The 115,343-nt window shown below is 46.6% G+C and carries 83 protein-coding genes (2 of these 83 only partly in view); 54 read left to right on the top strand and 29 right to left on the bottom strand.

The features are described 5' to 3' along the window. The 3 genes from pth to ECHVI_RS22390 form a co-directional block, all read right to left on the bottom strand. Positions 1-422, bottom strand: the 5' portion of a protein-coding gene (gene pth / locus ECHVI_RS22400) for an aminoacyl-tRNA hydrolase (RefSeq protein ID WP_015268293.1). Its footprint begins 139 nt before the window's first position; the window shows 422 of its 561 coding nt (coding positions 1-422); its start codon is at positions 420-422; its stop codon lies beyond the left edge, outside the window. A gap of 96 nt (positions 423-518) precedes the next feature. Next, positions 519-1,109, bottom strand: a complete 591-nt coding sequence (locus tag ECHVI_RS22395; protein WP_015268292.1) for a 50S ribosomal protein L25/general stress protein Ctc — start codon at positions 1,107-1,109, stop codon at positions 519-521. A gap of 36 nt (positions 1,110-1,145) precedes the next feature. Beyond that, positions 1,146-2,075, bottom strand: coding sequence for a ribose-phosphate pyrophosphokinase (locus tag ECHVI_RS22390; protein WP_015268291.1), 930 nt, complete (start codon positions 2,073-2,075; stop codon positions 1,146-1,148). A 481-nt stretch (positions 2,076-2,556) separates the two neighbouring features. Between ECHVI_RS22390 and ECHVI_RS22385 the strand changes: the two genes are divergently transcribed. The 12 genes from ECHVI_RS22385 to ECHVI_RS22330 all read left to right on the top strand — a co-directional run bounded on the left by ECHVI_RS22385 (position 2,557) and on the right by ECHVI_RS22330 (position 16,562). Next, positions 2,557-3,756: an OprO/OprP family phosphate-selective porin gene (locus ECHVI_RS22385; RefSeq protein ID WP_245553402.1), complete on the top strand. Its 1,200-nt coding sequence runs from the start codon at positions 2,557-2,559 to the stop codon at positions 3,754-3,756. A 166-nt stretch (positions 3,757-3,922) separates the two neighbouring features. After that, a complete protein-coding gene (locus ECHVI_RS22380; protein WP_015268288.1) occupies positions 3,923-5,302 on the top strand; it encodes an aminopeptidase P family protein in 1,380 nt (459 codons plus the stop codon). 219 nt (positions 5,303-5,521) lie between these two features. After that, entirely contained in the window at positions 5,522-5,872 is a 351-nt protein-coding gene (locus ECHVI_RS22375; RefSeq protein ID WP_015268287.1) for a hypothetical protein, read from the top strand. Between the two features lie 130 nt (positions 5,873-6,002). Further along, entirely contained in the window at positions 6,003-6,467 is a 465-nt protein-coding gene (locus ECHVI_RS22370) for a COG2426 family protein (protein ID WP_015268286.1), read from the top strand. A gap of 318 nt (positions 6,468-6,785) precedes the next feature. Beyond that, on the top strand, positions 6,786-8,285 hold the full coding sequence (locus ECHVI_RS22365; RefSeq protein WP_015268285.1) for an arylsulfatase: 1,500 nt from the start codon (positions 6,786-6,788) through the stop codon (positions 8,283-8,285). A gap of 38 nt (positions 8,286-8,323) precedes the next feature. Further along, positions 8,324-9,835 (top strand): arylsulfatase, encoded by a 1,512-nt coding sequence (locus tag ECHVI_RS22360; RefSeq protein ID WP_015268284.1) that lies wholly within the window; start codon positions 8,324-8,326, stop codon positions 9,833-9,835. 185 nt (positions 9,836-10,020) lie between these two features. After that, positions 10,021-10,986: an AAA family ATPase gene (locus ECHVI_RS22355; protein ID WP_041739166.1), complete on the top strand. Its 966-nt coding sequence runs from the start codon at positions 10,021-10,023 to the stop codon at positions 10,984-10,986. A 9-nt stretch (positions 10,987-10,995) separates the two neighbouring features. Next, a complete protein-coding gene (locus ECHVI_RS22350; protein WP_015268282.1) occupies positions 10,996-11,934 on the top strand; it encodes a DUF58 domain-containing protein in 939 nt (312 codons plus the stop codon). Continuing rightward, positions 11,931-12,434 (top strand): DUF4381 domain-containing protein, encoded by a 504-nt coding sequence (locus tag ECHVI_RS22345; protein ID WP_015268281.1) that lies wholly within the window; start codon positions 11,931-11,933, stop codon positions 12,432-12,434. The genes ECHVI_RS22350 and ECHVI_RS22345 overlap by 4 nt, the downstream gene beginning before the upstream one ends. Next, positions 12,421-13,428 carry a VWA domain-containing protein gene (locus tag ECHVI_RS22340; RefSeq protein ID WP_015268280.1) on the top strand — a complete coding sequence of 336 codons (1,008 nt, stop codon included), beginning with the start codon at positions 12,421-12,423 and terminating at the stop codon, positions 13,426-13,428. Before ECHVI_RS22345 ends, ECHVI_RS22340 begins: the two co-directional genes overlap by 14 nt. Continuing rightward, positions 13,421-15,145 carry a VWA domain-containing protein gene (locus tag ECHVI_RS22335; protein ID WP_015268279.1) on the top strand — a complete coding sequence of 575 codons (1,725 nt, stop codon included), beginning with the start codon at positions 13,421-13,423 and terminating at the stop codon, positions 15,143-15,145. The genes ECHVI_RS22340 and ECHVI_RS22335 overlap by 8 nt, the downstream gene beginning before the upstream one ends. Continuing rightward, the gene (locus ECHVI_RS22330) at positions 15,129-16,562 is read left to right on the top strand and encodes a BatD family protein (RefSeq protein ID WP_157501576.1); all 1,434 of its coding nucleotides are present in this window, start codon (positions 15,129-15,131) and stop codon (positions 16,560-16,562) included. The genes ECHVI_RS22335 and ECHVI_RS22330 overlap by 17 nt, the downstream gene beginning before the upstream one ends. On the opposite strand, the gene ECHVI_RS22325 is transcribed toward ECHVI_RS22330, so the two are convergent. Continuing rightward, on the bottom strand, positions 16,552-17,880 hold the full coding sequence (locus tag ECHVI_RS22325; protein WP_015268277.1) for an aminotransferase class I/II-fold pyridoxal phosphate-dependent enzyme: 1,329 nt from the start codon (positions 17,878-17,880) through the stop codon (positions 16,552-16,554). The two genes, ECHVI_RS22330 and ECHVI_RS22325, sit on opposite strands and share 11 nt — an antisense overlap. Before the next feature lie 886 nt (positions 17,881-18,766). Between ECHVI_RS22325 and ECHVI_RS22315 the strand changes: the two genes are divergently transcribed. The 3 genes from ECHVI_RS22315 (at position 18,767) to ECHVI_RS22305 (ending at position 20,168) form a co-directional block, all read left to right on the top strand. Next, positions 18,767-19,030, top strand: coding sequence for an OmpA family protein (locus tag ECHVI_RS22315; protein WP_041739160.1), 264 nt, complete (start codon positions 18,767-18,769; stop codon positions 19,028-19,030). Between the two features lie 69 nt (positions 19,031-19,099). Continuing rightward, the gene (locus tag ECHVI_RS22310; protein WP_157501574.1) at positions 19,100-19,345 is read left to right on the top strand and encodes a hypothetical protein; all 246 of its coding nucleotides are present in this window, start codon (positions 19,100-19,102) and stop codon (positions 19,343-19,345) included. A 499-nt stretch (positions 19,346-19,844) separates the two neighbouring features. Continuing rightward, complete coding sequence (locus tag ECHVI_RS22305) at positions 19,845-20,168, top strand: hypothetical protein (protein WP_015268276.1); 324 nt, start codon at positions 19,845-19,847, stop codon at positions 20,166-20,168. A 154-nt stretch (positions 20,169-20,322) separates the two neighbouring features. Here ECHVI_RS22305 and ECHVI_RS22300 read toward each other — a convergent pair whose 3' ends face one another. The 7 genes from ECHVI_RS22300 to ECHVI_RS22270 form a co-directional block, all read right to left on the bottom strand. Continuing rightward, the gene (locus tag ECHVI_RS22300; protein WP_015268275.1) at positions 20,323-21,150 is read right to left on the bottom strand and encodes a mechanosensitive ion channel family protein; all 828 of its coding nucleotides are present in this window, start codon (positions 21,148-21,150) and stop codon (positions 20,323-20,325) included. A 16-nt stretch (positions 21,151-21,166) separates the two neighbouring features. Further along, positions 21,167-21,349: a hypothetical protein gene (locus tag ECHVI_RS22295; protein ID WP_015268274.1), complete on the bottom strand. Its 183-nt coding sequence runs from the start codon at positions 21,347-21,349 to the stop codon at positions 21,167-21,169. Next, entirely contained in the window at positions 21,349-21,939 is a 591-nt protein-coding gene (locus tag ECHVI_RS22290) for an RNA polymerase sigma factor (RefSeq protein WP_015268273.1), read from the bottom strand. The genes ECHVI_RS22295 and ECHVI_RS22290 overlap by 1 nt, the downstream gene beginning before the upstream one ends. Positions 21,940-22,414: 475 nt before the next feature. Continuing rightward, a complete protein-coding gene (locus tag ECHVI_RS22285) occupies positions 22,415-22,765 on the bottom strand; it encodes a helix-turn-helix transcriptional regulator (RefSeq protein WP_015268272.1) in 351 nt (116 codons plus the stop codon). Positions 22,766-23,659: 894 nt separating this feature from the next. Then, positions 23,660-24,037 (bottom strand): response regulator, encoded by a 378-nt coding sequence (locus tag ECHVI_RS22280; protein WP_015268271.1) that lies wholly within the window; start codon positions 24,035-24,037, stop codon positions 23,660-23,662. Between the two features lie 174 nt (positions 24,038-24,211). Beyond that, a complete protein-coding gene (locus ECHVI_RS22275; RefSeq protein ID WP_015268270.1) occupies positions 24,212-25,531 on the bottom strand; it encodes an ATP-binding response regulator in 1,320 nt (439 codons plus the stop codon). Positions 25,532-25,563: 32 nt separating this feature from the next. Next, positions 25,564-26,916, bottom strand: coding sequence for a sigma-54-dependent transcriptional regulator (locus ECHVI_RS22270; protein WP_015268269.1), 1,353 nt, complete (start codon positions 26,914-26,916; stop codon positions 25,564-25,566). Positions 26,917-27,148: 232 nt separating this feature from the next. On the opposite strand from ECHVI_RS22270, the gene ECHVI_RS22265 reads away from it, so the two are divergent. Beyond that, positions 27,149-27,934, top strand: coding sequence for a glycosyltransferase (locus ECHVI_RS22265; RefSeq protein ID WP_015268268.1), 786 nt, complete (start codon positions 27,149-27,151; stop codon positions 27,932-27,934). Positions 27,935-28,503: 569 nt separating this feature from the next. On the opposite strand, the gene ECHVI_RS22260 is transcribed toward ECHVI_RS22265, so the two are convergent. The 5 genes from ECHVI_RS22260 to ECHVI_RS22240 all read right to left on the bottom strand — a co-directional run bounded on the left by ECHVI_RS22260 (position 28,504) and on the right by ECHVI_RS22240 (position 39,180). Continuing rightward, entirely contained in the window at positions 28,504-32,433 is a 3,930-nt protein-coding gene (locus tag ECHVI_RS22260; protein ID WP_245553400.1) for a PAS domain S-box protein, read from the bottom strand. Between the two features lie 643 nt (positions 32,434-33,076). Then, entirely contained in the window at positions 33,077-34,186 is a 1,110-nt protein-coding gene (locus tag ECHVI_RS22255) for a peroxiredoxin family protein (RefSeq protein ID WP_015268265.1), read from the bottom strand. A gap of 82 nt (positions 34,187-34,268) precedes the next feature. Then, on the bottom strand, positions 34,269-35,483 hold the full coding sequence (locus ECHVI_RS22250) for a PepSY-associated TM helix domain-containing protein (protein WP_015268264.1): 1,215 nt from the start codon (positions 35,481-35,483) through the stop codon (positions 34,269-34,271). Between the two features lie 82 nt (positions 35,484-35,565). After that, positions 35,566-36,795 (bottom strand): DUF4374 domain-containing protein, encoded by a 1,230-nt coding sequence (locus tag ECHVI_RS22245; protein ID WP_015268263.1) that lies wholly within the window; start codon positions 36,793-36,795, stop codon positions 35,566-35,568. Positions 36,796-36,807: 12 nt separating this feature from the next. Next, a complete protein-coding gene (locus ECHVI_RS22240; protein WP_015268262.1) occupies positions 36,808-39,180 on the bottom strand; it encodes a TonB-dependent receptor in 2,373 nt (790 codons plus the stop codon). Between the two features lie 342 nt (positions 39,181-39,522). Here ECHVI_RS22240 and ECHVI_RS22235 point away from each other — a divergent pair, with 342 nt between their 5' ends. The 5 genes from ECHVI_RS22235 (at position 39,523) to ECHVI_RS22215 (ending at position 47,326) form a co-directional block, all read left to right on the top strand. After that, complete coding sequence (locus ECHVI_RS22235; RefSeq protein WP_015268261.1) at positions 39,523-40,086, top strand: RNA polymerase sigma factor; 564 nt, start codon at positions 39,523-39,525, stop codon at positions 40,084-40,086. A 91-nt stretch (positions 40,087-40,177) separates the two neighbouring features. Continuing rightward, the gene (locus ECHVI_RS22230; RefSeq protein WP_015268260.1) at positions 40,178-41,152 is read left to right on the top strand and encodes a FecR family protein; all 975 of its coding nucleotides are present in this window, start codon (positions 40,178-40,180) and stop codon (positions 41,150-41,152) included. Between the two features lie 128 nt (positions 41,153-41,280). Continuing rightward, positions 41,281-44,700, top strand: a complete 3,420-nt coding sequence (locus tag ECHVI_RS22225) for a SusC/RagA family TonB-linked outer membrane protein (protein WP_015268259.1) — start codon at positions 41,281-41,283, stop codon at positions 44,698-44,700. Between the two features lie 12 nt (positions 44,701-44,712). Then, complete coding sequence (locus ECHVI_RS22220) at positions 44,713-46,383, top strand: RagB/SusD family nutrient uptake outer membrane protein (RefSeq protein WP_015268258.1); 1,671 nt, start codon at positions 44,713-44,715, stop codon at positions 46,381-46,383. A 208-nt stretch (positions 46,384-46,591) separates the two neighbouring features. Beyond that, positions 46,592-47,326 carry a class I SAM-dependent methyltransferase gene (locus ECHVI_RS22215; RefSeq protein WP_015268257.1) on the top strand — a complete coding sequence of 245 codons (735 nt, stop codon included), beginning with the start codon at positions 46,592-46,594 and terminating at the stop codon, positions 47,324-47,326. Between the two features lie 585 nt (positions 47,327-47,911). Here the strand turns inward: ECHVI_RS22215 and ECHVI_RS22210 are convergent. Genes ECHVI_RS22210 through ECHVI_RS22195 form a run of 4 tightly spaced genes read right to left on the bottom strand, consistent with a single transcriptional unit; the run spans position 47,912 to position 51,430 of the window. Continuing rightward, positions 47,912-48,589, bottom strand: coding sequence for a phosphonatase-like hydrolase (locus tag ECHVI_RS22210; protein WP_015268255.1), 678 nt, complete (start codon positions 48,587-48,589; stop codon positions 47,912-47,914). Positions 48,590-48,591: 2 nt separating this feature from the next. Beyond that, positions 48,592-49,743: a TIGR03364 family FAD-dependent oxidoreductase gene (locus ECHVI_RS22205; RefSeq protein WP_015268254.1), complete on the bottom strand. Its 1,152-nt coding sequence runs from the start codon at positions 49,741-49,743 to the stop codon at positions 48,592-48,594. A gap of 13 nt (positions 49,744-49,756) precedes the next feature. Beyond that, positions 49,757-50,833, bottom strand: coding sequence for a zinc-binding dehydrogenase (locus ECHVI_RS22200; RefSeq protein ID WP_015268253.1), 1,077 nt, complete (start codon positions 50,831-50,833; stop codon positions 49,757-49,759). Between the two features lie 12 nt (positions 50,834-50,845). Then, on the bottom strand, positions 50,846-51,430 hold the full coding sequence (locus tag ECHVI_RS22195; RefSeq protein ID WP_015268252.1) for a helix-turn-helix domain-containing protein: 585 nt from the start codon (positions 51,428-51,430) through the stop codon (positions 50,846-50,848). A gap of 167 nt (positions 51,431-51,597) precedes the next feature. Between ECHVI_RS22195 and ECHVI_RS22190 the strand changes: the two genes are divergently transcribed. Beyond that, positions 51,598-52,893 (top strand): DUF5690 family protein, encoded by a 1,296-nt coding sequence (locus tag ECHVI_RS22190; protein WP_015268251.1) that lies wholly within the window; start codon positions 51,598-51,600, stop codon positions 52,891-52,893. A gap of 193 nt (positions 52,894-53,086) precedes the next feature. On the opposite strand, the gene ECHVI_RS22185 is transcribed toward ECHVI_RS22190, so the two are convergent. Continuing rightward, the gene (locus ECHVI_RS22185; RefSeq protein ID WP_015268250.1) at positions 53,087-53,857 is read right to left on the bottom strand and encodes a DUF4625 domain-containing protein; all 771 of its coding nucleotides are present in this window, start codon (positions 53,855-53,857) and stop codon (positions 53,087-53,089) included. Positions 53,858-54,197: 340 nt separating this feature from the next. Between ECHVI_RS22185 and ECHVI_RS22180 the strand changes: the two genes are divergently transcribed. Both ECHVI_RS22180 and ECHVI_RS22175 read left to right on the top strand, forming a co-directional pair. Next, positions 54,198-56,429, top strand: coding sequence for a TonB-dependent receptor (locus ECHVI_RS22180; RefSeq protein WP_015268249.1), 2,232 nt, complete (start codon positions 54,198-54,200; stop codon positions 56,427-56,429). Positions 56,430-56,447: 18 nt separating this feature from the next. Beyond that, entirely contained in the window at positions 56,448-56,912 is a 465-nt protein-coding gene (locus ECHVI_RS22175) for a DUF4625 domain-containing protein (RefSeq protein ID WP_015268248.1), read from the top strand. A gap of 107 nt (positions 56,913-57,019) precedes the next feature. On the opposite strand, the gene ECHVI_RS22170 is transcribed toward ECHVI_RS22175, so the two are convergent. After that, complete coding sequence (locus ECHVI_RS22170; RefSeq protein WP_157501572.1) at positions 57,020-60,079, bottom strand: beta-L-arabinofuranosidase domain-containing protein; 3,060 nt, start codon at positions 60,077-60,079, stop codon at positions 57,020-57,022. 408 nt (positions 60,080-60,487) lie between these two features. Between ECHVI_RS22170 and ECHVI_RS22165 the strand changes: the two genes are divergently transcribed. The 14 genes from ECHVI_RS22165 (at position 60,488) to ECHVI_RS22100 (ending at position 79,541) form a co-directional block, all read left to right on the top strand. After that, on the top strand, positions 60,488-60,817 hold the full coding sequence (locus ECHVI_RS22165; protein ID WP_015268246.1) for a hypothetical protein: 330 nt from the start codon (positions 60,488-60,490) through the stop codon (positions 60,815-60,817). A 30-nt stretch (positions 60,818-60,847) separates the two neighbouring features. Further along, on the top strand, positions 60,848-61,471 hold the full coding sequence (locus tag ECHVI_RS22160; RefSeq protein WP_015268245.1) for a hypothetical protein: 624 nt from the start codon (positions 60,848-60,850) through the stop codon (positions 61,469-61,471). Next, on the top strand, positions 61,450-62,214 hold the full coding sequence (locus ECHVI_RS22155; RefSeq protein WP_015268244.1) for a sensor histidine kinase: 765 nt from the start codon (positions 61,450-61,452) through the stop codon (positions 62,212-62,214). The genes ECHVI_RS22160 and ECHVI_RS22155 overlap by 22 nt, the downstream gene beginning before the upstream one ends. After that, positions 62,214-62,915 (top strand): response regulator transcription factor, encoded by a 702-nt coding sequence (locus tag ECHVI_RS22150; protein WP_015268243.1) that lies wholly within the window; start codon positions 62,214-62,216, stop codon positions 62,913-62,915. Before ECHVI_RS22155 ends, ECHVI_RS22150 begins: the two co-directional genes overlap by 1 nt. Positions 62,916-63,350: 435 nt before the next feature. Further along, on the top strand, positions 63,351-64,214 hold the full coding sequence (locus tag ECHVI_RS22145; protein WP_015268242.1) for a hypothetical protein: 864 nt from the start codon (positions 63,351-63,353) through the stop codon (positions 64,212-64,214). Positions 64,215-64,412: 198 nt separating this feature from the next. Next, on the top strand, positions 64,413-65,318 hold the full coding sequence (locus ECHVI_RS22140; protein ID WP_015268241.1) for a type 1 periplasmic-binding domain-containing protein: 906 nt from the start codon (positions 64,413-64,415) through the stop codon (positions 65,316-65,318). A 51-nt stretch (positions 65,319-65,369) separates the two neighbouring features. Continuing rightward, positions 65,370-65,804 carry a hypothetical protein gene (locus tag ECHVI_RS22135; RefSeq protein WP_041739149.1) on the top strand — a complete coding sequence of 145 codons (435 nt, stop codon included), beginning with the start codon at positions 65,370-65,372 and terminating at the stop codon, positions 65,802-65,804. 51 nt (positions 65,805-65,855) lie between these two features. Further along, positions 65,856-66,422 carry a phage tail protein gene (locus ECHVI_RS22130; RefSeq protein ID WP_015268239.1) on the top strand — a complete coding sequence of 189 codons (567 nt, stop codon included), beginning with the start codon at positions 65,856-65,858 and terminating at the stop codon, positions 66,420-66,422. A gap of 153 nt (positions 66,423-66,575) precedes the next feature. Continuing rightward, complete coding sequence (locus ECHVI_RS23175) at positions 66,576-74,114, top strand: MBG domain-containing protein (protein ID WP_015268238.1); 7,539 nt, start codon at positions 66,576-66,578, stop codon at positions 74,112-74,114. Then, positions 74,111-75,139 (top strand): PorP/SprF family type IX secretion system membrane protein, encoded by a 1,029-nt coding sequence (locus ECHVI_RS22120; protein ID WP_015268237.1) that lies wholly within the window; start codon positions 74,111-74,113, stop codon positions 75,137-75,139. Before ECHVI_RS23175 ends, ECHVI_RS22120 begins: the two co-directional genes overlap by 4 nt. A 137-nt stretch (positions 75,140-75,276) precedes the next feature. After that, complete coding sequence (locus tag ECHVI_RS22115) at positions 75,277-76,305, top strand: hypothetical protein (RefSeq protein WP_015268236.1); 1,029 nt, start codon at positions 75,277-75,279, stop codon at positions 76,303-76,305. Positions 76,306-76,714: 409 nt separating this feature from the next. Further along, on the top strand, positions 76,715-77,563 hold the full coding sequence (locus ECHVI_RS22110; RefSeq protein WP_015268235.1) for a COG1470 family protein: 849 nt from the start codon (positions 76,715-76,717) through the stop codon (positions 77,561-77,563). A gap of 8 nt (positions 77,564-77,571) precedes the next feature. Then, positions 77,572-78,540, top strand: coding sequence for an ABC transporter ATP-binding protein (locus ECHVI_RS22105; protein ID WP_015268234.1), 969 nt, complete (start codon positions 77,572-77,574; stop codon positions 78,538-78,540). Next, positions 78,537-79,541, top strand: coding sequence for an ABC transporter permease (locus ECHVI_RS22100; RefSeq protein ID WP_015268233.1), 1,005 nt, complete (start codon positions 78,537-78,539; stop codon positions 79,539-79,541). The genes ECHVI_RS22105 and ECHVI_RS22100 overlap by 4 nt, the downstream gene beginning before the upstream one ends. Positions 79,542-79,668: 127 nt before the next feature. On the opposite strand, the gene ECHVI_RS22095 is transcribed toward ECHVI_RS22100, so the two are convergent. The 3 genes from ECHVI_RS22095 to ECHVI_RS22085 form a co-directional block, all read right to left on the bottom strand. After that, positions 79,669-82,446 (bottom strand): TonB-dependent receptor, encoded by a 2,778-nt coding sequence (locus ECHVI_RS22095; RefSeq protein WP_015268232.1) that lies wholly within the window; start codon positions 82,444-82,446, stop codon positions 79,669-79,671. A gap of 19 nt (positions 82,447-82,465) precedes the next feature. Next, positions 82,466-83,551 carry a phytase gene (locus ECHVI_RS22090; RefSeq protein ID WP_015268231.1) on the bottom strand — a complete coding sequence of 362 codons (1,086 nt, stop codon included), beginning with the start codon at positions 83,549-83,551 and terminating at the stop codon, positions 82,466-82,468. A gap of 192 nt (positions 83,552-83,743) precedes the next feature. Then, entirely contained in the window at positions 83,744-85,387 is a 1,644-nt protein-coding gene (locus tag ECHVI_RS22085) for a tetratricopeptide repeat protein (RefSeq protein ID WP_015268230.1), read from the bottom strand. Positions 85,388-85,895: 508 nt separating this feature from the next. On the opposite strand from ECHVI_RS22085, the gene ECHVI_RS22080 reads away from it, so the two are divergent. The 5 genes from ECHVI_RS22080 to ECHVI_RS22055 all read left to right on the top strand — a co-directional run bounded on the left by ECHVI_RS22080 (position 85,896) and on the right by ECHVI_RS22055 (position 94,035). Further along, positions 85,896-86,471: an RNA polymerase sigma-70 factor gene (locus ECHVI_RS22080; RefSeq protein WP_015268229.1), complete on the top strand. Its 576-nt coding sequence runs from the start codon at positions 85,896-85,898 to the stop codon at positions 86,469-86,471. A gap of 675 nt (positions 86,472-87,146) precedes the next feature. Next, positions 87,147-88,082 carry a FecR family protein gene (locus ECHVI_RS23170; RefSeq protein ID WP_015268227.1) on the top strand — a complete coding sequence of 312 codons (936 nt, stop codon included), beginning with the start codon at positions 87,147-87,149 and terminating at the stop codon, positions 88,080-88,082. Positions 88,083-88,105: 23 nt separating this feature from the next. Beyond that, a complete protein-coding gene (locus tag ECHVI_RS22065) occupies positions 88,106-91,588 on the top strand; it encodes a SusC/RagA family TonB-linked outer membrane protein (protein ID WP_015268226.1) in 3,483 nt (1,160 codons plus the stop codon). Positions 91,589-91,608: 20 nt separating this feature from the next. Continuing rightward, complete coding sequence (locus ECHVI_RS22060) at positions 91,609-93,036, top strand: SusD/RagB family nutrient-binding outer membrane lipoprotein (protein WP_015268225.1); 1,428 nt, start codon at positions 91,609-91,611, stop codon at positions 93,034-93,036. Between the two features lie 123 nt (positions 93,037-93,159). Beyond that, a complete protein-coding gene (locus tag ECHVI_RS22055) occupies positions 93,160-94,035 on the top strand; it encodes an endonuclease/exonuclease/phosphatase family protein (protein ID WP_015268224.1) in 876 nt (291 codons plus the stop codon). 141 nt (positions 94,036-94,176) lie between these two features. Here the strand turns inward: ECHVI_RS22055 and ECHVI_RS22050 are convergent, their stop codons facing one another. The 4 genes from ECHVI_RS22050 to ECHVI_RS22040 form a co-directional block, all read right to left on the bottom strand. Beyond that, the gene (locus tag ECHVI_RS22050) at positions 94,177-95,070 is read right to left on the bottom strand and encodes a glycoside hydrolase family 16 protein (protein WP_015268223.1); all 894 of its coding nucleotides are present in this window, start codon (positions 95,068-95,070) and stop codon (positions 94,177-94,179) included. Between the two features lie 668 nt (positions 95,071-95,738). After that, positions 95,739-95,909, bottom strand: coding sequence for a type II toxin-antitoxin system RelE/ParE family toxin (locus tag ECHVI_RS23510; RefSeq protein WP_015268222.1), 171 nt, complete (start codon positions 95,907-95,909; stop codon positions 95,739-95,741). Further along, complete coding sequence (locus tag ECHVI_RS24205; RefSeq protein ID WP_015268221.1) at positions 95,909-96,283, bottom strand: ribbon-helix-helix domain-containing protein; 375 nt, start codon at positions 96,281-96,283, stop codon at positions 95,909-95,911. Before ECHVI_RS24205 ends, ECHVI_RS23510 begins: the two co-directional genes overlap by 1 nt. Before the next feature lie 292 nt (positions 96,284-96,575). Beyond that, the gene (locus ECHVI_RS22040; RefSeq protein WP_015268220.1) at positions 96,576-97,451 is read right to left on the bottom strand and encodes an AraC family transcriptional regulator; all 876 of its coding nucleotides are present in this window, start codon (positions 97,449-97,451) and stop codon (positions 96,576-96,578) included. Between the two features lie 226 nt (positions 97,452-97,677). On the opposite strand from ECHVI_RS22040, the gene ECHVI_RS22035 reads away from it, so the two are divergent. The 11 genes from ECHVI_RS22035 to ECHVI_RS21985 all read left to right on the top strand — a co-directional run. Beyond that, a complete protein-coding gene (locus ECHVI_RS22035; RefSeq protein WP_015268219.1) occupies positions 97,678-99,282 on the top strand; it encodes an L-fucose isomerase in 1,605 nt (534 codons plus the stop codon). Between the two features lie 27 nt (positions 99,283-99,309). Further along, positions 99,310-102,414: a SusC/RagA family TonB-linked outer membrane protein gene (locus ECHVI_RS22030; RefSeq protein WP_015268218.1), complete on the top strand. Its 3,105-nt coding sequence runs from the start codon at positions 99,310-99,312 to the stop codon at positions 102,412-102,414. Positions 102,415-102,427: 13 nt separating this feature from the next. Beyond that, positions 102,428-103,900 (top strand): RagB/SusD family nutrient uptake outer membrane protein, encoded by a 1,473-nt coding sequence (locus ECHVI_RS22025; protein ID WP_015268217.1) that lies wholly within the window; start codon positions 102,428-102,430, stop codon positions 103,898-103,900. A 2-nt stretch (positions 103,901-103,902) separates the two neighbouring features. Then, positions 103,903-105,396, top strand: coding sequence for a sulfatase (locus ECHVI_RS22020; protein ID WP_015268216.1), 1,494 nt, complete (start codon positions 103,903-103,905; stop codon positions 105,394-105,396). 55 nt (positions 105,397-105,451) lie between these two features. Next, the gene (locus ECHVI_RS22015) at positions 105,452-106,633 is read left to right on the top strand and encodes a sialidase family protein (RefSeq protein ID WP_015268215.1); all 1,182 of its coding nucleotides are present in this window, start codon (positions 105,452-105,454) and stop codon (positions 106,631-106,633) included. 8 nt (positions 106,634-106,641) lie between these two features. Then, positions 106,642-108,132: a sulfatase family protein gene (locus ECHVI_RS22010; RefSeq protein WP_015268214.1), complete on the top strand. Its 1,491-nt coding sequence runs from the start codon at positions 106,642-106,644 to the stop codon at positions 108,130-108,132. A gap of 10 nt (positions 108,133-108,142) precedes the next feature. Next, on the top strand, positions 108,143-110,110 hold the full coding sequence (locus tag ECHVI_RS22005; protein ID WP_015268213.1) for an FG-GAP repeat domain-containing protein: 1,968 nt from the start codon (positions 108,143-108,145) through the stop codon (positions 110,108-110,110). 11 nt (positions 110,111-110,121) lie between these two features. Continuing rightward, positions 110,122-111,609: a DUF3748 domain-containing protein gene (locus ECHVI_RS22000; RefSeq protein WP_015268212.1), complete on the top strand. Its 1,488-nt coding sequence runs from the start codon at positions 110,122-110,124 to the stop codon at positions 111,607-111,609. A 5-nt stretch (positions 111,610-111,614) separates the two neighbouring features. Next, positions 111,615-112,544, top strand: a complete 930-nt coding sequence (locus ECHVI_RS21995; protein ID WP_015268211.1) for a dihydrodipicolinate synthase family protein — start codon at positions 111,615-111,617, stop codon at positions 112,542-112,544. 65 nt (positions 112,545-112,609) lie between these two features. Then, positions 112,610-114,112, top strand: coding sequence for a sodium:solute symporter family protein (locus ECHVI_RS21990; protein WP_015268210.1), 1,503 nt, complete (start codon positions 112,610-112,612; stop codon positions 114,110-114,112). Continuing rightward, positions 114,112-115,343, top strand: partial view of a ribulokinase gene (locus tag ECHVI_RS21985; RefSeq protein WP_015268209.1) — the 5' portion only. It continues 442 nt past the right edge of the window; the window shows 1,232 of its 1,674 coding nt (coding positions 1-1,232); the start codon lies at positions 114,112-114,114; its stop codon lies off the right edge, out of view. The genes ECHVI_RS21990 and ECHVI_RS21985 overlap by 1 nt, the downstream gene beginning before the upstream one ends.

The raw sequence follows: 115,343 nt of genomic DNA, 5'->3' as shown, positions 1-115,343 counted from the left end.
TTTCCTTTTGGGAAATCATCACCGATGCCAAACCGTAATCGAGGATAGTTTTGGCCGCCGGTTAAGGCTTCGATGTTCTTGAGCCCGTTGTGGCCAGCTGAGGAACCCTTTGCCCGAAGCCGAAGTTTGCCAAATGGAAGGGCTAGATCGTCCACGATTACCAAAGTGTTTTCTTTGGGCACTTTCAGTTCTTTCATCCAATAGTTCATGGCTTTTCCACTAAGGTTCATGTAAGTAGTGGGTTTGATCAGGTGAAGGGTGCGGCCCTTGTATTTGACTTCCGAGGTGAAGGCAAGGCGGTTGCTTCTCCATTCGGCATTTTCCTGATCGGCAAGCCTGTCCAATGTCAAAAAACCGATATTATGCCGTGTCAGTTCATATTCAGGGCCAATGTTTCCAAGGCCGATGATCAGGTATTTCATGGTTTGTTTTCGTTTGACATTTATGTAAAATAAAAATCCTGCCAACAAGGAATTGCTGACAGGATTGGATACTTATGTTTCAGAAGGATGAACGGCTTATGCCTCTTCTTCCTCTTCATTGTTTTTCTTACCTCTAAGTGCTCTAGGAATACCGATGGTAGCAATGGAAACACTAGGGTTGGTCAAGATTTCAAAACCTTCAGCTCTTACATCATGAACTTTCACAGATTTGCCCAGTTCAAGGTTGCTGATGGATACAGGAATGCTGTCAGGAAGGTCTTGTGCCAATCCTTTTACTGTTAGCGTTCTGGTCTTCATTTCCAGTTTACCACCTTTAAGGATACCTGGTGCAGAACCTTGGATGTCTACAGGGATGTCCATTTTGATTGGCTTTTTGTCGCTGTAGGCCAAGAAGTCTGCGTGTAGCAATACATCACTTACCGGATGGAATTGTGCTTCACGAAGGATCGCTTTAACTTTTGTTCCTTCCACGTTAAGTTCCACCATGTGTACTTCAGGAGTGTAAAGAAGCTCTCTGAAAAGGATGGCAGGTGCATAAAAGTGGATCTGCTCTTTGATGCCTGGACCGTAAACCACGCAAGGTACATTCCCTTCTTCACGGATTTCCGAAATGGAAGGACTGTCGAGATTTGCTCTTTTAAACCCTATAATCTCTAACGATTTCATAGTTTTTTAAATTAAATATGTGATAAATAAGAAATGCTAAATAAACAACGCACTGATCGAATCATTTCCGGTCACAGCGTGGATCGCCTTGGCAAATAACTCTGCCACGGTAAGGACTTTAATTTTTGAAGATTCTTTTTTGATCGGAATGGTATCGGTGATGACCAGTTCGGACAATTTGGAATTTTCAATATTTTCGTAGGCTTTTCCGGACAATACCCCGTGCGTGGCAATTGCCCTGACGGAATTCGCTCCTTTGTCAAGAAGGATTTCCGCGGCCTTGCACATCGTGCCTGCGGTGTCCACCAAGTCATCGACCAACACCACATCTTTACCCTCTACGTCGCCGATTACCTGCATGGAAGCGACCTCATTGGCACGCTTACGGTGTTTGTCACAGACCACCATGTCTACTTCGAAATGCTTGGCGTAAGCCCTTGCCCTGCTTACTCCTCCCACATCTGGGGAAGCAAAGATCAGGTTGTCGCCCAAGTCCAGGCTTTTCAAATAGGGCACAAAAATAGCAGATCCATTCAAATGATCCAAAGGAATATCAAAAAAACCTTGTATCTGGCCTGCATGAAGGTCGCAGGTCATGATCCTGTCTGCACCTGCTGACATGATCATATTGGCGATCAGCTTGGCAGCAATGGATACTCGAGGGCGGTCTTTCCGGTCTTGGCGGGCATAGCCATAATATGGAACCACGGCACAAACCTTGTAGGCACTGGCCCGCTTGGCCGCATCAATCATAAGGCAAAGCTCCAGCAAATTGTCCGCATTGGGGTTGGTAGACTGGATCAAAAACACGTGACATCCCCTGACGGACTCGTCAAAGCTGGGTGACATTTCTCCATCACTGAACATGGATAGGGTCATCGCACCTAAATCTTGTCCATAATTTCCTGCAATGGAATCTGCCAGTTTTTTTGTGTTGGTTCCGGCAAAGAGTTTAACCTCGGGCATGTTGTGTAGATTTTGTTAAGGAAATGGTTTTGCTTTTCACAGGACAAAGATAAAAAAAAAGGTGGAACTCAGTAGCACTAGCGGCAGTAATAGATGATTGAGGTCGGGTTTTGGTGATATTCATGATCTGCCACCGGTATATGGGGCTGGATGGTCTGGCATTTGGATTACCTTAACGAAGGCAGAGGTGGATCGGTCAATAGTTTTCTTTATTTTTATGCCTGAAGGGATATAGAAACCAAGCCAGCAGAGCGATCCTTTGAAAACGGTTACTTATATGTTATCTTGATTGCGTTAATATTAACAAAAAGGTAATATTGATTTAGTGTAGGCTAAACACCGAACCGTTAATTTTGCAGCCGATTTCCGTGAAGGGTCTTCACGGAAAGCTTAACATTAATTTGATCTGGAAATGCAAGGAGCCGGATCGATTTAAATGTACCAAATACTTACATTTACAAAAAAAAAACGCTTTATGGACATGGGCAAACTGTGTGTTGCTGTCTGTGTATGGCTGTCGTTTGCTGTGACTACCCATGCCCAGACCGCATCAACAGATTCGGCAAGTGTGGATATCAGGCACACTTCTAAGGGATTCCAATTTACCACTCCAGAAAATAGGTTTCAGTTGCAAATAGCAGGAAGGCTGCAATTTCGATACGCGTTCCCTTACGACCAAAATCCATTGGATTTTGATGATTTTGAAGAACCGGATCAGCACCTTTTTAAGGTAAACCGTGCTCGTCTAAAGGTTGGTGGACATGCCTATCAGCCTTGGTTGAAGTATTATTTCGAATATGAATTGGGCGCAAGCAGGCTGCTGGATTTTAGGGTGATGGTGGAAAAATGGCCATGGTTAAGCTTTAAGGCGGGACAGTGGAAAGTGGAATATACCCGAGAAAGGTCCATTTCCAGTGGGAAGCAGCAAATGCTGGAGCGGTCCTTGATCAACAGGCCTTTTACCATCGACCGTCAACAAGGCGTATCGGTATATGGACGAATTGATGAGGGTGGTTTACTGGATTTTAATTACCACTTTTCAATATTGACCGGCATGGGACGTGAAACGCGGCACAACGACGATAAAAAGCTCATGTATGTCGGAAAAGTTTTCTGGAATTTTTTGGGCGACGGGGTGGCCATTTCCGGCTCAGATCTGAAGCACCAATCCAAGCCTCAGGCGTCCATTGCTTTGGCAGGAGCCACCAATACCAGCCCGTATACCCGTTTTTCTTCCAGTGGTGGAGGTGAATTGGCAGGGTATGGATCAGGAGCTCCGGGCCAATACCAAGTCAACCAGTGGGTGGTGGAAACCGCCTTCCAGTACAAGTCCTTCAGTTGGCAAAGTGAATACCACAGGAAAAGGATAAACGATAACTATGGCCCCAACACGGGACATTTGGCAGGGTTGTACGTCCAAGGCGGTTATATTCTGAATCATCAAGACGCTGCCAAGGGCAAGCCGCTTTTCGAGATCGCTTCCCGGTATGTACACTATCAGCCGGAGCTGAGCCTTCCCCAAAACAGTGAGGAAGAGTATACCTTGGCATTCAACTGCTTCTTTAATGGGCACCTCAATAAGCTGACTGCAGATTTTACCTTCTTTGACTTTGATGAGATGTCCCAAAACCGGGAGGCCAATGACTGGCGGGTGAGGGTGCAATATGATTTCTCTTTCTAAGCACTGCTGCCAGAGGCCCCGTTGCGGCATCGCCCGGTTCCTTTTATGGAGCGCGGGCTAATAAGGTAAGGCCGGGGCCTATCGTCAATAACGGTGATCTTTTTTTGATTGACCGAAATACTTTCGGACATTTGTGTTTTAATTATTATTAACCGACCCACTTATAATGTTCAAAAGAGAAATATACCAAGAAAGAAGGGCCAAGCTCAGGGCTGAAATGGGCAGTGGTCAATTGCTGTTTTTGGGCAATGATGAAGCCAGTATCAACTTCAAGCACAATTGGTACCCGTACCGACAGGACAGTACTTTTTTATATTACTTTGGAATTTCCTTGCCGGGATTGGTAGGGGTGATCGACTGTGATGCGGATAAAGATTATATTTTCGGAAACGATTATGAGATAGACGATATCGTATGGACCGGGCCGCAGCCTACCATCGCTGAGCTTGGGGAACAAGTAGGGGTAAGCCATACCGGTTCTTTGGAAAAGTTGGGTAAGATCGTTCAGGCAGATTGCCATATTTTGCCTCCATACAGGGGAGAACACGTCCTACAGCTCAGGGGGCTGCTGGGGAAATCCGTGGAGGAAATAGAAAAAATGCCTTCTGTTAAACTGATCCAAGCGGTGGCAAAGCAGCGTAATATCAAGTCAGCTGAAGAACTGGAGCAGATGGACGAAGCGGTAAGCAGAACATCAGCAGTGCACCTGGCCGTGATGAAGGCAGCGCGGGCAGGCATGAAGGAATATGAGTTGGTAGCCGTGGCCACCAGTGTGGCCCGGTCTTATAATGCTTCCTTGGCTTTTCCTCCCATTGCCACCAAAGACGGACAAACCCTGCACAACCATTACTACGGCAATACCCTGAAAGAAGGGGATATCTTGCTTTTTGATTCAGGAGCTGAATCTACGGAATTTTATGCCGGCGATATGACCAGGACTTTTCCTGTTAGTGCCAAGTTTGACAGCAGACAACGAGAGCTTTACGAATGCGTGTACAATGCCCATCGTGCCGCAGTGGAGGCCCTGCGGCCCGGGAAGCGTTTCTTGGATGTCCATTTATTGGCAGCTGAAACCTTGGTGGAAGGCCTGAAAGGTGTGGGCTTGATGAAGGGAGATGCCAAAGAGGCCGTGGCCGCCGGTGCACATACCATGTTCTTTCAATGTGGACTGGGCCATATGATGGGCTTGGACGTGCACGATATGGAAAACCTGGGAGAGCAGTATGTAGGCTATACTCCTGAACTCCAAAAATCCACTGAGTTTGGGTTGAAGTCACTGAGACTTGGCAAGGCTTTGGAGCCGGGCAATGTGATTACCGTGGAACCGGGCATATATATCATTCCCGAGCTGATAGACATGAACAAAGCAGCGGGCAAATTCAAGGAATTTATCGATTACGATAAATTGGAGACTTACCGGGACTTTGGAGGAATCCGTGTGGAAGAGGATTTTGCCATTACCGATAGCGGTGCAGACCTATTGGGAACGCCACTTCCCATTGCGCCCGATGAGGTGGAAAAAGTCCGAACGGAAGCGTTGTCCTAAGGGGCAGCGTCATGTTCAGAACGAGCCATTCAGCACACACGTTCAGGTGCTGGATGGCTTTTTTTTTAGCCTGTTACTGCCAAAAGATGGGGGATGGTCCAAAAAAATGGTCAAGGTGTCATGTAATATACAATTGGCATCAAACTTGATTAAATGTTTTTCGTAGAAGTGTAATGGTTGTTTGCCATAAATCAGTTTAAAGTATCTACATTCGCGATAATGAATAAGAGCTCCAAAATCGTTTTCTTTTTATTCTGCCTGGTGGCCTTTACCTTTTTCCTTGGGGAAATGGAAGAGGCGACTGTAGCCAAGGCTGTAAAAGAAAATGTCCGCTTGGCGAAGGGAAAGGATTTTTCCTTGGCCAGGAGCCATGTTCAGGCGCGTTCTACAGCCGAGCGGGTAAGCTTCAGTGATCATGAGCAACATCCGAGCAAAACCTTTTTCCTGAAGTCAGTAGACTTTAGCGTACACGATCAAGTTTTTTTAAGTGCTTATAATCCGCTATGGAAAGCTTCGCCATGTCAAGGAGCTGTGCCGCATTTTTCAGGAAGGGCTCCGCCGGTTTGCTGAGTTCCTGCCATCAACTATTGATTTAAACAACCTCGTTTCACGCCTTAATGGATGTGCCCGGATCGTTTCGGTACGTTGCTGTTAAGAAATGTGAAAAACGAGCATTTCCTACGTATTTATTTTATTCTAAATGATCAATATCATAATCTACACCTTTTTATTGAGTATTTCTCCCTTTGGAGAGTCGCGGGTAGGCATTCCGTACGGAGTCCTCAATGGCCTCCATCCGCTGACAGCATTGGGAGTAGGACTGATCGCCAATTTGCTGGTATTTCCTTTGATGATGTTTTTGATCGATACCTTCAATGGTAAATTATGGCAGTATCGGGTATACAAAAGCCAATCGGTAAAATTGATGCGCCGCGCCAAAAGTGGCGTAGGCGATAAAATCCAAAAATACGGCTTCTGGGGCTTGATGATGTTTGTCATGATTCCGCTGCCCTTCACGGGGGTTTACATGGGGACCATTGCAGCCTACATCTTCAAATTGCCACGTGTCTCTTCTTTTGTAGCCATTAGTATAGGAGCGGTGATCTCCTGTTTGATCTTGGCGTTCGGATCGCATTTGGGTAGTTTGGTGCCCAGCCTGTTTTAAAGAAAACGGGTTAGGGAACATGGAATTTAAATGCCCTGCAGGAAGCCGACGAGTTTCCTGCAGGGCATTTATTGTTTTGCCCTCCTTAAATTTGAGGTAAGGTTTTTACACTGATTTTTGTCATCAACATCAGCTTTACACCATTTGGATATGGCGATGGCATAGTGGTAAGTTTTCGGAGCTCGGCTGCCCTCTGTCTTTTTAAAACGATCTTTTCTTGCAAACATTCCATAAATATTGGCAGGCACTGGTAAAGGTTACCATTATTCGTTTGGGATAATTTATAACTTCAATTAGAATTTGAAAAAACGTGAAAGTATGGTACGCAAGACACCTTTATTTTTAACAGTGCTTCTTGTGCTGTGGGGATTCTATCCTTCCATGGGGCAAGAAAAACCAAACATATTGGTCATCATGGGGGATGACATTGGTTGGTTCAATACGAGTGCCTATAACGATGGAATGATGGGCTATACGACGCCAAACATCGATCGGATTGCCAATGAGGGCATGCGGTTTACGGATGCCTATGGTCAGCAAAGCTGTACCGCCGGAAGGGCGGCTTTCATTACCGGCCAGAGTCCGAAGCGAACAGGGTTGCTTAAGATTGGGATGCCGGGAGATCCCATGGGGCTACAGCCTGAAGATCCCACCATCGCCGAACTGCTCAAACCCCATGGCTATGCTACGGGTCAGTTCGGGAAGAACCACCTTGGTGATTTGGATGAATTTTTGCCTACAAATCATGGATTTGATAGATTTTTTGGCAATCTCTACCACTTGAATGCAGAGGAAGAGCCCGAAAATCCCGATTACCCCAAAAGTGCAGACTTTAGAGAGAATTATGGCCCACGGGGAGTGCTGAAATCCAGCGCAGATGGCCCAGTTCAGGATACCGGGCCTTTGACCAAGGAGCGTATGGAAACCATTGATCAGGAGTTCTTGGATGCTACCATGGATTTCATCGAAGAACAGCACGATGCCGATAAACCATTTTTCGCTTGGTTTAATACCACCCGAATGCACATTTTTACCCATTTACCAGAAGAGTATGATGGGAAGACAGGTTTGGGAATCATGGCAGACGGCATGACCCAGCACGATTATCAAATTGGAATTTTGCTGGACAAACTTGATGAGTTGGGCATAACGGATAATACCATTGTGATTTATACTACCGATAACGGAGCGGAAAAATTCTCTTGGCCTGATGGTGGAACTTCCCCGTTCAAAGGAGAAAAGGCCACCACTTGGGAAGGCGGTATCCGTGTGCCGTTTATGATCCGATGGCCAGAGAAGATTGCCGCAGGTAAAGTTTCCAATGAGATCATTTCGCTAGAAGACTGCTTACCTACATTATTGGCTGCTGCTGGAGATTCGGATATCAAATCCAAACTCCTCAATGGCCATAGCGCTGCGGGCAAGACCTTCAAAGTCCATATTGATGGGTATAATTTTCTACCTTATCTGACGGGTGATGCAGAGGAGGGTCCCAGAAATGAATTTTTTGCCTTTGTGGATGATGGATCTTTGGGCGCGGTGCGGTACGGAAGATGGAAGTTCCATTTTTCCACCCAAGATCATGAGGGGCTTGGTGCGTGGATTTATCCCCAAACCGTACTGAAGGCTCCTCTTTTGGTGGATCTCTATGCCGATCCATTTGAGTTGGCCATGGATAATTCTGCCTATTACGATGATTGGGTAGTACGCCGGATGTTTGCTTTTGAACCATTGAAAAATATCGTGGGAAGTTTTATGGCGACCTTTAAGGATTTTCCTCCTAGACAGGAGTCGGGAAGTTTCACCCCTAGGCAATAAAAGACTTTAATTTTACATGTTCACCTAAACCATTTCTAATGATCAGAAAACTATTAGTAACCTGCATTTTGGCAACCGGTGGTTGGCAGCTTGCAGAAGCTCAGGACAAGCCGAATGTGCTTGTCATCTGGGGGGACGACATTGGTTGGTCCAATGTCGGATTTAACAACAACGGGCTGATGGGCTATGAGACGCCCAATATTGACCGGATAGCGAATGAAGGAGCTGTTTTCACCGATTGGTACGGACAGCAGTCCTGTACAGCCGGTCGTGCGGCATTTATTTTAGGTCAGCATCCTTTTAGATCTGGTCTTTTGACAATTGGTATGCCGGGAGATTCCCATGGTATTCAGGCTTCGCAGCCCACCATTGCGGATCTGCTGAAGCCTCAGGGCTATGCCACTGGCCAATTCGGTAAAAACCACTTGGGCGATCAGGACGAGCACCTGCCTACCAACCATGGTTTTGATGAGTTTTTCGGAAACCTTTACCACCTTAATGCTGAAGAAGAACCGGAAGGTTATTATTATCCCAAGGATCCCGAGTTCAGAAAGAAATTTGGCCCAAGAGGGGTGATTCACAGTACCGCTGACGGCAGTATCGAAGATACCGGTCCCTTGACCAAGCAGCGGATGGAAACCGTCGATGAGGAGTTTGAAGATGCAGCCATCGAATTCATCGAAAAGGCTCACGCTGATGGCAAGCCATTCTTTGTATGGCTGAGCGCTACTCGTATGCACGTTTGGACACACTTGAAGGAGGAAAGCGAAGGTGTGACTGGAATTGGGCTATATCCAGATGGAATGGTTGAGCATGATAAGGCAGTAGGAAGAATTCTGGATAAACTAGATGAGCTCGGGATAACAGACAATACCATTGTGATGTATTCTACCGACAATGGAGCAGAGAAAGTCACTTGGCCTGATGGTGGTAGTTCGCCTTTCCGAGGCGAAAAAGGTACCACTTGGGAAGGTGGTTTCCGAGTGCCATGTGCCATTCGTTGGCCAGGGGTAATCGAGCCAGGAACGGTATTTAATGATATTTTCTCTCATGAAGATATGATGCCGACCATTTTGGCCGCCGCTGGTGAGCCCAATATCAAGGAAAAAGTATTGAACGGTTATCAGGCCAATGGGAAGACCTTCAAGCAGCACTTGGATGGGTATAATATGTTACCGTTCCTGAAAGGTGAGGTAGAAGAATCCCCGAGAAAGGAAATTTTCTACTTTGATGCCGGAGCTAACCTAAACGCCATCCGTTATGGTATGTGGAAGCTACATTTTACCATCATGGAGGGTGATATTACCGAAGCATATCGAAAATCTCCTAGCTGGCCATTGATCGTTAATTTAAGAGCCGATCCGTATGAAGTTTCTCCAGACTCAAGGATGTATGTTCGATGGTATGGTGAAAATATGTGGTTGTTTGTGCCTGCGCAGCGTTACGCAGCAGAGTTTTTGTCCACATTTAAGGACTTTCCTCCACAGACAGGATCTTCCCTTTCCATCGACAAAGTGGTACAGCAGATGGCCAGTCCTCCAAGAAATTAGGCGGATCATTTCATGAAGTATCATCAAAATGGGGCGGCAATTCTTTGGCTGCCCCTTTTTGACTTGAATGTTTATCGGATTAGGGGAAGGTTGTTTATGAAGTATTGGGACAGTGCTTTCTGACCGGTAGCCCAATCAATACTCAAACACCATTAGCAAAATAATCAGTATTCAACAGCCATTACATGACAGCAATCGAATCAATACAGGAGCTTAAAACACGCATGTCGGCCGCTATTATTGGACAGGATAAGTTGATCGAGCGCATTATCCTTGTCCTGCTGGCAGATGGGAACATGCTTTTGGAAGGGCTTCCCGGCCTGGCCAAAACCCGGGCGATCAAGACCCTTTCCAAGGAATTGGACTGTGGGCTGAGCAGGATCCAGTTTACGCCGGACCTCTTGCCTTCCGATATCACCGGGACAGAAATCTACCAGCCCGAACTAAAAGAAAAATTCGTTTTCCAGCAGGGACCTATTTTTAGCAACCTGATCTTGGCCGATGAGATCAACAGGGCTCCTGCAAAAGTGCAATCCGCCTTGCTTGAGGCGATGGAGGAGCGACAAGTGTCTGTGGCGGGGAAGACCTACGCCATGGATCCATTGTTTATGGTCATGGCCACGCAAAACCCGGTGGAACAGGAAGGGACCTATCCGCTTCCAGAGGCGCAAATGGACCGTTTTCTCATGCACGTGGTCATCGATTATCCCGACGATGCGTCCGAATTGGCCATTCTCCGCCTAAACAGGGAGGAGCAGCAAACGGCCAAAGAGGAACAAAAGGAACGGCTGAGTCCTGAAGTGATTTTTACGGCCAGAAAGGAGATCGCTCACGTGAAGATCAGTGAGCCGATGGAAAAGTATATCGTAGACCTTATCTCAGCGACCCGCTATCCCGAAAAGTACAGTGAAGAACTGGACAGTTGGATTGATTTTGGGGCCAGCCCGAGGGGGAGCATAGCGATGGACCGGGCCTCGAGGACCCACGCTTGGATGGAAGGCCGTGACCATGTGACGCCCGAAGATGTGCGGGCGGTGGTGCATGACTGTCTCCGGCACCGCCTTATCCTAAGCTATGAAGCCAATGCTGAGGGCATTACGGCCGATAAGGTGCTGGAGGAAGTGATCAGTAAGGTAGCTGTAGTAGCATAAAAGAAACGTATGGCCAAGGTGCGCGAAAAATATCCTGCGGAGGTTTTTACCTCCCTGCCCGAACTGCTCAGGATGGAGTACGTGGCCCATCACTTTAGCCTGAGGGCTAGAAAGCAGAAGGTGAATACCATTTTGGCAGGCAAGCATGCATCCAAACTGCGCGGAAGGGGGCTTGACTTTGAGGAGGTCAGGAATTATGTGAAGGGAGACGATATCCGCAACATCGACTGGAAGGTTACCGCGAGGACCCAGCGGACACATACCCGGGTGTTTACCGAAGAAAAGGAAAAGCCGGCATTGATAGTGGTAGACCAGTCGAAATCCATGTTTTTTGGTTCTCAGAAACGCACCAAATCCGTCGTGGCGGCAGAGTTAGCGGCCATGCTGGCGTTTCGGGTGCTCAAAGAGGGAGACCGTGTAGGCGGAGTGGTCTTTGCGGATGAGGGAACCGATATTATATTTCCCAAGCGAGACCGGAAAAATATTTTGCGGTTTATGGAGAAAATTGTTTCCCGAAACCACGAGCTGGCTCATTCCAATGAATTTGAATTTGATGTGGCACTCCGGGATGTGATTGCCCGGATCAGGAATATTGTTACGCATGATTTTTTGGTTTTTTTTATCGGGGATTTTCACCGCTATTCTCCGCAGACAATCAAGTACCTCAAGCAGATAGCCCAGCATAATGACGTGGTGGTGGCCAAAGTGTATGATCCCATGGAGCGTACGGTGCCGAAGGCGAAATTTATCGCCGGGAACCAAGACTACCAAGTGAGTATAGATGGCCAAAAATCCCACGTGCGCAAGCAATTTGAGGAAGGGTTTGATGCTGATTTGATGGGCTTTGAGGCCACCCTGAAGAAACACCGCATTCCGGTGTTCAGCGTGGATACGGTAACACCATTGGAAAGTCAGATCAAGGCATATTTTAAAAAGGGCAAACAATGAGCATGTTGGTGAGGCAAGATTCTTTGGCGACCGATTCCCTGGTCCACTTAGCTGCAAAGCTCGATCTGGGGCCTTTGCAGGAACCATCGGCAGTGCCTTTTTCTTTTGAGACCATTGGCTGGCCGATTTTGGGAGGATTGGTGCTCCTGGGGATTTTGATCGTTGGCTTTTTAAAGGTGAGGGCCTATCGAAAAAATGCCTACCGTAGATCAGCCTTGGCAGAGCTTGAGCGGGTCGTTTCGGGCCAAAGTCCTTTGGTCCATAGCCTTGTGCTCCTAAAACGCACCGCCATGCATGCTTATGGAAGGGATCAGGTCGGGAACATGTATGGAAAGGCCTGGTACATGTTTTTGGACAAAAAGGCCCAAGGGGTTCAATTTGCTTCGATCTATGACCGGATCGAACGATTGGTTTATCAGGAAGAGCAACCGGACGAGCAGGTGAGGAAAGCTATTATTTCAAATACCAAAAAGTGGATAAGAGACCATGATGCCAGCTAATTTTGAAATTGCGTACCCGTGGGTTTTTTGGCTGTTTCCGCTGCCATTATTGCTGTTTTGGCTGCTGCCTCCCTTGCGGATGAGAAGTGCTGCCCTACTGTTTCCGGGGTACCAAAGGGCTTTGGATTATACCGGTGGCAAACCTCGGAAGTCCGCTTTGGTGAAAAGAAGGAACTTCTTCAATTGGTTGGCACTCATCCTGATTTGGGGGTTGTTTTTGGCGGCCCTTTCTTCTCCACAGCTGGTAGGGGAACCCAAAATGAAGGTGAAGACCTCTCGTAATTTTTTGATTACAGCCGATATTTCATTTAGCATGGCCCAGAAGGACTGGGAAGTCGATGGGCAAAAAGTACGTCGATGGGATGCGGTTAAATCACTGATGCACGAATTTATCGAGAAGCGTGAAGGAGACCGGATGGGCTTGGTGTTTTTTGCGACCAATGCATATGTGCAGGCGCCGTTTACGCCTGACCTGCAGACAGTGGACCAAATGCTGGAAGAGGCAGATGTGGGGATGGCGGGCCAGATGACCCATATTGGTAAAGCCATTGCCAAGGGGATTGACATGTTTGATCAAGATACCATTAAGACCAAAGTAATGCTGTTGCTTACCGATGGAGTGGATGCCGGGACGGATGTGCTGCCGTTGGATGGCGCGGATATGGCCAAGCAGGATTCAGTGATGATCTATACGATCGGTATTGGTGATCCGGGCAGCCAAAGTTCGGACCTGGATGAGAAGACCCTTCAGCAGATCGCGGAGATGACAGGAGGGAAGTACTTTCTGGCCAAAGATGCCGAGCAGTTACAGCAGATTTATACTGAGGTGGACAAGCTGGAACCGATCGAATATGAGGAAGAGGAGCATCGCCCTGAGACCTTGCTGTACATGTACCCACTGGCAGCGGCCTTGGGCTTGGCCTTTCTCGCGAACTTAGTGGCCAGCCTGGTGGGATTATTGAAGAAATCACGAAACCGAGAGGCGTATGTTTGAAGATTTGTTTCCAATAGATTGGGAGGCCTTTCACTTTTTGAGGCCAACGCTGCTTTGGGGATTTGCCGGGGTGGGCTTGTTGCTGGTACTGGGCTTGGCCAACCTTCAGGAGCGGATGCCGTGGAAAAAACACATTGCCCCTCATCTTAGGCCTTTTATGATTGCCAAAGGCAGTGGACGGATGAAGCTGATAATGCACCTGTTGATGGTCTTTGGGCTCAGTCTGGGTGTCCTGGCCTTGGCTGGTCCCACTTGGAAAAAGGTGGAAGTGCCCGGGCAGGTATTGGAAACGCCGATGGTGATCCTGCTGGACCTGTCCCAAAGCATGCTCGCCGACGACATTCAGCCCAACAGGCTGGAACGGGCCAAGTTTAAAGTGGCCGATTTGCTGGATGCCCGCCCGGGAGCGAGGGTGGCGTTAGTGGGGTATGCCGGGACTGCCCATACGATCGTGCCCTTGACCTCGGATTATAACATTATCAAAAGCCATATTGAGACCTTGTCTCCTAAGGTGATGCCCTTCAGGGGGTCGGACCTTTCCAAGGGGCTGGCCTTGGCGGATAGCTTGATGGCGGTGACCGCTGCGCCGGGGACGGTGTTGCTGCTGTCCGATGATTTTTCGGAGGAGACTTTTAAGACCATCCAGGGATTTATGACCTCCCGGAAAGGGCGGCTGGAGATCATGCCCTTTAATACCCCTTCGGGGGGCGAGGTGCCTGCCTATGCTGGCAGCGGATCGTTGACGGTAGGTGGTAAGGCGGTGCATTCTGCGATGGACGCGACGGTGTTGAGCCAGCTTGGTTCGCTGGAAAACTGTCGGGTGCACACCCTTACCTTGGATGACAGCGATGTGAAGTGGATTGCCGAGCATGTGAGGGAAAACCTTCGTTTTACCGAGGAGCCCGAGGAAAAGCAAGACCAGTGGCGGGATGCCGGGCTGCTATTGGTAATTCCGGCGGCCCTAATCCTTTTGATGTGGTTCAGGCGTGGCTGGGTCGTGTTTGGGTTGGCGGTAATGCTCAGTTCATGCGGACAAAAAGAGCCCTTAGAAGGATTTGCGGACCTTTGGTACACAAGGGATTACCAAGGACAGCGGAAAAGTGATGTGGGGGATTTTGAAGAGGCGGCAAAGCTGTACCATGACCCGCTCCGTAAAGGAGTCGCTTTTTATAAGGCAGGGGACTATGATGATGCCATTCAGGCCTTGAGTCAGGATACCACTGCGATGGGAAGTTATAATTTGGGCTTGGCCTATTTTAAGGTCGGGGATTATGCAGCTGCTCAAATGGCTTTTGGGATGGCTGCTGTCCAAGACCCGACGTTGGCCGTGGCCACGAAAAACAAGCAAGCGCTGGACAGGGTGCTCTCAGGAGGACGTGAAATGGATCCTGCCAGTGCGGAAGAACAAGCTGAGAAAGGCCCTGCCAAAACCCGGCAAAACAAGAGTCCTGAGGATTTGAGTGGTGGAGGCCAAGAGGCGACCAAGAAAGACATGGAAAAGGAGCGCCTATCGGAAACCGCCACCACCGGAACCAGAACGGCCAAGGAGATGGACGAGGTGCCGGATGATTTTAAGTCGGGCGGGGGAGCTGATGACGCGCAAAAAGTACTGCTTCGAAAAATCGATGATGATCCCGCGCGGTTTCTGCAAAAGAAATTTGAATTTGAGGTGAAGCGAAAGAAAATCAAACCTGATCCGAATGAAAAAGCCTGGTAACCGGTATACACCTATGAAGGGAGCTGTCATTGCCCCACAAAAAGACAGAGCGGCACTGGACCGAAACGGGTATGGCTTGGTTTTGCTCAGGAGCTTGCTCGTGGGGTTGTGGTTGTTTTCCGCTTGGGTACTGCCCGTTTCGGCGCAGACCCTGTGGAGTGAGGTGCAGCTTAACAAGCGCACGGCGTATGTGGGTGAGCCGGTGGAGGTGACGGTTCGCGTATACACGTCCACTTGGTTTACCAAAGGGGTGGATCCCGGTAATATCAAGGTCAACGGTGCCTATACAGTGTTTTTTCGCAATATCAGTACCAGTACTTCCAGAAACGGCAAGACCTTTTCCGGAGTGGAAATGATCTACAATGTTTTTCCATTTGCCAATAAGGATATCACCATCCCCTCCATTGACATTACGGTGGAATCACCGGCAGAAGGCGGTTACAAGGGAAATTCACATGTCGTGAGCACCAAAGAACAGGTGATCAAGGTGAGGCCGGCTCCTCCCGGTTTTGATGTGGAAGGTTGGCTGGTGGCCAACGGCCTGAGTGTCCGTCAGGAATGGGGAGGGAAGCTAACCGATGTCAAAGTCGGCGATGTGATCCAGCGGACGATCATCCGAAATGCGGACAATACGGTTCCGCAGCTGATCCCGCCGGTAAAGTGGGACAGCCTGCCAGGGGTCAGCCAATATCCCGGCAGAAGCGACATTGAAAATATTCGTTCCAAAACGGCCATTGGAGCAGTCAGGAGCGATATGACGCGCTATCTTTTTGAAAAAGAAGGAACGGTGGAGATTCCCGAAATGGTGTTTACCTGGTGGAATCCATACCGTCAGCAGCTTTATAAACGGACCCTGCCGGCTGTTCAGGTAGAGGTAAAGCCCAATCCCAATTTGGGAATGCTGGAAACCTTAAAGGACTCCTTGATGGCGGTGCAGCAGGCGGAGGTGACCGCCGAAGCGGAGAAGGTGCCGTTGACATTTTTGGGCTTGAGTCCTGAGCAGTTGGCCATCATTTTGGCTTTGGTGGTGCTGCTGTTGTTTTTTATGCTGAAATATGTGCCGCGTTTGGTCAAGGGCTACCAAGCAAAGCGACAGGCTTATCTAAGGTCCGAGCCTTATTTCTTCAAGCAATTCAAGCAGGCGGCTAAGGGAAATGATGGCCAAGCGGTCATGCGAGCCCTTTACCGCTGGATCGACCGATTGGGGCTAGAGGAACCGACATTGGCATTTTTTGCAGAGCGGTGGGGAGATCAGGACTTCCAGGACCAGGTCAGCAGATTGTCCACAAAATCCTCTAAGGACCAACGCTTGGGAGAACATTTTGTCGATACCGTCAGTGCTGCCCGGAAAAGGTACTTTGAGGCGGCTAGGGTAATGCCTTCCACTGCGGAAAAGAGTGGATGGATCAATCCTTAGTTCGGACTGTTTTTTGCAGATAATCATCCAGGCGCTGGAGGGCCACCCTCAGGTGCGAAGGGATATGGTAGGAAATGACCAAGCGGAAATGGCCCTTCTGCCGGTGACCAAAGCCTTCCCCGGGGGTGAGCAGCACCCCGGTAGCATGATAGATGTCCAGCCATAATGCCTCCTGACCGATATCCGTGTTTTCCTCAAGCCAGTCTGAAAGATCGATCCAAACAAATAAGCTCCCTCGGGAAGGAACATAAGGAATTTGGTGCTTTTTGAGTAATTCCACTACCATCACATAGCATGCAGTCAGCTCCTTTTGATATTGCCGAAGGTAATCGGCAATAAAATCATGATCTTCCAAAAGGCACTGCAATATCCATTGGGTATAATTGGAGACCGAATGGGTCAGGTTGGCGTTGGCATAGGCATTAAGGAACGCTTCGTTATATGAGTGTACCAATCCTACCCGGAATCCTGATATGCCAAAATCCTTGGAAAAAGAATACCAGAGGTGGAGGTAGGGGCTTTTGTATGCGGCCATGATGTTGCCGAAAGACCTGAAGGAAACCTGTGCTGGGTAGTCACCGGCAATGGCCGGATGGTTAGTGTCGATCAGTGAGCATCCATAGATCTCATTGACCACCAAGTGGATGCGATGGTCGATGCACCAATCAGCAATGAGTGTGAGTTGCTTATCCGAATAAACAGCTCCAGTGGGGTTGTCAGGATGGGTGAGGACCAGGATTTTGAACCGCTCTCCCGATTCCTCTAGCGTTTTGAGCGCTTGGCGAAGGGACTTTTCATCAAGTGGAATACCAGCGGACAGTTCATCGATCGTGTCATGGGTCTGCAGGTCAAAGCGCTTTATGCCCGGAATGGCCCCTATGTCATTTTTATAGACGGGATAGGCAGGTGCTGGGAAAACGGCCGTGTCGCCTTCGTTTGCCAGTAAAAATACGCTGAGATCTATGACCGAAGTCAATCCCGATGAAAACGCCAAATGCTCCTGCTGGATGGGGCAGCCTATCAGAAACGTGGACAGGAACTGAGCCACGGTTTCCCGAAAGGAATCCACTCCGAGCGTGTTGCCGTACTTGGATGCCCAGTCTGGAACGATTTCGTTTTCTTGGATCTGCTGGATTTTGGACTTCAGCAGGTTCCAGCCCAAGGTGTTTTCTGCCATGTTTAGGGGGAAGGCTCCCTGGGGATTTTTACTGGGATGGTACAGGTTTTCCAAAGCATCAAAGTATACCTCCAAGTCTGCCCGCATGGGGCTTTCCATGATGGCTTTTGCCCGGTCGGAAATGGTATCGGTAGGATTCATGAGGGGTTGGTTTGGTTGACTAAGAATAAAGCTACAAAAGAGATTTGAACTTGTGGTGATCGTGGGTGGATTAAACCGGTTTTTGAGCTGTTTTTTAAGGTGGAATGCATGTCCCATTAATTGAAAAGGAAATGCATCCTATAGCGAAGATGTGTTTGATGTTTTTAGGTCTGGTGATGTGTAAAATAAAATTTACTTATTTTTGGTATAAATACTATGAAAAATGTAATTTAAAGTAACTTTAGGTTATTATAAGTTTGTATACGGATGTAATATTATAAAAAAATACTTAAATATAGTAAATATTATAATATACAAATTTTACGTATGACTTAATTACTGAAATAAAGTCAAGAAAAAGCATAATGAATGTTGGTTTTTTGTAAATGTTTTTGATTTAAGGTTTTGAAAATCAATTCTTAGTAGGGGTGTTTTTTCAAGGTTGAAGGCGATGGAAATGATGATGAAGTTTTTGGTGTTACGGTGATCGATTTTATTGATGCCTGCTGTCTCCGAACATGAGATTTTCATTTATCGGGGCAAAGGTATATACAAGTCGTCTGAACAACATTTAACGATTTGAAAACGAGCCAACATAGTGTGATTCAATTGTTCTTTTCAAAAAAAAAGCTGATAAATATCAGCTTTTAGCGAGATGTATATCAGGTCTAGGTCTTTTGGACTGGTCTAGTTTTGCTGGGATTAGGTGAAAAATGACAACAGGGGCCATAGTGGTATTCTCTAGGGTTTTCTGGAAATCAGCAGATTGGTCAATATCCTGAGGATGTCAGCTGCCGAAGCTTGGTGGAATTTACCATAGCGATAAATCCATGGTGGCTGTCCGTTATCATCAAGAAGAATTGGAAATTGTTTGATCGAATATAGCATGACTGCGAATTGCCGAGCGAATTTGAAGATCCCTGTTCCCAACCTGATTTTTTTGGGGGGGGAGACTACTGTTGTTTATTTTGATTTTGACAAGGCTTCGTTAAGGCCAAAAAGTGTCCATGACCTCGATAAGATAGCGATCCTTCTTCAGGTACATGATGAGTTCACAATTGAAGTGGTCGGCCATACGGATATTCGAGGGGTTAAAGTAGTGAAAGATTTCTTGCTAAACCAAGGGATCGAGGAGGGAAAGATCAGCTAAAATTGGTATTGTAGGACCAGGCCGGTGCATGACTGCAGCGATGCCTCTTGTACTGAAAAAGACCATCAATTGAACAGGAGGACGGAAATTACCTTTAAAATGAACGGAGGTGACCAGGCTAAACCGTCCGAGAAAACCACGCTCTCTCAGCAAGAACCGTCATTTGAATCCAGCCATTATATTATTTCAGGGGTGTTTTCCCAGGAAGAAAATGCCACACAATATTTGTCAAATCTAACTGAAGAGGACAGGTCGACGGCAGGATGTTTTTATGAAGAGCGAACTGGCTGTTATTATGGTTTCTTAGGTACCTAACCAATGCTGTTGTAGCAAGGGCAGAATTGGACAGTTATCAGCGGAAAGGGTTTAAAGAGGCTTGGATAAAGGAAGTCTTATGATAGGTAAATTGTTTGGAGATGAAAAGTTAAATGGGATTATCGAATCCCTCATTTGAGGCTACAGGAGGTAGGCACGTCGGGCAACGTGCGAAAGCGTAAGTTTTAGCTTTTTAAACCTTTGCGTACATGTGCGTAGGGCTAATGTTGGTTGTTGTTTCGTAATTATTTTTCTTTAAACCCGATGGTGCATTAGGAATCATGATAGGCTGCTCCGCCTACTATGAGAAAGTGCCAATACGATAAGCAAATTGATCAGTAGGGAGCGATAATGTCACCCAGATGGTTAGCCAGGGCTAAAGCAAAATGAGTGACCGATTTTAAAATAGCTTTTGGCCGGAATCCTTGTGCGCAGTGGCGTGGATTAGCTAATGCATATTTCAGGTTTGAAAATTAATCTTTACAGAAAATGACTTGTTATGAATGATTTAAATGAGGGCTGTGGCTACTATATTATCGAAAATGATCCGGAGGTGTTGACAAAGATTCAGCTAAGCCTGAGCCGCCATAAGTTTACCTGCCTTGGAAACAGCAATACTTTCGTAAAGGTGGGACAAAAACTAAAAGCGTGTACCCCGGCACCGGACATTGTGATGCTTGGTTTATATAAAGAAACCGTAAAAATACTTAACTACGTGATTGCGCAGTTTCCCAAAGCCAGTATAATTTTGCTTGTGAAGACAGGAGAGGAATTTGAGGATGAATTATTGAGCAAGGAAAGGGTTAACTATATCATGGTGTAAAAAAAACTGTCTCATCATTAAAACTGACCGATCCAAGGTTCCATAGGGAAGTTAGTTGCAGCTTAGGTTATGCGGCCAACAAGTTCCAATGAAGTGTCATTCAATTATGTGAATGGGATCATCGCCAACTTTAACTTATGAGACAGCATTTTTCTTATTCATTGCTCAGAATTTTTACTTTGGTATCCACGAGATCCTTAATCGGGACAATCATCTTTCCGCTATCGGTTTTAAGTGTGATAGAAATATTGTCGATGGCCAGGATTTCCCCTTCGATGTTATCAAATTTGATCACTTGACCGATTTGGTAATTCTTTTTAGAATAAAAACTGTAAAGAATTCGCAATACAACCTCTCTAGAACCCAATCCGATAGCCAAGGCAAAACAAGCAAGAAATGCTCCCAATACCAGGGAAAGATTGTCTGTGATGACATGGGTGTTGATTCCCGCTTGACTAAGGGCGGTTATACTGACAATGATCAGGATAATATAGCTGACAATATTGGAAATAACCGATGCGCCAGACCATCCAAACGATCGGAGTAACTCCCTGATGAACTTTTTGACCACAATGGACAGGTACACACCCAATACAAAAAGGATAATGGCCACAAAAACTTGGGGGATATATCCAAGAAATTTACTGATTTCGTCCGATACAGCATGTAACTGCAGGAAATCGGCACCGAAAATAATGATCAGGAGTACAAAAAAGAATTTGGCAAAGGCCATAATAATGGCCGAAGGTTTGATTTTGATATGGTTAAACAGATCACTTTCGCTAAGGTTTTCTGCCAAGTCGTCTATTTTGGATAACTTGAGCAGTTTCTTAATTAAAAAAAGCAAACCACGCATGATCAACCATGCCATTACCAACAGCACAATAAACACAAACAACCGGGGTAAAAAGTCACCAATTTGCTTGAGCGTGTTATCTACCAAGTAAAAACTCCAGTCTGTATTGTCGAAAACATCTTTCATAATAGCAATTGTAAATTTATTTATCAGGATTTTTATTTTTGTCATCGAATAGTGTCCCCAAGACACCTGGGCTCTTGACCATAAATAGGTCAGCCATATCAATGGATAATTTTATCAGGTTGATATCGTCAATTACCTTTTGGCGGATATATTCCGGTAATTTTTCGTCACTGATTATTTCTTTAAAAGGATTATTCATCAGTCAATATTTTTATAAATATCCAATAATCGCTGTTTGGCACGGTTGATTCTCATCTTTACCGCTGATTCTCCTACTCCTATGGATTGTTGGATTTCTTTATGGGACATCCCATCCATATACTTCATCAACAGGACCATTTTATCGTTGGGATCCAGGGACTGAAGGGATCGCTGTAAGCGTTCAGCTTGCATTTTATAAATTTCACTATCATCGATTTCTTCATAAGGGTGATGTTGTAAATCATCCAAGCGCTGAAATGTCTCTTTCTTTTTCTGGTATTTACGCTGAACGTAGTTTACGCAGAAATTATAAGTAAAGGAATAGAGCCAAGTGGAGAATTTAGCGTCTCCCTTAAACTTTTTAAGCTGGAAAAACAGCTTGATAAATATGTCGTGTGTCAAATCCTGGGCTTCGTCCTTGCTCTTTACAAAGCTCAGGCACTTGTTGTAGACAATGTTGGAGTATCGGTCGTAGAGGATACCAAATAACTTTGAGTCATTGTTTTTGACCACCTGCTCTATGAGCTGGATGTCCTCAAGACTTGTGTAGTCTAGTTCCTGATCCGCTTTTCCTTTTGAGATAGTCATCAAACCTTCCCTTATAGATTTTAAAACAAGGCCCCATTAAACATGCAGAAGTTACCCCTATGTGCACATGGAAAGTGATTCACCACTTTCTTTCCAAAATTGATCAATAAGGAGGTACTACGCTTATATATAAACTTAATTATTTTAATGGATGAAATTACTATTGGATTTAATAATATGTCTGAATTTGGTTGATTTTTGATATTTTTAGGTGGTTGGGTTATATATCTAGGGGCTAGTCTTAATGTGGATGTGAAATAACATGCGGTTTTCCCAGCTATTGGCGTATTGCAGTGGCAGTTATCAGAACAAATGTATGGAGGAGCTAGCGGTAGCGATAATTTCATGTAAAGGAGGACTATAGTTGACTTCGAGTGAAAAAATGACGGAAATTCCAAAAAATGGAATCCCGTCAAGTGTAGAGTTAATGTGTAGTTCTTTTCGATAAAACCTTCTTACGTGACTTTTTTAACCATTAAAAGAATGTGACCATGAAGAGATTAAGGTCCTCGTCATTGGGTACATCAAGACGTTTCCTGATACGATACTTTCTGGATTGTACCGCTCGGATGGTGCTTTTGGTCACGCTGGCAATTTCTTTAGTCGTAAACCCCATTTTAAGCAGCACGCAGAACTTGATGTCCATTGCGTTTAATTTGGAGCTGGCACTTTTAATTTTTGAAATGAAATCAGGGAAGATCTCGTTGAATTCCGAAAGGAAATGAAGATCACCCTTTTCTATTAATGATTTTAGATTTTGCATCGGGTTGGAACTGAATACTGGTTCCTGTGGATGACTATAGTTTTGAGTAACAAGGTTGTTCATGACGAATTGATTTAAATGGTTAATACTTTCTTTTCGTTTCAGTCTTTATTATTAGGACACATGAACTATTAAAAAGTCACACCTTTTTTTGAAGTTGGTCCTTGAACTAAATGGTATTTTTAGGTGGTTTTTATGGGAAAACAATAGATTAAACACTTGTTTAAGTAGAAGTGAGGGGGTAATAATTATTAGTTTAAGGTGTTTATAACTTGCTGTTAAATAGGTTGTTGTGATTTGTGAGCGGGTAGGAGGGATTATGGATAGGACTTGACCTTGACCCTAAATAATCGTTTGTTTTATTAGATGAAAAAGAACAAAAAATAATTTTTAAAAAAATAATATTTTTTGTTTCATCGGTTTTATACCGTGGTTTACGGATTAAGTTGATGATAATTTGTAGGGGCTATGATATGCATCAATTACAATTTGACCGGCAATTGGGAGAACAACTGCCCATGAAATTGGTGTCTCCGGTTTATCGCAGGTAACTACGCGTTGTTTGCCGGAGGCCAACATACTGTTCAGCGTTTTCTTTGGTGTTTCATATGCTGCAAAAAAGTAACTGGAACCTATCGCTATTCATTTTAGGGAAAAAGTGCTCAAGCACATGGAGTGCCCGAGCACCTAGGGTGATCACGCTTACGGGTAGGATGTGTGAATGGTAAGGTGATCATGATGTTGGTGAAATTAACATCGAAGGGATTTTTTTAAATAAGTGTTGGTGGTTTTAGCACTTTTTACCGGACAAAATCCGGGATGATATTTTAGAAATTGTTTCACTAGTATGGCTTTGGTAACTTTGGCTCTTTGAAATCTTTACGGGTAATGGTTAGATAATCTATTTAAAGCACCTGGTTTTGCCATTATGTACATGGATAGCCTGACATATAGTCCTCAATGGTTTATATACCTGGTTAGAATCTCATTTATTTCGTAAGGTGTGACATGGTTTTTTAAAATATAGTCATATGATCCGGTTTCCATTACCTGAAAGGCCGCCTTCAATTCATCCGAGGCGAGGCATAAGATGATCTGGATGTGAGGAAAGGCAGCTTTGGTTTTTGCCAATTCTTCATAACCTTTCGTTCGCACCAGTTGATAGTCGATGAATACCAACGCCGGATTCAGGTACAAATGATCCAAGCACTTTTGTTCATGGTCGAAGCAGGTGATGTTTCCAAAACCGAGGTCCGACAGCATTTGTGAAAGTATGGATTTCCAGAAGGGATCCTCGTCCACGATGAAAACACCTTTTTCCTGAAGCGCTTGCATACTTTACTTTTTCACGACGTACTTGCGAGTAGTGTGCCAATTGGATTTTACAGGTTTAAAGTAGCGTACAGGGCGATTTTGATAACGAACCATTCCATCTTTTGGAAAAACGTCCTGATTTTGGAATGCCAAGAATGACCGCTGGGATATCTTTTGGCGAGAGAGAAAAAGGGGTTATGGTTCCAGTCGATCCAGTTCTTTATAAACCTGTGACAAAACAGTTTCTAGCTGTTGGATGGCTTTTTCTTTTTCTTCTGAAGCCAAGGTTCCGCTCTCTAAGGCGGTTAATGGCTCCTTGAGGCTGTCGATTCCCAGCGTGGAAATCGAGGGCTTTAATCGATGGGCGATTTTTTGGATGTTTTCTTCCGGATCATGGGGCAGGGCAGCCTTCATTTCTTGGACCGACGTTTGGGAAAGGGATTTGAAGAGGTCGACCATTCGGCGTTTAAATGCTGCATTGCCCGGTGCGATGGCGTCTAACCTGTTCAGGTCAAAGAGTGGTTGAGTAGAAGGTTTTTCTTCATTTTTAAGGGTTCTTAGTTGTAGCCAGTGATTGATTTTATCCAATAACTGCTGCGGGCCAAATGGGGAGGTCAGGTAATCGTCCAGCCCGCTGTGTAAAAATCGTTGGTCTTTTTCAGTGATCGGGTAGGTGGTCATGGCGACGATCGGTAAGCGATCCCCGTACTTGCTCCGGATGATGCGGGCAGTTTGTTCTCCGTCCAAAATAGGTAATCGATGATCCAAAAGAACCAAGTCTACGGTAGTTTCTTCAAGTACTTTCAATGCCTCGATTCCATTGTGGGCTTTCAGTACATTGGCTCCAGCTTCATTGAGGATGTTGCGGACAATGGATAGGTTTATGGCAGCGCCATCGGCGACCAAAACACACCGGTTTTCCAGTTCCTTACCGGTGATGGTTGGTTGGGGATGTGAGGGATGGGATTTTAGGTTCCCTTTGAGCAGGGGAAGCAGCATGACCAACGTACTTTCATTTGTATGATCGTGTTGGACGGAAATTTCTGCATGGAGAAAGTAGACCAGTCCTTGGCAAATACTGATTATTGGGCTAGGGTCAAGAGGTTTTTTGCGACCGCCTGGATTTGCATGGGCCGAAAGTTTGGACGCTAGGTTTTCCAGGACTTTTCGGTCAACACCATTGATGTTGATGCGGATCAATTGTCGATGGGAATTTTCTTCTGCCATCTCAGCAGATAGGGACAATGCCTTTCCACCTGCGGATTTTATTATATTTTCTAAAACATACAGGAGCAGTTGACTGATCCGGTATGGGTCTCCCAGAAAGACTTGGTCAATATTGGGGTGAAATGTAGTGTGAATGACTTCGAAACGCTTGGATGCTAAGGCAAGGGGTCTTATTATTTTTATGACCGATTCCAGATGCTGTCTTAAATCAAATGAAGATTTTTCCAGCGTCAGGTTGCCGGATGCGATCAGTGATTGGTCCACTATGGTATTAAAAGTGGTCAGCAAATTCAGTGTTGGTTGATGGTAATATGCGTTATTTATATTTCTCCTTCTTGGAGCATTTTATAGATGGTACTCTTGCCGATGTCCAGTTGTTTGGCGGTGTTCATGACATCATTTTCATTTTTTTTCAAGTAGTATTTAATAATGTCCCGGGTATGCTCTTTCAGCGTTTTTTGTTCCAATAAAAACATGTCTTCCTTGGCGATGCTGTTAAAGGAAATATCTTCGGGCATGAGTTCCCGTTCATTGGACATGACGATGGCCAGTTCGATGATGGCTTTTAGCTCACGTACATTTCCGGGGTATTGGTATTTCAATAATTTGTCTTTGGCGGTGTTGCTGATGGTTATTGACGGCATTTTATTGGCCTTACAGAATTCATCCATAAAATGCTTGGCCAAAAGGATAATGTCATTTCCCCGCTCCCTCAACGGGGGAAGGTCAATGGGCAATCCCATGATCCTGAAGAAAAGGTCTTCCCTAAATTCTTGGGCCTTGACCTTTTCGGCCAGATGCTGATGGGTGGCCACGATAAGCCTGACATCCAGCTTTATTTTTTCATTTCCTCCGACGCGCGTGACTTCCCTTTCTTGGAGGACCCGTAACAATTTGCTTTGATTGTTCAAATCCATTTCGGCTATTTCATCCAAGAAGATCGTGCCCCCTGAAGCTTCTTCAAATTTTCCGATTTTTCGGGTAACAGCGCCTGTGAAAGCACCTTTTTCATAACCAAACAATTCACTTTCTATAAGCTCATGGGGAATAGCGCCCATGTTTACAGCGACAAACTTGTTCTTTTTTCGATCGCTGTTATAATGGATCGCTTTGGCCACGACTTCTTTTCCTGTCCCGGTTTCTCCTGTAATGGAAACATTGATGTTGGTCTTGATGGCTTTTTCCATCATGGTAAAAACCTTTTGAAGAACGGGACTGTTCCCAATGATGGAATTCTGGAAACTGAACTTTTGGCCAAGCGCTTCCTTAAGGGTTTTTACTTCTTCCCTTAAGTGCTGGTTTTCCCTGATCCTGATCACACTGTTCCATAGCAGGTCCTTGGTCGAGTCATCTTTTACGAGGTAATCACTGACCCCCATCTTCAGGAGTTTCACAGCTACCCCTATATTTTCTTGCGAGCTGATGACAATGACCGGCAACTCAGGATGGCTACTTCTGATTTTATGGTACAATTCGTCGCCATTCATGTCAGGTAGTGAAAAATCCAGTGTGACTAAATCAGGCTTTAGAAAAAGGTGGTCCAATAACGCTTGGCCCGATTCAAATAACCGTACTTCATAGTCTGGGTTTAACGTCAAATGGTATTCAAGAACCTGTCCATACCATGGGTCGTCCTCCACGATAAAAATCTGAAATCCGTTCTTCTCTTCCATGCTCCAAATAAAAATTATCTGCTTAGTTTTTCTTACCTAATATAGGAAAAAATTAAAGTATGATTGGTACAAAAATTAGAATGAATTCCATGATTTGGAATTTTGGTATTGCATGTTGTTTTTTAAAACACTGTAAAACAGTGGTTTATGGTTTGGGTCTGTGATTTGTTAATGTGGAGGTAACAGCAAGGCATGCGTAATGCCTGTCGCCATTACCTAGTGATCCAATATTATGAACAGTGTACCTAAAGAGCATTATCAAAAATACGCCATTGTGGTTTCATGTTATAATGAAGAGGGGGTATTCCCCTTTCATCACTTCTTGACATTTGCCCGTATGAATCCCGGAGTGCTTCTTTGTTTTATCGATGATGGAAGTACGGATAAAACGTTCAAGCTACTTCGTCGGATCAAGATAGAATCCTCCGAGAACGTAATAATTATTCATAAAAAAGTGAAAGAAGGAAAGGCAAATGCCCTAAGGGATGGAATGTTACATGTATATGAACATTATCCCGTTGTCTTTTTAGGTTGCTTGGATTCCTGTTTGGATTTTAGTCCTGAAGGGTGGCTACAAATGGTTCATAAGAAAGCAGCAGAAAGGGACACGGAGGTCATCATTGGCAAGAGAAAGGATTTATCCAGCATTTCGTCAAAGGAGAAAAGGCTGTTTATGTATAAGGTTGGGAGCAAGTTTATATATCGGGCTTTTGGAGTACAAATGGCCGAGCTATTTAGGATGTCCTTGGTATTTCACCGTAATATAATCCCTTCAATATTTGGAAAGCGCTTCCTTTCTTCGGCTTGGTATGAAATAGAAATGATACTCCGGTTACAGCAAAAATTGGGAGGCGAATTTATGAACGTGGGAAAAACAGAAATTCCCACTAGTCATAATTCAGGAAATATGCGCTGTCAGTCGGGATTTTCAGCGCCGATAAAGGCAAGTTTCCAGTTTCTGAAGCTTTATTATAATTACCGTATGGCACCTAACTTGACATTGCTATGGGCGTGTTGAATCCATATCTAAGCTTATCTACGCCGTGGTACACCATGATTTCAGTCCGAAATTGTCTGGAAACCAGCCGTTATTGTTGGGGTTTGCCTAACCGTAGTGGCACTAGGCCCATCCCTCCGATTTAACCTATTTTCTTGCACTATCAGTTCTTTCCAAGACTGCCATGAGAATCCTAAGGCATAGAGGGTATAGTAAGAGAATTATTGACCAACATCATCTATCACCTAACTCTTGTTGGTAAACACTAAAGCAGGTAAAGGAAGAAGTTGACTTATCACCCATGAGTGACATTTTATCCATGCTTTATAGTGTGCTTCCACCGAGCCATGTAATGGCTTTGGTGGAAGTTTTTTTTTAAGGCATAGGGAGGTCTTTGGTTCGCCGCTTACAGTACTTATGAAGGACAGTGTGGTTCATTTGTCACTTGGTTGCCCCAAGCGTGTGTTTTTTTGTTATAGGATAAGAGGTCAAATACAACTGAAGTAAAGGCTGGGATGAAGTGATCATTTTACTTAAAACCTATGTTTTTTCTGAAGTAATTCTTCTTCCAACTTTTTCCACTAAATCCGTTATTTGACATGTAGGTTTATCTCTACCAGCGCTTTTTTGATTTCTTCCAAGATTTGCTTGATTTCTTCGGCCAGCCCAGGGTCATTGAAATCATGGAATTTCCTGGTTTCCATTTTCGTGGCCAAAGTCGATAGTTTGGATAAGTACATGGCACTGGCGGTGCTGTAGAGTTTATGTGCTGCCTGGGAAATTCCTTCGTCCTGGTTTTGTAGGATTTCCAGGAAAGTAGCTTCGGATTTTTCCAGTTCGGATTTTCCGGATTTTAGAATGATCTGAAACATTTCACTTTCTAAGTCTGGAAATCCTAAAACGGCTTGGAATTTATCGATATCAAAAAGCCTCTTGGAAGGACTTTCGGATGATGGAGCATGGATTTTCAGGTCGGAATCAAGATCGTTAAAATGCCATTTTTCCATAAGTTTGATGACGTCCTCTTCCACAAACGGTTTGGCGATAAAGTCGTTCATTCCTGCTTGCATACACTTTTCCCTTTCTCCTTTAATGTTGCCAGCAGTCAGGGCAATGATCAGGATATTATGCTTATTGTATTTTTTTCTGATCGCCTGAGTGGCTTCATATCCGTTCATTTCAGGCATTTGAACGTCCATAAAGATCACAGAGGGTAATTCATCTTTCATCACCTCGAGAGCTTCCTTGCCATTGGCGGCTTCCAGAATGGCAGTGGCTGGGGAAAGATTATGGATAACGGTCTTTGCCAATAACATGTTTATGGTATTGTCTTCCACAATGAGTACTTTACCATCATTCGGGAATAGGTTTTTGGGAAGGTCGATGTTTTGGTCGGTTGCTTTGCGGTAATCTTGTTTCTTGTTGATGGATAGCAGGGCATCGTACATCTCTTGGAGTTTGATGGGCTTGACCAGCTTTTTTCTGACACCTAGCTCCTTGCAGGCCTTTAATATTTTGTCATCATCGGAAGAGCTGTGGAGAAAAATTATGGGCTGTCGGTCTACGATTTCCCGTATTTTACGTATCGTTTCTATGCCATTCATATAGGGCATGTGATAATCCATCAATACAACGTCGAATTTTTCACCCTCTACAAATTTCTGGATGGCCTCAAAACCATTTTTGGCCTGGGAGGTGGAAATTCCTCGAAGTGCCATCATGCGCTCTATTATCATCCGGTTGTTATCATTGTCATCGACGATGAGCACATTTTCTACCGAGAGGTCTTCTTCCAGGGTGATCCGCTCGCCATACTCGTATTTGACGTTCAAGTCAAAATAAAAGGTGCTTCCTTTGCCCACTGTACTATGAAGTTGCAGCCCGCTGTGCATCAATTGGAGTAATCTGTTGGAGATGGTAAGCCCCAGGCCAGTTCCTCCATATTTTTTGGTGGTGCTTACATCCTCTTGGGAAAAAGCCTCAAAGATTTTGGTTTGCTTTTCTGCTTTGATGCCAATGCCCGTGTCCCGGACAGAAAATCGAATGACCATTTCCCGAGATGCTTCATCCTTGTCAATAGGATACAATTGAAGCTCTATTTCTCCTTCTTCGGTGAACTTGGAAGCGTTACCCAATAGATTAACCATAATCTGTTTTACCCGTACACTGTCTACCCAAATGAACCGAGGGATGTCCGGGTGGATGTTCAACAACATCTCCAAACCTTTTTTGTGTACTTCATAGGTGATGATATCACTGGTCTGTTCGGTAAGTTCATAGAGGTCACACCTATCAATGTCCAGTTCGAGTTTGCCGGCCTCGATTTTGGAGAAGTCCAAGATGTCATTGATGATGTTGAGCAGGGCATTGCCGGATTGGTTGACGATAGACAGGTACTGCGCTTGGGTCTCGGAAAGATCCGTTTTTAACACCAAGTCTGTAAAGCCTATGACGCCATTTAACGGGGTTCGGATTTCATGGCTCATGTTGGCCAGAAATTCAGATTTTGCTTTGCTTGCCTGTTCGGCAAGAATTTTTGCTTTTTTGAGCTCTTCCCTTTGCAGGCAGGACTCAGTGATGTCCTGTGTGAGCATCATGATTCCACCTATGCTTCCATCATAGTGGTGCCAGGGCCTTACCTCCCAGCGCAGAAATTGGTCATGGTCCCATCCGTCAGGTCTCCAACGGTCTTCCTCATTGCTGATGACCTCACCTTTGAGGCAGCGGGCATGAATTGCTTTCCATTCCTCGGAAATAGTTCCAAACACTTCATAATGTGATTTTCCATAAAGGTCTTTTCCTTCCAACTGATATTCTTCCAGCCAACGGTTACTATAGGCGATATAGCGGATTTCCTTGTCAAACATGGCCACCGCAGCAGGGGCATGGGTGACAAAGGCGTTTAATCGGGCCTTTTCAATGGTCAAGGCCTTTTCTGCTTTTTTCCGCTTGGTAATGTCTGTGGCCATGCCCAGGTAGCCCGTGATTTTACCGGATTCGTGGCGCATGGTGGTCACCGCCAAGGAAACGGCCAGTCTGGACCCGTCTTTTCGGATATAGGTCCATTCCCTTTCTTCGGCTCCATCCAGTTCGGATTTGTGTACGAAGACCCTGAACCCTTCAATGGGCTTTTCGTATTGTTTGCTTAGAACTTTACTCCTTTCTTTTACTTCTTTAGGCTCGTGGATCACGGCAGGGGTTTGTTTGCCTACCATTTCTTCTGCCGTATAGCCCAGCATTTTTTCGGCACCTTTGTTAAATACCGTAATGATGCCTTCTGTATCAGTCGAGATAATGCTTACCTCTGAAGAGGCATTTTGAACATCTTCAAGCAGTTTTTTGGATTTTATTATTTCCATTTCCGCCATTTTCTGAACGGTAATGTCCTGAAAGGTGCCAAATACCCGGATACAAGTGCCGTCTTTAAACTCTGGTTTGCCTATGGCTCGTGTCCAGATTTCTTTGCCTTTAGGTGTGACCAGAATAAGCTCTAGGTCATAGGGCTCGCCTTTGTGAATGGCATTTTCAAAGGCTTTTTGAATGGCTTCACGGTGTTTGCCCTCTTTATAAAAACCTATGGCCTTTTCGGTATTTGGAATAAAGTCATCTCCTACTTCATGGATTTCCCTTGTTACATTTGACCAATATATTTCATTTTTAAGAAGATCGATCTCCCAGCCTCCGACCCGAGCCACACTGTTGGTTTGTTCCAACATTTCCTTTAGGCGGTTGTATTCACGTTCCAGACGGTGGCGCTCGGTGATGTCCAATGCATTCCCAAGGACATAGGGAGTTCCTGCTTGGTCATTTAGCAGTATATTGCTATATAGCCAAATCCTAATGGAACCATCTTTATGCTGCACGTGCATGGTCCCTTGGCTATTCCCGTTTTGTCTTATATACTTAAGGTATTGTTTTAGGGATCCATGGTACTGAAGGGGGATGACATCTGAAAGTGATTTTCCGACCAATTCTCCTTTATGAAAGCCAAGGCTATTGGCGCTTGCTTTATTGGCCATTAAAAAATTGCCTTCAAGGTCATGGGCACACATGAGCCCCATGGAATTTTCAAAGAAATCCCTGAATTGGTTCTCACCATAATGTTTTTCTGTTGAGATTGGATCCGGTCCAACCGATCGTCCAAAAGTATCTGCAAGAATTCCAACCGTCTCTAAGATTTCTCTATCTGGTAGGGGGGCAGTTTCAGTATTGAATAAAAGAAATGCACCCTTGTTTTTTTGCATTCCAATATTAAAAGGGGCAAGGATTCCCTGCTGGGTTTTTGATGCCCCAATTCTGATGGGAAGGTCCTTGATACTTGCTGATTCAGTGTGTTCAAGGAGTTTTGTTAGCAGCTTAACATCTACCTCAAAGGATCCATCTTCCAAATTGGTTTCTACAACTGGCTGAAGTCCCTTGTCCTTCGTGATCACTATTATGCCACTTTTAAACGGGGTGAGCTTTAGGGCCGCCTTTAATAATTTAGCGTTTTGCTGATATGGTGGATTGGTGGTTTTCACTGAAGGGTCAATGTTTTTAATAAGTGTTGAATACCGGATATTGGTAAATATATCGGACAATTGTGTTAAATAACATTAAAAAAATGACTAAAAAAAACATCCGGGTTACGGGTTTGGGTTCAATGCATTATGGTATGTTTGAGATGCGTTTTTATGTATTTTTTCTAAAAGAAACGGATGAAATTTTACTTCGTGATTATTTGGTATGAATCCAAGTGACAAGTAATGTAATTTTAACATAAATCAAGGATCAATTTTAAAAGACGGAACGCAATAGGTGGATGGGGATCACTTCGTATGGTCAAATGTCATACTGACAGTGTTTTGTTTAGTCATTACTGCATTTTTATTGCTTGAAAATATAGGGATTGTAATTGGGCCCAATCGCCATTGATGGAAAAAAATTCCATTTGGGTGGATTTGATTTTCGGTTATAATTTCTTTTTGCCCCATTTGATCATTTGTTAGATACTGTGAAAAACGGGAATGGACCTATCTTATCCACCCTTGATCTATCTTATTTTATGAAGGCCTCATCAACGGTCCCAAGAACAAGTACTCCAAAGGACCGTTAATGGATTGCCTGTAGCGTTAAGGAAATCGAAAAATACCCACCGTTCGCCATAAGGGGGCAGTTCCAAAATTACTGACCCCATTCCATTACTAATGCTCTATCATAACCCGCAAAGGCTTTTTCGATGATGCCTTTTTCATCGATCAGAAAAAAAGACGGGTAGCCGCTTACGCCGTATGCCTTACCTACCGTTTCCGCACCAGCAATGATTGGAAATGGAATGTTCTTGAGTGATTGGTACTTTTTTACATCCTCTTCAGGGTCTACCGGATTGATATAGATGGGCTTGATGTCTGGCCGAAAGCGAAAGTCCTGCCTGGTAAAATGCTCCAGTGCAATGTTGCACCAACCACAGTTGATCATGGAGAAGTCCAGCAATACCTTTTGCCCCCTCATGTCCGATAGTTTAAAGCTTTTTCCGTCCAAGGTGGACAGCTCGAAATCAGGAGCCATATCCCCAGCTTTTAGCATCATGCGCTTGTCTTGATTTTTATCCTTCCCGGAAATGGAAAGATAGTTCCTCGGCGGTAAATAGGTAAGTGCCTCTTGGGCGTCCCCAAAATCATAGTCGGCGAAATAAGCATTGATCAACTGTGACCTGCTGCCATTATGGTAAAGCCTGTTTGAAAAAAAGGCTGGTGTCTTCGTGGCTGGGTTGATGAAAAGATGCCGCTGAAGGTGGATTTTCTTTCCATCAATGACCGTATCCATTTCCACTTCGTAATAATCATGATAGACCGCTCCATCTACCGTGGTGTCCCTAAGGTAGGTCCAGTGATCTTGCTGTAGGAGCAAAACAGGATTAAAGGCCAATGCCATGGTATTGCGGATCCGGTCAATATTGTTTTCCAATCGAGAGGGAGGGAAAACTTCCACCGTACTGTCACGGTGATTGATGATTTTGAATTCGTCATTGATATAGATGACATCGTAATGTGCTCCTTTGGCAATATAATCGTAGTCAAAATATTCGTTATCCTTTTTTAAGAACTGGAGGTCATATTGAAAAGTATCCATTTCATCCAAGGCATTTTCCCAGTGATAAACCGAGGTGTGATGGATGGTCTGACGCGCGGCCATCATGGTTTTGGCCTGTTCCAGAATGGCCTGCGGGCTGGGCTTTTCGGCACAGGAGAGCAGGAAAACAGCCAATGAAATGGTTAAACAATACCTTGCCATATCACCTTTCTTTTTGGTCCTTGACCAAGATAAGGAAATATTGCCAGTAAAACGAAGTAGTTAGTTGTTTTATGGTGTGGCATTAAGCATGGACCAAGGTGGTTTCCTGTCGGATCTTTTGTTTGGCCTTTGCCTTGTTTTTGCGTTTTTTTTGCTCTTTGCCCCACCAAATAATAAATCCAGTAATGGGAAGGCTGGCCGATATGATGCACACCAAAAAGGCGATGATCTTGGTCCATATGCCGCCGATGATGCCCAGGTGGAGGTCGTAATTGAGCTTCATCAGCTGGTCGCCACCATTTGCTTGGGAAAATTTCGGGTCTTCCTTTAATAATTTTAGACTGCCCTGTTCGTAGAAGAAACTTCTTCTTTTGAAGGAGTTGATCAGGCTTGGGTTTATCTGTAGGTTCCAGACGCCGGAGTTCCCACGGGGATAGAAGATGCTGAAGCGGTTTTCTTCAGTGTCAATGCCACTGGCGAGGAGATTACTTATCAGGACGTCTTCATCCACTTGGCCTTTCGGAGCCATCAAGGTCGTATCAGACTGCAAGCGCTCAAATACCTCTGTCTCCCCTCCGGATGCCAGCCAGTAGGCAGAAGTCCTGAACCATTGCATGCCATAGACCATTCCGGTAAGAGAAAGTACCAGTGCGATCAACAGGGAATAGAAACCGATCACATTGTGGAGGTCATAATTAAAACGTTTGGGTGTGGCGGGCCATTTGACCTTGAAACTGGCATTTTTGGTGGCACGTGTCCACTTTTTGGGCCACCAGAGTACCAAACCGGTGATCAGGGCAATGACAAAGATCAAGGTGCTATAGGCGATTATGGGTTTGCCTATATTTCTGGGCAACCATAGTTGGTAGTGGCCCATCAGCATAAACCGGAAAAAATCATCGTTTAGTTTTCGGTTGTGCAGTACTTCTCCCGTGTATGGATTTACCAAAGCCTGTTGGTAATTGGAACGGTCCCGGTAATAGGGAACCATGGCGCTTCTGCCTTCTCCCCGGTACATGACCCCATAGACCGATGGCCAGCCGTATTTTTCCATGGCCGCTTGGGCCAGTTGGGAGGGAGGTAGAAGGGCTTTGCCTTCTTCATGGACCACTTTTTCACGTGCTCCTTCCAGAACCAACCTGATTTCTTCCTCAAAGGTCAGCAGTGCACCGGTCAAGCTGATGATGACCACTACAATGCCCGATACCAAGCCTAACCACAGGTGCAGCCAGGCGGAAATGCGGTAAAATAGCGAACGGTTTTTCTTTGTTTTTTTGGAGGTATTCCTTGGTCTCATGGGGATGGGTAAACGGGTGGTGGAGAAGAAGAGAAAACTGCCGGAAAGATGGATGATTTTTCCGGCAGTTATAAAAGGTCAATTATTCGGCAACATCCAATTTGCTGATAGCCGTAATCGTTCCGCCTTCTACTTTCAATCCTTGGCTGGCGGTAGCCGAAGCCGCATCCACCTCGTACACCCAGCTTCCTTCTTCAGTGGTGAAGCCGATGTAAGCGGTGTTTCCGTCCATTAAGGAGTAGTTGTTGGTAGTGACCCGAAGGACACTTTCAGGATCAGGTGTCCCTGTTACCCATTCGAAAGACTCATCGTGCACGTTCACGATGGCCAGCCTACTTCCCGTGGTATAGGCTCCTTTTACGTTGTGCATGTTGACGACAAAGTTTCCATTGCCCAAGTAGGTCTTGTCGGTCACATGGTAACCATCGGCCACTGCTTCGATATTGAAATAATAGCTTTCGTCAAATTCGGTCTCTCCAGCATTGATTCTCAAGAATGCAGAAGGAAGGGAGGAAGCAGCTTCACCATTGGTAGTGGCTACCCCTGAAGAAAAGGCATAGATGTCCCCGTTTTCCACTACGGTCAGCCCTTCGGTAAAATAACGGCCAATATAGCTGGTCCTGTCATCTTTAATGACCTTTTCCAATTCCATACTTGGATAATCATAAACGGCTATCCACGCGCTGTCGGGGTAGTTGGTGCCGAACGTGTCGTCACAGCACCCTTTGATGCTCATGTAAGGGGCAAATACCTTGTCTCCCACTTGGGTCAGCCAAGTGAAGTGGGCCCTTTCTCCGTTATTGGCCACATCCACGATATTGGTCAGGCCATCGTTGGTGATCTGAAGCAGATCCGTATCCATCTGGTACCAAGTGGCATCTTCGGCTCCGGATCGGGGGATTTTCATCATCAGCAGGTCATCGTCCACTTCAGCAAAGGCTTGGACGGTCTCCGCTTGGAAATCTGAAAGTTTGGTCAATTGTCCCTGACTGTTCAGTTCATAGGTGGTGACAGCACCGGGATTTCCCTGTCCGTACAGCAAGCTGAAGAACTTGTTGTTAATGGTAGTATAATAACGGTAGGTTCCGTCCTGTTCGATTCCGCTTCCCACAGTACTGATGGTACCGGAAGTAAGGGATTCTGCTGTCAGCAGGTAATCGGCCACCCCGTCAGAGGCGGTAGGGGTGGAGGCAATCACAAATCGTTCCGATACATTGCCCACTGGGCCGTCGGTTTCATCATTGGTACATCCCATTAGGGTAAAGGCGGCAAGGGCACTGGCCCCGAGCCACGTATTTAGTCTTGTTCTCATGATTTTAGGTAATTAATAAATAAAATATCTGATTTTTCCACTGAAGTTTCGTCCTGGCTTCTGCAGGCTGAAATTGTCGTAAAGTTTACTGTCAAGAATATTTCGGCATTCGGCCGTGAACTGGAAGCGCTGCTGTTTTCCAAAGGTATACGTGACGTTAAGGTCATGGCTGAGCTGCTTGGGAATGTCCAATTTGTCGCTTCCCAAGCTGGGCCAATAGAGGTAGAATGCGTGTACATACAACAGGTTATAGCCGATGACCAAATTCTTTTGTGCTCCAAGGACATCATTGATGGTATAGGAGGCATTGGCATTGCCAAAGAGGTAGGGCATGTTGGGGATGCGGTCCCGATACACGACGCTTTCCACGGTTTGCCCCTCATCAAACCGGGTGTTGTTACGGAGGTTTTGATAGGTGAGGTTTGCCCCGGCAGTGAAATTTTGGCCATGGAAATACCGGACATCCATTTCAAATCCTGCATTGGTCACATTGACCAAATTGTCCATGACCTGCATGGCCTGGTTGGTGTTCAGGCGCGGCCGGATAAAATCCTTGGCATCACGGTACAGAAAATTGGCATCCACCTGCAGTCGACGGTCCACGGTCCATGCGTGATTATAGAAAATGCCCATGTTGTAGTTATAGCTGCTTTCTGGCCGGAGGCCGATGTTCCCTTCCAGGTTGACCATGTCCCCATAGAGCTCTTCGGGCTCGGGTAGACGGTAGGTCTTTTCGGCCGAGGCCTTTAGCTGAACATTGGGGTTCAGGAAATACGTCGCTGCCAATCCATAACCCCAATAATCGAAGTTGTCACGTGTATTGACATAAGCCACATCACCATAATTTCCTGTGGGATTATAGGCTTTGGCATAATAGTTTGATTGGTGATATTGTTTCCCGAAAACCGAAATGCTGGCATTGCTGTTGGGCTGGTAGCGATAACCCAGTCCAAGGATGTTTTTCATGGTTTCCCGCGGCTGCTGATAGCGGTCTTGGTCGGGGAAGAGCGGATCGTTTCCCTGACGGTTAAAGGAGTTAAAGGTATTGCTGAGTGAAAGCGTATGTACATCATTGATGGCATAATCCGCCGAGAAAGCAGCGACGGTATTATTGTTTTGGTATTTGTACATGGAATAGCTTCGTTCTCCTCCCGGGGTGTCGTATTCCCGGTATTGCTGGAACCAGTTGTATCGCCGGTGTACGGTGTCGATGTTCTGCTCTGTGCCAAAATTGTAGTTGGCATTCAATGAAACGTTGAGCCCTTTTGTAAAGAGGTTGTCCTTTTGGTACTTCAGGGTAGGCATGATGATATCCCCCTTTCGGTGCCAATCACCAAAGACGCTGACCAATCGCGCACCGGTTTGGATTTCCTTATACATTTTGCCAAGGGTGATCCCAAACAGCAGCCGGTCTGCGTAGGGTTTGTTTTGAACGCCCAGCTGGGTAATGAGGGTTTCGTTATGGTATTGGTCATTAAAGCGCTTTACGGTTTGCTGTGGGTAATATTGGCCGGTATTGATGTCGGCCACGTCCACCGTTACCTTATAGTCATTGTCCGAATAGTTTTGGAAGGCATTCATCTCGATGGTAAAGCCTGACGGAGCCACATAACCGGCATTGATGGCCGTCCTGTGGGTGTTGAAGGAACCATAGGAATAGGAAGCGTCCAGGTAGCTTTTGACCGATTTCCGGGTGACGATGTTAATGGCCCCGCCGAGGGCATCCGCGCCAAGGCTTACCGGAACCACGCCTTTATAGACTTCTATCCTCTCGGCAAGGTTTATCGGAATATTGTTCAGCTGAAAGGATGAACCAAAATTGTCCATGGGAATGCCGTCGATGAATACTTTCACCTGACGACCGGTAAAACCGTTCAAGGAAAGGTTCATATTGGAGCCAACCCCACCGGATTCCCTGACCCTGATGCCCGAGACCCTGTCGAGGGCATGGCCCAGGTCCAAATTGGTATTGTAGAGTTTTTTGGCGTCGATGACATCGACATTGAAAGCTTTTTCTTCGATTTCCTGGATGATGGATTTGCCCGTTACGGTAACTTCGGAAAGATCATGTTGGGATTCGGACAGCATAATATTGAGATCCGGATGGTCTGCCCTCAACGTGAAGGCCTCCTGATGTGGGGAATATCCCAGAAAGGTAAAAACCAAGGTGTAGCTGTTGCCCTCTTGTCCCGAAAAGGTAAAGTTCCCGTCCGCATTACTGACCGTTCCTGTTTGGGAAGCGGTCTCTTTGACCAGCACCCCAGGAAGTGGATTCCCGCTGGGGTCCGTGACCACTCCGCTGACCTGCACTGCCTGTTGTCCAAGTGTGACAGGACATAACAGGGCAAATAGCCAGCCGGTCAACAATATTTTTCTATATTGCATAGCTTTTTAATTGGAGAATTAAGAAGTAGTGTTTTTGAAAGTCATGCAGTGGCAGCTGCGTGGCTTTTCTTTGTCTTATTTAGATTAAGTTTAAATTAATGCAAATGTATGCTAAAAGCTTTTAAAGCTGCCAACCATTCATCAATAATTTCTATTGATTTTATCAATAGGAAAATAGATTTGATAGGGTTTGTTATAGTGTAGTTGGCGCATGGAATATTGTTTGGGGTGTTTTTGAACCCCGCAAGGGCATTATGAATGATTAATTAATCAAACCTTAACCCTCTTTTTTCGCGTCGAGTCAGTGATTTCATTTGTTTTGGGACATATTTATTTGCCCATATGGACTTGCATAGCGATGAACAATTGTACCAACGCCTGAAGCAGGCAGATCACAGGGCCTTTGACCTCCTGTTTGACCGCTATTGGAAACGCTTATTTGAATATGCCTATAAAATGCTTCAGGATCGGGAGCAAGCCGAGGACGTGGTGCAGGAAGTGTTTGTCCAACTCTGGGAAAATGCTTCTAATAGAGAAATACAACACCTTTCCGGTTATTTTTTTAGGGCCGTTAAGTACCAGGTGGCCAATACCGTTCGTAACAAAAAATGGCATGTAGACTGGGATTCACTCGAATTGGAGGGGATTATGCTCACTGAAGAGACCGAACAACCGCAAGATACCAAACTCCTACAACAGTTGGAGCAGCGGATTGAGCAACTGCCGCCCAAGTGCAAAGAAATCTTTTACCTGAACAAAAAGCATGGCTATACTGCCAAGGAAATAGCTGCAAGCCTTAACATTTCCCCCCGAACGGTGGAGGGACATTTGCAGCGGGCCCTAAAATCATTGAAAGCAGACTTGGACCAGATCGCGCTTTTCGTGTTAATTTTTCTTTATCCCTAAATCGATAACGTTAACCTTTCGTTAAGTCTGTTTTTTGAATAGGTATTTTTTGGACCTCGTGTTACTGTCTTGTAAAAGCGCAAAGATCGTCATGCACAAAGAAGATTTCAGGAAATTGCTGCAGCGACAGCATGAAGGAAAAACCAGCAGGGCAGAAGACCGGTTGATCGCCCGGATATGGGAGCAGGTATATGCGGGGCACGCCTCCTTTAATTGGGAGGAAGTCCCGGAAGATGCGGTGAAAAACAGTATCCGGGAAAAAGTCCGGGCGCAGACTTCCGTGGCCGGGGCAATTTCAAATTCCTATTGGCTACAACTTGTCAAAGTGGCGGCGGTGATCGTGCTGTTGTTGACCGGCGGGATTACCCTGTGGCACCTGTCATCCAGCCCCGCTACAGAAGTCAAGCTGATGGTGAAGTCCACGGATCCCACCCAAAGGGCCAAGATCACCCTTCCCGACGGCAGTATGGTCCACTTGAATGTCAATAGCACGTTAACGTACCCTGAGGAGTTTGAGGATGGCCTGCGAAGGGTGAGCTTGGAAGGCGAGGCATTTTTTGAAGTGCAGCGGGATACGGATCGCCCGTTTTTGGTGAGCTCCGCAGGACTTGAAACCAAGGTTTTGGGCACCAGCTTTAACGTCAATGCATACAAGGGAAAAGAAGAGATGGTGACCGTAAAAAGCGGCAAGGTCCAGGTATCCCCGCACCAGCGGCCAGAAAAGCGGGTATTGCTATTGCCCGATGAAGCAGCGGTTTTAGATGGGCCCACTGCCGCGCTGCTGAAGCAGCCCTACGATGCGGACAAGATCATTGGCTGGAAATCCGGGAGGTTGGCCTTTGACATGGTGCCATTTGATGAAGTGGTGGCCACTTTGGAGCGGTATTACCATACGCCGATCACCCTGAAAAACTATCAAGAGGGAAGCTGCATGATCAAGGCTTCCTACCAAAACAACGGCCTCCAGTTTATATTGAGCGGGCTTCAGCTCTTGGTGGATTTTGAATACGAAAAGCAAGCCGATGGCAGCATGGCCATTTCCTATAAATCATGTAGAAAATCCTAACCGTTTATGCCTATGTGAAATCCAACTTCCCCACCATGAGACCAAAAAAATAGGTCGGACTGCGCCAACAGCCCGACCGAGACCGGGAAAAGCTCCAGGTCTGTTTTTAGGATTTAACAAGTAAAACTATGAAAATTAATTTACGCAAACGAATTGTGCAATTAACAAAATACACATTTCGGGTTTTTGTCGTGCAGGTGCTCTTTATGCAAGTGCTCTTTGCCAACCCGTCCAATAGCCAAAACCTCTCCGAATACCAGGTGCGCCTGCAGACGAGCAATGCTTCGTTGCGAGAGGTTTTAGAGATGCTGGAAGAACAGACTGATTTTGAATTTGCCTATAATCAGGCTGTCAATCGTTCCAAGGAGCAGATCACCCTTCACATGGAGGCGGATTTGCGGAAAGTGCTCAAGGCCATTACCGAGCAATGTGACTTTCAGTTCAGAAGGGTTGAACAAAACATCTATGTCACGGCCGTGGATGTGCCCGATCCGGAGCTGGCAGTGGTGGAGAAGGAGGACAAGGAAATCCAGGGAAAGGTGCTGGATGCACAGCGGAATGAGCCGATCGTAGGGGCGACGGTAATCGTGCAAGGGACCTCCCAAGGTACCATCACAGACCTGGATGGCCATTTCAGCCTTGATGTACCGGATGATGCGACTGCCTTACAGGTGTCCTTTTTGGGCTATGAAGCCAAAACAGTGGCCTTGGGAAATCAGAGTACCCTGACCATTTACCTGCGGGAAGAGGAAGGTTTGCTGGAAGAAGTGGTCGTACTGGGCTATGACAGTCAGAAGAAGAAGGACCTTACCGGTGCCGTCTCCGTGGTGAACGTGGACGAGATGAAGACGCTTCCCTCCGCCAGTGTGGAAAATATGCTGGCAGGCCGTGCCCCCGGGGTGCAGGTGCTCTCCGATAACGGCCCTGGCGGCAATGTGACGGTCAGGATCCGGGGATTTGGCACCGTAAACAACAATGATCCGCTGTACATCATCGATGGGACTCCCGTGACCAATGGCCTCAACACCATCAACCCCCAGGATATTGAATCTTTCCAAGTATTGAAGGATGCCGCAGCCTCTTCCATCTATGGTTCCAGGGCTGCCAACGGCGTGGTGATCATCACCACCAAAAAAGGCAGATCAGAAGAGACCCAGATAACTTTTGATGCCTATACTGGGATCCAGCAGGCCTTTAACCTTCCTCGCATGCTTTCTGCCCAGGAATATGGCGACATGCTGTGGCAGGCATCAGAGAATGACGGGAAGGCTCCTGCCAGTGATGTGTACGGTTCGGACCCCAATGGTCCGGTGATTCCCGAATGGCTGGATGAGGCACAGACCATTCCTGCTGCGGATGTGGATTGGGTGAACGAGATTTTTCAGACGGCCCCTGTGCAGTCCTATAACCTGACCCTTTCCAAAGGAGGCGACCAAGGGAGCCATGTAATGACCTTGGGCTATTTTAACAAAGAAGGGGTGATCAAACATACCGGATTCGACCGGTTTTCGGCCAGGTTCAATTCCGATTATAAGGTAAAGGATTTCCTTCAGGTAGGAGAAAACTTCAACGCTTCCCTGACCCGTACCAATGATGTCGGGGTCAATACTTCCTTGGGAAGCATCGTTTATGATGCCTTCCAATTTCCTTCCATCGTCCCAGTGAGGGACCTCAACGGTAACTTTGGCGGTAACCCCATCAATGATATCGGCAATCCACTGGGAAATCTGTACCGCAGGAAGGACAATACCAAAAACCGTATAAAGCTGATGGGCAACGTGTTTGCCGAGGCAAAGCTCGCCGAGGGCCTTTCTTTCAGGACCAATTTGGGAATGGACTATGAAAACTATTTCCAGCGGGCATTTTCGCCGGTTTACGATGAGATTCTCTCCCTGAATGCCGTAAACAGCCTCTCCGATAACAGTTCCTTTTATTACCAAATGGCCTGGACCAATACCTTGAATTACTCCAGAAAAATTGGAGAAGGTACCTTGGATGTATTGCTGGGCCAGGAGTCCATCGAAAATTACTTTGAGTCCAAAAGCGCCTCCCGTCAGGAGTTCCTCTATGAGGATGACAATTTCCATTACCTGAGCTATGGCACCGAAAACCAACGAAACTCCGGATATGCCAGCAAATGGAACCTGTTGTCTTTCTTTGGCAAGGTAAATTACAACTGGAAAGATCGGTACCTGTTTTCGGCCACCTTGCGAAATGACGGTACTTCACGACTGGAAAACAATAAATGGGATATTTTTCCGGCGTTCAGCGCAGGCTGGAGGATCAGCAATGAGGATTTTTTAAACCTGGGTTCCAATGTCGATGAGTTGAAGTTGCGTGCCAGTTGGGGCCAGACAGGAAACCAACAGGTGCCTTCTTATTCGACGTTGGCCAGTTTCCAGAATAACATAACCTATTCCAACTATGCCATAGATGGCAGTCAGGAAAGTGTGGCCATTGGCCTGGTGGAGACACGGGTGGCCAATCCTTCCCTGAATTGGGAGGTGACTACCCAAAGTGGTGTAGGTGTGGACTTGGCGATGTTTGATGAGCGCTTGCAGGTCAGCGCAGACTATTACAACAAGGTGACCGATGACCTGCTGATCTATGCCCCGATTCCCCCGACTTACGGCGGTACCAATGATGGCACGTGGATCAATGGTGGAAAAATGCGCAACCGGGGCTTCGAACTGGGCGCCAAATACAACGGCAGTGCGGGAGAGGTGTTTTACACCGTTGGATTGAATTATTCATTCTATAAAAACGAGCTCTTGGAACTGGCCGACGGGATCGATTACTTGGGGATTCCCGGATCGTCCCTGCACAGTGTGAATTTTGGCCAAGAGATCTCCAGGACCATCGTGGGGCAGCCGATCGGAACCTTTTTTGGCTATGAGTCCATGGGGATCTTCCAGTCCGACGAGGAAGTGGCCGCCCACGGCATCCAGCCAGAGGCACAGCCCGGAGACCTACGGTTCAAGGACATCAATGGCGATGGCGTTTTGGACGCCAATGACCGGACGGCCATTGGCTCGCCCCATCCAAAGGCCATCATTGGCTTTACGACCAACTTCTACTACAAGGGCTTTGACCTTGCCTTGTTTTTTAACGGGGCATTTGGTCAGCAAATCTATAACCTGACCAAGTACAAGACCTTGTTCTTTAACCAGTCAGCTTATAATAAATCCAATGAGGTGCTGGATGCGTGGACACCGGAAAATACCGACACCGACATTCCAAGACTTTCACTCGATGACGAAAACGAGAATATCCGACCATCGTCTTATTACCTCGAAAATGCCAGCTACTTCAAGTTGAACAACCTTCAAGTGGGGTATTCCTTTCCCCAAAGCATGCTGGGCGGAATGGAGCTGAGGGTTTATGGACAGGCCTCCAATGTGTTTACCATTACCAGTTATTCGGGCATGACTCCGGAGATTGGCCTGCAAAACTACTCTTCCAATAACCGAAACCTGGATATTGGCGTGGACAGGGGCGTGTATCCCCCATCCAGAACGTTTACACTTGGGTTTAATGTGAAATTTTAACTTGACGACACCATGAAATTCATACCAATAAAAAATATAACATTCCTGGCATTGGCAGCTGTGATGTTGGGAACTTCTGCCTGCGATTCCAATTACCTGGAAGAAGTGCCTTACGGAGAAGTGGCTCCCGATGAGATGAACAAACCGGAAAATATTGAGCGGGCCATCATCGCCTCTTACAGTATCTTGAACGGCCAGTTTGATGGTGCCTCCAGTGCCTTTAACAGCCCCGCCTCCAATTGGAGCTTTGGGGATGCCATCTCCGATGATGCCTACAAAGGTGGTGGCGGAACCGGGGATCAAAACCAGATCCACCAAATGGAAATCTTCAATACCAACCCGACCATTACGGATGTCAACCGGAAATGGCTGGCGCTGTATGAAGGTGTGAAAAGGGCCAATTATGCCCTTAGGTTACTGCAGAACAGTGAATCATTCGATGCTGACCTCAAGCAGTCCCGTGAGGGAGAGCTTCGGTTTTTGAGGGGACATTTCTATTTTGAGCTGAAGAAAATATACCACAACGTCCCTTACATCGATGAGCAGGCCGAGACGGTGGATGATTATTATGTGGGAAACATCGCCTTGACCGATGAAGAGCTGTGGAGCAAGATAGAGGAGGACTTCAATGCGGCTTTTGAGATGCTGCCAGCAGACCAAGCCGATGCAGGTCGCCCCGATAAGTTTGCCGCTAAGGCCTATTTGGCAAAGACCTATGCCTTTCAGGAGAAATGGCAGGCTTGTCTGGATGCGGCCAATGAAGTGATCGCTTCAGGAAAGTATGCACTCTTGCCGCACTTTCGTGATGTTTTTTTACCGGAAAATGACAACAGTGAAGAGATTATTTTTGCTGTACAGCACTCCGTAAACGATGGCGAACCCAGCAACTATAACGGGAGTATCGGTGACCGGCTCTCTGCACCGGGAGGACCGTATTATAACCAGTACGGTTTCCACCGGCCCAGCCAGAACCTGATCAATGCTTTTGAGACCAATGCCGAGGGCATGCCCGTCTTGGGGGATCAGCTGGCTGAAGGAGACTTCTTGGATCCTCGTCTTGACCATACGGTGGGAAGGCCTGGAATCCCTTACTTGGACCTGGACATCCTTTATGAAGCTTCTTGGGCTCGTGATTTGGCTACTTATGGTCCTTTTGCGCCCAAAAAGCGGATCGTTTCCGCCTTGTCGGATTTGCAGACGCCCACTTGGCCTTATATCAGTGCCTTGAACTACTATATCATCCGCTATGCTGACTTGTTGCTTTGGAAGGCCGAAGCACAGGTGGCCTTGGGCGATCTCGAAGGAGCCAGGGCCACGGTCAATGAAGTCAGGGGCCGTGCAGCCGGAAGTCAAGTGGTGACCCAACTGGACAGCGATCAGCCTGCCGATAATTACCGGGTGGCCATGTATGACGAGCCTTGGACAGATGCAGCACAGGCACAAGAGCTGGTGCGCTTGGAGAGAAGGTTGGAGCTGGCCATGGAAGGCCACCGGTTCTTTGACCTGGTTCGCTGGGGCGTGGCCGCTGAAACCATGAACCACTACTTGGAAGAGGAGAAACAGATCAGGTCACATTTGGTCAATGCGACTTTTGTGGCCGGAAAGCATGAATACTTCCCCATCCCCCAAACCTATTTGGACATGGTGGGGCCGGATTTGGCTGAACAGAATCCTAATTATTAATTCTTGGAAAGCGGGGACATTTCGTTCCCGCTTCCTTTTTTTTAGCTCAAAAAAATATCGCCAATATTGGTGCTGCCCTGTTTTTTAGGCATATGATTGTGAAAAATGGAATAAAGTGGTAACTTATTGAACACCCTTTTATTTGACACGCCTCAGGTTTTCGATATCATCACCCAAGCAGTAGCTAATCGAAATAAACCCAAAACTTATGGATAACCTATTTATTAACCATCCCCCTTTTAGCAGAAGGGAAGCGGTTTCCCCATCCCTGGTGCTGACCAATAAGGTCCTCAAAAAAGTCGGACTCCGTCTGGACCACCATTTTGACACCATGCGCGACATGTGCAGCGTGGAGCAAAGGATAAATTTTTTCCACCTGTTGACACGGGTGTTTCAGGACGAGGTGGAAGGAGAACTGGTGGAAGTGGGCACATTTACAGGGCAGTGTGCTTTGCTTTTTCAAAAGGTGAATGCCCTGTTTGGATATGGGAAAAGGTTACATGTCTTTGACAGTTTTGAGATCAAATTTACCGAAACAGTTGATGTGCTTTCCTTGTTGAAAGAAAATTTTGTTGCCGCCGGTCTAACCTGTCCTGAAATCCATAAGGGGTATTTCCAGGACACCCTGTCCGGCCAGCTGCCCGAAAACATCGCCTTTGTCCATATTGATTGTGGGTGTGGAGATGATCCGATGCTGCACAAAAAAATAGTGTTGGCGTGTTTGGCCGAGGTGTATCCACGGTTGACCCCAGGAGGAATTGGTGTTTTTATGGACTATTTTGACCCAGAAATGGCGGATGAACTGAGCCGGATCCATAAACTTCATCAGATCAACCCGGGAGTGGGATTGGCAGTGGATGAATTTTTCAGCGACAAGCCAGAAGAGGTTATTACCTTATTTGGTGGTCCGGCTTCCCATGCCTACATCAGAAAGCAGGGGTAAGAAAGGATAATCTGTCCTGTCATTGGATGTGTGCCAGACCTCCATTGTCTTAGGACAGAACAGTCCTGGATCCGGGCCTTTAGAGATTCCCCGAAAGAAATCGTTCAAGAAAAAGTCAATTTTGATTTGAGGTTGAGAGGAATCCATTTCAGTTTTTATGCTGTTCAACCCGTAATATGCATTAGCTTATCTTCACCACGGTGCACAAGTATTACAAGCTGAAGTTGCTTTAAAATCAGCCGCTTCGCTATAGTTTTCGGGGTAGCCGCAGCGATGCTATGCTTAAACCTCCAAACGAACTGATTTTCTTGCACTTTCAACTCTCACTACGATTCCTAATGCACAAACCGGGTTCAGGGGTGATCGCTAAATGCAGGGTTATGTTAAGTGTTTGTTGGGTAAAACAATGATTTTCAATTTTTCAGGGGCTGTAAATAGGGTTACGGTGGGAGGTTCAGTCGTAGCTCCATTCAGTAGGGACAGTGATCCGGATTGGAAGTTGGTGTAAACAGTGACTTACCAATTTGTTGACAAGAATGGACCGAAAGCCATTGATGTTTAAAATGTGGGCTGAACCTCCTGAAATCAGCAAATCTTGCCCAATTCTGCGACACTGGAAAGAATATGGTCAGGCTGTGCCTTTTCCAGTTGTTTGGCGGTTTGGGCTCCGGTGAGGACCCCGACCGTAAGACCACACCCGGCCCTTTTGCCCTCTTCAATGTCGATGGTCGAATCGCCCGCTTTGAGGACGGTTTTGGGATCGGTCACCTGGCATAGCTCCATGGCTTTGAAGATCATGTCAGGCGCAGGCCTTCCATTGGTGACATCATCTGACGTGATCAGGCCATCGATGTCCTTGCCGATTTCCCAGCCGAGTTTGCCCAGGAGGGAGGTGGCCGTTTGGGTATTGTACCCGGTGTTCAGTACGACATAAATCCCCCTTTTTCGGAGACTGGTTATGGCCGCTTGTACCCCATCAAATGACTTGACATCCAGCTGTTCATAGGCGTGCTCCAGCTCCGGTTTGAAGTTTTCAAAAGCGCTGGCAGCAATGGTCGTGATGTCCGTGGCGTCGGTGCATTCCCGGAGAACATCGATAATGGCCTGGTGCTTCTCTTTGCCAGCCCCATGGGCCAATATTTCTGCTAACGATAGGTTAAACCCTTTGTCGTTGATTACTTTTTGGACCGTTTTGTACACCACGTTATTTTCATCCACGGTGGTTCCGGCCATGTCGAGGACGGCAAGTTTGATGTTTTTCATGTTCACAAATTAAAGATGTTCCGAATATTTTCCTGGGCAAAGCCCGCACTGCCGGTCATCCCTTTGCCGCCAATTCCCGTGACAATATGGATGTCCTTGTCGATGGTTTCCTGAAAGAGGTCTTTCTCCTTACATTGGGCGTACATCCCAAACCAGCGACGGGCAATTTGATACGTGGGCAGCTCGATGATTTCTTGGGCTTTTTTGACCATAAAATTATCAATGTCCATGTCCAGGTCATGCCCCAGGTCATCGATGTCCTTGGCGTCGGCATACTGATGGCTGTCACCCAAAATTACCGATCCATCCACCGCCTGCTTGAAGAGGATGTGGATGCCCCATTGCTTTTCGGGAGATTGTTTGGCTTCACGGCTTTTGATGGAAGCATAGGACGGACATTCTGCAAAAGCTTCATAGCGACGAATAGAGAGCCCGGTAAGGATGGACCCGGGCAACCGGTATCCCTTTCCCTGTGGTTTGGTCTGCATCATTTGGAGTTTTGAGACCTGAAGGTCACTTTTGGCGAAGAGGCCTGGATAGAGCAATTTGAATTCACGGCCGTTACAGATGATCACCTTTCCGGCGGAAAGTTTGGTGCCGCAGGCGGTTTCTACGTTGACGTGGCTGCCGGCATGTTCGCAGGCTTTGACGGTGGTGGAGGGGAGTACCGTGAGCCCTTTTTCTGATTTTAAAAATTCCAACAAGCGGTGGATCATGATGCGCGGCTCCACAGTCACCTCATCAGGAAAAAACAGCCCGCCTTTTACGTAGCCGGTTTTCAGTCCGGGGTATTTCTCCACACAGGCCTGCTTGCCCAGCAGTTGGGAAGGATAGCAGTTTTGCCCATTGATGGTGTGGAGCTCTTCGATAAGCTGCATTTCTTCCTCGTCCGAGGCAAGGTAAACCGTTCCATTTTGCCTGACGGAAAGGTCAAAATGTGTCTGTAGTTTTTGGTAGATGCGCAGGCTTTCACGTCCAAACTTTTGCCATTTGCCGTTCATGCCGGAGGGAACCACCTGCCCAAAATTACGGGTAGTGGCATCTTGAGGGGCTTTGTCCTTTTCTATCAAGGCTACCTTAAGGCCAGCTTCCAAGGCATGGTAGGCATGAAAAGCCCCTAATACCCCGCCGCCGATTACAATGAGGTCATACATTTTTTGTTCGTTTTTAAGGTTTGACGCCTACTCGGTAATATTTCCCGTGGCTTCCCGCTTCAAATGCACTGTCCAGCTGCTCCAAGGAGAATTCCCTTCCGACCAGGCTATCGAAGGGATACTTGGCTTTGGCCTTGGTGAGAAACGAAATGGCTGTAGCCAAATCCTCGGGGATATAGTTGTGCAGGCCTTTTATGGTCAAGAGGTTCCGGACCAGGAATTCCGCATTGATCGAGAGGTTTCTTTGTGGAAATACTGCGCCTACCAAAATGATGGTCCCGCCAATTCCAAGCATGTGGAGGCAATTTTCCATGGCTTCGGGCATACCGGACGTTTCGATGATGATATCGGCCTTGTCCGGCCCAAAGATCCGGTGAGGGACATCCTTGCTTTCCGCTTCAAAGGCCGTGTCTGCACCAAATGCCTTGGCGTGCGTTGCCTTTTCGATGGAGAGGTCACATGCCCAGACGTGGGAGGCGCCCTTTTCCTTCGCCATGGCACAGGCAGAAAGTCCCAGCATTCCAGCTCCATTGACCAATACGGTCTTTCCCGATAGGCTACCAGCTAGGCGCATGGCACCTGCTATGGTGGCGTGGGTACAGTTTAGCGGGGCAGCCTCCCGGTCGGTAAGCGCTTCGGGAAGCTTAAATAGGCTGGTGCCTTTTCTCAAATGGCAATGCGTGGAAAATCCTCCATTCAGTTGGTAATGATCGTCGATCTGTTCGTGCCCATACTTGTACAGGTCCTCGGACTTTTGCGGAAACCCTTTTAGGGAAGTAGGGGACGCCGGATCATGGGCATAGACAGACCAAGTAATCCGGTCACCCTTTTCTAAAGGCCTGCCGTGATAATCCTTCGCGCCTTCCTCGGCCAATGCTTCAATCCTGCCGACAATTTCATGGCCCAGGACACTGTGGTGACAGGACTTTCTGCGACCGTGAAACGTATGCAGGTCGCTGGCACAAATGGTCGCATAGAGGTTTCTGACCAATATTTCACCCTTTTGTAGGGAAGGGAATGCCACGGACAAGGAAGAGAAAGGAGTGTTGGCTGCAGTGAAGAGCATGGCTTTGGCGGGGCTTGCGTTCATCGGTTCAGGAACTTAGTGCAGTGCGATAAAATAAATGACCAAGAGCATGGCATCTACTTGGGTGCTGTTGATGGGGACATGGGGAATGTTTCCGTCAAAGAAGAGCGAATCCCCTTCCTCCATGTCAAAGGTGTTTTCTCCAAGCTGATATTGTATGGATCCCTTTACCAGATATAGGTATTCGAATCCATCGGAAGCCACCGGAGCCCGTTGGGCATTGGGCTTGACCGTCAGCAGGGAAATTTCCATGGACGAACGTTCTATTTTATGGTTGAGGATAAATTGGTAGTGGAATCCAACCGCCTCTTCTTCTTTTTTGATAGCGGTATATTCCTCCCGCTTCTTGAAAATATACCCGGGAAATTCATTGTTGGCCTTGAGGTCGGCAAAGAACTCGTTGAGGTCTACATCAAGGGTGTCCAGGACTTGGATCAGTGAGGGCAAGGTAGGGAAAACCCGGCCATTTTCGATCTTGCTCAGCATGGCGATGCTGATGCCACTTTTATCAGCCAAGTCCCCCAGTTTCAATTTATGGGATTTCCGTATGTCTTTGATCTTGGATCCGATCCAAGTGGTCAGGTAAGCGGCTTGTTCCATAAGGTGTTTTTCGTTTTACCAATCATTGGATACGGCTTCAAAGGTCGATATTATTTTCTTCACAGGAAAATTAATTTCTGTTAATGAAATATTAACGTATTGATAACCGGATAGGGAAAGGCTATGGATAGCCCTAAGACTACCTTTGGGTGAAACGATCAGAACTCATGGCCAAATTAAGCAATGTATCCATTTCCAAAACGGACCTAACCTTAATAGGAACCGCCTTTTTGGCCTATACCGGAATGTATGCCGTCCGTAAGTCCTTTTTGGCAGGACAATTTGAGGGAGTGGAAATGATGAATGATTTTCATTTCAAGACCATTTTGATCATTAGTCAGGTGTTGGGCTATATGCTCTCCAAATTTTTAGGAATTCGGGTGGTTTCGGCCCTGCCGGCGGGTCGTAGAATGCTGACCCTGATAGGTTTGGTGGGATTTGGATTACTGGCATTGGTCGGGTTTGCCGTGGCACCTCCTGTCATCAAACCACTGATGATGTTTCTGAACGGCCTTCCCTTGGGGATGGTATTTGGACTGGTGCTGGTCTATCTGGAGGGAAGGAAAAATTCGGAACTGCTTGTGGCCGGGTTGAGCGCCACTTTTATTTTCAGCACCGGTTTGATCAAATCCACCGGGATATGGATGATGCAGGACTTTGGTGTGGCGGAGGGCTGGATGCCCTTGGTGACCGGATTGGTGTTTTTTCCGTGGTTTGTAGCGGCCGTTTATGGACTGGACCGCTGTAAAGGACCAAGTGAAGAGGACAGGCAGCTCAGAACCGAGCGAAGGCCCATGAAAAAAGCCGATAGACGCGACTTCTTAAACCGACATGGCTGGGCTTTTTTGGGATTGGTACTGATGTATGTGGTGCTCACGGTCGTTAGGGATTTTCGGGACAATTTTATTGTCGAGTTTTGGGCAGAGCTGGGAATGAAGGGCAATCCAGAACTGATTACCCTCACTGAGGTGCCTATCGCACTGGTGGTGCTGCTGATATCGGCCTTGGGGATCTTGGTTTTGGATAATAAGAAAGCCTTTAACCTTGGCATGGTATTGACGTTGGTCAGTGGTGGGCTGATGGTCCTGACCACTTTGCTTTTTGACCAAGGCCTTGTTGGGTCGATCACTTGGATGATCAGCTCGGGGTTTTGTGTTTACCTGCCCTATATTTTATTTCATTGCTTGATTTTTGAGCGGTTTGTAGCCGTACTGAAATATAAGGGCACCGTGGGGTTCCTGTTCTATATCGCAGATGCTTTCGGGTACCTGGCCAGTGTCGCCATCATGCTGTACAAAGAGCTGATGACCGTCCAGCTTTCGTGGGTAGGCTTTTTTACACGCCTAAACCTGGTGGGGGGCTGGTTCATGGTGCTGCTCGTGGCCATTTCGGTGCTGATGATCAATACCGATCTCCTCAAGGAAAAAATACAGAAATTGTACGGGGCTTCGGCCAAAGGCTGATGGCTAAGACGAAACATAAAAAAAGAGGTTGTCTCATAATTCCTCGTCATTGCGATTCCGATGGATATCGGAAGAAGCAATCTCGTCATACGTGTAATGAAAGCACATCGAGATCACTTCACTCCGCTCGTGATGACGGATGATTTATTTCTGAGACAGCCTCTTTAGGATGAGATTATCGTTTTTGTTCAGATCAGTTGGCCGTTACATCGAGGTGGGTGTCGTATTCCTGGATGTTACCTTCTTCATCTTCAACACTGAATACCACATGGTATTCACCTGCAGGAGCAGTGGAAGGCACCTCTATATGTTCGTGGAATTCCGCTTCGGTAAGGCCATGATATCCTTCCTCAAATACTTGGTCAAAGTGCCATTCTGCTTCACCTTCACCTGGGGTAAGGCCATGGGCATGGATGTCTACTGAAACCATATGGATACCGTGGATCGCTTCAATCATGAAATCTACATGGAAATCTGATCCCCTAACTACGCTTTCGTCCATGTGGAATTCACTGATGGTCACAGGAGACATGATCTCCAAGTGTCCTTCTTCTTCAGTGGTGTTTCCAGCTTCGTCCGTTACTTCCAGTACTACATGGTACTCCCCAACGGGCGCAGTGGCCGGGATGTCTATGTGCTCGTGGAAGGTAGGGTTTTTGACCATGTACTTATCATCGGTATAGGTTTGGGAAAAGTCCCATTCGGTTTCCCCTTCGCCTACTTCCAGGTCATGACCATGAATGGTAACGGTAATAGAGGTGACGTTCACTTCTGCCTGTATATTGGCTTCCATGTGGAGGTCACCGCCCCGGTAGGCCACTGGTTCTGAGGAATGGGAGCTACCTTCTCCAAATTCAAAATCGGAGATAACTGGGGCATTAAAAGTTTGGTCTTCGTCATCCTGGCAGGAGAACAGTACCAACCCTAATAGGGTAATCAGAAAGATGTGTTTTAATTTGTTCATGATGTTAAGAATTATTGAAATTGATTTATGACTACTGCTAACAGGGGTATTGAAATCCTGGTTACATTAGATGTGTTTTTGCAACTTTGTTGCGCAAATATGATGCAATAATGTTGCAAAATCAAGTCAGGTGGAAAATTTTATCCGTTAGGTGAAATGGTTCAGGGCTGACAATATCATGTAAAACACGGATCCAGAAGGGATTATTTAAGGTCGTTACATTTTTTTTGGTCGGATAAAAAATAAGAACGACATCCTGCGGACCATTAGATTCTTTTGTGCAACATTGTTTCAAGGGTTATTGTTTGTATATTTGCAATTCAATTGCATTTATAGCTTCATGACCTTTCCAATACGCTTAATTTTCTTCCTGTGCATCGCTGGAGGTTTGTTCTACGGGACATCACCGGCCCTCGCCCACAACGGGTTCCCCATGATGGGACAGGACACGACCAAGTTGTCCAAGCAGGATACTGCTTCGGAATACCAGGACTTGGACGAAGTAGTGGTGGTCGATCAGGCCGCGATGGTCAAAAGGGAAATCTCCAATAGCGTGGCATTGGTCAGGCAGGATTTTATCCGTGAAAACCGAGGAGGAAGCCTGATGAAATCCCTGGAGCGTGTGCCCGGGATCAGTACCATCGGGATAGGTTCGGGAGCCTCCAAGCCACTGATCCGCGGTTTGGGGTTTAACCAAGTGATGGTCGTCGAAAACGGGGTCAAGCACGAAGGCCAGCAATGGGGGGCAGACCATGGATTGGAGGTGGACCAATATGCTGCTGAACAGGTCATGATCATCAAAGGGCCTGCCTCCTTTAAGTACGGTTCTGATGCCATCGCCGGAGTGATCGATATCCGGGATAAATTGCCGCCAGCCGAGGAAGGGGTCGGCGGTTCTGTTGAATTGGGCGGAAGGTCCAATAACGGCTGGATAGGTGGTTCGGCAAATGTTACCGCACGAAAGGACAACTGGTTTGTCGAGGGCCGGTTTACCTTGGCCGATTATGGCGACTTCAACGTGCCCGTGGACTCTGTCTTTGTATATGATTTCGGCGTGGCCCTGCACCAAGGGGATGTACGGAATACCGCAGGGCGGGAATTGGATTTTTCGGGCAGGATAGGGTACCTGGGGAAGCACTTCAGAAATGCCTTGACGGTTAGCCGCGTGCGTACAAGGTCCGGTTTTTTTGCCAATGCCCACGGGTTGGAGCCCCGACAGGTGGATGCTGCTGTCCACGATCGGTCCAGTAGGGATATTCTGCTCCCTTATCAGGAAGTAACCCATACCAAGGTCATCAACCGGGCCAGCTATGCGGCCGGAAAGCAGTTCATTCAATTGGACTTGGCCTATCAACGGAATGACCGCAAGGAATGGAGCCAATACGTGAACCACGGTTATATGCCGCCGCTATATCCGGCGGAGATGCCTTATCCTTCCTCACAGGAACGGGCATTTGACAAGCATGTATTTTCGCTAAACCTCAAGGACGAGTGGTTCTTGGACAAGCACCAAATCATGTTAGGTGCCAGTGGAGAATATCAGGATAATACCATTGGAGGTTGGGGGTTTTTGATTCCTGCATTCCAACAGTACAGTTATGGGGTGTTTGCCATTGAGAAATTCAGTGTCAGTCCCTTGTGGAAGCTGACGGCGGCCTTGCGCTATGATCACAGTCGTATTCATGTGGAAGCGTACCAAGATTGGTTCCCAAGTGTAGAGCATGCCGATCAGGCAGCTCCATCGGATTATTTATACCGATCATCGGATTTTCGCAGGGATTTTGACAGTTTCGTTTGGTCAGTAGGGGTTAATTTCCTGCCGGGAGACCTGAGCCTCAAAGGCAACCTGGGGACAAGCTTTCGCATGCCCATCGCCAAGGAGCTGGCAGCCAATGGCGTGAATTATCATTATTTTCGCTATGAAAAGGGCAATCCTGATCTGGATCCGGAGCGATCTCTCCAGTTGGACGTGGAGGCCGAGCTGAAAAAAGAAAACTGGCAAGTGGCCTTTAGCCCTTTTCTCAATTATTTCTCAAATTATATTTACCTGAACCCCACTGCTGAATTGGATATCCTTTACGGGGCCGGGAACCAGGTTTTCAACTATACGCAAGCCGAAGTACTGCGCTATGGGGCTGAGTTCAATGCCGTTTACCGGTTTACTCCACAATGGAGTGCAGAGCTTATTGGGGAGTATGTGTACAGTGAGCAGCAGTCAGGGGCAAAACGGGGGTATACCCTTCCTTTTTCGCCGCCTCCTTCCGGTATCGTAAATATTACCTACCAGCCATTGGGCACGGAGAGCTTTTTCAGCCCTTATTTCGCCGTGGACTTACGGGCGACGGCCAGACAGGCCAATATCGTACCACCAGAAAAAGTGACGGAGGGCTATCAGTTGGTGCATCTCAGGGCAGGGGCCAAGGTCAAGGTGTTTCAACAGCCTATTCAAGCGGACCTTCAGGTGCAGAACCTGCTCAATACCCGTTACCTGAATCACACCAGCTTTTATCGGCTGATCAGTTTGCCCGAAGCGGGCAGGAACATCAGCCTTTCATTGAAGTATGAATTTTAAACATTAGGACAATATATTATGAAAAAAAACTGGTACATCTTGCTGATGGCGCTGCTGTTTTCAGCTTGTGGCGACGGGGAAAAGCCCGTTATTGATACCGAATATCCGGAGATCATCGTAACCGATTCCTCTTTCCCACTTCAGTGCAGTGTCTTGGAGCGGGGATCCACTGTGCAGTTCAGGGCATTGTTCAGGGATAATGTGGAACTGGGAGGATTCAGCGTGGATATCCACCATAATTTTGACCATCATACCCACAGTACCGAGGTCAATGACTGCGAGGAAGAACCGGTCAAGGCTCCGGTGAATCCAATGCTTTTTATTCAGACCTACCAGATTCCTTCAGGCCTGAACGAATATGAAGGTACTGCAGAAATAGATATTCCTGAGGATATCGATCCTGGGGATTACCATTTTATGATCCGCGTGACCGATCAGGAGGGCTGGCAGACCATCCAGGGGCTGAGCATTAAAATAGAGTAATGCGGCACCTGGGCGGCCATGCAGGCCCATGGTTTGACCAATCACCACAGGATATGACAAAAAAAGAAGGGTTTCGAGCCCTTCTTTTTTTGTTTTTTTCCATTTAATTAATCTTCTAAGGTGACGTCCAGGTAGACCGAATGTCGTCCATAGGTTTCATAGAAAGGTTTGTAGGTCACCCCGTCGATGGTAAATTCCAATGCTTCCGGATTTCCATTGATGGTGGCTCCGATATTTTTGGCATTCAGGGTTACTTTCCGCCATTCCTTTCGTGGCTCCTCTTCCTGGGCGGCCAGCAATACGGGACCATAAAATAGGCTGGCAATGTTTTGCTGGTCCATGACAGGTTCCAAGTGGAATTGGAAGGGGATGTTGATGTCAATGGTGTCGCCATTTTTCCACTTACGTTGGATGGTGGCGTAGGTTCCTGGGACAGCATCGACCTGTGCTGGTTTGCCGTTGATGGATACCTTGATGCCTTCGGTGGCCCATTGGGGTACCCTAATCTTGAGAACAAACTTCCCTTTGCCCTGTACGGTCAGGCGGGTATGGTCTTCCTTGGGAAAGGCAGTAGACTGGACGATGGTCAGGTTTCTTTCTTTCCAATGCAGGGTAGAGGGAACAAATAAGTTGACATAAAGGCTTTGGTCATCGACACTTTTGAAATAAATGCTGTTTTGGAGTTTGGTGCTGCTTTCAATGGCTGTTCCGTTGCAGCAGGTGAAGCCTTTCATTTTGGGGTTTCCAAATTGCTTGATCGAACCCGGCCTGAGGGGAACATGGTAGGTGTTGGCAGGGCTGTCCTTGGCGACCGAGGCCAGGATATGGTTGTAAAGTCCCCGTTCATAATAATCCATATAGGCAGGGTCCTGCTGGAATAAAAACAGGTTTCTGCTAAGTTTGAGCATGTTGTAGGTGGCACAGGTCTCATTTTGTCCACCGGCCGAGAAACCAAATTCATAGAGGGTTGCCGGCTCGGTGGTGAAACACTCTGCATTCGCAGGGGTCCGGGCACCCGCAACCCCTCCAATACTGTACATATAATCATTGGTGGCAATATGCCAGAAGTTGTCGGCGATATGAAAGTAGGGGGCAGATTCGGTGTCCCGGTACATTTCCAAAGCGCCCATGATCTGGGGAATGTGCTGATTGGCATGCAGGCCACGGAAGGTGTCCACATTTTTGGCCAGTCCATGGTCATGGTCCGCATTTCCATAGAATACGGTGATGTTGTCGAATAATTTTGCTGCCGCCAAATACCGGGAGCTGCCGGTGATTCGGTACAGTCTGGCCATCGCTTCGTTCATCCCACCAAACTCCCCGGCAATATACGTGTTCCACATGCTGATCAGGGTGCTGGTGGGCAGTTTGTCCAGTCGAGCGGCTACCCAAGTGCCCATGCCTTTGGCCACGGAGAGGGCTTTTTCGTTTCCACTTACTTCATAGATATCCATTAACCCTGCCAAGATCTTGTGGAGGGTGTAGTAAGGTGCCCACACTTGGTCTTTTTGTCCACCATATTTGGCGCCATGCTCGAGCATGATGAATTGGTCAGGAGGATAGGCACTGATATATCCCTCGCCCCAATTCCAATAATCGGTACGAATGCCCTCTTCGCTAAGGTCGGAGTCATAGAAATCCTTGCCAGGTCCCATGGGAACTGCCGTAGGGTCCGCGTTATGGCCATCTGCCTCGGCGGATGGTTTTCCTGCCATTTGGGACAAATTATATAGGGTGTTGACCATATAGGCCATTTTGTCGGCAAAGTTGGCCTGCAGGGCAGTGTCATAGCCGGTACTGGCGTAGGCCTGGGCAATGGCCGTCAAATAGTGCCCCGTGGCATGGCCGCGCAATTTGGTTTCCTGGCTGTCCCACACGCCCAAGGGAACCGCTCCAGCAGGCTGCTCCTGGCCAAAGGCGTTTCGGAACATGTACAGGAAATCGTCCGGATTGGTGCCGGCCAAGGTGCTGATGAACTTGTCGCGGTTTTCGATGAATTTAGAGGAATGGCCATGGATATCCGTTTCCAGGCTTACCGCGTCCAGCCCGAATGCTTCCAAGCTTTGCTCCGGGACAGCTTCATCTACCTTTTCTTTGATCGTCACTGTGGCGACAGGGACAATGGAAGACCCCGCGATTTTACCTTTGACAGTATATTTACCAGGTTCCTGCACCTGGTGATTGTCTTTTGGAGCCGGCCAAATGACCCGTACTTTGGGGCCGTTGATCCCATCGCGGTACGTACCGTTTACATAGCGGGGAAGTCGTGGGAGGTGCCCCGTTTCGGTGGCTACTTGCACATCATCTACTCCGGTCAGGTATTCGCTGTACAGTTGGGGGTGGCCTTCTGCAAATACCTGCAGGTCATCCTCCGGTTGCTTTTGCTCATTCACCCTGCTTTCCCCTTCACCTTGCAAGGCGTTCCGGTGGATGTTAGCCACCTGCCCGGCGGTTAGCGGGGTCCGGTAAATCCTGAAATCATGCAGTTTGGCCTTTAGGTAGGGATCGTCCGGAGAAGCGGGTTTTCCGATCGTAACGAAAGATGGGGAAGGAGTACTTTCAAATAAGCTGGTCAGGTCTAAAGGTGCCGTGATTTCAGCTGTTTTTTCGCCATTGAGGTAATAGCGGGCGACTTTATCGGGGATGTCCAGCACCAAGGTGAGGTGATGCCATTTTCCTGTTTCCAAGGGCTTGCCTTCGAGGACATATTTTTTTCCGGAAGGGGTGGTGAGCAGGGCGAGGGCCGTTTTGCCATCTTCGGTTCCCGAGGGCGCCATCAGCAGGCGGTTTTCGGTTTCGCTGCCGATATTGAACAGCAATTGTCCCGGCGCGTTTTCCATGAGGAATACCCAACAGGAAATGCTCATGGATTCCAAGCCTCTTAGGGTCTCTGGTGGAATGGAAACAAAAGCACCTTTTTCTCCTGAAAGGGCAAGTACACTGCTGAACGTTTCATCTTTGACAAAAGAGGTTCCATGTCCTTTTAGCTGGGCATGGAGGTTGTTTCGTGACCAGTCCTTGGCATCTTTGTCCAAGCGGTAGCGGGCGATCAAGTCAGTTTCCCCTATGCCATCGAGGATTTGGTCTCCGCTTTGCGCCCACGTGAATGCGGGCAAGCAGCAGAGGAGCAGAATAATTAATGCAGGTATCCGGTTTGCTTTTGTCATATCCATCAATTTTCCACAGTGTTTTTGTCCAATGAAATGTCCGTAGTTGGAGCATTTATTTGCATGCATAAAGGTAATTATTATCCGCTAAGGGAGGTTGTGGCATATTGGCGGAGGTTGACACTATATTAACAAGATATGTTGAAGGGATTGGGCATTTATTTTATAATATATTCGTCCAATTGTACCAAATTGTCATTGGTAAAAATTTCATGCATGGGCGGATGGCCTTTTGCCATTGATGTCAGTATTTAAGTAAACTAACGGAAGAAATTTGTTCGTAAATGCAAGAAGATAATATTTTATAATTACCTAAACTTGCTTTGAATATCCTTTATTTAGGATTAGCTTGCAATATATATTCACCCCCTACCTAAGTTTGACAACATTAATTTAACAAACTAAACTATGAAAAATACTATTCCTAAGGCAACTGCAAAGAAATGGATGCAGCGGTGGAAGAAAATGGAGAAAGACTACAACAAAAAGACCCCTGTCAATGGTTTTTTGGTGCCGATGATAGACCTGCAAGAGGTCATTGCTGAAATCGGTGCGACCAATGTCCGTACCTATTTGGGCATTGATGACAATGACATGGAAAAGCTCCTGATCGTGGGCGTGGATGAAAACGGAAACGACATGACCAATGAAGCCCAGGGGCAGTTTGTGTATGATTTTACCAAGCCCTGTCCGCCGGATTGTGGGGAAATGGATGATGATGGACTGTTGAGCCTATAAACGTTTACCACCTGGCAACAACTATCGATCATGAGTGTGTTTAGCGTATTGAACTACCTGAATTTGATTTCGTTTTCATTGGTGGTGATTTTTGGAGGCATATGCTTTCAAAGATCCAATCTGCCTACCCGGATCTTTTCAGCTACTTTCTTTATCGTTTACCTTGTCCAGGTGGTGAGTTTTTTCCTCGCCAGAAACGGTATCAGTAACCTATTGCTGTTCCATGTATACTTTGCTGCGCAATTTATCGGTTATGGGCTGTATTACTGGAAGATTTTGCCTTCCGGGCCTTCCAGAAGGTGGTTTTTGGCCTTTTTGGGCCTCTGTGCAATATTGACAGGATGGGAATACAGCACCAAATGGAGCAGCTTGGCACAGGTTTTTGGCGGGTATTCGTACTTCGCCATGAACCTGATATTTGTCTTTACGTCCATTTTCTATTTGGTACATGGTGTCCTAAATGACCGTTCCATGACGCATAAACTGCTCCATTACGGAATGATGATTTATGCCGGTGGAAGCTCCATCGTATTTCTGTTGGGGGATAAGCTGAGCCAGTTGGACTGGAAGCCCCTGTTGTTCATTAACCTGGTCCTGTTCATGGTCTTCCAAGGATTCTATTTCGCCCAATTATGGAAAGTACGGAATTCGTAAAGTATATTTTGCTGGCCATAGGCTTGGTGATGGTCATGGCCGTCGTGGTAATTGTTTCGCTGGAGCTTTTCAGGAAGAAGGTCATTCAGGAAAAGATGCGCAATGCCGAGCTGAAGCTCAAACACCAAACGGAACTGTTGCATACGGTGATTCGCTCACAAGAGGAAGAACGCCGGAGGGTGTCGGATGCATTGCACGACGATATCGGTTCCAAGTTGACCACGATCAAGCTCAGCTTGCACCAGCTCAAAGCAGGGGAAGGTGATGGGCCCTTGCCCGATGTATTGGCCCTTACCGAAAAGGTGGTGGACAGCACGCGCGAACTCAGCCATGCCTATTCTCCGGTGGTCTTGGAAAAGTTTGGCCTGGAAGCAGGAATCGAAGAATTGCTGGACAGTCTCCCAAAGACTGAAAATGGCCCAAAAGGACAGCTGGACGCTTTCATTCAAGATGGACTGTTGGACCAAGAGGGCAGGTTGATCCTCTACAGGATTACACAGGAACTGCTGAACAATACCGTCAAGCATGCGGAAGCTTCCAAGGTTTTTGTCAACATCCGGATAGATTCCAAGGGGATCGACTATCGCTATCAGGACAATGGAAAGGGCTTCGACGATCAAGAGGTCGCTGACGGTATTGGCATGCTGAACATCCAAAACCGAGTAGCCATGATGGAAGGGGTTTTGGCCATTGATTCCAAAGCGGGAAAAGGTTTTATATTGACGATTAAAAAATCATTTTGATGGAGCAGAAAATTCGCATAGCATTGGCTGATGATGAACGGCTTTTTAGGGCGGCATTGGGCCACTTGTTGGAGCATACCGGCAGTTATGAGGTGGTTTTTGATGTAGGAAATGGGGTAGAACTGACCGAAAAGCTGGTGGAAGCAGAAGGAGGTGCCGATTTTCCCGATATCATCCTGATGGACCTGAAAATGCCCGAAATGAATGGTGTGGAGACCACCAAGGTCGTGGCCAAAAAATACCCTGAGGTCAAGGTGATCGCGCTGACCACCCATAAGGGCAAAGCCTTTATCCTCAATATGCTAAACCTGGGAGCTTCAGGCTATATTACCAAGGATGCCAGTCCTGAAGCCATGCTGGAAGTGGTCGGGGAAGTAGCGGAAAAGGGGTTTTTCTACAGTAACGAAATCCTGCAGATCATCAATGGAGACTTTCATAACAGGACCAAGAAAAACAGTACATCCGAGTTTGATGCAGGATTTATTACCAAACGTGAGAGGGAAATTCTATTGCTTCTCTGCCAACAGTACAGGACACAGGAAATAGCCGAAAAGCTTTTTCTTAGTGAGCGAACCGTGGAGGGACACCGCAATAACCTTTTGAGCAAGACCAATTCCAAAAATGTGGTGGGATTGATCGTGTTTGGTCTCCAGCATGAGATTATCGATGTTTCCGACCTGACCGATCCGCTGAACGACTGACACTTGGAGCAGTCGGTGTTCAGAGGTTTATCGGTGTATTTTTTTGATGATTATTGCCCTTTCGGCCAAAGATGCTCCAGAACCCATGCAGGTATTTTTACCCAAAAGCAAAGCCGGCCATTTTTACGCTGTTGTGCAAAGGTGATTTTTCAGACCTTTGAATCAACGAAAAGAAAGGATCCCTATTTGACGCTAATGGACAGGCATTTTTGCCACGGTTCTACAGTGGATTTTGTAACAAGGGAACAGACCACGCCAACGGTTACAGGCAATTTCATTTGCCTGTGTTTTTAACAACAACAAGACCTTTGTTGTGTTGCGGATGGTTGTATACTATTGATCATCAGCAGCTTTGTAAGCTGGGAGGAAGCCGAAAATCCCTTCAAAAGAGTAAGCGTTACCAAGTTTTTTTTTAACCATTAAATTCTTAACATCATGGGAATCAGCATTAGTATTATTGCAGGACATGACCAGTCCGTTTCAAGTGTAAATGCAAGTGGAACGGTCCAGCACGTCATCACCGACGAAGAGCGAACCACTTTTAGATTGGGCGATAAGCAGCTCAAGGATGCGGTAAAGGCCTATTTTGGCAAATCTCCAAACGATGCCTATCTGCACAGTCCGACACCATGGGGCGATTTGTACAAGAAATACAGTTGGCCCCAAGTGCAGATGGTGCTGGTCGTTCAGAGCGCAGAGATCTTGGGCATCACCTCAGAACCGGTGATCGTCAAGACCCAGGAATTCACCAATGACAGCAGCAAAAAGGGGACGTTTAACGTCGCCATTTCCGATTCGGTAAACAATACGACCAGCTCCAATTGGAGTACAGGAGGAACATTGTCAATTGGCCAGAAGTTTAGCTATGACGTGAAGTTTCTCGGTGCTGGCGGTGGAGGGGAGACCTCCCTTTCCTATAGCCAATCTTGGGGAGTAGGAGGGCAGGAATCCAAGTCCATTACCGTGGGATCCACCGCAGGAGTGAGTGTGGAGCTCGACCCGGGGCAGTCCATCCTAGCGGAACTTTCTGCCAGCAGGGGTGTCATGAAGGTGAGGTTGCGGTACAATGCCTACTTGATCGGCAACACGGCCATCAATTATAACCCCACCTACAAAGGTCATCACTTCTGGAGCCTGGGAATCGGCGGGGTGATGTCATCGGGAGGAATCAAAAATTCCGTGCAGTCTACCGAAGACATTGAAATCGGATATTATTCCAATTCCAAAATCGAATTGAAGGATAAGACCAACGGGAAATTGGTACGTGAAAGGGTGCTTGCCGACGAGGTGGGTGTTTGATTTTTCATTACAGGATGGCAGGGGATAATCTCCTGCCATTTTCTTTTGGGGACTACCGTTTTTTGTTAGGCATGACCACGTATTTCTACCCGGTTTGGGGAATGGGGATTTTTGCGCTGTCAGGGAGATTGATAATAATGCAAATTTGCCCTTACCAACATGAGTAAAAAGAAATAGATAGTAAAAGTTGCTTTTTTGATGATGAAAGTAGGATTGTTCATACCGTTCTCAGGCCAGGCTTCCCGCGTTGAACAGGAAATCAAAAACGGCCTGAGGATCGGTATAGCCAGTGATGGGCAAGATAAAGTGGACTTTATGGTCCAATATTACCATACCACTGTACAGGGAGATTTTAATGTGGCCCTAGAGCGACTTGAGTCAACACCAGGTGTGTCGCTGATATTGGCGGTGCAGGAAGGAAACAGGGAACCGGGAATCTTGGAGAACCTGCAGAACTGTCACTGTCCCGTTGTGGTGATCAATATTGCCACATCTGGAAATCCGTGGAACCATATGGTGCCACATATTTTGGTCAACAGCCTGGATTTATCATCCAGTCAGTTTGTACTGGCGAATTTTGTAAGGGACTTATTTGGCCAGCAGTCTTGTGTCAGTCTTAGTAAGATGGACAATCCTGCATGCCTTTTGGAAAGCGATAAGGAGACTGGACCTGTCATAAAACGCCTGATGGATTATTGTCACGATGTCTCGGATATGATCCAAGTCCTGGAGGTCAGCACCAAGTCCCTATTTTCGGCATCCACTTGGTTTTGTGAACTTGAAAACGAGGCTAATTTGGAATTTGTGGAGCGTTTTCAGCGGTGTTTTGCTACCATTCCATCCCCCTATGCCCTGCTTGCCTATGAAATCGGTTTGCTACTGAGAAATCCCAGCCATAAAGGACATTCCCCTTCACCAAACGGTATTTTACCGGCTTTGCAGCGGGTAAACGTGACCGGGCCGCGAGGAGCGATCAATCTGCGTACAGGAAGCCCCCGATCCAGTGTCGTCTATGTTTCCAAAGTCGGGACAAAGCATGAAAACATAGGATCCAAAAGGGAGATTGTTTTCAAAGAGGAGTATAGTGTAGCATGTAGTGGATGAATTGTAGGATTAATATAGCGACGCTCCAGGAGCGTTGTCAGCCATTCGGATATGGAATTATTAAGGTACAAGGTGTGTAATTGCGGGCTTGCCCATGAAGCGTTTATACCTGCGGGCAGCGAACAAGAGGGGCAGCAACATGCTTGGGAGCGAAGGGGTTTTTGTCCGCTGGCTGTACGGAACAGCCGTATAAGCTGTGCACACAGCATGGCGTGGTATGGTTTCCTAAGAGAGCTGCAGCAGGATCCTGAAAAGTACCAATCGGATCGCGTGCAACTTTTATTAGGGAGCATGGAAGCGTTAAGAACGCAAATATTCAAGCTGGACCATCAAAAAAGTGATTTGGAAGCTGGAAAGAAAAATGATATAGACAATAGATCCATTCATCAGAACCTTCAACGACTTTCGGAAAACTACGACAAGGTAATTGATGAAATGAAAGCACTTTACCAAAAGATCAACCAGGAATATCAAGACCAAGGTTAACGACATATAGCGATTACTGAAAATCAATTTTTGAACTAAAACAACGAAAAAATGGACGAGTACATGGCAACCGTAAAAATGTTTGCAGGAAATTTTGCCCCAAGGGGCTGGATGTACTGCGAGGGCCAGCTTTTGGCAATTTCACAATATTCCGCACTGTTTTCTTTATTGGGGACCACCTATGGAGGGGACGGTAGGACGACTTTTGCACTGCCCGACCTGAGGGGAAGGGTGCCTGTAGGTCCTGGACATGGACCAGGATTGTCCGATCATAGACCGGGACAAAAAGGTGGTGCAGAAACCAATACGCTTACCTTGGCCAACTTACCTTCCCACAGCCACTCGTTGGCTCCGGTCTCGATCAAGGCAAGTCCTGCACAGGCTACCGAGCAAATACCAGGAACCAATGGCGCCACGACCATAGCGGCACCCATGGCAGCAGGTAGACCTGCACAAGGGTTTAACAGTGAAGCTCCAAGTGTCTCGCTGAACGCTGGAAGCCAGACAGTTTCAGAGACGGGGAGAACAGGGGGGAATATCCCGGTGAACAATGTCCAGCCCTATTCCTGCATCAGTTTTATCATTTGTGTGCAGGGGATTTTCCCGCCACGAAATTGATGGAAGCGCAATGTAAGATGATGAGGCAGGGGGATTCCCCTGCCCTTAGCCGTTTGTGAGGATGCCGCTCAAATACCGACAGGGCTTGCTCCTGTGATGAGGCCTCCATTTGATCTACCTCCCCTTTACAATGCCCCTGAAACAAAAGAAATTATGAAGAATATTTACCTACTGACATACTTCAAAGCACTGTTGCTTTTTGTCGTCGGATTGATGTGCTCCTATCAGTTATACGGGCAGACGTTTATGGAAAACTTTGATGACGATCCTGCATTTAACGTGACCAGCAAGGACTTTACAAACGATGGTATCAGGTATCAGATCAATGGATTAAGTTCGAATTATACAAATGCCACTTCAAATTCAACATTTTCATTGTCTGAAGATGGAGCAGCAGATTATGCCCTTCAATTTGACAAAGGAGGTAGTTTTAATATTAACAGTATTGTCATAAGTCTAGGATCTGGGCAGGTTTTTAGTCTCCAATCTTTATCCTTTGATATTATTGCAGATGCAAATATCACTTTTTCAACAAACGAAGGGGGGAGCAAGAGTTTTCCATCCAATGGAGTCTATTCTGTTGAGCAAAATTATGATTTTTCCTCTGAATCCGGCTTTAGCAACATTACAAGCTTTACCATTTCCGGAGGGAATATTACTGTCGATTTGGATGATATTGTTTATAGTATTCCCACCGCAAATACTGCTCCAACGGCTTCCAGTTTCACGGCATCGAATGGGCCTTACGAAAATTTGGTCTATACTTTTGCTGCTTCGGATTTTGGTTATTCGGACGCTGATGGAACCCCCTTGAACCATGTGCTGATCGAATCGGTAGCGGGGACCGGCACCCTCTTTTTGGATGGGGACAATGACGACACCTTTGATGGGGGAGAAGCTGTCGTAGGGGGGCAGCAGATCAGCAAGGCCAGCTTGGATGCCGGAAACTTGCAGTATATCCAAGCCGGTAGCACCAACACTTCCTTTCAGTTTGAAGTAAATGACGGCACGGATAATAGCTCGGGAAACTATACCGCTACTTTGAACGTAACCCCGGTGCCCACGGTGACACTCAGTGTAAGCCCCACTTCCAAATATGAAAGCCTGGCCACAGCGACCACCGTAACCGCGACGCTATCCAATAGTTATGGGATGAACACCACCGTAGGGCTTTCTACTGGAGGGACCGCGACGAATTCGGTAGATTATAGCCTGAGCAATACAACGATCACGGTTCCTGCCGGAAGCACCACGGGTAGCGTGACCTTAAACAATATCCCTGATGCCCTGTACGAGATGAATGAAACGATCATCATCGATATCAATACGGTCACTGGCGGATTGGAGAGTGGTACCCAGCAGGTGACTTATACGATATTGGACGATGATCCTCCACCCAATGCGACCTTGGAAGTGCTGGATTATTGGAATCCCATTACCAATGAAGCAGGAGGACAGGCTTATGTGAGGGGAAAATTGGACCATGTCGCTGGTGTAACGGTGACGGTACCATTGAGCTTCTCAGGTACCGCCACAGGCGGAGGAACGGATTACGCTGTCACGGGTAGTACGATAACCCTCTCTCCAGGAGAGTTGATGGACAGTGTTCGGGTGACTTCCCTTCATGATGGTGTGGAAGAGGGGGATGAAACGGTCGTTATCGATATGGAGACACCCACCAATGCAGTGGAGAGTGGTACCCAGCAGGTAACCCTTACGATCAAGGATGCCAATATGGTCGCACCGACAGGCTATAGCGTGACATTTGACCAAGCCAATATCAATGCTGCCAATCAGACGGCAGCCAGCTTTACCTTTGCGGGTGCAGAGGTGGGTGCTGACTATGCTTATACCTTCACCAGTAGCGGGGGAGGAACAAATGTGACCGGATCAGGAAGCGTTGCCACGGCCACTGATCAAATCACGGGGATCGATCTTAGCGGTTTGGGAGACGGTACCGTTACCCTGTCGGTGACCTTGACGGACGGTTTTGGGAATACAGGATCAGTCGTTACGGACACCAATACGAAAGACACGTCAGCTCCCTCGGGCTATAGTGCAAGCATGGACCAAGCCAATATCAATGCTGCCAATCAGACGGCAGCCAGCTTTACCTTTGCGGGTGCAGAGGTGGGTGCTGACTATGCTTATACCTTCACCAGTAGCGGGGGAGGAACAAATGTGACCGGATCAGGAAGCGTTGCCACGGCCACTGATCAAATCACGGGGATCGACCTTAGCGGTTTGGGAGACGGTACCGTTACCCTGTCGGTGACCTTGACGGACGGTTTTGGGAATACAGGATCAGTCGTTACGGACACCAATACGAAAGATACGTCAGCTCCCTCGGGCTATAGTGCAAGCATGGACCAAGCCAATATCAATGCTGCCAATCAGTCGGCAGCCAGCTTCACCTTTGCCGGTGCCGAGGTGGGCGCTGACTATGCTTATACCTTCACCAGTAGCGGGGGAGGAACAAATGTAACCGGATCGGGAACCGTCGCCACGGCCACTGATCAAATCACGGGGATCGACCTTAGCGGTTTGGGAGACGGTACCGTTACCCTGTCGGTGACCTTGACGGACGGTTTTGGGAATACAGGATCAGTCGTTACGGACACCAATACGAAAGACACATCAGCTCCCTCGAGCTATAGTGTGACATTTGACCAAGCCAATATCAATGCTGCCAATCAGTCGGCAGCCAGCTTTACCTTTGCCGGTGCAGAGGTGGGCGCTGACTATGCTTATACCTTCACCAGTAGCGGAGGAGGAACAAATGTGACCGGATCAGGAACCGTTGCCACGGCCACAGACCAAATCACGGGGATCGACCTTAGCGGTTTGGGAGACGGTACCGTTACCCTGTCGGTGACCTTGACGGACGGTTTTGGGAATACAGGATCAGTCGTTACGGACACCAATACGAAAGACACGTCAGCTCCCTCGGGCTATAGTGTGACATTAGACCAACCCATAATTAATAGGGCAAACCAATCAGCGGTCAGTTTTACTTTTTCCGGAGCAGAGGTGGGGACGACGTATGATTATGAACTCTCCAGTTCAGGTGGAGGAACTCCTGTCAGCGGTACGGGTACTGTTTCTTCCTCCAGCAGTCAGGTAACGGGAATAAATGTCTCTGTCCTTGGTGACGGGATCGTCACCCTGTCAATGACCCTGACAGATTCGTTCGGTAACCAAGGGGCCTCTGTGAGCGATACCAGCACCAAAGAGACCAATGAAGCACCTACAGTCAGTGGGCTTTCCATTAAAGGTGTAATGACGGTGGGAGAAACCTTATCAGCGGATTATACCTTCAATGATGCAGATGGAGATGCCGAAAATGGCACGGTGTACCAATGGTATCGAGCTGACGACAACACGGGAACCGGCAAATCTGCCATTCCGACTGCAAACAATAAACAATACTCTTTACAAGCGGGAGATCGTGGAAAATTCCTTAGTGTTGAGGTGACACCTGGTGATGGCCAAGATGCTGGTACGACGGTTGAAAGTACGTTGGAAGGCCCTGTGAAAGCGGATCAGTCCATTACTTTTGGGGGGATTACTCCAAAAGCATATGGTGATGCGACGTTTACTTTGGGAGATGCACAGACCGATCAAGGCCTTGAGGTGACCTACGTGGCCGATGATCCATCGATGGTCAGCATCAATGGAAACCAGGCCACTATCCTAAATGCGGGGACAACACAAATTACCGCTTCACAAAGTGGTGATCAAACAACGAATGCAGCTACTCCAGTAGTCCGAAATTTAACGATAAATACCGCAACCCTCACGGTGACGGCGGAAGATCAGTCCAAAGTTTACGGCGGCGTGGACCCGGCCCTGACAGTTACCTATGCGGGCTTTGTGAACGGTGACGATGAAACGGCCCTTGGCGGCAGCTTGAAGGTTTCGCGTGCCATGGGCGAGGATGTGGGCGATTATGCGATCACGGCTTCGGGCTATACCTCTCCAAACTATACGATCACTTACACCGCGGGCACTTTTGAAATCACACCTGCCGCATTGACGGTGACGGCAGCAGAGCAGTCTAAAGTCTACGGCAGCGTGGACCCGGCCCTGACAGTTACCTATGCAGGCTTTGTGAACGGCGACGATGAAACGGCTTTGGGCGGCACTTTGACGGTTTCGCGCACCACGGGCGAGGATGTCGGTACTTACGCCATCACAGCAGCTGGTTATACCTCGCCAAACTACACGGTCACTTACACCGCAGGCACTTTTGAAATCACGCCTGCCGCATTGACGGTGACAGCGGAAGAGCAGTCCAAAGTCTACGGCAGCGCAGATCCGGCCCTGACGGTTACCTATGCGGGCTTTGTGAACGGTGATGATGAAACGGCCCTTGGCGGCAGCTTGACGGTTTCGCGGGCTGCTGGTGAGGATGTGGGGGATTATGCGATCACTGCTTCCGGCCATACTTCTACGAATTATACAATCAACTATGCATCGGGCACTTTTGAAATCACGCCTGCTGCCCTGAAGGTGACGGCGGAAGATCAGTCCAAAGTTTATGGCAGTATGGATCCGGCTTTGCCGGTTACCTATGCAGGCTTTGTGAACGGTGATGATGAAACGGCCCTCGGCGGCAGCTTGAAGGTTACGCGCGCCACAGGCGAGGATGTGGGCGGTTATGCGATCACGGCTTCGGGCTATACCTCTCCAAACTATACGATCACTTACACTGCGGGCACTTTTGAAATCACACCTGCTGCCCTGACGGTGACAGCAGCAGATCAGTCCAAAATTTACGGCAGCGCCGATCCGGCTTTGACGGTTTCCTATGCAGGCTTTATGAACGGTGATGATGAAACGGCCCTTGGCGGCAGCTTGACGGTTTCGCGCGCCACGGGCGAGGATGTGGGGGATTATGCGATCACGGCTTCGGGCCATACTTCCACGAACTATACAATTAACTATGCTTCAGGTACTTTTGAAATCACGCCAGCTGCCCTGACGGTGACGGCAGCAGATCAGTCCAAAGTCTACGGCAGCATGGATCCGGCCATGACGGTTACCTATGCGGGCTTTGTGAACGGTGACGATGAAACGGCCCTTGGCGGCAGCTTGACGCTTTCGCGTGCCACGGGTGAGGATGTGGGAGATTACACGATCACGGCTTCGGGTTATACCTCGCCAAACTACACGGTCACTTACGCCGCAGGCACTTTTGAAATCACACCTGCTGCCCTGACGGTGACGGCAGCAGATCAAGCGAAAGTCTACGGCAGCATGGATCCGGCTTTGACGGTTACTTATGCGGGCTTTGTGAACGGTGACGATGAAACGGCCCTTGGCGGCAGCTTGACGGTTTCGCGTGCCACGGGTGAGGATGTGGGCGATTACACGATCACGGCTTCGGGTTATACCTCGTCGAATTATACGATCAACTATGCATCGGGCACTTTTGAAATCACGCCTGCTGCCCTGACGGTGATGGCAGCAGATCAGTCGAAAGTCTACGGCAGCGCAGACCCGGCCATGACGGTTTCCTATGCGGGCTTTGTGAACGGCGATGATGAAACGGCCCTTGGCGGCAGCTTGACGGTTTCGCGCGCCACGGGTGAGGATGTGGGCGATTACGCGATCACAGCTTCCGGCCATATCTCTACGAATTATACGATCAACTATGCATCGGGCACTTTTGAAATCACGCCTGCCGCCCTCACGGTGACGGCAGCAGATCAAGCGAAAGTCTACGGCAGCGCGGATCCGGCTTTGACGGTTACCTATGCAGGCTTTGTAAACGGGGACGATGCAATGGCCCTTGGCGGCAGCTTGACGGTTTCTCGGGCTGCTGGCGAGGATGTGGGGGATTATGCGATCACTGCTTCCGGCTATACTTCTACGAATTACACGATCACTTACGCCGCAGGTACTTTTGAAATCACGCCTGCTGCCCTGACGGTGATGGCAGCAGATCAGTCGAAAGTCTACGGCAGCGCAGACCCGGCCATGACGGTTTCCTATGCGGGCTTTGTGAACGGTGATGATGAAACGGCCCTTGGCGGCAGCTTGACGGTTTCGCGTGCCACGGGTGAGGATGTGGGCGATTACACGATCACGGCTTCGGGTTATACCTCGTCGAATTATACGATCAACTATGCATCGGGCACTTTTGAAATCACGCCTGCCGCCCTCACGGTGACAGCGGAAGGTCAGTCCAAAGTCTATGGCAGCATGGATCCGGCTTTGACGGTTACCTATGCAGGCTTTGTAAACGGGGACGATGCAATGGCCCTTGGCGGCAGCTTGACGGTTTCTCGGGCTGCTGGCGAGGATGTGGGGGATTATGCGATCACTGCTTCCGGCTATACTTCTACGAATTATACAATCAACTATGCTTCAGGTACTTTTGAAATCACGCCTGCCGCTATGACGGTGACGGTAGCAGATCATTCCAAAGTCTACGGCAGCGTTGATCCGGCCATGACGGTTACCTATGCGGGCTTTGTGAACGGTGACGATGAAACTGCCCTTGGCGGCAGCTTGAAGGTTACGCGCGCCACGGGTGAGGATGTGGGCGATTACACGATCACGGCTTCGGGTTATACCTCGATGAATTACACGATCACTTACACTGCGGGTACTTTTGCCATTATCCCTGCAGTTTTGACGGTGACAGCGAATGACCATGTCCGGATTTTTGGGGCCAGTGATCCTAGGTTCACCTATCAGGTGGCTGGACTCGTAAACGGGGACGGGCATGAAATTTTTGAAGGACAATTGGAGCGCGCACCTGGAGAAGGTGTGGGGGCATATGCGATCAACAAGGGAAGTCTATCGGCAGGAAGGAATTACCAAATACAATTCACGAGCGCATTGTTGACCATTAAAGCCATCGAGGTGGTGGCCTTTTATGAACAACCTGCCGTAGCGGTCGCTTGGGGAACGGCATCAGACCAAATCCCTCTTCCGACGGAAGTGCTGGTTCGGACACGCCATGATGAAATGATCAACTTGGCCGTTGAATGGGACCGCTCTTCCATAAACGTGAGGAGCCGGGGAAGCTATACCGTGACAGGAGAGCTGAACTTACCCGAAGGGGTTACCCGTACAGCTGAAGGGCCTTTCCAGCAGGTGGTCGTTGAGGCCAAACCCGCTCCTGAGGACATTGTATTGGACCATGATAATTTTGTCGCTGACATTGGTTCGGATCAAATTGTCGTAGGTGGTCTATCGGTAATCGATCCTGTGGATGATCAGCATACGCTGAACTTGGTGGGCAATGCCAAGGACAATGCCTATTTCAGTTTGTCAGGGACAGCCCTTTTCTGGAGTTCTGGGGAGGCATTGCCGGGCAGGAGGACTTTCGAGGTTCTTGTGGCCGTGACCGATGCAGATGGCAACAAGGTGGAGAAGCTTTTTGTCGTCAATCGCCTGCGGGTGCCACTTGATGAGGTGACGATCTATAACACTTTTACGCCGAACCAAGACGGTGCCAATGATACTTGGGGTGTTCCCGAGCTGCAGTTTTACACTGATGTAAGGGTGATGGTCTTCGAACGTAGCGGAAACCGGGTGTTCTTTACCGATGATCCGGATGAGCATTGGGAGGGGCAATTCAATGGAAAAGAGATGGCGGCAGGAACCTATTTCTGGGTGATAGAAGTGGGTGAAACCGGAGAAGTGAGAAGAGGAACATTAAACTTATTGAGGAGATGAAAGGATTCACAAAACCGACAGGTCAGCAGGGGCGTCGTTTCGAGCTGGCCACTTACCCCAATATTATTATGAACAAGATCGTCATGTCAATGCTGTTGCTGATGTTGGCAAGTGCCACCTCTGTGAAGGGCCAGTCCAGAAAGTATATCAGCCAGTTCAGTTTTTTCCAGAGCTATTACAATCCTGGCCTGACAGGGTATGAGGGCAGCACCTTGCGGGGCTTTGTCCGTAACCAGTGGAGCGGATTTGAAGGAGCGCCCAAGACCATGTTTTTTAGCGGAGAACTGGATTTTGCCGAGATGAAGGGGGATGCGGATCCCGCCCTGATGGGCAAAAATGCTATCGGGCTGAACCTGCTATTTGATAAATACGGGGCGTTTAACGAGACCGGTTTAGTGGTGTCCTATGCCAGCCGGGTGAGGTTGACGGAAAAGCACAACCTCAGGTTAGGGGCAGGGGTGAGCTACACCAATGTAAGGCTGGACGGTACGGCCATGACCGTAGAGCAGCAGTCAGATGATGTTCTCAGCCATTATATCGGTGGGTTCTCGGATATGCAGATCGTCGATTTTAACCTTGGGTTGGCCCTGACCCATTCCAATTATTACCTTTCCTATGCCATGCATCAAGTGAATGGAGGGAGGATTTCCAGTGGAGATGATTTTATGGAAGGACGTCCTGTCAACTATATTGTTCAGGCGGGATACCGGGAAGCGTTGGGCCATCATCTGGCCGTCAGTACCAACTTTTTTTTCCGCTCCCAGAAAGATTTGCCCGATAATGTGGAGTTCAATGTCAAGGCCTTGTTTATGGACAGGTTTTGGATCGGAGCAGGGCATCGCATTGATTATGCCAATAACCTACAGGCAGGGTTGATCTTTGATAAGTTTAAAATGGGCTATGTGTATGAGTTTCCTACCAATGGCAGTTATTTGCTTCCCGGCAACACCCAAGAGTTTATGCTGGTGTTTAACCTGTTCAGGAAAAATGAGCGAAGGCAGCCCGATGAAGTGCTGATATGGTAAATCTCCTGACACAGGCCGGATCCACACCAAATAGGGACTGGTTTTAGGGTGTGGTCGTACGGTCTACGTGAGCAGGTTTTTTGAAATGCCTTGAATGGTAGTTCTATAGTTTAATTTAACCCATAAACCACATCACCATGTATACCTTAAAAAATTCAATCCCTGTGCCGGGCTGGAAAGGAGGCTTCCTTGACGGGCATCCTGATTGGAAATATCCCAATCCCCAATTGGGCAGTTTGCCCATGTTGGACAATTTGGCCAATATCAACCTGCTCCAAAGGCAGATGCCGGTAAAATGGCCAGAATTCAGTTGGAAGACCCAACCGGATGGAGGAGAGTCAAGTCGCTGCTTTCAGATGTTTGCGCCCTATATTTCAAGGTTGGGTTACACCGATATCGGAAGGGTTTACTCCATCATCTGCCCTCAGCAGGGCGTATGGATCTTTGATAAAATCTGCCTGAATGTGGAAGTGACCGTGACGGGACAGCGGGGATGGGTCAATGAGCAGCCGGATGATCAGGCCAAAGGCCCTTCGTTGGCAGCCGATATGACTGTGGAGGGCAAAATATGGTTTAGCCCAAAACAAGGGATCTTTGGCCAACTGCTGTGGGCAGTACTGGAAAAAAGCCATCATCCGTTTCCATTGGACAAGGCCAATGCCATCAAGGTGACGACACATTGCCCACAGAAGCCCGAACAACCGATTTTTCCACTGCGTGTAGGGGAGTCGAAGAAGTTCAAAAGTCCAGATTTTAGCCGTCATGAGGATATGGCCTGGGTGGTAGGAAACCTTGACGTCGAAATTGGTGACATCACCAAAACAAACGATCCCAAGGTCGACGAATTCAATGAGCTGGTCATGAAGGCGTTTAATATCGCATCGGGCAATATGCTGGCGCCAGGGAACATCCTTTCTTGGAACGTTTGGTTCGAAGCCCCGGAGCTGGTCAACCAACAGGAGTGGCGAACACATGCTGAGCGGTGGAGAAAGTCAATTGATGAACATCACGGTTCGCCCGACGGCCCTGGCTCCAAGCCGCGATATTTCAATGGGGAGGAGTTTAGTCCACTGGAAAATGCCTTGGATGAAGCCATTGCGGACGTGTTTGATTTTCTGAAGCGCCATTTTAAGGAGCTGATAGATTGGCTGAAAAAGTTGGCTTGATAAGGCCAGACTTTCGCAGCAATGCTAGTTTTTTTTGGCAGCTTGCCTGACGATGTGCAGGCCATTTTCACGGGATACCAAGGCCAGTCACAGTAGCGGGTTTTAAGGCCCAGGTGTACAGGTTTTGGTTTCTTTTTTTACTTGTCGCAAGAAGGTAAAGGTCACGCCCGAATTTGGCAAGCAAGCCAAGCGTTATCCGCAGTTAATCATCCAGAACCCATTTTGTGCAGCGTAGGGAGCAACCTGCCGGACCAAGCATGGTTCTTTTAAAGTGATTGTTAAAAAAAGTTAATTTGTTGCGTTAATATCATTCATGTAATAAAATTGGGGTTGCAATTCTTAGGATTATCCAGGGATAAATTGAATAGGCGTCTTTATTAACTATTAATAACTTTCACTTATTTGAATTATGTCAGTAGATAGTGTTAACCTAGAGAGGCCCTTTTTGGGCATTCACCCATTCGTAGTTTTATTGTTTTTGGTTTTTTGCTTGGCATCACCCATTGCCTCAGCACAGGAGTCCACCAAAGCTCCTTCATTTTCGGCCCGTTTGATAAACATGGAAGCTCCGGTAAATGAGACTTTCCGGTATCAGGCCACCTTAAAGAACGGCTCCTCCGCTTCCCGTTATACCTTGGATGCCAAGGCTCCAAAGGGCTGGCGGGTAAAATTCAAGGTCAGCGGCAAACAGGTCACCTCCCTGCAAATGGATCCGGAAAAATCCGAGAACATCTCCATTGAGGTCCATCCCGCCTATGGGGCAAAGCCGGATCAGTACGACATTCCTGTTTATGCGGTCGGAGAGGACTCCCTTTCCCTAAACCTGGAAGCCGTGGTAGAGGGATCGTTTGCCTTGGAGCTTACCACGCCATCCGGAAGGTTAAGTGGTGAAGTGACGGAAGGAAAAAGCAAACAGGTCAACTTGCAGGTCAAAAATACCGGTTCGCTGGCCCTTGAGGAAATATCCCTTTCTTCCAGAACTCCGCCCAAGTGGGAAGCGACTTTTTCACCATCCACCATTGAGCGGTTAGCGCCCGGCAAATCCACCGATGTGGTGGCGACCATCACCATTCCCGATAAAACGCTGCCCGGGGATTACGTGACCAAGTTTACGGCCAAGGCCTCCGAAACCAGCAGTGATGCATCTTACCGTATGACCGTGACCACATCACTGCTGTCAGGTTGGGTCGGTATGCTCGTCATCCTGATGGCCATCGGTCTCGTCTATTTGCTGATCCGGAAATTTGGAAGAAGATAAGATCGCCCATGGACAATCCAATCATTAAACTGAGCGGCCTGACCAAAAATTACGGGGCATTCCAAGCGGTCAAGGGACTGAACCTGGAAATTGGCAAAGGTGAAATTTTCGGACTGCTCGGCCCCAATGGTGCAGGCAAGACGACCACCATCCTGATGATGATGGGGCTCACCGAGCCCACTTCCGGGATGGCCCAAGTATGCGGTGTCAATGCCACCACCCATCCGATCATGGTAAAGCAAAAGGTTGGGTACATGCCCGATAGCGTGGGATTTTATGATAACATGACGGCCATGGAAAACCTCATGTATATCGGAGAGCTGAATGGCATTCCCCGAAACGAAATCCAGTCCCGCGCACTGGCAACCTTGGAAACGGTAGGCCTCACCGGGAAGGCGGTCGACAAAAAGACCCGGGCGTATTCCCGCGGCATGAAACAGCGGCTGGGCTTGGCGGAGGTGCTGATCAAAGAGCCTGAAGTAGTGGTCTTGGATGAACCGACATTGGGGATCGATCCCAGTGGGGTAAAAGAATTCCTGTCACTGATATCCTCCCTGAGCAGGGAAAGGGGACTAACGGTATTGCTCTCCAGCCATCACCTGTACCAGGTCCAGCAGGTATGTGACCGGGTGGGGATTTTTGTGAAGGGCGAGCTGTTGGGAGAGGGGAGCATTCATGCGCTTTCCCATAAATTGTTTGCCCAAGAGGGACATGGCGTAAAGATCACCTTGGCCGAAAACCTGGAGAAGCCCTGGAAGCATAAAGAAGACATGCTGAACCTTCCCCATGTACAAGGGGTGACCCTGAAGGGAAATGTGCTGGAGATGGTCAGTGCAGCAGATGTCACTCCAGATGCTGTGCGCTTTATGGTGGAGAAAGGCTATGCGGTCACTGGAGTGCATAAACGGGAATATGGGCTGGAGGATATTTACCAAATGTATTTTGATCACCAAAAAATAGAGGATAAACTACCATGAATACCTTAATGTCATCATCGGAAAACCGTCACGAACAAGGGGCTGGGCGTTGGCATAGCCCTTTTTGGACCATGGTGGGAAAAGAAGTGGCTGACCACCTGCGAAGTTGGCGGTTTATTGTGTTGTTGGTATTGATCGCGCTGACCTTTTGGGGAACCACCGCCGTGGCCATGGGCCATCTCCGGGAGGTCGTCACCAAGGCCAAGGACACCGGTCAACTATTCCTTTACCTGAAATTGCTGACGACCACTGAAGGTACCCTTCCCCCGTTTCATGTGTTCTTGAATTTCTTGGGGCCATTGCTGGGGATTGGGCTGGGCTTTGATGCCATTAACTCCGAACAACAGAACGGAACCCTGGCCCGGGTGATGGCGCAGCCCGTCTACCGGGACAATCTTTTGCTTTCAAAATTCACCAGTTCCCTGATATTGGTCGGGGTGCTGCTTTTGAGCCTCGCCTTGTTGATGATCGGAGGAGGCATGGTGATGACCGGCATACTGATAGAAGCGGAGGAGGTAATGAGAATTTTGGGCTTTACCGTATTGTGTACCGTTTACGTGGGGTTCTGGTTGGCATTGTCCATTTTGCTGTCAGTGGTGTTCAGGCAGCCGTCCACTTCTGCATTGACCGCCATGGGCATTTGGCTCTTTTTCACGGTTTTTTACAGGATTGTGATTGAGCTGGCCGTCAGCGCTTTTGCTCCAGATACACGGGAGTTGGCACCGTCGGAAGCCATTCGTTTTAATGGGATAATCCTTTCACTGCTTCGGTTGGCGCCCAGTCAGCTGTTTACCGATGCGACCACCACCTTGCTGATGCCTTCCGTCAGGAGCTTGGGGCCGGTAACCATGGAGCAAATGGCCGGAGCGGTACCTTCTCCACTTTCCCTGAAAGACAGCTTGATGGTCGTCTGGCCACAAGTGAGCGGCCTGGTAGCGGCCACGGTGTTGTGCTTTGCCCTGACCTACTATTTGTTTATGCGAAGGGAGGTAAGGAGCTAAAAAATGTAAGGGGTAATTTTAATTGGTAGTGATTGATGCCGTACTTCCCTTGTAAGATAAGGCTGCCCCTTTCAAAATGGCAATTGACCATATAGGAGCAGCCTTTTAGCTTTGGTTTCAATTATGATTACTCAAACAGGTCGAACTTAATCCCGAAGTTAAACCGGGCATTGTAATATTCTTCCTGCATCGTCCTGGCACGGATGCCTTGGTAGTACCTCAGCGGCTGGTTGGTCAGGTTGTTGCCTTCAACAAACAGCCGCCACTTGGGGGTGAAGGCATAGGAAGCATTGATGTCCAAGAACATCTGCTCATCGTAATACCTGTCCTCAAATTGGCTGCCGCCCAGTTCATCAAGGTAGTCGCCTGCATAGTTTAGAGAAGCCCTGAACACCAATTTTTTGGTTTCATAAGAAAGGGAGGCATTGAACATGTGCTGGGCAGTACCCGGTAGCTCAAGGTCATCTTCTTCCCTGCCTTCGATGCCGGTGGTCTCGGACTGGGTAAGTGTGTAGTTCAAATAAATGCCCAGCCCCTTCCAGATTTGCTTTTGGATGGAGGCCTCCAGCCCGTAAACGGCGGCGGTTCCCCCATTTTCCGGTCGGGTGTATTCCAAATTGTCGCCGAATACCGGATCGTTATAGTTCAGGTCGGTCTTCTCATAGACAAACTGGTCGATGTCTTTGTAGAAACCACCCAATGATATCAATCCAACATTGTCAAAATACTTCTCGGCCATCAAGTCAAAGTTCATGGAAACCGTGGGCAACAGGTCTGGATTTCCTCGGGAAAGTTCATCGTCCTCCGCGACATATTCCGCGTAGGGAACCAGGTCATAGTAGTTTGGCCGGGCGATGGTGTTGGTCCATGCAAACCTTAGGATGGTATTTGGATCCGCATCGTATTTCAAATGCACACCAGGCATGAAATTGGAATAACTGTCGTCTTGGGTGGCCTGGGTGAAGGTTTCGTTGTCCACATCATACAGGTTTCCCGTGTAGTCAATGCTGGTATGCTCCCACCGAAGACCAACGATCGCGGACAGCTTTTCTGTAAACTGGTGATCAGCCATGGCATAGGCGGCAGTGATGGTTTCATTGGCCGAGTAATTGCCAGGCAAGAATTCTTCAAGTACGGATTCCCTTTCAAAGAGGGACGGGTCGTTCAGCTCAAGGTTGCCCAGGAAATCCGGATCTGCAAAATTCCCGATAAGGTACTGACTGCCAGGGAGGAAGTCAGGGTCAGATTGGTCGGTGTATGGCATATCACCAAGTGTCGTTCCAAAGGCGTCCTCATCCAGTGGGGAATACTCGAAGTAGTTGTTGTTCCTGTTTTTGTACTTACCCCTATAGCGGCCTCCGAATTGTACGATCCCCTTATCGCTGTAAGGAAGCTTGAAGTCCAGTTTTGCATTGAGGTCCTCGTCAAATGTGTACTGGTACTCATCGGACAGGTTGTCCAAACCAAAGCCAAGATTGTCCGACAGATTGGTCAAGGCCGCATAAGGCTTTCTGGGATTGGTGATGTCAATGTTGACGTTTTGGTCTTCTTCCCGGAAGGTGATGTACCTTTCATGTGGACGTTCCTCGGATGCTTTGGCATAGGTGGCAGACCAATCCATTTTCAGTTTGTTGAACAGGTGGTCACCTCCCAAGGTGAAGTTTTTTACCCGCTGGTCTTCCAATCGCCTGGGCTGCTTGTTCCTGCCGGCCACCTGACCGCCTTTGGTCTCGTATTCAACCCTTGCGCCCGAGGAAGTGAATACTCCTGGAGAGCGCTCCTCATAATTTCCGTCATCGAATACGTCGTCAAGATTGTCCACTTTCATGGCAAAGCGGTTTTCCCAATCGTCCCGATGATTGTACATGCTGGAGAACAAAAGGGTATGGTTGGGGTTGATCTCATAGTCCAAAGCCAGGGAAACCGAACGCCGGACCCTTTGGACCAGATACTTGCGCATTTCAAATTCCTCTAGCCCTACGCCGTTGTCACTTTCATACCATACGGATTCAATGTTCTCCGAACCAAAGTTGTGGTTGTTATAGGAAGCAGAGACGATGGCTCCCAGCTTGTCATTCAAAAAGCGATTGCCGACAATCATGGCACCGGTCCAGATAGGCTTGTCGGAAAGTAAGTTGATGCCCGAAGCGGCCGTACCGGAAATCCGCAAGTTATTGGGAGCCTGCCGGGTGACCAAGTTTACCGATCCACCGATCGCATCGGCGTCCATGTTGGGAAGGACCGCCTTGTTCACTTCGATGGTCTGGATCATGTCCGAAGGAATCAGGTCCATCTGCACCCTTCTGTTGTCCCCTTCAGCAGAAGGGATCCTTTCACCGTTCAGGGTGACCGAATTTAGCTGCGGCGCCATTCCCCGGATGATGATGTCCCGGGCTTCTCCCTGGTCGTTCTGCATGGTAATTCCCGGGATGCGTTTTAGGGCATCCCCGATGTTGGCATCGGGAAAGCGGCCGATTTGGTCAGAGGAAACGATATTGGTAATGTTGGGATTGTTTTTTTGCTGGCTCAAGGCCTTGGCCTGGCCTTTCAAGCGGTCTCCCATCACCACAAATTCAAGGTTTTCGATGGTCTTTTGGTCCAGTTTGAAATTTAAAATGGTGGTTTCTCCGTCTTCAACGGTGGCCGTATGGACGACCGATCCATATCCCAGATAGGAAACGGATACTTCATATTCCCCTTCAGGAAGGTCCACGATCGCATAATCGCCGGCCTGGTTGGTAACGGTACCCAATCGGGTGTTTTGCAGTACCACATTGGCGCCCGGCATCGACAGGTTCTGGGCATCGATGACCCTGCCCCGGAGGACTCCCTGCGCAAAAAGTGCCTCTTGGCCCAAGCAGCAGAAGGCCATCAAGGTCAATGTTTTCAGTAATAGGTTTTTCATAATGGAGTGGTTTAAAAGATTATTTTTTCAGTTTGAGGGTGTCACCGGCCATGTCTTCCCATGTGTAGATCTGGAAGGTTTTGTCGTCGGACATGGCCACAAAGATCCCATGCGGAAAATCTGCCCCCAATGCGGTGCTGAGGCTTTCTGATCCGTCACTGGAAACGGTGCTGGTCTTTATTTTGGTGATCAGCTGGTGGTCATGGGGATTGTCGGCTGCACCTTCCCTAGGAAATACATGGAATTGATTGGCCTCTTGGTCGGACACCAGGATATAGCCGGTTTTGTCGTCCAACTTATAGATGCTGATGCCTTCGTGGTCTTTGGTAAATCCTTCAGTGGCAAATAGGGCCAGTTGTTCATTGCCCATTTCCGGATCAGCGTAGTATTTGCGGACGCCCACCCCTTCATCGGAATAGTAGATGTATCCCAGTTCGTTGTCCACGGCAATGGCTTCGATTTCCTTTTGCCCGCTGAACTGGCCAAACTTGCGGACCAGCTCAAGGCTGATTTGGCCTCCATCGGTCTTGATTTCATATTGCCACAAGTAGGTGCCGTCCTGAGGCCCGTTCTTCCTGCCGGCAATGACATATTGTTTGTCGTTTTTCGGACTGTGGTACACGGCCACGCCCATAAGGTCCCGATATTCGTTACCGGTTTCACCTTGGTAGATTTCAATTCCCCCAGGGGCAATTTCCTGCATGATAGGTAGCGCATAAAACCGCAGCTTTGACGTGAGGCGCTCACCGGTAACGGCAAAATCTACCAGGCTGTCACCCAGGGACAATCCATAACTGATGTCCACATTATTTGGTCGTTGGATATTGCGCACCGTCAGGGAATCGATGGCTTTGCCTTTTAGGTCAAAAACATACAGGGCTCCATCGGCATCTTTGTCCGTTCCGACGATCAGGCTCTTGGCCGCATCGGAAGGGTTTACCCAAATGGCCGGATCGTCCGTGTCGTGGATGACCTGGTCTGTTACATAAAGCGGTTTGACGACACGTTGGCCTGTCTGAGTTTCTTTCTGCTGGCTTGGTCCACTGCAAGATCCCGCGAGGATACCCAGTGAACATAGCCCGTAAACGAGTCTGTTTTTTGTCATAGGTTTTGTTTGATTTTGATGTTGCAATGTTAGCCCTGAAGGAGCCTCGTGGCCAGGATCCACTGTAATCATTTAGGCAACAATCGGGAAAATGACCGTTAACAAAATCTAAACAGAAATCTAAAAATGTTATGTAAGTAACTGTTTTTCATCAAGTTGAGCATTGTTAAAATGGGGTTAATAAATTATGAACTATATACAAAGGATAAATTGCTGTAAACTTTCTCCTTTTTCGAGCTGGAGTTTTTTACGGAGCCGGTAGCGGGCAATCCTGAGGCTGTCCAGTGAAATGCCGAGGGTGGAGGCAATTTCCTTTGAGCTCAGGTTTAGGCGCATGAGGCTGGCCAGTTTCATTTCTGCCGGGGTCAATCCTGCGGTTTGGCGCTGGAGGTTTTTGAAGAAATCCTGGTGGACTTTTTCAAAGTTGTTTTTGAAGTCATCCCAGTCGGTATCGTGCGAGAAATTAAAATCGATTTCCTTGATCAGGTTCCTGATTTTTTTCTTTTGGTCTTTGGGGTTTTCTTCCAGGATATGTTTAAGCTTCACTTGAATGCCTTCGAGCATTTGGTTTTTGTCGATCAGGTGGAGGGTTTGGGCCGTCAGGGATTTTGAATGGGCCCGGTCCTCGGTTTTGATTTTGAGTTCCAGCAATTGTCGGTTTTCCTTTTCCGTGGCAATTAGCCGCTCCTTGACCTGCAGGATTTCCTGCTGCTGTTGCAGCAATTCCTTATTGCTCCTGATTTTCAGCTTTTGCCTGTTGAAAATCACCCAGCCCAGCACACACAGGAGGAGGACCAGAAATACCAAGAGCCATTTTACGAGGGTGTCGAATTCCCGCATTTGTTCCAATTGGCTGATTTGTTGGTTTTTGGTATAGAGTTGGTTTTGGGCTTCTTGAATGGCGATTTGTCTGGCCGACTCTTCGGAATAGACCACTTCGCTCAGCTGGCGGCTTTGTTCCAGGTACCTGTAGGCATTGCTGTAATCGCCCATTCCGGCATAAGCTTTTGAGATGTCCACGATGGCACTGTTCTGGGCATCCAGAAAGCCCAGACGGGCGCTCATTTCGGCGGCCTTTTTGGAGTAGTCCAGGCCTTTTTCCGGCTCGCGGGTTTTGCGGAATACATCACCCAGGTTGTTCAGGGTGCCCACCAGCCGGAGACTGTCACCCACCTCGGAATTCAGCAGGTAGGCCTTTTGGAAATTGACATAAGCAGAATCAAACTGCTCCAGGTCTTCGTGGATGCTTCCGATATTTTCGCGGACAAAGGCCAAGTGCCCCTTGAGCCCCAAGTCCTCAAAAAGTCCCAAGGCCTCACGCTGGTAAGCCAGGGCTTTCGGATAGTTTCGCATTTTTTCGTACATGCTTCCAATAAAGCCTTTGGTCTCCGCTTCACCTTCACCATGGTCGATGCCCTTGAAGAGCTCCAAGGCCTTTTCATGGCGGGAAAGGGCATCTTCAGGAGTTTTGATTTTATAATACACTTCTCCAAGGGCATTGTTCACCTGTGCCAGGTAGTAGGGCCGACGGAGGTGTTCGAAGAGGTGTTCGGCTTCATAGAAAGCCTCTGCGGCAGGCTGGTATAGTCCAAACTGGAAAAGGATCTTTCCCCGGACCAATTGCGATTTGCCCGTGATACTGTCCAGCTCCTGTGGCAAGCTTTGTTCATAGACTTCCGTGGCGGTCAGAAAGGCCAGTTCGGGATTGCGCTTGGCAAGTTCTTGGGCAGCAGCCAGCTTTTGGTCAAGTTGCCTCGGAATTTGGGCGAGGGTTTTCGGGACAAAAGTGACAGCAAGAAAAAAGATGGAAATAACGATTCTCAGCAGTGATATCATAACCAGCAAATATCATCCTTCAGCATAAAAGAATGATTAAGGGCAGGTTTTGGTTTTGTTAAGGTTACGACTAGGGAAGGGGTTAACAAACAACGAGATTGGTAGGCTGTTAATGCTATGGTAGCAATTTCGTGCCCAAAATATTGTGGCAGTTCATTCAATGATGATGCCTGGTGAGCAGTAAAGTACTAGGTGCGAGTTAAAAGTTTCAGCATAAAGTATTTGGTATCTACATCCCACTTGACTTCCCTTTCGCGACGTTAGAGGAAGATATGTACACTAGTCCCATTGGATCTCCCCTTTACAATTACAATGAAGAATTAGAACAGGAGAGCATAGCGGTTTGAGCTTTTGAATGAACAGCCCCATTATCTTAAAATAATTGATGAAGAAAAAACGCTAATTAGGGCTCAAGGATTAAAATTAACGCAATATTAACCTGTAGTTTTGATAGATTGCTAATTTGATGGGTAGTTTTACCAGTGCTATGGACTTAATGACCTGATTTATGTCAATTGATGCTGCTGATGTACTGGCCAAACTGCGGCATGGGGATAGTGAAGCTTTCAATGCGGTGTATGCGCTCTATTGGAAAAAACTCTATTTTCATGCCTACAAAAGGGTGGGGACGGCTGAATTGGCAGAGGACATGGTGCAGGATGTGTTTTTTCAATTTTGGCTGAAAAGGGCAAGCCTAGTGATCACTAAGTCCATTGAATCCTATCTGATGGGGATGCTCAAAAACAAGATTCTCATGCACTTCAGGGAGAAATACGCTGCCAGCGAAAAATATGATGAGCTTGTTCGTCATTTGAGCGTTCATGACAGCGACACCGAACGTCGAATAGATTACGGTGATTTGCTTTCCCATGTCGATGAACTGATCGAACGCCTGCCTGAGCAGTCCAAACATGTGTTCCGGTTGAGTCGCAAGGAATTTTTGAGCAATATGGAAATTGCCGACAGGCTGCAGATTTCTGTCAAGACCGTTGAATACCACATCCACTATTCCCTGACCTATTTGCGGGATCATTGTCCGGACTATGTATTGACCATGGTCTTTTCGTCTTTTTTATTCGCTTGAGCAGATAAGAGAATGTGGGATCAAGCGGAAAAGTTGGGGGAATGCCTTGGCCGGATGGGTGTAATGATGAATGGTGAGCCATTGGCGTTTCTACTCCTAAATCCCCTTAAAGGGGACTTTTTAGTTGCCTCATCATCGGATAAGAGCAGATGCCTTCGGGACTTCCTTGTCCTTTTTTCTTGATAAAAAAGAACGAAAAAATCAAGACATGGCAAAGCTTCCGCCCGCTAGCCAGCCGCCGTCCCGCTGCTATGTCGACCTTCCCACATTTATCGATTTCAGTTTTTTATACGCTGCCTTGAGGGATTTCGGCGTGAAGAAACCAACCGAGCGGACTGAAAAAAAGTGCAGGCATGCCTGCCTAAAGGCGGTAGGTAGTTCTGACGTGATGGTGCTTAAAAAGCTAATCACTGCCCAAACGGAGGAGTTTGCCTGCGCGCGTGGGTAAATATGCCCACCAGCACTATTTCTCACCAATTTCTCCAATCTTTCGGCTTGGTCGGAAATTCCTCCCCCAGAAATATTGTTTGTCCCAGAATGTGTTACGTTTGATTTTTTTCGTGCTTCTTTTTAAGAAAATGTTAATAGTGATTCCTAATAGTTAATAGATCGATAATTTTTCTCACCTAGGGTTGAGTCCTTTTTCCGCAACTTTATGATTGACCGAGCACGATTATGGAAATAAGACGATTACAATATCTATTGGGCAAAATCCATGAATTGGATCAAGCGGAAAAAGAAGAGTTGGACAATTGGTACCGATCTTTTGACAAAAAGCCCGATGATGATCATTTACGGGAAATAACGGAGAATCCATACTCTACTAGAGATAGCATCTACAGAAAGTGGCAAGGAAATATCAAGTCAAGCATCAAGACCAGAAGATTGTGGCGCTATGGTGTGGCTGCTTCCTTGGCATGTATTCTAGCCATTGGAGCCTTTCTCCTGTTGGACCAAAAAAATACTGTAAACCATGAACATGAGCTGTCGGCGGGGATTGGTGAGCATAAGTATTTGGAGTTGGAAGATGGCACCGAGGTATGGCTGAATGCCATGAGTACCTTGACGTATCCTATGGATTTCTCGAAAAGTGAACGTGTGGTGAAGTTGACTGGAGAGGCCTATTTCAAGGTGAAGCGAGATTCGGCCCGGCCTTTTAAGGTGGTCACGGGAGCTATGACTACACGGGTGCTGGGAACGGAATTTAATGTCAGTGCCTATGATGACGAAGCCCATAAGTCCGTAGCCCTGGTGAAGGGGGCCGTAAAGCTGTCGTCTGGAGGAAGTGAATCCATTTTGGTTCCTGGTCAGAAGGCCATTTTGGAAATAGGAGCGGCGGACTTTGAGGTGTTGGCATTTGATAAGATTGTTGAAAGAGGTTGGTTAAGCGGACGGCTTGTTTTCGATGGTACTCCATTAGGTGAGATTGCCAACACGTTGCGACGATCATTCGGCGTAGAAATACAGTTTGCAGACCAAGCTTTTTCGGCGTATGAATTTACAGGAAAGTTTAAGGATGAAGAGTTATCGATCATTTTGACTGCTATAGCCAGGGCCCATGAACTGAAATTTCGGACTGTAGCAGAACAAAGGATTGAGTTTTATAAATGATGTACTAAATCAAAACGGTTACAATGAAAGAAAAATACCAGTTGCACATCTTTGGGAGTGGGCCTAAGCTGCTAAGGATATGGTTTGTCAGTGTCGTGCTATGTGCCATCATCTATCCAGTCTGGGCGAAGTCTACCGGCTCTGGAAAGTCGCTGAAGAACGTATCTATCATGCTTCAAGAGCAAAACTATAGCTTGGAAGGCTTTTTTAGAACCATTGAAGAGAAGACAGAATTTAAATTTGCCTATGCCAATGAACACTTGGATTTGAACGACACCTTTTCGCTTCGGCCGGGCAGACATGACCTGAAATCACTTCTTGAGCATCTCTCCTACAGCAAGCACCTGCGATTTGAGCGCATTGACAAAAATATTGTGGTCAGAAAGCAACGGAAAGATACGTTTGTCCAAGGAGGGACTGCACAAGTGGTCAAGAAAGTCAGTGGGTCGGTTTTGGATGAGAAAGGGGAGCCCTTACCAGGGGCAACCATATTGGCCAAGGGATCCAGCACAGGTACCGTCACAGATATGGATGGTAAGTTCTCACTGGAAGTCCCCGATGATATCCAATCCATTTTGGTTTCCTTTATCGGCTACGAGACCAAGGAGGTAAGCATTGACGGGACGGCAGTGTTGGATATTCGGTTGATCCCGTCGGAAAGTTCCCTGAACGAGGTTATCGTCACGGCCTTGGGTATCCGAAGGAATGAAAACGAAGTAGGTTATGCCGAGCAAACGGTGGATTCGGAACTTCTGTCCACTGCTATGGCGCCCAATTGGTCCAATGGACTGCAAGGAAAAATAGCGGGATTGAACATTATCTCGGGTGGTACGGGGCCGATAAATTCACAAAGTATTCAGCTAAGGGGAGCCACTTCCCTGGCACCTGGTGGAAACAATGCACTGATCGTGGTAGATGGTGTTCCCATGAACCAGCACGCCACGGCTTTCGGAGACGGTGTGGATGCGGGTTATGGTACGGAGGCGCCCGTGGACTATGGCAACGCAATCTCTGAGCTCAACCAGGATGATATCGAGAGTGTGACGGTGTTGAAAGGTCCAGCCGCCGCAGCGCTTTATGGTTCAAGGGCCGGCAATGGAGCCTTGATCATTACGACTAAGTCTGGAAGGAAAGGTCAAAGATTGGGGGTTTCTGTAAGTTCTACGGCGATTTTCGATGTGCCTACCAACTGGCCAAATTATCAGTATCAATATGGGGCTGGCAATTATGCGGTGAGAAATGACGAAGGGGAGCAATTTTACTCCTATGGAAATTCTGAAGATGGCATTTCTACCAATGTGCCACAAGCTTGGGGAGCAAAATTCGACGGGCAGTATTTCTATCAATATGATCCAGCCACCCAAGCTCAAGGTAGTGAACGCACCCTTTGGAGGCCGTATGAAAACAACATGAAGGATTTCTATAATACCGGTACCACCTTCATTAATTCGGTGGCCTTGGAAGGCGGTGACGATAAGGGAGCTATGAGATTGAACCTAACCCATGCCGACAATAAATACTTGGTCCCCAATACCGGTTATGATAAAAACAGTATTTCCTTGAATGCCAACTACCAAGTTTCCGAAAGGATCAAAGTTTCCACAGTACTGAATTATAACCAGCGGACATCGGACAACCTCCCGGGCTTCGGACTGAGCAATGGCTCGCTGGGATACTTCATGATGTTCTTGATGCCCAATGTGGACATCGATTGGTACCGGCCTATCTGGCAAAATGGACAAGAAAACTTGCAACAGCTCAATCCATTTTCTCAATGGTCCAGCAACCCCTATTTTTTGTCTTATGTGGACTTGAACAAATTGAAGAGCAACCAGATCGTAGGAAATGTCAGTGCGGATATCAAGTTGACGGATCACTTGAGTGTGATGGGAAGGCTTTCGTTGAATTCCCTTTCGCAATTGAGGGAGAGTGAAAGAGGGTACTCCAGTAAAAAGCACCCTAGGGGCTACTACGGAAGGCAGGACATTTCCAACCAGGAAATTAACGCGGATTTCTTGCTTACCTATAAGAATACTATTTCGGAAATAATCGATTATGAAGTGAGGGCAGGTGGCAATAGGATGTCGATGGTCAATAGAAACGTAATGTCTTCTGTGGATGCCTTGATCAGCCCCGGAGTATATAATCTGTCCAACGGCGTGAACCTTCCTTTGGTAGAGACAAGAGATGCCCTAAAGGACATCAATAGCCTTTATGGAATGGCTACATTTTCTTGGAAAGATAATATCATCGTGGATGTAACCGGACGAAATGATTGGTCCAGTACTCTTCCTGAGGAAAACAACTCCTATTTCTATCCATCGATCAGTTCGAGTTTTTTGGTCTCCAATATGTTCCAGCTTCCTGAGAAGATCAGCTTTCTCAAATATCGTGTTTCCTATGCCCAGGTAGGTTCTGATGCTAACCCATATCAGACTTCAAAATATTATGCTCAGAGTAGCTTCCCCAGTTCTGCCATTGTACCGGGAGCATTGTTCAATACCCATCTTAAGCCCGAGATCACTTCAGGGTTTGAGACTGGATTTCTCTTTAAGATGTTTGAAAATAGGCTGGGGGTTGATTTTACCTATTATGCCTCCACTACCAAAAACCAAATTCTTACCCTTCCATCGGATATTGCGGCAGGATATAGCAGTCGTGTGATCAATGCAGGTGAAGTAAGAAATCGCGGGGTAGAACTGATCCTGACGGCGACACCCATATTCAATAAGGACTTTAAATGGGACATTACCGGTAATTGGTCCATGAACAGAAACGAGATCCTTACCTTGACGGATAATTTGGAGCGTCAGACTCTTGCCCGGGTTTGGCAGGGATACATGATTGCCACGGTAGGCGGCACCACTTCCGATATCTACGGCACCAAATTCGTTAGAGATCCTGCGGGAAACATCGTCTATAGCAATGGTGTACCTACGCGCACCAGTACGCAAGAGTATATTGGCAACGCTGCCCCTGATTGGAAATATGGCTTGACCAATACGTTTGTCTATAAGAATTTCCGTGCCAGCTTAACAGTGGATGGACAAATGGGAGGGTTGATCTATTCGGGAACTTATAATCGCGCCTCTTGGGCGGGTACCACTACCAATACCATCCCTGGTAGGGAAGAAGGCTTTATCGTCGGTGATGGGGTGGTCCAAAATGAAGACGGCAGCTATTCCTCCAATACGGTTGAGGCTGATCCCCAAGCCTATTATGTTCAGAGGCACCAGACCACTGAGCCAGGCGTTTTCGATGCGACATTCCTAAAAATCAGGGAGCTTACCTTTAATTATAACTTTCCCAATAAATTGACTCAACCGCTGGGGATTTATAATCTGTCGCTGGGCGTCTATGGAAGAAATCTGGCGGTATTTGACAAGTTTCCCATGTGGGATCCTGAGGCAGGGACAATGAACAGCAACGGTTTCGTGCCAAGCATGGAAGTGACGCCGATGCCATTTTCGGCCTCATACGGCTGCAATGTCAAGCTTAAGTTTTAATCCTAAAGACCACTACAAAAATGAAAAAACTCAAATTGATATACGGAGCGATCCTGGCCGCACTTCTTGGGGCATGTACCTCGGGCTTCGAGCAGACCAATACCAATCCCAACCTGATCAGTGAGATCAGTCCCGGGGCGCTTCTAAACGAGATAATTTATAATCAGACTTCCAATAACCTTCGTAACCACTATTTTGTGAATTGTGAATTGATGCAGGTCCAATTGCCCTATCCCAAGTATTATGGAGGTGTGCAGCGCTATGAAATTCTGGAATCCACAGGCGCTTCCCAATGGAACAGTTCTTATAAATGGCTGAAAAATATTCGTGAAATGATCCTAGCCTCCGAGCAGGCCAATGCCAATAATTATAAGGCCATTGGCCTGACGCTCAAGGCTTGGATTTATTCCAATTTGACAGACAATTTTGGTAGTGTTCCTTTTTCTGAAGCATCCCAGTCAGAATCTGGGATATTGCAACCAAAATATGATAGTCAAGAAGCAATATATACGCAGATTTTGGCAGACTTGGAAGAGGCCAATCAGCTATACGACCATAACGTTACCATGGTCTATGGTACTGATATCTTGTTTGGAAATGATTCTCGTCTCTGGCAAAAGTTCACGAATTCGTTACGATTGAGGCTGTTGCTGAGGATATCGGGGGTTGATTCCAGTGTTTATCAAAGGATGGTAGATATTATCAATGATCCGGCAAATGCTCCGATCATGGAAAATCTCGAAGAGAGTGCCGTCCTTCAGATTACGGGAGTTACGCCCAACTTGTCCCCATGGTCCAGGGCCTTGGATTTTAGCAATCAGCATGCAGTAGGAAAGTTTTTTATAGATATTCTCAACGAATTAGAGGATCCAAGGAGGCCGGTGTACGTCACCCCAGCCAAGGATTTGGACAATAATCCCGTTGGTTATGAAGGAATTCCCAGCGGATATGATGAGCAAAGCTTCGATTATTCCCCTTCCTATATGAACAACGAACAGGTGGTCGCGCCGATGATAGCCCCGATCATGTCCTTTAGCGAAGTGGCCTTTATCAAGGCTGAACTGGCGCAAAAGGGATACCTTGCATCCAGTGCTGAGGAATTGTATCAGCAGGGCATTGATGCGGCCTTGGAGCTATGGACGGGGGAGACTGCTCCTGACGGGTACTTTGAGAAGCCGCTGGCCCAGTATGACGGAACTCTTGAACGGATCATTCTCCATAAATACCTAGGGCTTTATTTTACCGATTACCAGCAATGGTCTGAATACAGGAGAACTGGGTTTCCAAAGTTGCCCACGACGGAATCCATGCTCAATGAAGGTGTCCTGCCTAGTCGACTGATGTATCCATCAGACCAACAAACTTACAACCCGCAACATTATAAGGCGGCACTGGAAGTGATGGGAGGTGATGATATCAATTTCAAAGCTTGGTGGGACGTCGATTGAGCCTGAATTGGAACCATGGTCTTTACCATCTATCTAATGGGGGCTGCGAATTTGGCAGCTCCCTGTTTTAAATAATGGGTTGGGGAAATTAAGTACCCGTCGATCTTTAAAGAAACATAGAAAATGAAAGTATTTCCATTGATTATTGCCACGGTATTGTTGCCGTTATTATCATGTAGCGCGCAAGATACTGCTATGGACAGTCCCCGAGATACTGCCGAGACAAGTTTCCGGGCTGCCACTTACAATATTCGCTATAACCCCGCTGAGGACGTGGCTTCGGGCAACGGCTGGAAAGTGCGCCGGGAGCCATTGGCCCAATTGATCTCCAGGCACCAGTTTGATTTGGTAGCTACTCAAGAAGGGGATAGCGGACAGCTTTCCGACCTTTTGGGTTTATTGCCGGGGTTCGACTATGTTGGATTTCCTTACGGGGGAAACGATATGCATTTTTGCGCCACATTTTATAAAAAAGATCTGTTTTCTGTCCTTGATAAAGGGGTTTTTTGGTTCAGTGAAACACCCGATGTACCCAGTATTGGCTGGGATGCCACGGATAGAAGGATATGTACATGGACAAAATTCAGGGTGAATGGTACCGATAAAGAATTCTTTGTGTTCAACGTCCATTTTTATTGGCGTCTGGAGACTGCAAAGCGAGAGTCTGGCCCACTGTTGGCCAAAAAGATCAAGGAAATCACAAAAGGAGCCCCCTCCATTGCTTTGGGAGATTTCAATTCGACCGATAGAACCTCCCAGATCCAAGCTGTTGAAGAAGTCTTGTCGGATGCATTTGACATGACAAAAACTCCCCGTCAAGGCGTGGAGGGAACAAACCTCGGAGGAGGTGTCTTTGAGGGAAATGGTAAAAACAGGATTGACTATATATTCGTGTCCCCCCAATTTGGAGTGGAGGACTACAAGGTGATTTCCGACACGTATGGAGACGCTAAATATCCCTCTGACCACTTGCCCGTGACTTCGATGTTGTCGTTTTAGCCAATAAATAACGACCTTTTAAAGTGGTTTTTCCATTGTAGAAGAGTAATGTTATTGAAAAACAGATAGGGGCTGCTACTAAGATCATGCCCATTAAAAGTACAAGCGATGTATAAAAAGGCATTTTAATATAGGCTTTACCTACTGCGTATTGCCTTCAAGTGGTTCATAGAACATCCAGTCTACCTCCATTTGGAAAGGCTTCAGGGGTTTTTCAAGCGATAGCGGGTTGGTTTCCACCGCCCACTGGTCGGTGTGCCAAAAATTCATTCGGTAGTACGTTCGGTGTTGTGGAATGCCCAGGGGGGAGCCCCGGTAATCCCATAAGATGACCTTTTCACCCGTGTCGGGATGAAGGATCCACCATTGGATCCGATCTTTGTGCCAGTCGAAGCCATAAGTGTAAAATGAAGAAGAAGCATCAAAGTCCGGAATGGCCATGATGGTTTCGGGCTGGCTTTGTAGCCCGGTAAGGGCTTCACGGGGCCCTGAATGCCCCTTTCGGTAAGTTGTTTCATAGATGATTCCTTTGGCAAGGTTGATGGTCCTGCCGATCCGCTCCAACTTACCGGATTGTCCTCCGGTCCATGTACCTATATAGATGACGGTAGGGTTGGCGGGGAGCCATTCAAAGTCTATTTCACTCAGCCCGGCCAAACTGTCTTCATGGTAAGTGAAATATCCTACTACGGCGCCAATGTTCGGCTGGACATCCTTGACCTTGGGTACTTTTAACCGTGCTGAATAGGTGCCAAAATGGGTGTGGTCTTTTGAGATGATCTCAGGGCCATGCCCTGCACCGGCCACATCTTCCGGGTCTATTTTAAAGGACAGGATTTTAGTGCCCGGCTCGGAAGGGGAGTTTACACCCACCGCATATTTAAAACCGGCCTCGGTGCCGGTGGAGCCATACCTGAAGTGAACCAAATCAGGATCCTCAAAATGCTCGACAAAAGCAACGTGGTTTTGAGAGGATGGGGCAACTGCATCAAAGTGAATCAAAAATAGCAATGTCCAAAAAATATGCTGTGTCATGACCGTTAAAGGTTAAGTGTTTACTTGGAATTTTTATTATACTGGTTTTTAGTGCAATGAAGTTTGCCGATATGAATCCCTAAAGGTAAGAAGACAATGGATATAATAACGGATAAAGCAATGTTTCTGGGGAGATAACACGGATTTACAATGCCTCAGCATCCTATCTGTGTTTATCAGCGTTCATCCGTGGCCAAATAGCAACCAAAGGTAACAAAGAACATATTTAGCCATCGAAATAGGCTAGTCCCCATCTTTTCTGCTTGATCCATGATTAGTTGATTTGGATCGTACAAGTCGTCGCAGCTATTTGCTCATGTATAGTGGTTGGCTTGATCCGTAAAAAACATCGAACTGCACGGGTGAACGAATTCTTTAGGACTACCTATAAGATTAACAGTATGATAGCCTATTAAAAAAAAGGTCCAAAGTCGAAAAATTCAACTTTGGACCGAGTTGTTGACCCACTCGGTGATTAATTCGAACCAGTTTGTGGAGGACTTGGGGATTGTATTGCAAATTTGTGATCACTTTACTGGACTGTGAGAGGGAGTGAAAAGGGGAAAATCATGGGAATTTTTGTTTGCCAATGACCCTGATAATTTTGATTTCTTCTTCAACTTTGAAATATATGGTATGTGATATATGTACATAATACCTATAGTCATTTAAGATTTCAGCGCCATAGGAAACATTTCAGGATTTTTGGCAATCCTCTCAAAAGCCCTCTCTAAAGATTCATGGTATTTTTCGGCCTGAATAGGACCAAAAACTTCTTGCCCATAAAGATAAATTTGAATGAGGTCTTCTTCTGCCTGACGGGTAAGTATATAATACATTACCCTCTTTTTGCTCTTCTTTTGGCCTCTTCTAAAATTTCAGCCATAGATTTATTAGATAGCCCACTTTCCTCACCCTTTAAAAGTTCTTTTCTTAGCCATAATCGCTCTTCTTCCTGTTCTCTTTGTCTACGGATAGGATCATTGACCAACTCACTTTTACTGGAATATTCATTTCCTTCAATTTTTTGTTTCATCCAGCGATCGTTAGGTTCATTTACAGAGATAGTTTGCCTGGCCATTTTATATGTAGTTTTGGTGTAAATATACACCGTTAAGAACGTGTATACAATCCAAATAGTTTGTAATTTGGTTAGAATCTCAGCTAACAGTTCCCGTAGGAGAAAAATCATTGGCCAAATAAAAGATTTCATTAAAAAAGTTGAGCGTTTAAATTTTTTGGAAAAATTAAAAGAAAAAAATCGAGATAAGAAGAAAGAGGCATTAAAACAATATGGGTATACCTGTCATTTAAAGCAAACGGAATAACAGGTTGGTTTAAAACAACAAAAACCGCATTTTATGATGCGGTTTTTATTTGTGTTGATCACTCGGTGCTTTTTTCGAACCGAGCTGTCGACGATTTGGAGGTGCTTTTAAAAAAGTGTGATGGTTTTACTGGGGTATGAGATTGAAAAGAGGGTAATGTTATTAGCTACCACTCCCTTATTTGGTGGGTAAATAATTGTTACGATACTGATTTGGAGTAAGTTTTGTGACTTTTTTAAAATGCCGGTAGAAATTGGAAACATTATTGAAACCACATTCATAACAGATTATCTCTATCGGAAACCTATCATCAATAAGTAATTTACAAGCGTTGGAAATTCTTATTTCTATGAGGAAATCATAGAATGTTTTGTTGGTCATGGTTTTAAAATATCTACAAAAGGAAGTTTTGCTTAAATAAGCAATAGAGGCTATTTGATCTAGGGTGATTTCTTCTTTATAATGCGCCATTACATATGTATATATCTTTTCCAAGCGGGCCATTTCAGAAAGGTTCGATAAGTGGCTATAGGCATATCCTGGAGCAATGGTTTCATATTCATTTGTTTCACACAAGGTTTTTATAATTTGCAACAGATGGATCAGCCTGTCTAGGTTGTCCGCCCTAACGGCAAGTTGCATATACCTTTCCAATTTTCTTTTTGTTTCACCTTTTATGTTCAATCCATGTTTTGCTTTTTCATATAATTTAGGAATTGCATAAGTTTCTGGCAATTGAAAAAAATCCTTTCCAAAACAATTCGGCTGAAATTGAAGAATATAGGCTTCAATGTTTTTTCCGGAGCCTGAAACAAAGTAGTCTTCATGACATCTCCAAGTGTGTGGAAGGTTCTGACCAAGAAATATCATATCGCCACTGGAAAACGAACTAATGTTATCCCCTATATATTGAATGCCTTCGCCCTTAACAATATAGTGCAGCTCTAATTCGGGGTGATAATGCCAAAGTGTTCCGAAATTGGCTTTGATATCATGTCGAATACTAAAAGAACCAGAATTGGTTATTGGGACTTTGTGAAAATAAGGTTTCATTTTTGATTTTTATGAGTTTAGCGATTTGTTTTGAATTAGTGTTAATTTTTATTAGATATTGTTGTTTTAACAATAAAAAAGTTGCGCATAGTATTGTTTTTTGGTAAAAAGTTAGAATTATAGTTTATGCTAATATAGTATAATTTTTAGATAAGAATAACCAAAATGCGTCCCGTCCATTTGTTGACCTTTGTATAGAATATTTATCGAACTCAAAATAACATTCATGAAGTCAGCAAATAGAGTATATGTGGTGGCCAGTGGTGATCTAAGATTATCCGCTAACCAAGTAGGTTGGGCGTTCCAGGATAAAATGGAAGAACTGCTTTCAGGTGTATTGAAAGAACTGGGATGGGAAGTCGAAAGGGGCCACGCCTATAATCAAGAAAAGCAGCATGGATTTATTGATTCCCAGAGGATGGGTATAGAGGTTTTCAAGCCCTTGGACCCAACTACTCCCATCATCGTGGCAGAAAGTGTCTGGCAGTATACTCATCATGTCCTACCAGGTCTATATAGCCATAATGCACCGATTTTAGTGTTGGCGAACTGGGATGGGAAGTCCAGTGGACTGGTCGGAGCCCTTAATTTAAAAGGATCTTTGACAAAGGCCGGGATTGCACATAGTTGCCTGTGGAGCACGGATTTTACGGATTCATTTTTTATAGAAAAACTAAAGGAGTGGCTTGAAACAGGGAAGATTAGCCATGATTTAAGTCACGTTAAAGAGCTAGCTGAAGTCCAAATACCAACTGAACTAGCTGATAAAGGAAGATCCTTTGCCCATGATTTCAAGCAGGGGAAGGCTATCATGGGGGTCTTTGATGAAGGATGTATGGGAATGTACAATGCCATTATACCGGATACCTATTTACATCAACTGGGTGTTTTTAAGGAAAGATTAAGCCAATCGGCATTATATGCAGAGATGAGCAGGGTAGGTGATGATGACGCTTATAGGATATTGACATGGCTTGAAGATGAAGGGATGCATTTTGAATGGGGGAAAAACCCACAAACGGAACTGACCAGGGAACAGACCCTGGAGCAATGTAAAATGTATATTGCCGCGGTTAGAATAGCGGATGAATTTGGTTGTGATACAATAGGTATACAGTATCAGCAAGGTTTAAAGGATTTGGTTGCTGCAAGTGACTTGGCTGAAGGATTGCTCAATAATGTGGTCAGACCTCCGGTTTATGGCAAAAATGGTGAGGAACTTTATAAAGGGAAATCCATCCCTCATTTTAATGAAGTGGATGAATGCGCCGGACTAGATGGGTTGATCACTACGAGACTTTGGGAAATATTGGGCTTACCACCTGAGAATACCCTACATGATATAAGATGGGGAGAAGACGTTGAATTTGGAGGGAGAAGCGAATTTGTATGGGTATTTCTGATTTCAGGTGCAGTACCCCCTGCCCATTTCATCGATGGATTCAAGGGAGCTTCAAGCGAAAGGCAGCCTCCAATGTACTTTCAGAAGGGGGGGGGAAGTCTGAAAGGTATCAGCAAACCCGGATATATAGTTTGGAGCCGGATATACATGGAAGATGAGTCGCTTTTTTGTGATATTGGAATAGGGGAAGTAGTGGAATTACCTCTGGGCGAAACCCAACGAAGATGGCATAACACCACTCCCCAATGGCCCATAATGAATGTGGTATTACCTGGGGTTTCCAGAGATCAAATGATGGCAAAGCACCAGGCCAATCATATTCAAGTCGCCTATGGTGAATCTTATGAATCGACTGTTGAAGCCGCTTACCTTAAGGCATCAGCGCTGGATGCGCTTGGTATTAAGGTCCGCTTTTGCGGAGAAATATAAAAATAATTAACTAACCCATTAATAACCATGAAAAACAAAATTTACTTGATGCCAAGGAAATATCTCCTTGGCATAATGAGCATGCTATGCACTTTTGGGATACTGTTGGGCCAGCGTGCATATGGATTTCAAGATCGTACGGTTTCAGGAACGGTGATATCAGGTACCGATCAGCTCGGTCTGCCAGGGGTAAATGTACTACTGAAGGGAAGCCAGACAGGAACAATTACAGACATTGATGGGAATTATTCTCTCAGTGTTCCAGAGGGGGGCAACATAGTCCTGGTTTTTTCGATGATAGGTTTCGAAAAACAGGAAGCCACTGTGGGGAACAACAATCACATAAATATTACCTTATCCGAGGATATTTCTGCTTTGGACGAAGTTGTTGTGGTGGGCTATGGAACCGTTAAGAAAAGTGATCTTACTGGATCTGTAGCTGCATTGAAAAAAGAAGACTTCAATCCAGGTGTAATTACTTCTGCGGAACAGTTAATTGCCGGTAAAATGCCCGGTGTACAAGTTGTGCAAAACAGCGCAGAACCAGGTGGTGGTATTTCGGTAAATATCAGGGGGGTAGGATCGGTCAATTCAGGGAACAGTCCTCTTTATGTCATAGATGGGTTGCCTTTCAGCAATTCCTCTGCCGTAACCGGCGTAGGGGATAGATTCGGAGCACCGAGGACCCAACGATCTCCACTATCTTCCATTAATCCGGCAGATATTGAATCCATTGAAGTGCTTAAAGATGCAAGTGCAACAGCCATATATGGAGCCAGAGGAGCCAATGGCGTTATCCTTGTAACCACCAAAAATGGAAGAAAAGGTAAGATGTCCATAAATTATGATGCATATGCCGGAGTGCAAAACGTGGCCAATAAGATCGAATTGCTCTCTGGACGTGAGTATTACGAGGTGATAAATGCCATTATTGATGAAGGAGGGGGAAGTGAACAGGACCGCGTGGAGGATTTTAATGGTACAGGTACAGATTGGTTAGGAGAAGTTTACCAACCCAATGCGGGAATCCAGAGCCATAACCTATCAATGTCCGGAGGCAATGAATCAACCAACTATATGGTTTCCCTCAACTATTTTGACCAAAAAGGATTAATAATCAATTCGGGCTTCAAACGATATGGCATAAGGCTTAACTTGGACCACAAGGCCTCGGAAAGGTTTAAGATGGGGCTTAACATGAGTTCCAATTATTCCAGGGATGAATTTACTCCCGGAGGTTTTCAGCTCAATGAGCATGCCGGGGTCGTATTTGCAGCGATGCACATGGATCCTACCCTGCCCATAAGGAACGATAACGGGGATTATGTTATCTCCTCCCATATCAATATAGATAATCCTGTGGCATTGGCAAACGGTAAACGGGGAATAGGAAATACCTACAGGACATTTGGGACCATTTATGGTGAGTATAAAATTTTGCCCGGGCTAAGTGCCAAATTGAATATTGGCGGAGATGTTTCCAACCAGGTAAGGGAGTTTTATATCGACCGGTCCACGTTGGACGGTAATGCTGCGGGAGGAATAGCTTCCCAACTCCAAGGCACCTCCTCCAATTATTTGGTCGAAGGCCTGCTTAACTATACAAAGGATATCGGCCAGGATTCTTTTAGCGCCGTAGTTGGAGTGACAACCCAGAAATTTATCGTCTCACGTTTTTCTGCAGAAGGAAGGGGCTTTCCTTCGGATGCAACAGAAACCTACAACCTGGGGTTGGGTAACCCGTCATTGAACGTGGTTTCTAGCTCCAAGGTGGACAATACCTTATTGTCCTATTTGGCAAGGGCAAATTATTCCCTGAGGAATAAATACCTGTTGACTGCATCGATAAGAGCGGATGGTTCTTCCCGTTTTGGCCAAAACAACAAATTCGGTTATTTTCCAAGTTTTGCATTTGGATGGAAAGTTAACCAAGAGGAGTTTTTCAAACCGCTTGAACCGTTGTTCAGTACATTGAAGTTCAGGGCCAGTTGGGGTAGGACAGGTAACCAGGAAATTGGGAATTATAGGTCCATATCGACATTTGGCAATGGCCCGGTGGTGGTATATGACGATCAACAATATACCACGACCCAGCCGGCAAGAATTGCAAATCCAGATTTGAAATGGGAAACTACCGAGCAGGTCAATTTTGGCTTGGACTATGGTCTTTGGGATGATCGGCTGTATGGAAGTTTGGATTGGTATGTGAAAAACACATCTGATATGTTGCTTTCCCTTCCAATACCCAGGTCAAGTGGATTCACTTCCCAGCTGACCAATATAGGAGGGATCCAGAATTCAGGATGGGAGTTCGGCCTCACCTCAAGGAACATAACAAAGCAAAGGTTTTCCTGGGTGACCAATATAGCTTTGACCACCGTAAAAAACAAGGTGACGGATTTGGGTGGAATAAACAGGATCATTACCGGAAGCGCAGGGGCAACCAGTCAAATTGCGATCATTGAAGAAGGACTTCCATTGGAATCATTTTATGGATATGAAGTTCTTGGTATATGGCAGGAGGGGGATGATTATGGTGCCACTGAGGATCCTGTTCAGCCCGGAGATATCAAGTATAAAGATGTAAATGGCGATGGTGTGGTCAATGCCGACGACAGGGTCGTTCTTGGAAATTCATTTCCCGATTTAATCTGGTCCATAGGCAATACGTTTAAGCACAAAAGCTTAGAACTATATGTGTTTTTAGAAGGGGTCCAGGGGGCAAAAATGCTCAATAATGGCCTTATAGATACTTATTTCCCCGCTGGTGTCCGCAGAAACCGGTATGCAGAACCACTTTTGAACAGGTGGACCCCTGAAAATCCGACCAATGAGTTCCCGTCTTTTGTAAGGACCAGTGCCCAAGGGGAGAAACGGGTGAATTCCAAGACCGTGGAAGATGCATCATATTTGAGGTTAAGTACCGTTAGGTTAAGTTACAGCCTGCCCTTCAACGGTAAGACTTTTAGGTCCATGCAATTTTATATTACAGGCCAGAACCTTTTCACCATTACCGACTATTCAGGTATGGATCCTGCCATTAACCCCAATGGCTCAGCGAACTTTAGAATCGATTGGAATGCCTATCCTGTGGCAAGGACATTTACAGGGGGAATTAGTCTAACCTTTTAAGCCAAATAATATCATGAAATATAAAATTAATAATATAGCGATTGCATTGTTCACCGTTGTCCTTACCAGTTGTGAAGGCTATTTGACGGAAGAGCCCTATTCCCAACTGGCCCCAGAGAATTTTCTCAAGACCAGGGAGGGGATTGAATCTTTATTGGGGGCAACTTATGCCTCTGCCTCCAATATGGTGTCAAATAATTCCATTTACACCTTCGCCCAAGATGAATGGATTACCGATATTGCCTGTCAATCCGGAGATGGGGTACACGCCACGGCACTGCAATATATGAACTACACCTGGGATCCTACCGTTGATCTGCTGCAGGGACAAAATTGGGATTACCCTTACAGGGCTATCAGGAATGCCAATCAGGTATTGGAATCCCTGGAGAATTTGGAGGCCAGTGATGCTGATAAGTCCTTATATGAAGCTGAAGCAAGGTTTTTGAGGGCAACATGTTACCTTAAACTTTATTTTAAGTTTGGTCCCGTTCCATTGCGAACATCTACCGCCCAAGATCTCCAATTGCCAAGGGCAACCGAGGAAGAGATAACTTCTTTTATGGAAGCCGAGCTGTTGGCCACCATACCCAATTTGCCAGAACCAGGGGATGAAGCCGCATACGGAAGGGCCCATAAAGCTGCGGCCCAAGGCTGGTTGGTGATTTACTATCTAAATGCAAAAAAATGGCAACAGGCTGCTGATATGGCCGGAATGGTTATAGACCAGTGGAATTACAGCCTGTTTCCTGAATATGAAGATTTGTTCAAAGTAGAAAATGAGCAAAATGAAGAATTGATATGGGTAAGGCCTGCCAAGACAAGTGCGGATAGAAGAGCTTCCAACTCCTGGATGAATACGGCTTTTCCCGAGGGATTTGCCAAGGATCCGCGTACGGGATTGGAATTTTCGAATGCATGGAGAAATTGGCCCAATGAGTCCAGGATCCGGGATCAATTCTATTATTCATTTGAAAGTGATGATAAAAGGAAAGACCTGATTTTGACAGAATACATCAATAACGATGGGGAGTTGGTCAACTTATTGGATGATAACGACAATACCAGGTCCTTTAAATACTGGCCTGATCCGGAGGGTATCAATGCGTCCTTTGGTAATGATATACCTGAAATCAGGTACGCTGATATTTTATTAAGTAGGGCAGAAGCTTTGAATGAACTGAATGGGCCTTCCCAACAAGCCCTTGACCTGATTGACCAAGTACGGGAAAGGGCCGGTCTGGAGGGGTTGTCCTTAAGTCAGTTTACTTCGAAAGAAGCACTTCGGGACCATATTTTGAAAGAAAGGGGATGGGAGTTTTATTCTGAAGGTAAAAGAAGGTTGGATTTGATCCGTATGGGGAAATTGATCTCCAATGCCCAAGAAAGAGGGATTACCAATGCCCAGCCGCACCATGTGAGGTATCCCATTCCATTCGCCACTATGGATGCCAATCCTCTTCTTGAACAAAATGAAGGCTATTGATAATGAGGATACCGAGTGATAAAATGATTTTGGGGACTTTGTCGGCGTACCTTTGCATTGGTTTGTTGCAAATAAACGTTTGGGCCAATGATCAGGGAAAACCTGATCCAAGCCCCCCAAATATTTTGCTTATTTATGTAGATGATCTGGGTTATGGAGACACAGGGCCTTATGGAAATACAATAGTCGAAACCCCTAACTTGGACATTTTGTCAAAACATGGGATGACCTTTACCCAGGCCTATGCACCGGCCCCGCTTTGTTCGCCGTCACGGGCTGCTTTGTTGACCGGAAAAGATGTTGCCAGGGTCAGGTTCGAGTTTGTAACGAAATATCCGGAAGACGAATTTACATGGGACGATCCCAAGTGGTTGGATAAATTCAAGGGATTGTCCTTGGTCCCTCCTCCCTACACACTTAACCTTCCATTGAAGGAAATCACGCTGGCAGAGGCACTTAAAAGCCAGGGGTACAGGACAGGCTTGGTAGGAAAGTGGCATGTGGCAGCCCATCATGGGTTTTATAAAGGATGGAGCTTGACACATGGTCCCAAACAACAGGGATTTGACTTTACAGCCGAAACGTTTGGAGCGCATCCATACGCGAAGGTTGGTGGGGAGAGGGTACCGGATGGTGGATATCCAGTAGATGAACTGACCGAAAAATCCATTGAGTTTATCAATGAAGCGCATGGCTCACCTTTTTTTCTAATGTCGAGTTTCTACTTTGTCCATACACCATTGAAAAAAAACATTCCATGGCTCTACAAAAAATATAAAGGGAAATATCCCTCAGGAACCCGTGAAGAGGTGATTCATTATGCTGTTAATATCAGTTTAATGGATCATTATGTAGGTAGGATCTTAAAGGCCCTGGAACGTACAGGCAAAAGTAAGAACACCATCGTCATCTTTACTTCTGATAATGGGGGACATCCGGAAATTGCCGATAATGGCCCCTTCAGAGGTAGCAAATGGAACCTTTATGAAGGAGGAATAAGGGTGCCGATGATCATGTCCTGGCCAGCTCATATCCAAGAAGGTTCAGTATGTGATCAAATCGTTTCGCAACTTGACTTTATGCCAACCTTTATGGATTTGACGGCTTCCGGAAAAAAATCAAAAGATTGGGACGGAGTGTCCTTAATGCCCCTTTTGACAGGGAAGGGATCGTATAAAACATCCAGGCCCTTGTCTTGGCATTTTCCATATTATCATCCCGAAGGGGAAGAGTTCTTTAAATCGCCTTCAGGTATTGGTACAGGAGATGGCTTCGTAAGTCAGACCAAACCTCATTCAGCATGGAGGGAAGGTGATTTTAAGCTAATATATTTCTATGAGGATGACAGGGCGGAACTTTATAATCTGAAAGACGATCCATCAGAATCAAATGAAATCGGCAGTGAAAGGCCCCAAATAAAAAAAGGACTTCTCAAAAACTTGCAGAGGCATTTGAGTCAGGTCCATGCAAGGATTCCCAAGAGGAAAGAGAGGTGATTTCAAGATATCCTCCCCACTACCCCTATAATGATTATTTAAAACACTGACAACCATGAAATATTTGTTCTTAACTGTCGCGCTGGCCCTATTTTCTTTAACCGAAGTGTTTTCGCAAAAAGGAAATCATTCGAAGGTGCCGGGCAGAACGATAGCCTATAGCCCGCAATCCAGTGGAAAGTATATAGGGTCGCCTAGTATAACAGTGCTTCCGGACGGAAGCTATTTGGCGTCCCATGATTTTTTTGGACCCGAATCCAATGAACATGTCCTGGCTACTTCCCATATCTATAGGTCTACCGATAAAGGGAAGCACTGGACACTGGCGGCCACCATAAAGGGGGCTTTTTGGTCAAAACTATTTACACATAAAGGCCATGTATATTTCATGGGAACCGATAGACATCACGGCAACACGATTATTCGGAAGTCAACGGATAAGGGCAGTACGTGGACCGCGCCAACTGATAGCAGCAATGGATTGCTTTTAGAAGGGGAATACCATTGTGCACCGATGCCAGTAATAGAGTTCAACGGTAGATTGTGGAGGGCAATGGAGAGCGCCATGGGACCTGTGAAAAAATGGGGCAAAAGATATGGGGCCATGATGCTGTCAGTTCCCGTTGACGCAGATCTATTAAAGGCTGACTCCTGGACCGCAAGTAATGTCCTTTATTATGATTCTACTTATTTGGATGGAAATTTCGGAGGCTGGTTGGAAGGAAATGCAGTTGTTGATCAAAGTGGCCAGCTTTGGGATATATTAAGAGTGGATGATCGGTCGACTACCGCTGAAAAGGCAGCCATGGTTAAAATTACCTCCAATGGAAGGGAAGCAAGCTTCAATGATGATCAGGGGTTCGTTCCATTTGATGGTGGTAGTAAGAAGTTTACCATTTTGTATGACTCCATAAGCCAGCATTATTGGACCATAGCCAATCAAATTCCAGAAAAGGTCAAGGAAGAGAATTTTGGAAAGAATCCAGCAGGCATAAGGAATACACTTGCACTGTTTTCGTCTAGGAACCTTAAAAACTGGACAAAGGAAAAAGTCCTGTTGGAGCATGAGGACGTGGCAAGGCATGGGTTCCAATATGTGGATTTCCTTTTTGAGGGAAAGGACGTCATTTTCGTTTCACGGACGGCATATGATGATGGAGGAGTGGGTGCTAGAAACAACCATGATGCCAACTACCTTACCTTCCATCGTGTCAGGAATTTCAGGAAAACACTTTAATCAATTCTATGATAGTATTCAAGAACGGCCTGGTGGTTTCCTTGACAATTTCGCTTTGGTTCATTTGTGTAAGTGCTTATTCAAATGGGTCCAACGGTGAAATAAGAAAGCCCAATATCCTGTTTGTCCTTACCGATGATCAAGCTTACTGGACATTGAGGACATCGGGCAATGACCAGGCTTATAGTCCAAATTTGGACAAGTTGGCTTCAGAAGGGGCCTTCTTTGAGAATGCATTCGTAACCACCCCCGTATGCAGTCCTTCGAGAGCGACATTGATAACCGGTCAATATGCTTCGGAATTGGGTATTCCGGATTTTATCCCCCAACCAGGGCATAAGCTCTACCAGCCTGGAAGAGCAACTGGGCTAGATCCTGCAAATATCACTTTTGCAGAGGTATTACGGGACAATGGTTATCGAACCGGTTTGATTGGAAAATGGCATTTGGGGGACTGGACAGAATCCGGGATGGATAAGAAGTTTCATCCAACCAATCACGGTTATGGGTACTTTATGGGACTTACAGGAGGAGGGGAGTCACCAGTGGACCCTAATCTGGAAGAAAACGGTGAAATCCACCAAATGAAAGGATTGACGGTTGATATCCTGACCAACAGGGCATTGGAATTTATCGATGATCATCAAAACACCCCTTTTTTGCTAAGTGTTCATTATAGGTCTCCTCACAGCAAATGGTTGCCGGTAGCCGATGAGGACTGGGCCCCATATGAAAACATGGAAATGAGGGTGCCTCATCCAGACTATCCTGACCTGGACACCGAAAGGGTTAAATCCAGAATGAAGGAATATTTGGCCAGTGCTTCAGGGATAGATAGAAATGTAGGAAAGCTAATGAAGAAATTGAACGAATTGGGATTGTATGAAAATACGATCGTGATCTTTACTTCGGACCATGGATATAATATGGGACATAACGGGATAGAACACAAGGGTAACGGATATTGGATTACCAAGGGCGACCACCCGGCCACAGAGAATCTGGCGAAAAATTCCAGGCCCAACTTATATGATCAATCACTCCATATTCCCGTGCTGATCAGATGGCCAGGGGCCATCCAGCCTGATCTAAAAATAAAAAAGACATTCTCCAATTTGGATTGGTTCCCAACCTTACTCGAAATGGCGAATATACCGGTGCCTGAGGATAAGACTTTACGGGGAAGGAGCATTGTACCCGTCCTTAAAGGGGAATTGGCGGATGACTGGGAAAATGACCTTTATACAGAATATAGCATGGTAAACTACAGCACTGCCCATATGCGCTCGTACAGGACCAAAAAATGGAAACTGGTCAAGGATTTTCAGGATCCGAGAAGGGATGAACTATATCATCTTGAAACGGACCCTGATGAGAAAAATAATCTAATAAAAGAGAAGCGGGGTGAAATAAGGAATATTATTAAGCACCTTACATATAAAATATTAAGTAAAATGGAAGAGCTCAACGATCCCCTGTTGGACTCAATAACCAAATGATAAACAAGCTATGATAAAGAATCTTTTCTATACGGGATTAGCGGCTAGTGTACTGATGTTGTTCTCCTGCTCAGAAGCCAAGGACTCAGTTGATAACAGTTCCTCTGTAGTACAGTCCGAATTTAAGATCGTCAAATATAACAACCCTGAAGCAACTCCATTTTTAGGGGTAGGTCTATGGGCTTGGCCACTTCCTATGGATTATGATGGGGATGGTGATATGGATATGTTGGTTTCATGTCCGGATAAACCTTTTAATGGCATATATTATTTTGAGAATATCTCAGGTGACGAATTTCCCGATTTTGAACCACCCGTTAGGTTGGGTGACGCCATTAGGAACATTCAGGTGTCCCACACTGATAAAGGGGTAAGGGTAAATGTGCCAGGAGCCGAGCTTACGGATTTCAGAAATAATTTGGCCGAAGTCCAAGAAAGACTGTATGATGCCGATAGTTTAAAAAAGGGATTGGAAAAAGTACGTTTTAATCAATGGAAAATGGTTGATTATGAGGGGGATGGTGATTTGGATGTGGTGGTGGGTATTGATGATTGGGCGGATTACGGATGGGATAATGCCTTCAATAAAAAAGGAGAATGGACCAATGGACCCTTACACGGATATGTGTTTCTTTTGGAAAACAAGGAGGGAAGTTATATCAACAGAGGAAAGTTAAAGGCTGGCGGTAAAACGTTGGATGTTTATGGGGCCCCTACTCCTAATTTTGCCGATTTCGATGGTGATGGAGATCTAGACCTTATCTGTGGAGAATTTTTGGACCGATTAACATATTTTGAAAATATAGGGACCCGTAGTAAGCCCAAGTACAGAGAAGGGGAGTTTTTGAGGAATACTGGGAGGATCATCAAGATGGACCTTGAAATGATCATTCCTGTGGCCGTAGATTGGGACAAAGACGGAAATATGGATTTGGTCGTAGGAGATGAAGATGGTAGGGTCGCACTGATAAAGCATACAGGGAAAACCCATAATGGAGCACCGTTGTTTGAATCCCCCAAATATTTCAGACAGAAAGCTGATAATTTAAAATTCGGAGCCTTGGCCACCCCGGTAGGGGTTGATTGGGATAATGATGGAGATGAAGATATTATTGCCGGTAATTCAGCGGGATATATTGCCTTTATAGAAAATTTAAATGGTAAAGCATTACCTAAATGGGCAGAACCCAAACTTTTGGAAGTCGATGGCCAAACGCTAAGGATACAAGCAGGAGGGAAAGGATCCATTCAAGGACCTGCAGAGGCCAAATGGGGTTATACAACACTTTCGGTGGCAGATTGGGACGGAGATGGAAATAAGGACATCATATTCAATTCAATCTGGGGTAAAGTCCAGTGGATAAGGAATAACGGAAAGTCACTTGAAGGGCCCCTTCCTATTAGAATGGATAGTGATACGGAAATTCCATCCCCTGAATGGAACTGGTGGAAACCCTCCAATAATGAATTGGTCACCCAATGGAGGACTACACCATTTGCCATCGATTGGGACAATGATGGAACTATGGATTTGGTGATGCTGGATCATGAAGGTTTTCTTTCATTATATAAGGGAAACACTATAAATGGAGAAAGAGTGGTAAGCCCTGGCCGTAGAATATTTTATGGAAAGGATGCCTCTGTATATTCAAATAAGGATAAGGCTATAAATCAGGAAGGTGGGCCATTGAGGTTGAACCATGCTGAGGCAGGAGGAAGTGGCAGGAGGAAGATATCCTTTTTTGATTGGGACAATGACGGGGATATGGACTTATTGGTAAACAGCATAAACGTGTCCCTTTTTGAAAACATCCGCCAAGATAGTGGAAAGGTGCTTTTTAAGCATCAAGGTGCCATTTCAAAGAAGGTTTTGGCAGGCCATACCACCAGCCCAACTTTTGTGGATTGGAATAAAAATGGTGTTTGGGATGTGTTGGTTGGTGCAGAGGACGGTCATTTTTACCATATGGAAAGGTAATCTTCCTAAAAATGGAAAAGGTTGACCGAACTTCTGGTTTCCAAAAGCAGGGAATCGATATAAATAAATTGCTTTTAATAGGAGTGGCTTCGCTAATGGTGCATAGTTGTCGAACAGGATCAATTGGGCCTGTTAAAACTACTGATGGAATAATAGAAATAGGGTTGGAGGAAAGACAGTTAACCTTCGAACCCAAGGGACATTTTCTTAATCAAAGGCAAGTATTTTCTCCCGATGATGTCCACGTAGTCTTTGATAACAGAAATGAAGATGGGAAAATTGGTGAAAACCGATCAATTCAACGGCTCAATATCGAAACTGGCAAAATAGAAACAATTTATTTTTATGATCAGCAGTCCAAATATGGCCCGGGGATGGGAGCGGTGAGTTATCACCCTAACATGGAAGAGGTGGTATTTATTCATGGGTTAAAAAATGCCTCCCGAGAGGATCCATACGGTTTTACGCGAAGATTTGCCATGAAAGTTCAAATTGGTGAAGCAGGAGACCATGTCTTCGGACCGATGGAATCCCGGGACGTGGAATTCCCTTTTACGAAAGGTGCACTTCGAGGAGGTTCCCATGCCTATTCCTATAGTCCAGATGGCAAATGGGTGAGTTTTACATATAATGATGATATCCTAAGGAGGGAGGCAGAGACAAATCACGGTATAGCAGACCTTAGGACCGTTGGGGCCTTATGGAATGGCGATTCTGTGGGTATAAAGGGAAAACAAGATGAAAAAAACTTTAATGGGGAAAGGGTCGCATTTATTCTTGCAAGCGTGACCAAGGCACCAAAGCCGGGTTCAAGTGAGATAATGAAAGCTTACGAAGAATGCTGGATACCTCAATTTAGGGATGGTTTGGGGCCTAGGTCAACGATTACCTATGCCTTGGCATATCTCGGGGATATTATCAATAAAAAAAAGGAAAAGTCTACTGAAGTATTTATCAGTCAATTACCTTCCCAGGCCGATCAAATGGTCACCTCCATTGATGCAGGGACCAAGTTTTCACTCCCGTCCGTACCTGCGGGAGTGATCCAGAAAAGGTTGACTTTTACCCAAAACAGAAAATATCCAGGTGTGCAAGGTCCGCGGCAGTGGTTGCGCAGTTCTCCAGATGGAAAGGCGGTTTATTTCTGTATGAAGGATAATCAAGGAGAGGTCCAAATTTATAAAGTAGCTCCCGATACAGGTGAAATGGTCCAAATCACCAACAATCATTTTAGTTTGGATACCTCTTTTTCCTTGAGTAGTGATGGCAAATACCTTGCCTATGGGTACCGGGAGGAGGTCTTTGTTACAGAGGTTCCAAATGGGGAGACCCATAGGGTGTTGTCTAATTCTGAAGCATCCTCCAATACCGGGTTGTCCAACATTAATTGGTCGAACAAGGGCTATCAATTGGTTTACAACCGGAAAGTTCTGAATGGAACAGGACACTTTTACCAGATTTTTCTATTGGATCTTTCAAAATATTTTAAAAACAAATAAAAACAATGCAAATTTTAGATCAAAAAATATCAATAAAAGGAGTGATTCCTCCAATGGTGACACCTATGGATACCAACGGAGAGGTGGATATTCAAGGTGTTGAAAAATTAGTTGAGCATTTGATTTCTGGAGGCGTCCATGGGGTGTTTATCCTGGGAACAACAGGAGAGTTTTCCAGTTTGGACATAGCACAGAAAAAGGAACTTATAGCAGCAACCTGTAAATTTGTGGATGGGAGGATCCCCGTCCTGGTAGGTGTTACCGATGTTTGTCTAAAGGGATCTATAGCGCTTTCCAAATTTGCCGAAAGATCGGGAGCATATGCAGTGGTGGCCGCCCCTCCTTACTATATGGGGATTGACCAGGAAGAGCTCTGTCATTTTTATGGGCAATTGGCAGATAGTATTCCATTGCCCTTGTTCCTGTACAATATGCCATCACATACCAAAGTTTCCATTGATGTACAAACTGCAGTTGCACTGTCCAAACACAAGAATATAATAGGGCTTAAGGATAGTTCAGCTAATGGAAGCTATTTCCAGTCCTTACGGTATTATTTTAATGATCAACCAGATTTTGTTTTGATGGTTGGGCCAGAGGAAATGTTAGCTGAAACGGTTTTAATGGGTGGATATGGGGGCGTTTGTGGGGGAGCCAATTTGTTTCCCAGGCTCTATGTCAAGCTTTATCAAGCGGCAATGGCCCATGACATTGATGAAATTATCCGGCTTCAGAAACTGGTGATGACTATTAGCCAAAACATTTATCGGCATGGTGGTTATAAATCCAGCTACTTAAAAGGACTTAAAACCGCCTTGTCATTTTCAGGAATCATTCAGGCCCAATTTGCCCCACCATTGTTCCCTTTTGCACCAAATGAAGAAGAAGAACTTAAAGCCAGGTTCAGTAAGATAGCCTCAATGATCATTGAGTGACATGACCTTGATTTCCTGTTTGAGCTTTGGCTGGACTTTAAAACCAAATTAACCGTAACAATTACATGGATTTACCTATTACTGACCTTGTGGTCTTTGTGGTCTATATGACCGCCATTATTGCATTTGGAGTGTCCTTTTCCTTCAGGAAAAGGACACCTAAAGATTATACAACTGGTGGTGGAAGATTACCTTCATGGGCAATTGGAATGTCCATTTTTGCTACCTTTGTGAGCAGCATAAGTTTTTTGGCCCTACCGGGTAATGCCTATCTGTCCAATTGGAATGGCTTTGTATTCAGTTTGTCTATCCCCATAGCTGCATGGGTTGCGGTGAAATACTTTGTTCCCCTTTACAGGAAAATCAAAAGCGAATCCGCATATTATTATCTGGAAACTCGTTTTGGCCCATGGGCCAGGACCTATGCCTCTATTTGTTATTTGCTTACACAGCTTGCTAGAATGGGGGCAATTCTGTATTTGCTGGCACTACCAATGAATGCACTTTTTGGATGGGACATATCCACGATAATTATCTCTACGGGGGTAAGTGTGATTATTTATGCGATGTTGGGAGGAATAGAAGCCGTTGTATGGACAGATGCCATCCAGGGAATAGTATTGATTGCCGGAGCATTGGTTTGTGTATCGGTAGTGCTTTTTTCCATGCCTGAGGGTCCCCAGCAAGTGATAAAAGTAGCAAATGAGGCCAATAAGTTTAGTTTGGGCAGTTTCGATTTTGATTTTACCTCATCGACTTTCTGGATGATCCTTGTGTATGGCCTATTCATTAATTTACAGAATTTCGGAATCGACCAAAGTTATGTCCAAAGGTATTTAAGCGCAAAAAATGAAAGAGAGGCAGTCAGGTCGACTTGGTTTGGGAGCTTGTTGTATATTCCCGTTTCTTTACTTTTCTTTTTTATAGGGACTGCATTGTTTTCGTATTATCAAGTCTATCCAGAGCTTCTTCCTGAGGATTTAAAGGTTGGTGCCAGTGCGGATAAGGTGTTTCCATATTTTATTGTTACGGGACTGCCTAAGGGGATCACCGGTTTGTTGATTGCATCTATTTTTGCAGCTGGGATGAGCACAGTGTCAACAAGTGTCAACAGTTCGGCCACAGTACTTTTATCTGATTTTTACAAAAAATACATCAATAAAAGTGCAAGTGACAAACAGGCCATGGGAGTACTTTTCCTGACTTCGTTTGTGATGGGAGGCGCAAGCATCGTTGTTGGTTTGGCATTTAATGGAGTGTCTAGTGCCTTGGATGCTTGGTGGGCCCTTTCATCCATTTTTAGCGGGGGGATTTTGGGCTTATTTCTATTGGGACTTATAGCAAAACATGTCTCAGGGAAAATGGCTGGAATAGGGGTCCTTGTCGGGGTTTTGGCAATTTCATGGATGAGCTTGTCTCCATGGTTATTGACAGGTACTGGGATGGAGGATTACCAAAACACATTGCATACAAACCTGACGATTGTGTTGGGTACCGTTACAATTTTTGTTGTCGGATTCGTGGCTTCAAATCTAGTTTTCCTTAAACTTAAAACCGAAGAAAAATAATGTCAAAAAATTTTGTGATAGGGGTCGATTTCGGTACTGACTCGGTACGGAGTATTCTGGTGGATACTTTGGACGGGAAAATAGTGAAAAGTGCCGTTTATCGGTATCCCAGATGGTCAAAGAAATTATATTGTGATGCCGGTTCCCATCAGTTTAGGCAGCATCCATTGGATCATTTGGAAGGCTTGGAGCATACCGTTTCTGCCATCATTCGGGATTCAGGAATCGATCCCGACAGCGTGAAAGGAATAGGTGTTGCTACTACGGGGTCGTCCCCGATTCCAGTTGATGAAAACGGTGACGCACTATCCATGTCATCCAGGTTTTCAAATAACCCAAATGCCATGGTGGTACTTTGGAAGGACCATACGGCTGTTGCCGAAGCGGAAGAAATTACCAAAGCTGCAAAAAATGGAGAGGTCGATTATACCGCTTTTTCTGGTGGAAGCTATTCTAGCGAATGGTTTTGGGCCAAGATCCTTTCGGTTTATAAAAAGGATCCAGGCGTTGCCCGTAATACCTGCACTTGGATGGAACATTGCGATTTTATCGTCGGTCAGTTAACTGGAGAAAGGCCTTTGAATTTAAAGAGAAGCAGGACTGCAGCCGGTCATAAGGCCATGTGGAACAAAAAATGGTCCGGACTTCCACCAGCATCATTTTGGGGTGGCATAAGCCCTGAACTGGGAAGTCTCAGAGAAACGCTATATGAACAAACATTTCATGGATCGGAAAAAGCCGGCCATTTATGTTCAAAGTGGGCTGAAAAACTTGGGTTATCTGCAGACACCGCCGTTGCGGTAGGGACATTGGATGCGCATGCGGGCGCTGTGGGAGCAGGGATTTCCCCCAATACGCTTGTTAAAGTGGTCGGAACATCAACATGTGATATTTTAGTAGGATCTCCCACTGATCCAGAGCTTGATCCCATTGAAGGAATTTGCGGACAAGTTGAAGATGCTGTTTTACCGGGGACAATAGGCCTTGAAGCTGGACAAGCAGGATTTGGTGATGTGCTGGCATGGTTTGCAGAGGTTGTTTTAGGACCCTCAAGGCAAATTATACACCGCAGTACACAGTTGGATGCTGTGATTAAGGAAACCATCATAGAAGAACTTGAGCATTCAATTTTAGATGAATTGTCGCGCGAGGCTTTGGAACTGGCCCCCTGCCTAAATGGGGCAAGTGCCTTGGACTGGATAAATGGGAGGCGGTCCCCTTTTGCAAAGGA

It is taken from the genome of Echinicola vietnamensis DSM 17526, assembly GCF_000325705.1.
GTDB lineage: Bacteria > Bacteroidota > Bacteroidia > Cytophagales > Cyclobacteriaceae > Echinicola > Echinicola vietnamensis.
Note: the sequence above shows the minus strand (reverse complement) of the source record. Positions and strands in the feature narration are given on the sequence as shown.

What these genes read in the sequence shown, in the direction of transcription:
- ECHVI_RS22395 (WP_015268292.1), bottom strand. Translation starts at nt 1,109, where the DNA reads ATGAAATCGTTAGAGATTATAGGGTTTAAAAGAGCAAATCTCGACAGT.
- ECHVI_RS22390 (WP_015268291.1), bottom strand. Translation starts at nt 2,075, where the DNA reads ATGCCCGAGGTTAAACTCTTTGCCGGAACCAACACAAAAAAACTGGCA.
- ECHVI_RS22385 (WP_245553402.1), top strand. Translation starts at nt 2,557, where the DNA reads ATGGGCAAACTGTGTGTTGCTGTCTGTGTATGGCTGTCGTTTGCTGTG.
- ECHVI_RS22380 (WP_015268288.1), top strand. Translation starts at nt 3,923, where the DNA reads ATGTTCAAAAGAGAAATATACCAAGAAAGAAGGGCCAAGCTCAGGGCT.
- ECHVI_RS22375 (WP_015268287.1), top strand. Translation starts at nt 5,522, where the DNA reads ATGAATAAGAGCTCCAAAATCGTTTTCTTTTTATTCTGCCTGGTGGCC.
- ECHVI_RS22370 (WP_015268286.1), top strand. Translation starts at nt 6,003, where the DNA reads ATGATCAATATCATAATCTACACCTTTTTATTGAGTATTTCTCCCTTT.
- ECHVI_RS22365 (WP_015268285.1), top strand. Translation starts at nt 6,786, where the DNA reads ATGGTACGCAAGACACCTTTATTTTTAACAGTGCTTCTTGTGCTGTGG.
- ECHVI_RS22360 (WP_015268284.1), top strand. Translation starts at nt 8,324, where the DNA reads ATGATCAGAAAACTATTAGTAACCTGCATTTTGGCAACCGGTGGTTGG.
- ECHVI_RS22355 (WP_041739166.1), top strand. Translation starts at nt 10,021, where the DNA reads ATGACAGCAATCGAATCAATACAGGAGCTTAAAACACGCATGTCGGCC.
- ECHVI_RS22350 (WP_015268282.1), top strand. Translation starts at nt 10,996, where the DNA reads ATGGCCAAGGTGCGCGAAAAATATCCTGCGGAGGTTTTTACCTCCCTG.
- ECHVI_RS22345 (WP_015268281.1), top strand. Translation starts at nt 11,931, where the DNA reads ATGAGCATGTTGGTGAGGCAAGATTCTTTGGCGACCGATTCCCTGGTC.
- ECHVI_RS22340 (WP_015268280.1), top strand. Translation starts at nt 12,421, where the DNA reads ATGATGCCAGCTAATTTTGAAATTGCGTACCCGTGGGTTTTTTGGCTG.
- ECHVI_RS22335 (WP_015268279.1), top strand. Translation starts at nt 13,421, where the DNA reads ATGTTTGAAGATTTGTTTCCAATAGATTGGGAGGCCTTTCACTTTTTG.
- ECHVI_RS22330 (WP_157501576.1), top strand. Translation starts at nt 15,129, where the DNA reads ATGAAAAAGCCTGGTAACCGGTATACACCTATGAAGGGAGCTGTCATT.
- ECHVI_RS22325 (WP_015268277.1), bottom strand. Translation starts at nt 17,880, where the DNA reads ATGAATCCTACCGATACCATTTCCGACCGGGCAAAAGCCATCATGGAA.
- ECHVI_RS22315 (WP_041739160.1), top strand. Translation starts at nt 18,767, where the DNA reads ATGACTGCGAATTGCCGAGCGAATTTGAAGATCCCTGTTCCCAACCTG.
- ECHVI_RS22305 (WP_015268276.1), top strand. Translation starts at nt 19,845, where the DNA reads ATGAATGATTTAAATGAGGGCTGTGGCTACTATATTATCGAAAATGAT.
- ECHVI_RS22300 (WP_015268275.1), bottom strand. Translation starts at nt 21,150, where the DNA reads ATGAAAGATGTTTTCGACAATACAGACTGGAGTTTTTACTTGGTAGAT.
- ECHVI_RS22295 (WP_015268274.1), bottom strand. Translation starts at nt 21,349, where the DNA reads ATGAATAATCCTTTTAAAGAAATAATCAGTGACGAAAAATTACCGGAA.
- ECHVI_RS22290 (WP_015268273.1), bottom strand. Translation starts at nt 21,939, where the DNA reads ATGACTATCTCAAAAGGAAAAGCGGATCAGGAACTAGACTACACAAGT.
- ECHVI_RS22285 (WP_015268272.1), bottom strand. Translation starts at nt 22,765, where the DNA reads ATGAACAACCTTGTTACTCAAAACTATAGTCATCCACAGGAACCAGTA.
- ECHVI_RS22280 (WP_015268271.1), bottom strand. Translation starts at nt 24,037, where the DNA reads ATGCAAGCGCTTCAGGAAAAAGGTGTTTTCATCGTGGACGAGGATCCC.
- ECHVI_RS22270 (WP_015268269.1), bottom strand. Translation starts at nt 26,916, where the DNA reads ATGGAAGAGAAGAACGGATTTCAGATTTTTATCGTGGAGGACGACCCA.
- ECHVI_RS22265 (WP_015268268.1), top strand. Translation starts at nt 27,149, where the DNA reads ATGAACAGTGTACCTAAAGAGCATTATCAAAAATACGCCATTGTGGTT.
- ECHVI_RS22255 (WP_015268265.1), bottom strand. Translation starts at nt 34,186, where the DNA reads ATGGCAAGGTATTGTTTAACCATTTCATTGGCTGTTTTCCTGCTCTCC.
- ECHVI_RS22250 (WP_015268264.1), bottom strand. Translation starts at nt 35,483, where the DNA reads ATGAGACCAAGGAATACCTCCAAAAAAACAAAGAAAAACCGTTCGCTA.
- ECHVI_RS22245 (WP_015268263.1), bottom strand. Translation starts at nt 36,795, where the DNA reads ATGAGAACAAGACTAAATACGTGGCTCGGGGCCAGTGCCCTTGCCGCC.
- ECHVI_RS22240 (WP_015268262.1), bottom strand. Translation starts at nt 39,180, where the DNA reads ATGCAATATAGAAAAATATTGTTGACCGGCTGGCTATTTGCCCTGTTA.
- ECHVI_RS22235 (WP_015268261.1), top strand. Translation starts at nt 39,523, where the DNA reads ATGGACTTGCATAGCGATGAACAATTGTACCAACGCCTGAAGCAGGCA.
- ECHVI_RS22230 (WP_015268260.1), top strand. Translation starts at nt 40,178, where the DNA reads ATGCACAAAGAAGATTTCAGGAAATTGCTGCAGCGACAGCATGAAGGA.
- ECHVI_RS22225 (WP_015268259.1), top strand. Translation starts at nt 41,281, where the DNA reads ATGAAAATTAATTTACGCAAACGAATTGTGCAATTAACAAAATACACA.
- ECHVI_RS22220 (WP_015268258.1), top strand. Translation starts at nt 44,713, where the DNA reads ATGAAATTCATACCAATAAAAAATATAACATTCCTGGCATTGGCAGCT.
- ECHVI_RS22215 (WP_015268257.1), top strand. Translation starts at nt 46,592, where the DNA reads ATGGATAACCTATTTATTAACCATCCCCCTTTTAGCAGAAGGGAAGCG.
- ECHVI_RS22210 (WP_015268255.1), bottom strand. Translation starts at nt 48,589, where the DNA reads ATGAAAAACATCAAACTTGCCGTCCTCGACATGGCCGGAACCACCGTG.
- ECHVI_RS22205 (WP_015268254.1), bottom strand. Translation starts at nt 49,743, where the DNA reads ATGTATGACCTCATTGTAATCGGCGGCGGGGTATTAGGGGCTTTTCAT.
- ECHVI_RS22200 (WP_015268253.1), bottom strand. Translation starts at nt 50,833, where the DNA reads ATGAACGCAAGCCCCGCCAAAGCCATGCTCTTCACTGCAGCCAACACT.
- ECHVI_RS22195 (WP_015268252.1), bottom strand. Translation starts at nt 51,430, where the DNA reads ATGGAACAAGCCGCTTACCTGACCACTTGGATCGGATCCAAGATCAAA.
- ECHVI_RS22190 (WP_015268251.1), top strand. Translation starts at nt 51,598, where the DNA reads ATGGCCAAATTAAGCAATGTATCCATTTCCAAAACGGACCTAACCTTA.
- ECHVI_RS22185 (WP_015268250.1), bottom strand. Translation starts at nt 53,857, where the DNA reads ATGAACAAATTAAAACACATCTTTCTGATTACCCTATTAGGGTTGGTA.
- ECHVI_RS22180 (WP_015268249.1), top strand. Translation starts at nt 54,198, where the DNA reads ATGACCTTTCCAATACGCTTAATTTTCTTCCTGTGCATCGCTGGAGGT.
- ECHVI_RS22175 (WP_015268248.1), top strand. Translation starts at nt 56,448, where the DNA reads ATGAAAAAAAACTGGTACATCTTGCTGATGGCGCTGCTGTTTTCAGCT.
- ECHVI_RS22170 (WP_157501572.1), bottom strand. Translation starts at nt 60,079, where the DNA reads ATGACAAAAGCAAACCGGATACCTGCATTAATTATTCTGCTCCTCTGC.
- ECHVI_RS22165 (WP_015268246.1), top strand. Translation starts at nt 60,488, where the DNA reads ATGAAAAATACTATTCCTAAGGCAACTGCAAAGAAATGGATGCAGCGG.
- ECHVI_RS22160 (WP_015268245.1), top strand. Translation starts at nt 60,848, where the DNA reads ATGAGTGTGTTTAGCGTATTGAACTACCTGAATTTGATTTCGTTTTCA.
- ECHVI_RS22155 (WP_015268244.1), top strand. Translation starts at nt 61,450, where the DNA reads ATGGAAAGTACGGAATTCGTAAAGTATATTTTGCTGGCCATAGGCTTG.
- ECHVI_RS22150 (WP_015268243.1), top strand. Translation starts at nt 62,214, where the DNA reads ATGGAGCAGAAAATTCGCATAGCATTGGCTGATGATGAACGGCTTTTT.
- ECHVI_RS22145 (WP_015268242.1), top strand. Translation starts at nt 63,351, where the DNA reads ATGGGAATCAGCATTAGTATTATTGCAGGACATGACCAGTCCGTTTCA.
- ECHVI_RS22140 (WP_015268241.1), top strand. Translation starts at nt 64,413, where the DNA reads ATGATGAAAGTAGGATTGTTCATACCGTTCTCAGGCCAGGCTTCCCGC.
- ECHVI_RS22135 (WP_041739149.1), top strand. Translation starts at nt 65,370, where the DNA reads ATGGAATTATTAAGGTACAAGGTGTGTAATTGCGGGCTTGCCCATGAA.
- ECHVI_RS22130 (WP_015268239.1), top strand. Translation starts at nt 65,856, where the DNA reads ATGGACGAGTACATGGCAACCGTAAAAATGTTTGCAGGAAATTTTGCC.
- ECHVI_RS23175 (WP_015268238.1), top strand. Translation starts at nt 66,576, where the DNA reads ATGAAGAATATTTACCTACTGACATACTTCAAAGCACTGTTGCTTTTT.
- ECHVI_RS22120 (WP_015268237.1), top strand. Translation starts at nt 74,111, where the DNA reads ATGAAAGGATTCACAAAACCGACAGGTCAGCAGGGGCGTCGTTTCGAG.
- ECHVI_RS22115 (WP_015268236.1), top strand. Translation starts at nt 75,277, where the DNA reads ATGTATACCTTAAAAAATTCAATCCCTGTGCCGGGCTGGAAAGGAGGC.
- ECHVI_RS22110 (WP_015268235.1), top strand. Translation starts at nt 76,715, where the DNA reads ATGTCAGTAGATAGTGTTAACCTAGAGAGGCCCTTTTTGGGCATTCAC.
- ECHVI_RS22105 (WP_015268234.1), top strand. Translation starts at nt 77,572, where the DNA reads ATGGACAATCCAATCATTAAACTGAGCGGCCTGACCAAAAATTACGGG.
- ECHVI_RS22100 (WP_015268233.1), top strand. Translation starts at nt 78,537, where the DNA reads ATGAATACCTTAATGTCATCATCGGAAAACCGTCACGAACAAGGGGCT.
- ECHVI_RS22095 (WP_015268232.1), bottom strand. Translation starts at nt 82,446, where the DNA reads ATGAAAAACCTATTACTGAAAACATTGACCTTGATGGCCTTCTGCTGC.
- ECHVI_RS22090 (WP_015268231.1), bottom strand. Translation starts at nt 83,551, where the DNA reads ATGACAAAAAACAGACTCGTTTACGGGCTATGTTCACTGGGTATCCTC.
- ECHVI_RS22085 (WP_015268230.1), bottom strand. Translation starts at nt 85,387, where the DNA reads ATGATATCACTGCTGAGAATCGTTATTTCCATCTTTTTTCTTGCTGTC.
- ECHVI_RS22080 (WP_015268229.1), top strand. Translation starts at nt 85,896, where the DNA reads ATGTCAATTGATGCTGCTGATGTACTGGCCAAACTGCGGCATGGGGAT.
- ECHVI_RS23170 (WP_015268227.1), top strand. Translation starts at nt 87,147, where the DNA reads ATGGAAATAAGACGATTACAATATCTATTGGGCAAAATCCATGAATTG.
- ECHVI_RS22065 (WP_015268226.1), top strand. Translation starts at nt 88,106, where the DNA reads ATGAAAGAAAAATACCAGTTGCACATCTTTGGGAGTGGGCCTAAGCTG.
- ECHVI_RS22060 (WP_015268225.1), top strand. Translation starts at nt 91,609, where the DNA reads ATGAAAAAACTCAAATTGATATACGGAGCGATCCTGGCCGCACTTCTT.
- ECHVI_RS22055 (WP_015268224.1), top strand. Translation starts at nt 93,160, where the DNA reads ATGAAAGTATTTCCATTGATTATTGCCACGGTATTGTTGCCGTTATTA.
- ECHVI_RS22050 (WP_015268223.1), bottom strand. Translation starts at nt 95,070, where the DNA reads ATGACACAGCATATTTTTTGGACATTGCTATTTTTGATTCACTTTGAT.
- ECHVI_RS23510 (WP_015268222.1), bottom strand. Translation starts at nt 95,909, where the DNA reads ATGTATTATATACTTACCCGTCAGGCAGAAGAAGACCTCATTCAAATT.
- ECHVI_RS24205 (WP_015268221.1), bottom strand. Translation starts at nt 96,283, where the DNA reads ATGAAATCTTTTATTTGGCCAATGATTTTTCTCCTACGGGAACTGTTA.
- ECHVI_RS22040 (WP_015268220.1), bottom strand. Translation starts at nt 97,451, where the DNA reads ATGAAACCTTATTTTCACAAAGTCCCAATAACCAATTCTGGTTCTTTT.
- ECHVI_RS22035 (WP_015268219.1), top strand. Translation starts at nt 97,678, where the DNA reads ATGAAGTCAGCAAATAGAGTATATGTGGTGGCCAGTGGTGATCTAAGA.
- ECHVI_RS22030 (WP_015268218.1), top strand. Translation starts at nt 99,310, where the DNA reads ATGAAAAACAAAATTTACTTGATGCCAAGGAAATATCTCCTTGGCATA.
- ECHVI_RS22025 (WP_015268217.1), top strand. Translation starts at nt 102,428, where the DNA reads ATGAAATATAAAATTAATAATATAGCGATTGCATTGTTCACCGTTGTC.
- ECHVI_RS22020 (WP_015268216.1), top strand. Translation starts at nt 103,903, where the DNA reads ATGAGGATACCGAGTGATAAAATGATTTTGGGGACTTTGTCGGCGTAC.
- ECHVI_RS22015 (WP_015268215.1), top strand. Translation starts at nt 105,452, where the DNA reads ATGAAATATTTGTTCTTAACTGTCGCGCTGGCCCTATTTTCTTTAACC.
- ECHVI_RS22010 (WP_015268214.1), top strand. Translation starts at nt 106,642, where the DNA reads ATGATAGTATTCAAGAACGGCCTGGTGGTTTCCTTGACAATTTCGCTT.
- ECHVI_RS22005 (WP_015268213.1), top strand. Translation starts at nt 108,143, where the DNA reads ATGATAAAGAATCTTTTCTATACGGGATTAGCGGCTAGTGTACTGATG.
- ECHVI_RS22000 (WP_015268212.1), top strand. Translation starts at nt 110,122, where the DNA reads ATGGAAAAGGTTGACCGAACTTCTGGTTTCCAAAAGCAGGGAATCGAT.
- ECHVI_RS21995 (WP_015268211.1), top strand. Translation starts at nt 111,615, where the DNA reads ATGCAAATTTTAGATCAAAAAATATCAATAAAAGGAGTGATTCCTCCA.
- ECHVI_RS21990 (WP_015268210.1), top strand. Translation starts at nt 112,610, where the DNA reads ATGGATTTACCTATTACTGACCTTGTGGTCTTTGTGGTCTATATGACC.